Source organism: Synechococcus sp. HIMB2401 (genome assembly GCF_042883245.1).
Lineage (GTDB): Bacteria > Cyanobacteriota > Cyanobacteriia > PCC-6307 > Cyanobiaceae > Parasynechococcus.
The window spans coordinates 1-111857 of record NZ_JBDJKK010000003.1; the positions used below are offsets into that span (position 1 = coordinate 1).

Sequence of the window (111857 nt, forward strand, 5' to 3'; positions counted from 1 at the left end):
CGATGACGAAGCAGATGGTGGCAGCCAGCAGTGTGGGGATCATCAGCACACCGAACCAACCGACATACAGACGGTTGTTGGTGGAGGTGACCCACTCACAGAAGGCCTGCCAGCTGGAAGCGCCGGAGCGCTGCTGGAGGGTGGTGGTCATGAGAACGGAAAAGAGCCGTTGGGACGAATCCCGGTGGCAGATAAAAAAGGTCGGTTAACCCGACATCGGCAATGTAAAGGAAGTTTGCGGCGCCGGCACGACGCCCGGCCCGAGCACTCCTGATGAGATCGATAGGTCCGGCTTATCACGCAGTTGCCTGAATGTGCTTGTTCAGCGACCAATGGTCCGTGCAAGAGCTTGATCTCAACATTCGTCACCTCCCTCAATCGAGGGATGACTTCCTGACTGGGCTGGCTGAAAATCGAATTGAGGGCGTTCTGACGCGTGGCCGAAAGCAACCTCTCTGCATTAATCCGGTCTGTCGCCGACCTGCCGCGTGGTGACTACAAGCAGAGAGAAAACGGAAGTGATCCCCTGCAGAGCAAAGGGATCTTGAAATGGAGCCAAGGAGACTCGAACTCCTGACCCCCTGCATGCCATGCAGTCTTTGTGATCGCTGAGACTGACTGCGATATCTAGAAAAAGCCCAGACACACTAAGCATTCTCAAGGAGCACCACTTAACTTGCGACGGCATGCTGGGGCGAATAAGGGCAGAAAACACACTTGCAAAACACACTCATGACCGCCAAGCTCTGACCACCTGCAAAAGCAGAAGGGGGTCATGGCGAAGGCGGCTCAGTGGCTAAAGGATCTGCGCTCTGTCGTGCGACGCAGCAATGGTCCCGGCTGGGTACTGGAGGATCAGTACGGGCGCTTCAAGATCCAGAAGATCGAAGGGACGCGGCGCTCAGCCAGACGCCCGTCGATATCCACACCATTGCCCTTCGCGCCAAGCAGCTGCGATGCCGTCACCGCGCTGGTGAAAAAGCTGCGGGAGACCATGGCCGACCAGAACATCGGCCTCAAGGACGCATATCAACTGATCTCAGACAGCCCTGAGCTGACTGGTGAAGCCACGAACTGGACTGTGGTTTCGGAGCGATACCGCAGTTTCCGGGTTGATTCAGGGACCGTCTCGGAGTCGAACTACAACACGAATGAGGCGTACCGGATCAAGCGTGTCGTCGATCTCATAACGGCTCGCGCTGGTGCTGCGCATGATGCTGGTGCTCTGCTTCGCCTGTACACCGAGAAGCACCTGACCAAGATCGCGCCAGGCTCATCAGGGCGTAAACGCAACCTGCTGGATGTCTGCCGGTTCCTGCGTTTTGCGGTGAAACGATGCGCCGCCGACAACCTTTGGCTGCCCCCTGACGATGAGGAGGTAGCTCTTCTTATTGGGGTCAGGACCACACCCAAGGAAGACACGCCACCAGTGAAACCAGAGGCGCTGATCAGGCTGCTGGACAGCCTTGAGGGCAACCCTGAGCTGCACTTAGCCGTGGGGCTGGTCGCTTTCTATGGATTACGTCCTGCTGAGCTGATGGTGCTGTCCTTTGAGGACGGCAAGCTCAAGGTCGGCAACACCAAGCGAAACAGCAGAACAGCGGCAACACCCAAGAAGCCCCGCACTGCTCGTGCTCTCAACCTGAAAGAGCTACCTGGAGAAGGTGAGCGCCTGATGCAGCTGTGGCACAGCGGGCTGGTGAAGCTCCCGACCAGCATCCGCAACGCCAAAAACTTCAAGGACGGCGGGGCGGCCTTTGGGCAATACCTCGATCGCCATCCTTTCTGGAATGAAGTGCTGAAAGAAGAAATCAAAGGTTTGAAGCCGTACAGCCTCCGCCATGGCTTCGCTTGGCGCAGTGCTCTCTACACACCCATAGCCATCCGGACGGCCGCAAGGCTGATGGGCCATGACGTTCGCACTCATATGAAGCACTACGGCCAGTGGATCGACGACCAGGACATGGAGAAGGAAGTGGACGCCGCCAACATGGCTGTGGCGGCGACGCTCAGCAAGCGTCAGCAGCTGATGCAGCAACAGCAGTAGTCACTTCATTTCATCTATGAATTCAGACGAGCAACTGAAAATTGCCATCAAAAAGATGTTTGCCAGAACACACTGAGACGATCAGGTGTATCCGCAGAGCAACAAATAATTATCACTAAATCATTAAGTAACGGATGGAACATTGTTTTAGCCGATTCCTTGGGCTGAGATCTGAGCGTTTGCATCCCCCACCCCCCTAATGGAACTCAATTTCCTCGGCAACAAGTACACCACGTGCAACGAGCCAAAGGAGAAAACTGTTGTTCAGCTCAAGTACATGGGCAAGGCTTACCAGGCATCAATGAGCAATGCCTCTCGCGCTGTGACTGCTCTCACATACCGCGGGGTCAGCTACTCCCACTAAGTCGAGTGGATGGGGCGGATGCTTCCGCCCTTAATGGCTTCAATGCACAGGCGGGGGGCAGCGCCTCCGGCAGTTTTTTCTCTTGGCAACAAAAAGTCGAGGTTGGCATCGATTCACTCTGAATCGATTGGCGTCACTGGCGTATTTGAGGTGCGTCCCGTTCTGGAGGGCTCCGGCCGGGACGCGGACCCAAGTCAGCGGCAACTGCTGGGTCCGTCTGCCATAACGAAAATGATTGGTCCTCAGCGCACAGGCGGGGGGCAGCGCCTCCAGCCCGTCTTCTGCATCGCCTGCCAAGCCTCAATGGCGTTGTGCCTACAGCAAGTGACCACATGGTTGATTTGATCTGAGTTCAGGATTGGAGCACTCAGTTGAACGATCGGATCGGATCCCTAGCGTTGATCAGAGATGGATGACTTAGAGAGGCGATGACATGAGCCAAAAATCAAGGCTCGCCAGGCAGGTGACGCTTGACGAAGCGTGGTCGTCTTCAGAACACAGTGAAATTTGCTGTCTGATATATGCCACCCAAAACGGCTGGAAGCTCCCAATCCTTTTTGAAGAAATGGGTGTGCCTTATGACTGGGCACTGGTGAACTTTGAGAAGAGTGAACAGCGCAGTGAAGGTTTTCTTTCCATCAACCCAAATGGTCGGATTCCGGCACTGATTGATCGTGCGCGCGGAGTAACAGTCGCCGAGTCGGCAGCCATCTTGGAGTACAGCGCGGCTCGCTTCGTCAGCCCTTTGCTGCCCCCTGCCGATGAGGACCTGCAGCTGCACTTGCAGACGAAGCAATGGCTCCATTGGCAGGTCAGCGCCCTCGGACCTTCGATGGGGCAGGCCATGTACTTTCAGCGAATCGCCAAGGTTCGCGGCCAAAACGATCCCTTCGCGATTGGTCGCTTCATTGCCGAAGCGGAGCGCTGTTTGCGCATGCTCGACGACCAGCTCGCGTCATCGAGCGGCCCGTTTGTGCTCGGTCAGCGTTGCACACTCGTGGATGTCGCCTGTTTCCCTTACTGCGCTAGTGCTTATTGGGCAAATGTCGATATCTCGCCGATGAGCCATCTGCTCGCCTGGATCGAGATGCTCCACCAGCGTCCGTCCTTTAGTACCGGTCTCACCGTGCCTTTCTCTCGGCCTGCTTTCTTTGGCCCTCCGTATGCAACACCGGAGGAAATCGAGGTAGAGATTGCGCGTAACGCCGGTCAGTTCGCTGTGATTTCTAAATCTCCCAGTTGAGCTGCCAGGCGTTAACGAGGCTTCCTTAGAAACACGCTGTCGGGGCGCCACTGGCAGATGCACTGCAGCTTCTCCCTCAGCCCCTCTATGTCAACCAAACGCTGTCCCGTGTGCTGCTGCACATGGACATGCTCGTGCAGGTAGCCGTCGTTGATAAGTCTGTAGAGCTTAGATCTGGACTTGTATCCGAGGCGTCGTGCAGCCTCACTACTTAGGCAAAACACTGGCAACCTGAAGGCTCTTCAGGCAGCACTCGGCATCCCATCGGTCAGCAAATTCCAAGCACAGCCCACTCGACACACAGACAACAAAGCGTTTGTCGCCAAGCTGATGCACCATCGGCGGCGGCCGAGAAATCATGCTGAATTCTTGGATCATCTCTCTTCTGCTTTTCCTGATGGTCCGTTAATTCCTTGTCCTTAAATGCATCAAGTGCCACATATTGCAGACAACTGGCAGCCTCTGCGTCAATGCTTTCTTCGGGGATATTGGCCATTGCTGTTTTTGCAGGGGCGTTCCCCTCGCTTCAACTTCATCCACATGGCCTTCTCAAGGGCGGTGAGCTTGGGGGAGGCTTCATTCAGCACTTCCAGCGCGCGAGCCTTTGCATCACGGATATACCTGGTTGTCCTATCGAGTTCGTCGAATGCCAAAACCAGTAGCCAGGGGCATCACAAAGCTAAAAACCCTTGAGGTTCAAAATTGCATCAAGTGGCACATACTGATCAAAACTGGCGGAAGCTTGATGAGATATGTTATCGAAGACTTATGGACACTGAATTACTCAAACAATCCTGGGAGAAGTTGACCCAACGTGGCTACACGCTGAATAGCCCTGCCCCTGAAGTGGTGAACATCATCACGCCGACGGGTTATTCGACTCAGATTCGATTGAAACGACTGCCCAGTTATGCCCGCTACGTGCGGTGAATTTCCACCAGCTTTTGAGCTGACGGCTTGGAATGGTGTGGGGAAGAGTCCTTACGGTCCTCGATTCCCCGGTTAATGGGGAGGAGGCCAAGTGGTCCTCGACTCCCAAGTGCAGACCCCCTCGAGCTGCAGGTTCAAGATGCGCCTGCCACTTGAGCGGTCTACTTAAGCCCTCTGTTTTCTTCAGGCTGCCCCGCCGACTCACCAAACAAAGGCTTCAAGCCACACCAACGCCACTAGTGATGCACCTGCAATCGCCATCGGTGCCCACTGGTCACGAAGAACGCGAGTCATCACCACAAAGCAGCTGACCCAATAAATCGCAACCAAACCAGATGGCAATCAGCTCTTGGCTCTGCAGCCCGCTCTATCGGCCGGGCTGACTTCCAACAGCCTTAACCGAATCAAAGAAGCGGGACTACGGAACCGCGAGGAGAAACATGTTCGCCCCGAGCGATGCGGTCCGTTCCATAACGCTGCCGACGAGTTCTGCAATCAAGTGCAATGCACTGAATCTTTCCCGTTATTGGAAGACGGGGTTAAGCGCAGAAAGCCAGCCCCATCCACAGTTGCCGTGGGATGGGGACTGGATTGTCTGCCAGCTAACGGGTCGCTCTCCCGTGCTGCCGCGATGACTCACTCAGCCGTAAGAGGAAGTACCGCAGTTCTCCTTGATAGGTGCTCGCTAGTGGCTCTGCACAGCATTTTTCGAAGACCTTTGGGATCAAGGATTTCTTCCGTGACAGTCCGATAATCAGGTCGCGATGGCTACAGAGAATCGGCGTATGAGGCCTTATTGGATATTGACCCAACTCCACAGGCGAGACATCACGCCCTTGGGATTCCGCTGATTCTCGCGATCCTGCCAATGCTCGTAAGCAGGCAGATCAATCTCTTCCGGCAAAGGCGCCCAGCTACCTATCCACACGTTGACCTTCTCCGGATTGAGGTTGCAGGGCAACGTCTCCAGCCAGTCGATGTAATCGCGATTCATGATCCGTGGCTAGTTGTGGAGATGAGACGAGATAGCCGAGGGAACGGCGGTCTTGGCTCGGGGGATCTGCTCGACGGCTGACTAGATCCCCCTGCGTGGAAATGGTTTGTGGCCCCGTTCTCAACCGAGGCCCGTAGTGGCGGAAAGCTCAAAAACCAACCACGGGAGGAGTTATGGAGATGGCTGAGCTCAAGAAACTGGCTAGGGACAAGCGACAAGCCGTCCACCAACAACTGTCACAGTGCCAGCTGGGTAGAGATAGTGAATGTGTGAGGAAAAACGCCTCACGGGGTGGAAACAAGGTCACACTCCCGAGAGACGTTTTGGAGCCCCTGCCTTTGGCGGGGGTTTCTTTTTGCCTCGCGTTATCCACATACCAAGTGGCCCTACCTGCAGCTTCGAGCCTCGAAACGCCTCAAAAGCACTACTGCTAGTGCTTTTGAGGCATAAAAAAACCCGCTGTGACGCGCACATCGGGCCAGGTGATGGGGGAACTGACAATATGGCCCAGCTCTTTGCCACTGCCTAGCCCCACATTTGGTGTCTTAAGAGTCGGTACAGAACTTCACCGCACTATGTCCGGAATATGGATTTGTTGGCACTTCTGAGTCCAACGAGGCTAGTTTTGTCCAGTCCGGTCGGGTGATGGGGATCAACCGAAAGGGTTAGCGACCTCGGAGACACCTCCGGGGTTTCTTTTTGGGAAATGGCCTCCAACCAAAGATCTGGCTAAGGGTTGAGTTCAACCATCCCGATCTAAATGACCACTCGTTATCCAGAAACAACGGAGCAGGATCCCTCGGTGCCAATGCAGCGTGGGGATCACCGCGAACGACTCGCAAAGTTCGTTGGCGAATTGTGGGCACAACGCCGACACGTTGCTGAGACTCGTCGCCGTATCGAAAAGAGATTCGCGGATGAGAACGACTGGTTTGTCCGCAAAGACACTGAACTCGTGGACTGAACTCCTGTCTGGCTGTGGCAAAGCCCAGACCATTAGAGCTATGACCTCAATAGAGACACGTCCCCACGAGAGGGTGGTGGGCTTGGCTCAGGTGATCTGCTCTATAGAGCTGCAGCGGATCACCCTGTCTGCGATTCCGTAGTAAGTAACGCGATTTAGCTGAAGTCAGTGCGGTTACGACGGAATTGCACCGCAACTGGCAGAGCTGGCGGTGCAGCGGAGCTTCAATCGCTCGGGGCTCCGCTTGCCTGGAATTGGATGAGGGCACTGAGCTGAATCCAGCCAGAAAAGTGCTGTGTATCCATATGAACGACAGGGGGGGGTGACGACCCTGTATAAAAGATCTGTAGCAACCGCTACACAACGTTCACCCCTTTTGAAGGGGCGCAGACACTCCAAGCCACGGAACGGGGACTTGGAATTTTCTGAGGAACTAACCATGACTGCTCTTCTCTACAGAGGTCACTCCTACGAGGCTCCAGCAGCCTCGCCCAAAGCTTGTATTGAGCTGACCTACCGCCGCGAGACTTACAACACCTGCCGCGAAGAAGTCGCTCACAATGCTCATCCAAGCCTGACCTACCGCGGTGTTTCCTACGCCAAGTGATCAAGGCTTAATCAGAAGATCTCAAGCCCCTGCCCACGGCGGGGGTTTCTTTTTGCCTGCATCTAAGCACCGACTTCCCAGAAGGAGATGGGCTGGGCTCCGAAGCTGGCTAACCCCAGTGGGGGAACCAGGCTGGGAGAAGCCCCGCACGAGCAAGGCCAAGTACGACTGCCAGTGTTGCCAGCTTCAGTCCTGTCAGGATTCCTGCCGTCTTCCATGTGAACAGCGATTTCGTCAGGGTGATCACTGGGAATCCTTAGCCAAAGAACATCATGTGCCATTGACGAGCGGGGCTCGTAAGGCTGAATGGCTCCCTTGCTGACTGGTCGTCAACTGAAGACATGATCCCGAAGCTCATTTGGAGATAGCAAGCGAGCAGCTCTGCCCTCTCCAAGCTGAGAACCTCAAGGGAAACAGATGATGTTCTGTGTTGAACGAAGCGATGGGCCCGACATTTGGTTTCAGGAGCAGTGCTTCGAGACTGAGTTCAAGGCTTTCACCAACGCCCGGGCCAAATCGCTGAATACTTTCGGGCTCTATCGAGTCATGTACGAAAGTCCCGGCAACTCAGGTGAGGTGCTGAGGATTTCAAAAGGGAAAGCGATCCTGGCTGAGGATGACCGACTCGTTGGATAAGTGTTGGTGCCTAAACAACGGAAATTCCGTGGTTTGGGCTAGCGCATCAAAGGCATTGCTAGAGCAAGGGTCCAGGCAATAGCCATGTACAACGTCGTCAAGCAAGAAGCTCCCGACCGTTGGGTCAAGGAGCTCTACTTCCAAACGGAATTCAGGGCTTACCTGTGTGCCCGCACAAAGTCGAAGGCGCTGATGTGCACTTACATGGTGGTTGATGCGACCACTAATGAAGTGACCTCGATCGTTCGTCACGGCAGCCCCCTCATCGCATGAGTGATGCTTACAGCGCCATCTGCCTGATCAGGGATTACGACGTTTAGCGCCACACTGTTGTCGTGGAGGCTCTTCTACTGCTGTTGATGGGAATGACCTTCCTGCTTCTTAGGAGGATTGTTAGAAGGGCTTATTCCCGCTCATACAAGCTTCCGCCTCAAGAGGTTGATCTAGATGAACTCTGAAGCAAAGACGGTTCGTAAGGTCTATGAGAAGGCGAGCGCCAATCACCAGGCATCGCGCAACAAGCCTCAGAAGAAGAAGCAGCAACAGCAACAGCAACAGCAACAGCAGTAGTCAGCTGCAAAATCACGACATGAAACGACTACTGCTGCTCTTGGTCCCGCTGGTGTTGGCAGATCCAGCCATTGCCTTTGATGGGGGTTGGTATGACAAAGAGGAAAAGCCGGAACTTTCTACTGATCAATCAGAGACTCTTGGCAAGTATTCAGAGTTTCACCAATCCTGCATGGACATCCAAATGACCATGTGGGGAGAGGTTGCAGAATTAATGGAAGATCTGGCTACAGCACACTGCTACTGCAAATACACCAAGCTTGAGGACTTGGAAAGTATTACTTGGTCAGACAAAAATGCTGCCGAGATTGAATGTGCTAACCAAGGCACAATCAGTAAAAAAGAAGCTTTCATCTGGTGGGCACTTCCACTGCATCGTCAACGCTTAGGAGAAGAGCAGAAATAGTCCTAACCCCCTGCAGCTCGATCGTTCACGCCTTAGGAAAACGCTGTCTACTCGCCACTGGCATAAGCCCTGAAGCGTCTTCTGCAAGCCATCGACGTCCAGCAACCGCTGCCCGCTTGGCATCTGGATATGCACATGTGAATCCAGCCAACCGTCATTCATCAGCTTGTACAGCTGCGAACGACTTTTATACCCGAGGTGCCTTGCAGCGGCACTCACAGTCATGAGTTGCATTTCTCTGTCTCCTGATGTCTCTAAGTGTCTAATGTTTTGACAATCAATGTCTACAGGATCAACGCACCTTCGGATGACCCACGTTGATTTGTCCCAAGAGGACCCTGCTCGAGCCAATGCTCAGCTTTCGACTGGAAACTTTCAGGCAGTTGCTTTGACGACGAAAGTCATGACAAGGACTGCAATCGCGACGGTGCCACCGAAGTAGGCAACGTTCGTGTGGAGTCCTTTCATGCTGCATCTGCGGGTTATAGGAGTCTGCTGTTTTTTCTCTGGCCGATGGCTAAGGCTTAATGCCTAAATCTCAGGCACAGAGATGGCGGTCCTTCCTGACGGGAAGACGACCTATCCCAAAAAGCGCATCAGTAGTGATTTAGGAGATTCACTTCTCCCCCGCCATTAGGGGGGTGGCGATGGTCCACTGTGGAGAGGACCCTTGGTCCGAGGACCCAGCGAGAGAACTCAACAACCAAATCTCGGAACTTCAAGCCCGAGTCGCCTTCCCGCAGCACTGGAGCAGCGGTGAGCATCAGCAGCACATCGAAAAGCTCCGTCAGCTCAGCTACGAAAAAAGCCGTCTGACAGATCGATCAGATGCCTCTCCTATGGAGCGAACTCATCACTGAAGAACTCTCCTACAAGTCAGTTGGTGCATGGCTTGCCAACGAATCACAGCAGCTTTACTACCAATTCACCGCATCCAAGGATGGCTCTCAAGGCGAGTCGATCGTCATGCGCAGCTTCCATTGGCGACCACCTGACGACCCGATCCCTCAGGGGAGTCAACTGATGACACGACAAGAGGCGCTGGAGAAATGGAATGCACTCAAATCCATGGGTTGGAGGAGATGCGCCGGTCCCCTGCGATAGGTCAGTGGATGAGCGAGCCGAGTCCGTATAGGCATTCGGCAAATGGAGCAAAACCAGCGGTAGTCCAGAGTGCTGTGATGAAACAGCCGAACACTCAGCAACTCCGGGCTCTACGGCTATCTGCACTCGCGAGGGACAACAAGGTTGTCAATGCCATTCGCTGCTCGATCACTCAGGCCCCTGATGCTCTGGTTAAGGAGTTGATGGATGTTCATGGGTGGCCAGCGCATGAAGCTCTCTGTGCAGTTCAGCAGCTTCAGCAAGATGTCCTCGAGGACACGACGAAACAGGTATCTGCGTGAAGCAATCGCTCGCGGCGGCCAAGATTTGGTTGGGTGATTGCAGTCCTATTCACCTCTTGCCATCGCTTGAAGTGAGGGCTCACTGGCATTCGATGCACACACGATTCGTATGTCTACGTTGCGAGTGTCGTCCTCTTCAGGGACATGGGATTCGACGGAGTAGACAAGACAGACCGTTTCATCATTGCCGCCAGGCGACGTGCCGAAGCTGCGTTGCATGAAACCTCTCCAAAGCTGACAGCACTTGAGAAAGCGATGTGGCTCAAGTTGAAGCGAGGTGAACGCCCCTGCAAAAACAACAAGGCGTCCTAGGGAACTGCTCACCTGCACTTCAACAAAGGAGGAGGCCGCCCCTCCCAGCTGGAAGAGACGGCCTAACTCGCTCGTTTGTGCATCTGTAAACCCGTGATGTGATCAGGGGTTGAGAGGCCAGCCCACCTACGACAGGGATGGGGTGACCTCTCCTATTGCTCGCTTCCGACACCCCTGTAGTGGCAAAACAGGGGCCATGCCGTATGCCATTGCTGGCGTCGGGCGAAGTGTCGGGCTTTCAGGTTCCTGGGGCCATTACGTCCAGGTGTCGGGCTGGCTTCCTACAGGGCACCTACGAACGGTGCAGAGGAGAGTCGACTGTTCTGACGTACTGCAGTGTCGTCACAGACGAGTAGCCCACGGTTGGGTGGAAACTGTTGGAGCAGGGACCTAAAAGTCAGGCGACTTCTACGGTTTGCTCAGGTGGAGTGTCGGCCGTCATTGGCGCCTCCGATCTCGATGGACCAACTCTCGTCAGCGGGCACGCACAAGGCAATCAGCCTTAACGCTCATTGCCTTTCAAGCCCGAACCATCCGATGTTGGTTTCGATTTGCTTGGCCAGCGAGACAGGGTCAAGGACTTTGTCGATCTCGGAGTACCAGCCCTCTGCAGGAGCCAAGATTGATGGCACACATTCCTAGTGCTGCCCAAGAAGGTTCTTTGGGACGACAGCTGAGATGAGTGAACTGCAGGAACGCTTTCAACGATGGGCTGACGAGCTCGTAGACCTCACGGCCAGGAACGAGCTGATCAACTTCAAGGTCACCAAGACCTCCACGATCCTTCCTGACCCCAAAGGGCTCTCCAAGCTCCTGAACGGAGACACGGTCGCGATCACCGATCTATGCGACCTGACTGATCCCGATCAGATGAAGCCCGCAAAGGGGGCAATCAAAACTGCCATCGAGTTCAAAGAGCAGCGCGGCATCGAAGTGCTCAAACTTGCCTCTGGCTTCGCCACCTGGAAGACCGACAAGATCAGCAACGCCAACGCACCTTTATTTCTCTACTCAGTCGAACTGGAGAACGAAGGGGGAGCCTTCATCAATACCAAGCTCAGGCTTGTCGACACCGAACCAGAGATCAACCCCGTCTTGATCCTCCACCTGCAACGCCGAATGGCAGTAGGCATCAAGGACGAGAGCTTCGAAGAGCTGGAGGACCCCACAGAAGAGAAGCTCTGGGAGCTCTTTGCTTCGCAATGTCCTGCAGACCTCGAAGTTCAAAAGCTCGATGGTCATGCGATCAAAAACCTGAAATACCCCAACCTGCCAATGGTTGCGGACCTTCAAAGCGCAACGGAATCGCTTGAAGAGAACACGCTGATTGCAGCACTCGCTGGAGATGCCGAGAGCAAGGACGCCCTCAGGGAGGACATCAGTGACGCGAGGCAGGACGCACCCAACTTCATCCCCCCTCAACAAGAGTTCCTCGTGCTCGATGCGGACTCCAGTCAGCAGTGGGCGATCAACACCGCCTTGCAAGGGCAAAACCTGGTCATTGAGGGGCCACCTGGCACAGGGAAAAGCCAGACCATCGCCAACCTGATCGCGAGCTACATCGCCGTCGGGAAGAGCGTTCTGTTCGTTGCGGAGAAACGAGCCGCAATCGATGCCGTCAAGAAGCGGATCGACAACGTTGGGCTCGGGGATTGCTTCTTCGATTTGCACTCCTCAGAAGCGGTTCGAAAACGGCCTACCGAACCCTTCGTCTCAGCTCTCGAAGAAATCAAATCAATCCCCGATACGGACTTCAGTGCACAGCAACTGGAGCTTGGGGAAGTGCGCCGAAAGCTCGTTGACCGAAGTGCTGCCATCCAGACCAAGCAGGAGCCCTGGGATTGCTCCTATCTAGAGGTCATTGATCTTGCGATGGAAGCCGGCAGTGAACCGGTCCAATCCTTTGATCTAGGTGCGTCATGCCTGAATGCAATCACCCTTGACCAGATCCAAGGCACCGAGAAGTGCCTGGCAGAGCTGATTTCTCTTACAGCGCAAGACCTACTTGCAAGCCATTCCCCTGTCGCGAAAGCGATCAAAAACGGGCAACTTCAAACACCCCAGGCAATCCTCAGTGCCCTTGAGGCGCTGGACAAGCTCAAAGGAGCACAACGCTCGATCAAAGGCTGGCTCCAAGAGGTGGAAGCCAAGGCCCGGTCCACAGGCGAAGAAGTACTGGTCCAGAGCCCTCACCAAATCCAGCCAATCCTCGACAACTTGGATGTCATCAGCGAAAACCTGGAGCTGATCACTCCTGACCTTCGCAAGCTCCCAGCCGTCGCTCAGCTCAAACGTCTGAAAGCAGACCTGGCTCAACCGTTCTTATTGCGGTGCTTCAAATATCTCTTCGATAAGGGCTACCGCGACTCACTGGCTGGCCTGAAGTCGGCGTTACGGGATGGCGTGCAGCCGTCAGCCGCAACTCTTCGGGCTGCTTGTCGATCTATGTCTGCCCTTAGCTGTCTTCATGCGGTAGGTGTGCCAGCAGAAGCGAGGACATATCCAAACGATCTCAGAGACACCCTCACGAATTTCTTTGAGGCGTTATCGCGACTCAATTCTTTGGTCGAGGACTTGTCGCCTGACAGCTGCTCAATCGCGGAAGTCGATGCAGTGATCAGCCGGTTCGAAGAAATTCGAACCCAATTGCCTTTTGCCCCTGACCTGCATCGGGAGCTCGAGAAACTCCAGCAACTGATCGCTGGCTCAAGGGAATTATTCGATCAGATGCTCGACCGACTTTGTGCGGGTGAATCGGCCAAGCCGATTTGCGATGACTTGAAGAAGGAGTGGTCGAACTACGTCGAAGAAGCCATCCGAATTCAGTCGCCGGCCTTACGCAACTCCGGTCGTCAGTTCCTCGACCGAAACATCGAGGCTTTCCGAGAAAGGGATGCCGATCACATACGGACAAATGGATCGCGCATACGCCGTCTCTGCGCTGAGCGAGCTCATGCGGTCCGAAACGCACACCCTGAACAGGCCGACCTGATCGAAACCCAGCACAAGAGGAGACGAAAGCGGAAATCTGCTCGTCGACTCTTTGCTGAGACACCTGAATTACTAAAAGCACTGAAGCCGTGCTGGGCCATGAGCCCCCTTGTGGTCTCGGAGTTGCTCCCTCCGGACAAAGCCTTCTTCGATGTCGTCATCTTTGACGAGGCCAGTCAGATCGTTCCTTTTGAAGCAGTCACCTCCATCCTCCGCGGCAAGCAAACGATCGTTGCGGGTGACTCCAAACAGCTTTCACCGACAAGCACCTCTTTCTTCGCGACCAACGACGACGAGGACGAAATCTCGACGAGCGATGACCCAGAGGACGACGCCTTTGACGCCGTCGATGAAGCGGAGTCGCTGCTTGAAGCCGTCAAAGCGGTCTTGCCTGGACAGGGTGTCAGAACCCTTTCATGGCACTACCGCTCAGAGGATGAACGCCTCATCGCCTTCTCCAATCAACACCCGGAGCTCTACGGGCGGCGGTTGGTCACGGCTCCCTCTACAAGCCTGGAACCTCCGTTCGAATACCACCTCGTAGAGGGGCAGCTCAGCGATGTCACAGGCAAGTCCCCCCGTGCAGAAATTCAACGCACCGTTCAGGTTGCGATCACAAATCTCACCCTTCGCCCTGACTTGAGCCTTGCGGTGATCGCTCTTGGCTCTGAACACGCTCGCAATATCCAAAACGAATTTGACCGCCAGGTTGGTGAAGACCCATCCATCCAGCTGTTCCCTGAAGGGAGACCAGACGAGAAATTCATCATTCGCCACCTGGAATCGATCCAGGGCGATGAGCGAGACGTCGTCATCCTTTCAACCGGCTATGGCCCCAGAGAGATCGGAAAGCTGCGCTACGACTTTGGACCGATTAACCGAGACAAGAACCTGTCTGGCTTACGACGCCTCAATGTCGCTGTCACACGGGCCCGTAAACGCGTAGAGGTCGTCTCCACGATCAATCCCTATCAGTACGACGACAACAAACTGAACAGCATTGGCGCGAAAGGGCTGATCCAATACCTGCGCTTCGTGCACAGCGGTGGCGAAGACCTCGGGGATCTATCGGCTGACACGGTGCCGATGAATCCGTTCGAACAAGACATCTACGACTCCCTTCGCAAGCAAGGAATTGGGATGGTGCCGCAGTACGGCGTGTCTGGTTATCGGCTGGACTTCGCGGTTCAGCATCCCGATAGCCCTGGACGGTTCATCCTCGCGATCGAAGCTGACGGAGCCTCCTATCACTCCTCAGAGACAGCAAGAGACAGAGACAGAATTCGCCAAGCCCACCTGGAACGACTGGGTTGGAAGTTTCACCGCATCTGGTCAACCGAATGGTTCCGGAACAAAGAGACCGAAGTGTTCTTAGCGACGCAGGCCGTCCAAGAAGCACTCAATGCCTACGAGGCAAAACCAGAACCAGCTGAGACAGCTCCAACCCCTCCCTGCGAAGAGCCTGCCGCTGCCGCACCTGAAAAAGAAGGAGGTGAACCTTTAATCCCCCAACTTGGGTCGATCGACGACTACGGCAGTGAGTTGGCGGAATACATCGTCTGGTTCTGCTCTGACGGAGTCCTTCATTCCGACGATGAGATCTTCGAGGCTGTCTTCAGCAAGCTTCCCTTCAGTCGTCGAGGCGCCCGAATCGTCAGCCGCATTGAAGACGAGATAAAGCAGTTGAGAGCTCTTGGAAGAATTATTTGATCTGACGACTCAATGAGTCATCGGCAGGGTTCGGTACCTTCGGGGAATCGTCATCAATAAGCTGCACTGTTGACACTGATAGTTATTACTAAGTCAATATCTATTGAAATGGCTGATTGACCAGAGCTAGTGGTGAGGTGTCGATGGAAATAGACATGACTTCAGAAGCAACAGCACTACAAATGGCGCTGCCTTTGTTCAACACCAAGATCACAAGTCACAGGTGTAAGCACTGCGGAGGTAGTGGTTACAAGAAGAGCAGGTATGACGGCTATATGCACGTCTGCAGCTACTGCAGCGGAACGGGCAGAAAGCTTGTCCTGACACGGAAGTACGACATAGAAAAAGGGCCAACCCCCAACAGGTGACCCCCATCTGAACCAAGCTAATTGTAGGTCTTATTCAACTGCTGCAGCCGCTTCAACACCAGGCCACATTGCTGCAAACTGCGCATCAGAGACAACAGCAGTCACGTCAAATTCAATCCCATATCCCTTAATCCAAGGGCCAAGATGAGCCCAAACCTTCCCGATATCACTTGCCTCAGCAATTGCCACACCACTTCCGCTCACTGGCTCACAAACTCGGTACTTCAGTTCAAATCCGTCAAACTTGTCGCCAGGCCCTCCAGCATTGATGTAGTCGGCAAAACCTGGACATGACTCCCATGCGCCTTCAACGGTGGGGAAGCTCCAAACGATTAGGTAGTGCTGCACAAAAAGTGAGTAAGGGGACAGCCATGTCGTAGCCATCCCCACGGCTTGGAACTGTTCAAGTGATCAGGTCATGACATGGGAGTTACGCGATTGCGTGCTTCATTGCCGCAAACATCTCGGCATCGTGAACTGCAATGTCGATTAACTGCAACGCACGCGTAGCTTCAGTACATCAAGCGCAGTCTGTGGAGGGGTTCACATGGATCTGCAGTGCGCCCCTACAGACCTATCAGCAGATCGGCGATCCCGTAGATGACAGCCGACAAGTCGGTCCCTGAACCCTTCGTGAGGTTTGAGGGGACGTTGTTGCTGACCTCAAAACGCCACCCTGCAATCTGGCTACGGCCAAGTTCAGCTCCGCAAGTGCTGAAGAGGTACTGGTTCTCGGAACCCTTGGCATAAGAAAGACCCGCTTTGATTTTTGCGTTGGAGGACAAGCAGTGGAGAACATCTCAGTGTTAACCAGCTTTTTTTCGCCATACGTTGCCTAGACAAAGGCTCACGCTTTTAGCCCCGCGTTGCTTGGCACTAATGCGACGACGACGTCCGAAATTACCCACAAGCTGTACGGCGGAAAGGACCCGCAATGGCTTGAGAAGCACCATCAGCACTGAGGTAGAGGCAGGAATCATGGCTCCTCTCTCCAAAGCTTTGATGCAGCAAATCGCCAAGCGACCATGGAACTTGCAGAAGCACCGAACGCAAGAAATGCGATCAGCATCTGAGACTTATTCATGGGTAACTAACTAGTGACGCGCTTCTAGCTAGTCACAAACGATTGGCGCTGTTGTTACCGATCAGTGGGGGGGGTGTTGGGGGTGCAGGAAAAGTCCTTCTCTGTGTAGGCATAGAGAGGACGACCGCCAGTAGATGGCAACTTGCGCCTAGCAATTTGGTGTTGACTCAACAGTGATTGCAGCGTGCGGCGCGCATGCTCGTGATTGCAGTTGATGGCTTGGCTGATGTCTTTGATGGTCCATTGCTTGCCACTGCCGACGATCAGGGCGAGAGCTTGTTCCTTAACCGCAACCGCTTTCAGCGGCAGCAGGTCTGAAGGATCAACAACACCGACAACACGGTGCGAGAAATCCTCCTTGCAGCCATCAAGGTGCCAAGCGGTGTCGATCTCGCAGAACCTCCCCTTGAGGCAGCGCAGCATCAAGTGGGTGTCGTAGCTGGCATCGTTGTCGTCAACTTTCCAGAGAGCCCACACATCACTGGCAGCCCATGTCTGACTGCCAGCGCCATACATGTCGCCAATCCTGACGTTGTTGTTTGTGGCGTCTCTGGCTTGCTTGCGCAGATGGCAAGTCATGACCACCAAGACATTCGCCTCATCAGCCCATTTGTTGAGCCTGTAGATGACGGCGCCAAATTCCACATCAGTCATCTTTGGCCCGTCACCACACATGCCAAGCAGGGTGGTGATTGAGTCCATGAAGATCGCGTCGTAGTGGTTGACCTGCTGCAGAGCTTTCAAGCGATCTAGGTCCAGCTCAGGCATGTCGGTGAGCAGGTCAAAGCTCGGCGGATCCATGTCCATAACCTGCAGCTTGCGCTGGGCGTTTCTCTCGCTCTCATCGCTCTGAATCACCAGAGCCTTGCCTTTCTTGCACTGGAGCTGGCCGCCCCAGACGCTGCCCTCACTGATGGCTTGAGCCATCCCGTAAATCAACGTGGTTTTGCTGGCTCCTGTTGCCCCGCCAAGGACAACCAGTGAGCCGCGCATGCCGAATTGGTCGATCAACCAGTCGTCTGGTTCTTTGTCCTTGAGAAAATCCGCCGCGCTCGGGACTTTCCCTACATCCCCAAGGGGGGTCCCCTCGGCAGCAAGGCTTGCTCGTATGCGAGTCATCTCCGCTCGCATGTGACCGAAGACTTCTGGTTCTTCGGCGGCGGCGGCCTCTTTTAAAAACTCTCTGGGGTCATCCATGTCCTGTCTCCTTGGACGGTCTGCAAGCGATTGGTTCTCCGAACTGGTTGCACTCGCCCAGCTCGTTGCGGCAGAACTCCTCCACCGCTCTGCACATCCACCACAGTGTTTTCAACGCACAGTCGAGGACGGCTTTTCTCTCCCGCAGGCAGGGCCGCGAGCGGGCCAGCTTGCCGACGGTTTTCCGGAAGGCATTGGTCGCCTCGTAGGTCTCCAGAGCCAGCGCAAAATCCCTGCGCATCTCATCGGGCCGCAGAAATTCAAACGGCGGAACCGTTAAGGCGCGGTCGATGTCAGCAATGGCCTTTTCAATCTCCTCGGCAGCAAGGCGACCGACCTTGTCCATCGGGGGCGCTGTGCCCCCCAAAAGACGGCTGTAAGCGCGTGAGCGGGCCTTGCCGCGATGCGGCTTGAGGACCATGGCGCAGCCAGCGAAACCACCGTCAAAGCGGATGACGGCCCACTGCTTGCCACCGATATTGATGGTGTCGCCGCGCTTGAGATGCGATGGAGGGCCATGTGACTGGCCCTGATGGCAAAGGATCGTGGTGTCGTTCCAGCGGCAGTCGCTATCGCGCGTTCTCCCGCAACACGGGCAGGGCCGCGCAGGACTGATGTCTGCATGGCTCAGAACTCGACGATGCGTCGTGCCTGCATGCCGCGTTGATGAAGTGCCTTGAGGCATCTCTCAACGCACCATGTCATCGAGCTGTTGCGGGTAGAGCCCGCGCACCAGTGGCGACCGGCTTCGAGGAAACCGCCGCAAATTTCACGCTTGCGTTTCAGCGTGTCAGTCGAGATGCCAAGAGCATCCGCTGCTGCCTTAGTGGGCAGCCAGAGTTCAGTTTTCATGCCCCGACCTCAGTTAGCGGGGATCCACTCGACGCGGTGCAGCTTGCTGCTGTACCGCGCCTTGCCGGCATCTAGGCGCGCAACGTATTCATCACGCTTCTCTAAAAGCTCATTGCGGGTCAGGCCAGCAATGCCAGCCCGGCGCATGGCATCCCGCAGAGCAGGCTCACCATCCCCCACCTGATCCAAAGGGTTTGGAGCAGAGGGATCAATCGTCAGGTAGTCGAGGAACTGGTGAAAGTGATGGCGGTAGTGATGCGCGATTTCATCAGAGCCGCCCAGCTTCACCAAAAAGCCAGAGTCTCGAAGCTGCGGTGAGTTGCCGGCGTACTTATCAATTCGCCGTTTTGAAGCCTTGGATTTAGGCATGGGAGTTCCGTCCTTTGTAGGTGTGGAACTCCGGGATCCAAAAGGTGAGGTTCAACTCACGCCTAGGCCGGCCTACGGCTGACCTAGTCCCACCAGAGTTAGAACAAATATACTGGGACCACTATTCAGTGGCAAGTCGTGCACGCCACTGGTGGTGGCGTGCAAATCACACCAGAAATCACACCAACCAACGGAATCACACCGCTGCGCGGCTAACCCCAGAAACAAGAAAGCCCAGTCAGAGACTGGGCTTTAAAGAATGGAGCCAAGGAGACTCGAACTCCTGACCCCCTGCATGCCATGCAGGTGCTCTACCAGCTGAGCTATGGCCCCATGTCGACGTGGTGGCTTCAGAGCCGCCGTCGTCGTGTCACAGCTTACACCGCGGAAGCCTCAGACCTGGCGCCAGACGGCAACCAAGCGACCCTGCACCTCCACCTGTTCGGCGGGAAGCTCAATCGGTTGGTAAGCGGGGTTGGCAGCTTCCAGCACCACCGTCGCCCCCTGGCGATGGAAATGCTTGAGCGTGGTGCCACTGCCAGCCACCAGAGCACTCACCACCGTGCCGTTGCGCAGCCGCTGGGGATCCTGCACCGGCTCCATCAACACCACATCACCATCGGCGATGTGGGAGTCGACCATCGAGTCGCCATTCACCGTCAGGGCAAACAGGCCACGGGTCTCCAGCACCGGCGCCAGGTCCAGATGCTCCTGAACATCATCGAAAGCCGTCACCAAGCCACCAGCGGCAACGGCGCCCAGCACGGGAATCCCGGCGGCACCCACCATGTCGCCCAAGAGCTGCAGCGTGCGCGCCTGGCCTTCCTGCCAGGTAATCCATCCCTTCTGCTGAAGATGGCGCAACCGGCTCTGAATCGGCGCAGGAGAGCGCAGTCCCATCGCCTGCATCATCTGGCGAATCGAAGGGCTGTGGCGATGGGTGCCGATGTAGTCCGCCAGCCAGTCGTAAAGCTCTTGCTGAGCAGTGGTGAGGGACTCCTGGGGGGCACGGGTCACCGCAAGAAAAGGTTCGGGCAATACATTTGTACCGTTCCTTGCCGTGTGCCGCAAGCGCAGGCTCAGTTCAAACCAGCTTCCACACCGCAGCCTCGGGAATGCTCGGCGCCAGGTTCAGGTCTTTGGGCTCCTTAAACACCACACGCCATTCCGGAACCCGGCAAGAGACATAGCCGGGATGCTCAATCAGCAGCCCCGGCTGCTCGGTTGTGCTGGCCACCCAGCCCGACATCCAGTGCCCCTCCTCCGAGAGGCCACCTTTGAACCAAACCCAGCAGCGTTCCTTACGCATCGCGATGCTCTTCAGCGGTTTTTGTAGGACTCAAGCTGTTGCGGACAGGCCGCCATCAGATATCCCATCAACTGCCCGGTAATACGGGACTTTTCCTGATCGGTTGGTGCGTTGGGAACATCCTCGTAACGCATCGAGGTGTCGCGCTCAAACATGGCTTTGAGCTCAGGATCCGGCAAGGCGTAAAAAGCATCCACACCCATTTCACAGATTTTCTCGGCCGTCCATCGGGCGATGATGCTCTGCTGTTGTTTATCGGTGGCCTGATCCGCTGACGCTGCCACCGCATGGGCGGTGACGATCAACGGCACCAACCAGCGGTGGATCACCGTCATAGACCACCCATCAACACCGCCAACAGAGCCTGCTGCGCATGCAGGCGGTTTTCTGCCTGATCAAAGATGCGGCTTGCCTTGCCCTCCATCACCTCGGCGCTGATCTCCTCACCGCGGTGAGCCGGCAGGCAGTGCAGAACGATCGCATCGGCTGCCGCCTGCTCCATCAGGGCATGATCCACGCAGAATCCCGCAAAGGCCTGCTCCCGCTGCGCCTGTTCGGCTTCCTGGCCCATGGAGGCCCAAACGTCGGTGTAAACGGCCTGGGCTCCCGCCACCGCCTCACGGGGGTCAGTCACCACCTCAATCGAGGCACCGTGGTGTGCCAGGGATTGGGCCTGCTCAAGCACGCCCGGCAAGGGCTCAAAGCCCTCGGGGCAGCCGATCCGCACATTCACCCCCAGCAGCGCGCCGCAGAGCATCAGGGAATGGGCCACGTTGTTGCCGTCGCCCACATAGGCCAGGGTCTGACCAGGAAGGGCGCCATGGGCTTCCTGCATGGTGAGGAAGTCGGCCAGGGCCTGACAGGGATGCTCCAGATCGGTGAGGGCATTGATCACCGGCACCGAGGCCCAATGGGCGTAGTCCACCAGTTCCTGCTGAGCGAAGGTGCGAATCGCCAGCACATCGCAGTAACGGCTGAGGACCCGGGCCGTGTCTTCCAGCGGCTCGCCGCGGCCGAGCTGGGTGACGGAAGGATTGAGATCCACCGTCTGGCCGCCGAGGCGGGCCATGGCCACCTGAAAACTCACACGGGTTCGGGTGGAGGCCTTGCTGAAGATCAGACCCAGCACGCGGTTGCCGAGATCGATCCGACGATCGCCGCTCTTCAGTTGTGCAGCCAGATCCAGCAACGCTGCTGTTTCCCCGGCAGAACAATCCGCTGAGGAAAGGAAGTCACGTCCGCACAGCGGAGAGAGGACAGCAGCAACGCCCGCAGAAGCGGTAGCCATCGCGACGGTTCAAAGGACTGTTATCGGGGATGAGGCCCGCTGCCGTCAAGCGGTCACACCGGACGGCAGCACACTCGCCTCGAGCATCTGCTTGAGGTCATCCCCCTCGATAACCTCTTTCTCGAGGATCTTCTGGGCGATCGTCTCGAGCAACGCCATGTTCTCCCGCAGGATCGCGAGGGCGTCGTCGTGGGCCTGGTCCACCAGCCCGCGCACCTCCTTATCAATGGCCTGAGCCGTGGCATCACTCACCGAGCGGCGTGGGTTGTTGCCTCCACCAAGGAAACGGCCACCGCCCTGCTTGTCGTAGGCCAAGGGCCCCAGGGTGTCGCTCATGCCATAGGTGCCCACCATCTGCTCAGCCAGATCGGTGGCGCGCTGCAGATCGTTGGCAGCGCCCGTGGTGATCTTGCCGAAGACAATCTCTTCAGCTGAGCGACCACCGAGAAGCGTGGCGATCTGGCCCTGGAGTTCCTCCTTGGAATTGAGGAAGCGCTCTTCGGTGGGCAGCTGCAGGGTGTAGCCCAGGGCGCTCATGCCACGGGGCACGATCGAGATCTTGGCCACCTTGCTGCCGCCAGGCATGAGATGGCCCACGATCGCGTGGCCCACCTCGTGGTACGCCACCACCTTCTTTTCATCGTCCTGCAGGACGCGGCTCTTCTTCTCCAGACCAGCCACAACCCGCTCGATCGCTTCACCGAGGTCCTGCTGCTCAACGCTGGTGCGCTGGGCACGCGCTGCGAGCAGGGCAGCTTCATTCACCAGGTTGGCGAGATCAGCACCGGCAAAACCACTGGTGGCCTGAGCCACGCTGTCGAGGTCAACACCTGCAGCCAGCTTCACCTTCTTGGCGTAGATCTCGAGGATGGTCTTGCGGCCGGAGAGGTCCGGACGGTCCACCAGCACTTGCCGGTCGAAACGGCCGGGACGCAGCAGGGCTGCATCGAGCACCTCGGGCTGGTTGGTGGCCGCCAGAACGATCACCGGCTTGTCCTGGGCGGTGAAGCCATCCATCTCGGTGAGCAGCTGGTTGAGGGTCTGCTCCCGTTCGTCGTTGCCGCCGACAACCCCCATTGAGCCCGAACGGCTCTTGCCGATGGCGTCCAGTTCGTCGATGAAGATGATGCAGGGCGCTTTTTTCTTCGCTTCTTCAAACAGGTCGCGGACCCGAGCGGCACCGGCACCAACGAAGAGTTCCACGAACTCCGAGCCGGAAATGATGAAGAAGGGCACCTCGGCTTCGCCGGCCACGGCCTTGGACAGCAGGGTCTTACCGGTGCCGGGAGGGCCGACAAGCAGCACACCTTTAGGAATGCGCGCACCGATCTCGGCATAGCGCTCAGGGCGCTTGAGGAAGTCGACGATCTCGGTGAGTTCCTGCTTCGCCTCATCCACACCCGCCACGTCGGCGAAGGTGATCCGCGACTCCTCATCGGGCACGTACACCTTGGCCTTGCTCTTGGTGAAGCTCAACGCCCCCTGAGCACCACCGCCCATCGAGCGGCGAGCAAAGAACTGCAGCACCAGGATGAAGATCAGGGGCGGCACCACCCAGCTGAGGATGGTGGTGAAGATGTTCGGCTTCTTCGGGGGAGCTGCTGCGAATTCAACGCCCTTGGTCTCGAGGCGTTGGGGCAGATCCATGTCGAAGATCGGCGTGGTGGCCAGCACCGGAGGCGTGCCCTCTTCGGGATCACTCAGCTCGTAGCGAATCTGGTCTTGCGTGATGAAGGCCCGCTTCACCGCACCGTCATTCACCTGGTCGATGAACAGGGAGTAGGGCACCCGCGGCACCTGCTGCATGCCGTTGCTGGGGAGGAAGCTGCTGGCCAGCAGCAACACCCCGAAGCCAATCAGCACCAGGTTGATGATCCCGAAGCGACGGTTCGGCTGGTTGTCGTCCTGGCGGATCGGCATGGATGGCCTGAGAGTTCCGACACGCTACGAGGGATCTCTGGCAATCAACGGGTGTGAGAACCGAACGGCGCCTAGCTTCTGCCCATGTGTGGTCGCTACTGCCTCGACAAGCCTCGCGCGGAATTGCAGCAGCTGCTGCGCAGCTGGTTGCGGCCGGAGGACAGCGCCTGGCTGGAGCATTACGCCCCCCGCGAGCTGATCCGCCCCCAAGAACCGGTGCTGGCTGTGCGGCGTGAGCACGGTGAAGACCGTCTCTCCCACATGCTCTGGGGCCTCCTGCCGGGCTGGGTCAAGGACCCGCTGCAGGCGCCGCGACCGATCAATGCCCGCGCCGAAACCATCGCGGAGAAAGCCTCCTTTCGCGGGCCATGGCGTCATCACCGCTGCCTTCTGCCGAGCACCGGCTTTTTTGAAAAGGGGCACCTGATCCAGCGCAAAGACCGGCAACTGTTCTGGCTGGCCGGTGTCTGGGACCGCTGGATCGGCCCCGATGGCAGTGAAGTGGAGACCTGCTGCGTGATCACGACGCAGCCCAACAGCCTGGTGGCCCCATTGCACGATCGGATGCCGGTGATCATCCCCGAGGGGTTGGAGAGCATCTGGCTGGAACCGGGTGATGGAGCTCACCGACGCGCCCTCGAGCCGATGCTCACGCCAGCGCCAGCGGAGCCATGGGATTGCAGAGCACTCAAGCCAACTGCGGTCCCCGCCAACAAGCACCAGCAGCTCTCCTTGCTCGATTGAGTAAGGCTTGACAGTCGCAGCTCACTGCCGTGATGGGGGTGCTGATCGGCCGCTTCGCCAGCAGCCTCGATCGGCAAAGCCGGGAGCGCTGAGCTCAGCTGCCGCTGCGCCAACGCAGCAACCAGTCGTTGCCCATGGGCTCGCTCTGATGCCACTGCCCCTGCAGCACCTGATCCATGGCGCTGAAGTTCAGATCTCCAAGGGGAGTGCGGGCCGCCATGCCCCCCATCAACTTCGGAGCCACCACCGCTGCAATCTCCTGCACGCAGCCCTGCTGGATCGCCGCGGCCGCCAGCTCAGGGCCGCACTCCCAAAGCACCTGGTTGCACCCCCGTTCCGCCAGGGCCTCCATCAGCTGCTGCGGTTCACAGGCCGAAAGCCCCAGTGCCTCAGGCCCGGATGGCAAACCCCGGAGGTCGGCATCGGGGCCATGGGCCACGAGGGTCGGTGCCACCGCGGTGTCCCAGAGCTGGGCACGATCCGGCAGATCCAAACTGCGGCTCAACACCACCCGCAGCGGCTCCGGTGAACGCCGGCCCCTGCTGGTGAGCAGCGGATCATCGCCGCGAACCGTGCCGCCCCCAACCACCACGGCATCCATGACACTGCGCAGCTGATGCACCCAATCGCGGGCGGGTGGACCGCTGATCCATTGGCTGGCGCCATTGGGCAAAGCAGTGCGGCCATCCAGGCTCATGGCCCACTTCAGAACCCCGAACGGACGGCCGGTGCGCACGCGGTGCAGAAAAGACCGGTTCTGCTGGCGGGCCTCCTCGCGCAGCACACCACTGATCACCTCCAGCCCCGCCTGCCTCAGCTGACGGATGCCGCCCCCATCCACCCGGGGATCGGGATCCTCCAGGGCGATCACAACGCGGCCAATACCCGCGCGCAGCACCGCCTCACTGCAGGGGGGCGTGCGGCCGTGGTGGCAGCAGGGTTCAAGGGTGACCACGAGAGTTCCGCCCCGGGCCGCATCCCCGGCCTGCCGCAAGGCACCCACCTCAGCATGGGCATCTCCGGCCCGGGCATGAAAGCCTTCACCCACGAGGCGGCCTTGGCGATCAAGAACCAGGGCCCCCACGAGAGGGTTGGGGCTGGTGTGACCTTCAGCAAGGGCGGCCAGGGCCAGGGCCCGCCGCATCCAGAGCTCCCACATCAGCTGAGGGGCAGCTCCTGCAGGGAGCGCCATTCACCAACGACGTAGGGAGGGATCGGCAACTCGGTGAAGACACCCGGCAACGCCAGACGCAGCGGTCGGTTGTTGCTGAGATCGTCCAGCAGAGGATCGAGGGCAAATTCAGCCGCTGCGTCGCGGCCGTCGGTGGCCAGCACCGGATTGGCCAGGGTGATGTCGTCCAGCTGCCATTCGCGCCGACCCGCCAATACCTGGAGGCTCACCGGATGATCGAGCCGCAGTTTTCCGGGATAGCCCACCACGCGCAGCACCACCGGCTTGCCCGGAGGGCCTTCGCGGTAGGCCACCGCCTGCCAGCTGTCGTAATCGAGATCCCGCAGGCTCTCCAGCGAACGGACCGTGGCGACGCCATCCTCGTTCTCGTGCTGGTGAACCTGGGCCCAGGCCGTACCCGGCGTGAGCAGCAGCAGCCCCAGAGCCGCCAACAAACAGCAGAACAAACGGCGCATGGGCAGAAGGTGAGTGAGTGAATTCTCACAACAAACCCGCACAGAAGGCGATTCACGCCAACAATCACCCCATGGAGGTTGCATTCCACTCTGCTCCGGGCCTCAGCAACAGCCTGCAGGCGGTGGGCTTCCAGCTGGGTGGTTCACGGCAGCTGCCGGTTTTTATCCACCCAAACCAATCAAGACCTGCTGCTTCAGGGCAACCGACGACCTGGGGGTGATGCCCCTCAGCTCCCCGGAGGTGAAGCAGACCATTGGCAGCAACACCGTGCATTAAATTGCCTGCCATTACGGCTTCCAGAGCCGCAATCACTTCGCCAGGGATTACCGCAACCAGTTCGGTGAATCCCCCAGCGCCACGCTTCAACGGGCATCCGCTCCGGGGATGAGCGTCCAGTCGGTCTCCGTGGCCCAGAGCCCCCAGATGGCCATGGCCCTGAGGTAGTGACAGGCCCGAAAGGTGTTCACCGCAGTGATCGCCTCAGGGGTGCGGAACTGCAGACCACCGGAATACACCTGCTCGACAACCGCTGAGCAGATCGCTTGCGCCGTCTGCTTGTCTCCCATCAGGCGGTAGTAGCTGGCGATCCCGAAGTTGATCCCCGTCCACACCTCGAGCGGGTGGGTGCCATTGGGATCCAAGGGCGTGCCATCGCGACGAAGACCATTGGCCACACCGAGGGATCCGCCATCGAAAGCCTCGAAGCAGGCCTCCTTCACCGCCTTCAAGGTGCTGCGGCTGTTGTTGTCGCTCACCACCGGCGGCAGGCGCAGGAGCCGTGCATAGAAATCGCCGCAGAGCTGATCGGCCATCACCACCGGCGTGCCGCTCTCGGCATCAATGTCGTAGTACTCGCCGTTCCAGAGCAGCTTGTCGAAGTTGCCCCGGGATTGCTCCAGCCAACCGCTGAATTCCCTTTGCTCAGCTGAGGTATCCAGCCCGGTGCTGAGTTGCAGCGTCTGGGCAATGGCGAGGGCTGCCTCAAGCGCAGCAATCCAGAGAGCACCGCAGTAGGCACTCACCCCTTTGAGGGGCCAGTCGTCGAATGTCTGATCCGGAGCACCGCCGTTGTCGGGCAGGCCGTCGTTGTTCACGTCGAACGTCTTGAGGTAGCGCAGCGCCTCCACGGCCGCCGGCCAGCAATCGGCGAGGAAGCGGATGTCTTCACCACTGGGGGCGAGCTTGAACGTGCGCCACACCTGCAGCACAAAATCACTGCCGAGGTCCTTCCAGAGGTTGCAGTCCTGATAAGCGGTGTAGTTGGTCGCATCCCAGGGGATCTCGTTGGGAGCCCCCAGGTCGTGGGGGGTGGCTCCTTTCACCTTGCGGTCAGCCTCCACCCGGCCCTTGCCCTGGGTGAAGTACCAACCAATCGGGCGCCGGGTGGCATCTGCGGCCGGAATCGCCCGGGCAAAGCTGCGCAGCACGGCCTTGTCGAGTTCCGGCCAGAGCTGCAGCAGGGCCAGGGATCCGTAGAGACGAACGTCAAGACTTTCGTACCAGGCGTAGTCGAGGCACTCGAGAACGCCGAAACGACCGTAGGGATCCTCCGGTGATGCCGAACTCCAGAGACTGCCGCCACTGCAGAGGTCGTAGAGCTCATTGAACAGAGCCATCCGGAGCGGTTCCGGCAGGTCCTGGCGTTGCAGCACCGGCTGCTGCCAGGCCTCGATCTGCTGTCGCCAACTGCGCCAGTCACGCAGCGCTTCAGCGGCAATGGCAACCGCCTGGTTGGCATCCGCAGCGAAGAAATCGGTGTAGCGGCGCAGCGCCTGGCTACCGGTGGCAAAAGCCGTCACAGGCAGATCCCAGCTGATCACCAGCGGAATCTCAATGCTCTGCCCGGGGGCCAGCTGACACTGCACCGCCAGCGCAGCACTGAGGGGATCGTCGGATCCACTGCGTCGGTCGTTGTTGCTTTCAGGGATGGAGCCATCAGCACTGAAGCTGTCCCACAGCTCACGCCCATCACCGCTGGGATTCCAGCGACTGCAGCGCTGGATCGTCACACCGGGCTGCTCGGCTGTGGCAATGCACCACTGGCCCTCACCTTCGGCAACGGGGTTGGAGACGTTGCCCTCCAGCACCACTCCCTTGAGGGAGCCATGGTCAATGCAACGGTTGCGCTGACCGGTGGTGCTGCCGATGGCCGGGGCGTAGTTGTGCTCGGGGCTGCCGTCATCGCGGAAGTGAACCTCCGCCGAGGCATCGGTGTTGGTGAACCAGCCGGTGGTGTTGCGCCAACTCAGCAGCAACGACAAATCAAGAGGCTGATCGGTGGGATTGCGCAGCGTCCAGACGAACACCGCCACCGGGTAGCTGGTGCGCTGGTAATCACCCGGCAAGATCGGGCTGAAGGCCTCACAACGCACCTCGGCGTCATACACGCCCTCATAGCTGGTCCAGCTGAGGGGGTAACGGGCGGAATAGGTGCCGGTGCTGCGATCCGGCGTGCTGGCCGGGTACCACTCCCAGGCCTTTAGCGGCTGGCCAGCCTCCGGCCGCGAGGCATCCTGATCAGGCTGAACCGCCAGGGCGTGGGCACGCTTGCCGCGGCCATTCCCTTCAAACAGAGCGAACTGGCAATCGGGCAGCACCCCAAACCAGTGCTCGCCGCCATCGAGGTGCCAGAGGTTGATGTTGCCGTCGGGCGCCCGCCCGAAGCAGCCAGCTCCGAAGCCCCCCAGCGGCATGCCGTGGTTGGGGCCGTCGTCGAGGTTGCTGGCATAGCGAACCGTGTAGGGCTTGTCCCAGCCCAGGCCAAAGGGTCGGCTCCAGGAGGCCTCCGGTGGCTGCCAGCCCTTGGCTTGCTTGCCGCGACCCAGCAGGGAGTTCAGAGCGGACCAACCGAACGAAGCCATGCAGGGGCCGAGAGTCGCCCCAGATTGCCAGGTTTGACGCGATCAACCAGGCGTTGCGATCAGCCTGCAGACATCAACCTGCAGACAGTGGTGAGGGATTGTCTTCGGCATCCAGCAGAGCATCCAGGGTGACCGCCGTGCGGACCAAGGCTTGATAGCGATGCAGGCTGCGGCGGTTCTGATCCAGCCAACGGCCCGGGGCTGTCCCCTCCAGGTCCGGCTGATCGGGATCGAGCAGGGGCACATCGTCCTGCTGGGCAATCAAGGCAATCACAAGCTCGTGCAAGCGTTGGCGACGATCGTGGGCTGGGGTCATGCCTCCTCCATCAGGTCGTTCAGGCGCTGTTCCGCCGCGAAGGGCAGCGTCACCGGATCAGCGGTGTAGCTGCGGGCCTGGGCAATCCGAGCCTGCAGCAGGGCCTGCGCCAGCGGCCATGGCCCCGCAAACCCTGACACCAGAATGACGGGATGATCGATGTGATCGGCACCGACGCCGGGGCACCCGCCTCGTTGCCCGCTCCACAGCAGACGCTGCTGCGGGCGGCCACCGTGATTGCAGCACCGCAGCGATTGCAAGCTGCTCTGCAGGACTGGCTGGGGGACGCCAAGCCCGAGCTGATCAGCAGCGATGACCCGCGGGCTCTGGTGGACAGCCTGCAACCAAGGGCGGCTGATCAAGCTGTGGTGGTGCTGGCCAGCGGCGATCCGCTCTGGTTCGGCCTGGGGCGCATCCTTTGCGACCGCATCGGGGCAGAGCGGCTGCGGTTTCATCCCGCCCCCACATCGCTGCAGCTGGCCTTCTCCCGCATCGGGCGCCCCTGGCAGGACGCCGACTGGGTGAGCCTGCACGGACGGGATCCCGAAATCCTGGCCAGCACCCTGCAGAAGCGACCCGCAGCCCTGGCGGTGCTGACGGACCCGAACCAGGGGGGCGCCGGCACCGTGCAGCAGATGTTGCGCAGCAGCGGGCTGGAGGCCAGCACGGACCTGTGGCTCTGCGAAAACCTCGGCCACCCCGATGAACGGGTGCAGCTGATCGCCCCAGGCACCGCACTACCAACAGATCTGCAGCCGCTGCTGATTGCACTGCTGATCGCCCGCGAACCCGCCGCACCGGATCCGCATCAACTGCCTTTGTTCGGGCTCGATGACGGGCTCTACCTGCAGCACAGCGATCACCCCGGATTGATGACCAAGCGGGAGGTGCGCATCCAACTCCTGGCCGAACTTGCCTTGCCGCCGCAGGGCGTGCTCTGGGATCTGGGAGCCGGCACCGGCAGCGTCGGTCTGGAAGCGCTGCGCCTGCGCCCAGGGCTGCAACTGCTGGCGGTGGAACGCCGCGCCGGTGGCGCGCAACTGATCCAACGCAATGCACAACGGCTCGGCGTCAGCCCTGCGGCGGTGCTGGAGGCCGACGCCACCACAGTGCTGAACGGCGGGCTCCCGAGCCAGCTCAGCCAACCCGACCGGGTTCTGCTCGGGGGCGGGGGCGCCCAACGGGAACGCCTGCTGCAGGAGGTGCTGACGCGGCTGCGGTGTGGCGGTGTTGTGGTGATCCCCCTGGCGAGCATCGAGGCCTTGGCCAGCGTTCGGCCGCTGCTCGAGAACGCCGGGTTGGCCGTGCGCATTCAGCAACTGCAGGCCTGGCGGGGACAACCGCTTGGGGATGGCACCCGCCTGGCTCCGATGAACCCCACCTTGATCGTGACGGGAACGAAGCCGGCTTGAGCTGGCTTCACAGGGAAGACTTGAGCGGAGTGATCCGAACCGGATCGCCGATGCCAATGCCAAGCCGCTGCGCCTCACCGGCACCGATCTCAATCACCGCATCAACGAAATCAGCCCGTCCATTGCCGTCGGCATCGGCGGCATAGGAGCGACAGGGCAGGGCAGCACAGGTGGGAACGGCAGGCTCCAGATCGAGCACCCGCCCATCGCGCACAAAGATCATGTCCAGAGGCGCAAGGGTGTTGAACATCCAGAAGCGCTGCGGCTGGGGGGTGGCAAAGGGAAACCACATTCCGCGCAAGGGCGGCAGAGCCGGCCTCTGCATCAAGCCCAGCCGCTGCTGCTCCGGACTGCGGGCCACCTCAAGATCGATGCAACGCTGCTGGGCCACGCACCAGCGGGCCCCAACCGGCAGCCACTGCGGCGGTGGCTCAGAGGGCAGAGCATCCATGGCCGCTCAAGCCTCCGGCAACACCTGCCCGAGGCAATACCCCCGGCCGCGCACGGTGTGCAGCAGACGGCGTTCTCCGCCGGCCTCCAGCTTCTGGCGGAGATAGCGCACGTACACCTCCACAACATTGCTACTGGAACGCTCCCCCTGCCACACCTCCTGAAGCAGCACCTCACGGCTCAACACCTGGCCGCGCCGCCGCAAGAGCACCTGCAACAGCATGAATTCCCGGGCCGTCAACGCCACTACACGGTCTCCCCGCCGCACCGTTCGGTTGGTGGGATCGACACTGAGATCGTCCAGCTCAAGCAGCGCCGGTCGCTGCCCCGAGCGCTGTTGAATCGTGCGGTGCAGGCGCAGACGCAACAACAGATCGCTGGGCCCGATCTCCGAGAGCCAGAAATCATCGGCACCGCTTCCCAGGCAGGCGGCGCGAGCCTCAACGCTGTCGCGTTCCAGATCCAACAGGATCGGCATGGCCCCGAAACGGCTGCGCAGGTCTTGAATCAATGCGGCCTGATCGGCCGCCAGCACAGCGGCCACTGGAGATTCACCCGGTTCAGGGGCATGGGCCGAGGGCCCGGCACTGAGCCAGTCGAGGGTGGCGTAGCCCGATGCAGCCAGACGGGGCGCCAGCGACACCGCCGAAGGGCCTGCCAACAGCAACAGGGGATCAGCGTTCATTCCCGCTCGGGCTTGGCGATGTGGGGCAGGCCCCAACCCAATTTGTTGCGCAGCACCTGGAAGAACTCATGGTCGGCGAGGCGCACAAAGCGCACCGGGTGATCGCTGCGGCGGATCAGCACCCGATCTTCCGGCCAGACGTAGCAACCGGCACTGCCGTCCACCACCATCATCAGCCGCTCCGGCGTGGCTGGAAAAATCGTGACGGGTTCACGGTCGCTGAACACCAGGGCGCGGGAGGCCAGGGAATGGGGCGCGATCGGGGTGAGTTGCAGCACCGGACAATCCGGCGTGATCACCGGCCCACCGGAGCTGAGGGCGTAGGCCGTCGAACCCGTCGGCGTGGAGAGGATCACACCATCAGCGGCAATATCCACCGGGGCGTGGCGGCCGATGGCGATCTCGAAGTGGCACATGCTCGTGAGCGGCTCACGGTGCAGGGCCATCTCGTTGAGAGACAGCGCCTCCCAGCGGCGCTGATCACCCCGCATCACGCTCACCACGAGGTTGCTGCGTTCCTCGATCGTCCATTGCTGGGTGAGCACCACATCGAGGGCGCGATCCAGATCATCGAGATAGGCCTCGGCCAGAAATCCCAGGTGGCCGGTGTTGATCGTGAGAATCGGAATCCCCACTGGGGCGGTCTGCCGCGCGGCGGACAGCACCGTGCCGTCACCCCCCAGCACGATGGCCAACACCATCGATTGATCGAAGCCCTTGGGCACACAGGCGCTGTAGCCGCGCAGGCGCAAGTGCTGATCGGGGTTGGCAAAGCCCACCATGCCCCCGGAACTGCTGGCCCGCTCCACGGCATGGCCGGCAGCCTCCAGGCGCTGCTGAATCGTGTCCGCCGTCTGCACCGCCAGCGGCTTGCCGTCATTGACGATCAGTCCGATCCGGGGCACTGATCCACGACGGGTAGAGGTCAGCCTCAGCCTATGGGACGCGCGAGAACAGAACGCCGCTCAGTAACGAAGGTTCCCGATCAGAACTGCTCGAGGAAGCGCAGATCGCTGGTGTATAGCCGGCGGATGTCGTCAATGCCATGGCGCACCATGCAGAAGCGCTCCACCCCAAGGCCCGCGGCAAAACCGCTGTAGCGCTCGGGATCGAGGCCCAGCCCTTCCAGCACGGCGGGATCCACCATGCCGCAGCCCATCACCTCCAGCCAGCGGCCGCGCCACTGCACGTCCACCTCGGCGGAGGGCTCGGTGAAGGGGAAATAACTGGCCCGGAAACGCACTGGTAGGTCACCGAAGAAGGCCTTGAGGAAGGCCATCACCGTGCCGCGCAGGTGGCTGAAATCGAGCCCTTCATCAATGGCCAGCACCTCCACCTGGTGGAACACCGGTGAGTGGGTGGCATCAACGGCATCACGGCGATACACCCGTCCGGGGGCCACGATCCGCACCGGCGGCGGGTTCTCTTCGAGGTGACGGATCTGCACCGGGGAGGTGTGGGTCCGCATCAGCAGATCACCACCTAGATAAAAGGTGTCCTGCATGTCCCGGGCTGGATGGTCCTCGGGGATGTTCAGCGCAGTGAAGTTGTAGTGGTCCCGTTCCACCTCAGGCCCCTCGGCCACGCTGTAGCCGAGGCCCAGGAACAGATCGACGATCTCTTCAGTGGTGGTGATCAGGGGATGGCGATGCCCCATCGGCACCCCGGAAGCCGGGGCGGTGACATCGAGGCTTTCCCTGGCGATGCGCTCCGCCATGGCCGCCTGCTTCACGGCCTGGAGCCGCTCTCCCAACAGCGACTGCACCTGCGTTTTCAGCACGTTGGCGCGCTGACCCACCAGGGGACGCTCCTCACCGGGCAACTTGCCCATCGCCCCGAGCACACCGGAGATGCGGCCCTTCTTGCCCAGCAGCCCGACCCTCAGTTGCTCCAGCGCAGCGGCATCGGCCGCCTCGGCGATCTCCGCCGCGGCCTGCTGCTCGAGGGCATCGAGTTGATCGGTGAGCTGCTGCAGGGTGACCGGTGCGCTCACAGGGATGGAACAGACAGCTCCCGACTGTAAGCAGCCGTGCCGCTTAGGTTCACCTCAGTGCGTATGACCCCATGGCCCCGCTGCGGATCCTGATCAGCAATGACGATGGGGTCTTCGCCGACGGCATCCGAACCCTGGCCGCCGCAGCGGCAGCCCGCGGCCATGAGGTGATGGTGGTCTGCCCGGATCAGGAACGGTCGGCCACAGGCCATGGCCTCACCCTGCAGACCCCCATCCGCGCCGAGCGGGCCGATGAACTGTTCGCCCCAGGGGTCACCGCCTGGGCCTGCAGTGGCACCCCCGCCGACTGCATGAAGCTGGCCTTGTTCGAACTGGTGAAGGAGAAGCCAGACCTGGTGCTCTCCGGCATCAATCACGGCCCCAACCTGGGAACAGATGTGTTCTGCTCCGGCACCGTTGCCGCAGCGATGGAAGGCACCCTTGAGGGCATTCGTTCCCTTGCGGTGAGCAGCGCCTGCTTCCAGTGGCGTCAGTTTCAGGCGGCCGCCGACCTTGCCCTTGAGGTGAGTGAACAGGCCATCGCCGACCAGTGGCCCGACAACCTGCTGCTCAACCTCAACATCCCCCCCTGTGCCCGGGAGGAGATGGGAGCACTGCGCTGGACCCGTCTCTCGATCCGGCGCTACGACGAGCAATTCAGCCGTCGGGAAGACCCCCGTGGCCGCGCCTACTACTGGCTGGCCGGAGAAGCCGTGCAGGATCTCGAATCAGCCGGAGAAGGCCCAAGGGATTGGCCCAGTGATGTGGCCCAGATCCACGCCAATTCCCCCTCACTCACACCGATCCAGCCCGACCTGTTCTGGCGGGGCCCCCTCAGCGGACTGCCGCAGCTCAAGCTCAAGGATCAACTGGTGCGGTAAACCCGCTGCAGCAACCAAAGGGAGAACAACACCCCGATCAGGTGGGCGAACAGCACCTGGGTGTTGCTGAGCACAGACAGCATTTCCAGGGAGGTGATCGCCAGGTTGTCGGCCATGCCGCGGCCGCCGATGGCAATTCCGGGAGTCTGCATTGAGGCCTGCACGAACAGGCTGCCAGCGAGGGCCTGATAGCCGATGGTGGCGAAGGTGAGACCCAGAAGATCCGCCAACAGCCCCCGTTTGATCAGCCGCGCCACCTCGCCCCGACTGGGACGAGCCGCGCTGTCGATGGCCCGACCGGTCCGAACGATCAGCCAGCCCTGCCAGAGGCTGAACACCAGCACGAGGAAGGCCAGGGATGTGAGTGAAAGGCCAGGCCCCAGACCCACGGCACGTTCGGAATTGCGGGCCAGGCTGCCGCCGATGTTGTTGAACAGCAGAACGCCCACCACAACGATGCCGAGGACCACCTGGATCCAGAACCGGATCCATCCCATCCGACGCACGCCGAACGACAACTTCTGGAAATCGAGGCGGTCTGGCATGCCCTGGTGCTCGGTCGTTCAAACTTGCCACCAAAGCGCCCCTTCTGCACCTCTTTGATTCCGCTCTGCTCTCCAGAGGAAGCCCGTCGGCCCACTGCCCTGGCGCTGGGGAGTTTCGATGGCCTGCATGCCGGCCATCGCCGCGTGATCGCCGAGGCCATCCAGGACAGCCCGGACGATGCCGTTGCCTCGGTGGTGAGCTTCTGGCCGCATCCCCGTGAGGTGCTATTCGGGGAGGCACGCCTGAGGCTGGATCTACCCAGCGAAAAACTCGCTCTGCTGGAACCGCTGGGGATCCAGCAGCTCGTGCTGGTGCCCTTCACCCGCGAGCTGGCTCAGCTGAGTGCGGAGGACTTCGTCACCAGCGTGCTGCTGAACACACTTCAGGCCCGGCGCATTGCCGTGGGCACCAACTTCCGCTTCGGTCATCAGCGGCGCGGCGACGCCGAAATGCTGGAACGGCTTGCGGCTCGCAGCGGCGTTGAGGTGAAGGTGGTGCCAATCGTTGAAGACCAAGAGGGCCGGATGAGCAGCAGCCGCATCCGCGCGGCCCTCGACCAGGCCGACCTCACCACCGCCAAAGCCTTGCTGGGTCGGGCCTACCGCTTTCAGGGACGGGTGGTGCGAGGCCGAGGCCTGGGGCGTGAACTGGGCTGGCCCACCGCCAATCTCCAGGTGGATGGCCGTAAGGCCTTGCCAGGGCTTGGCGTCTACGCCGCCTGGGCCCAATTGGATGGGGATGGCGATCGGCTGCCAGCCGTGATGAACCTCGGGCCCCAACCCACGATCGATCCCACGTCCCCTTCAGCCGTGGAGGTGCACCTGCTGGATCAGAGCCTGGAACTGGAAGGCCGGCAGCTGGGCGTCGAGCCGGTGCAGCGCTTGCGCGGCCAGACCAAATTCAGCGGCCTTGAAGAGCTCAGCAGCCAGATCGGCCGCGACGCAGCCCAGGCCCGCGAGATTCTTCAGACCGGCTCTCAGGCCACGGTCGGATAGGCATTCACCAGCCCCCAGACGATGAACACGCCGATGCCGCCGAGAAGGACGATTCCCCAGACCAGAACGTGCATGGTGCTCTCAGAACCACCGTTCTCCATGACCGACGCCGAAACCGTTGCCCACAGGGTGCCATGAATCCAACCCCAAGCGAGACATCCATGGATCCACGGGTGGCACGCCTGATCGACGCCAACCTCGACCGTGCCCGGGAAGGCCTGAGGGTGGTTGAGGACTGGTGCCGCTTCGGGCTGGAGCAACAGGATCTGGTGGTGCGCCTCAAGGACTGGCGTCAACGGCTGGGGCGACTGCATCACGACAGCTACAAGCAGGCCCGCTCCACCAGCACCGACACCGGCGCCGGACTGGAGCATCCGGCCCAACTCGATCGCCACAGCCCCGACCATGTGGTGGCGGCCAACTGCGCCCGGGTGCAGGAGGCGTTGCGGGTGCTGGAGGAGTACGGCCGCACCATCGATCCTGCGCTGGCCGCTGAAGCCGCAGCGATCCGCTACGGGCTTTACGACCTGGAGGTGACCTGCCTCAACGCCACCCTGGGAGCACGGCGACGCAACAAGCTCAAGGACGCTCGCCTCTGCCTGATCACAACCCCCTGCGATGACCTGACCGATCGGGTGGAGGCCGCCCTGCGGAACGGCGTGGGCATGGTGCAGTACCGCTGCAAAGCGGGGAACGACCGCGATCGCCTGCGGGAGGCTCAGCAGCTCAGACAGCTCTGCAACCGCTTCGGGGCGCTGTTGTTCATCAATGACCGTGTGGACCTGGCCCTGGCGGTGGATGCGGATGGGGTGCACCTGGGCCAGGACGACATGCCCAGCGAGGTCGCCCGCGATCTGTTGGGCGTTGATCGTCTGCTGGGCCGCAGCACCCACAGCATCGATCAGGTTCATCAGGCTCAGCAGGAGCCAATCGACTATCTCGGCTTCGGCCCGATCCATTCCACGGCCGTCAAACCCGAGCGGAAGCCTGTTGGTGTGGAGCTCCTGGCGCAGGCCACTGCGATCAGCCAACGCCCCGTCTTCGCCATCGGTGGAATCACCTCGGCCAACCTGCCGGCACTGCTCACGGCAGGGGGCCAGCGCGTGGCCGTGATCGGCGCGATCATGCACACAGATGACAGCGGTCTGGCCTCGCGGCAACTGCTCCAGCAGCTGGACCACGCCACGTTCTGAGCCATGCCTCTCACCCTGATGGTCAACGGTGAAACCCGCGTGCTGGATCCAGCACCGGACCCCGCCAGCCTGGCGGCGGTTGTTGCCTTGTTGGCCAACAACCCCCAGCTGGTGGTGGCCGAGCACAACGGTGTGATCGCACCCCGCAGCCGCTGGGACAGCATCGTGGTGAAGGATGACGACACCCTTGAGATCGTCACCATCGTTGGTGGTGGTTCCTAGAGTCGCCGGATTAATGCTGTGGGCGCTGCTGTGGCCACTCCCCGACTGTTGACACGATCCCGACGACTGCTCGCATCACTGCTGTTGCCGCTGGTGATTGTGGGGCTCTGCCTGTTCCAGGCACAGCCGGCTGATGCCGCCCGCGGTGGGCGCATGGGAGGGGGTAGTTTCCGCGCTCCTTCGATGCCGCGATCCGGTGGGAGTTACCGGGGTGGCAGCTACGGCGGTGGCTACCGCGGCGGCGGGATGGGCTTCCCCTTCCTCATCCCCATCTTCGGCTTCGGTGGGGGCGGGCTGTTTGGTCTGCTGATCCTGATGGCGGTCGCAGGCGTGCTGGTGAACGCCCTTCGTGGCGTTGGCAATGCCCCCTCGATCGGTGGTGCTGCTGCAGTGCCGGCCATGCCGCGCAACGTGAACATGATTCAGGTGCAGGTGGGCCTGCTGGCCAGTGCCAAATCCCTGCAGGACGATCTGCGCTCCTTGGCCGCCTCTTCAGACACCAGCAGTTCCTCAGGTCTGCAGAGACTGCTGCAGGAGACAACCCTGGCCCTGCTGCGCCAACCGGACCTCTGGGTTTACGCCAATGCCGAGAGCGGCAGTGTTCCCTTTAGTTCGGCTGAATCGACGTTCAATCGCCTCTCGATGAACGAGCGCAGCAAGCTGGACGCTGAGCTCACCAGCAACGTCGGCGGACAGCGGACCACAGACACGAGCAACAGCACTGGAGACGCTGATGCCACCAACGAATTCATCGTTGTGACCTTGCTGGTGGCCTCCACGGCATCGGCCAAGCTCGCCGGAGCCGACACCGGAGAAGATCTGCGCCAGACCCTGCGCATTCTTGGTTCCACAGCCTCCAGTGAACTCATGGCCCTCGAAGTGATCTGGCAACCGGAAGGTCGCGGAGATGTGCTGAGCGCCAACGACCTGGTGACGGCTTACCCCAACCTCCAACACCTCTGAGATACCAGAGCCATTCGTGGCTCATCTACAGGTTTTCTGAGTATTTCTCCCCAGCAATCAGGCCTAGCTTGGCTTGATTAGATTGCGCACCTCCAGAGTTGGCTCCCGACCCCCGCTCCATGCAATGGCAACAGGACGGTGAGCTGGCGCGGGCTGATCTTGATGCTCTTGTGCATGCGCTTCAGCAGGTGGAGTGCGATCACAACAGCGCTGAGCTGCAGCGTCTCGGCCAGATCGATCCTTCCGCGGCGGCTTGAAGCTTCAGCTTGAAGCGTCCGGGGCACAGCCCCTGAGCATCCGCAATGCAGCCATGGCTGCGCCGTAGCCGTTGTCGATATTCACCACCGTCAAGCCTGGAGCACAGCTGGCGAGCATGCCTTCCAAAGCGGTTCGTCCCCCTGCGCTGATTCCATAGCCAACCGAAACCGGAACGCCGATCACCGGTTGCGGCACCAGACCAGCCAGCACCGTCGGCAACGCACCCTCCATTCCCGCGCAGGCGATCAGGATCCGCGCCGTGGCCAGACGGGGCAGTTGATCCAGCAAGCGATGCAATCCAGCCACCCCCACATCCATCACAGGATCCACGCCGATGCCGTGGCAACGCAGGGCCAAGCTGACCTCCGCCACCACCGTGCGATCACTGCTGCCTCCGCTGAGCACCGCCACCGCAGCCGGTGACGCAGGCACAGGAGGCAATGCACCCAGGGTGAGGCAGCGAGCGTCGGCATGCTGCTCCACCGCCGGCAACGCCTCACACACCCGTGCCGCCTTTTCGGGATCCACCCGGGTCACCAGACCCAGTTCTCCTGCAGCGGCAAACCTTTCAAGGATGGCGATGATCTGATCGGCTGTCTTGTGTTCCCCCCACACGGCCTCGACCATGCCCAAGCGCTGACGGCGCCGCAGATCGAGGCGAGCATCCGGCGTGGTCACTGCGGCAACAGTTCCCCTTCAAACACCAGCGGGAATGGGTTGCCCTGGCGCTGTCCTGTTTGCTCGCGGGCCAAGCTCTCGAAGCGCTCCTGAACCGTCTCCACCTCGGCCATGGAGATCGATTTCCATGCCTTACGACTGCTCCAACGAATCAGCAACGTTCCCTCTTCGGTGGCCGGATCCCAGAACAGATCACGGCCCAGAAAACCCGGCTGTTGCTTCAGCCAGGGCTCCCAGCTGCCGCGTTCCGCCGCCATCCACTGCTCACGGCTCTCCCGGGGGACCTGCAGCCGCAGGTGCTCCACCACAGCCACCACATCAGCACGTGTCGGGTCGGACTCTGCCCGCACCTCTGTCTCCGAAAGCCCGCCCAACAACAGAACCAACGCCAAACAAGGTGCGATGACCCTAAGCAGAACAGACCTGAGGCGATGCACGGTTCAGCTCCGCTGCAGCAGGGCCACAGCCTGGCAACTGATGCCCTCTTCCCGTCCCTCCGGACCTAATCCTTCATTGGTGGTGGCCTTCACACCGACGGCATCGGGGGCGATGCCGATCGCAGACGCCATTCGGCTGCTCATCTCGGTGATGTGCGGCTTGAGTTTGGGGCGCTCAGCGATCACCACCGCATCGATGTTCACCACCGACCAGCCGCGCTCCTTCACCAGCTTCACCACCTGATCCAGCAGCTTCAAGCTGTCGGCCCCTTTCCATTGGGGATCGGTGGGGGGGAAATACTTGCCGATATCACCGAGGGCGAGGGCCCCGAGCAGCGCATCCATCACCGCATGCACCAGCACATCGGCATCGCTGTGGCCATCCAGGCCAAGACCATCGGGATGGTCCAGGGTCACACCCCCCAGGATGAGGGCCCGTCCGGGCACCAGCCGATGGATGTCGTATCCGTTGCCGATGCGCAGCTCCATGCCGGGATCTGAAGGGTCATCCATTGTCGCGGTCTGCCAGCGGGCAAACAGATCGGGCCGCCGCTCACGGGTGCGCTGCTCCCGCTGCTCCTGGCGCCACCGGGCGATGGCACCGTGGTCGCCACTGCGCAGCACATCCGGAACGGTCATGCCGCGGAAGTCGGCGGGGCGGGTGTAATGCGGGTGTTCCAGGAGGAGTGCACTGTGGCTTTCCTCCACCAGGGAATCGGCGGTCCCCACCGTGCCGGGCAGCAGGCGCACAACACCGTTGATCACCGTCATCGCCGGCAGCTCACCACCGGTGAGGACGAAATCACCCACCGACACCTCCTCATCGGCCAGGCCACGAATCCGCTCGTCGAAGCCCTCGTAGTGACCGCAGAGGAAAACCAGTTGATCGTGGTCACTGGACCAACGCTGCAGATCCGCCTGCTGGAGGGGACGCCCCTGCGGTGACATCAACAGCACCCGGCTGCGGGGACTGCGGGGAATCGCCTCCATCGCGGCGAACACCGGCTCGGGCTTGAGCACCATGCCGGCACCGCCCCCGTAGGGCTCGTCGTCCACCTTGCGATGGCGATCCGTGGCGAAGTCCCTGGGGTTGTGCAGATGCAACTCGGCAATGCCCGCGTTGAAGGCACGACCGATCACCCCCAGCTCCAGCAGAGGAGCAAACGCCTGCGGCGCCAGGCTCACCACATCAAGGCGGTAGGGGGCCATGCCGCCTCAGGCCGCGGGTTTGGACACCCTGCGGATGTCCGTGCAGAAACTGCCCTGCACCGGTGTTCCCTGGGCATCCACCGCCGTGGTGCTGCGCAGGCGCAGGTTGGCCCGCGTGAACCAGATCCGCTCCTGAACCTGCACGCCGTCAGCCCGGCTGAGGTTCAACTCCATGCTGCCGTCAGGCCAGAACCTCCAGTTGCCTGGGGAATCACCATCGAGGATCAGCTGTCCATCAGCGGCGAAGGTGAGGGTGCTGCTGGTTCCACCAGGGGCCTGCACCTGCAGTTGGCCGAGAGCCCCCTGCTCGCTCACGCAGCGAACGGTGAGTTCACCCCGTTCACTGCTGTGCCACTCGTCATCACCACCGGCAGCCAGCTCAAAGCAACTGCGCAGGCTCATCCACTCCCCGTCGCAGAGGCTCAGAAAGGAGCCAGGGTCTTCCGGGGGAAAGGCTTGTTCACTCATGCGCCCATCCTCTCAGCCGTGGGGCAGGCATTTCTCGTTATTGATCCCCCGTGTAACCCAGCTCCGCCAAGCGGGCCGGTTTGCTGCGCCAATCAGGCACCACCTTGACGAACAGCTCCAGATACACCGGGCCATCAATCAGCACCTGCATCTGCAGCCGCGCCCCCTGGCCGATCGTCTTGAGCATCGCCCCGCCTTTGCCGATCAGGATCCCCTTCTGACTCTTCCGTTCCACAAGAACCGTTGCTAACACGGCCGTGCGACCCGCACCCTTGCCCTTGGCCGGCAACTCCTCAACGCGATCAATGGTGACGGCAACGCTGTGGGGCACCTCCTCCCGCGTATGCAGAAGCACCTGCTCGCGAATGAGTTCTCCCAGCAGCACCCGCTCCGGTTGATCACTCACCATTTCGGGCGGATACAGCTGTGGCCCCAAGGGCAACTGAGCCGCCATCGCTGCTGTGAGCTCCGCGCAGCCATCGCCTGACAGGGCGCTGCAGCGGTGCACCGGCCAATTCGTCTCCTGCAGCAGGGCGGCATAGGCCTCTTCCGCTTCAGAGCGATGCTCCTCCGCCAACTTGTCCCACTTGTTCAGGGCCACCAGCACCGGCAGGGACTGCTGCTGCAGCAGATTCACGATGAAGGCATCACCACGCCCCGGGCGCTCGCAGCCCTCCAACAGCAACACCACCAGGTCCACTTCACCGATGGCACTGCGGGCACTCTTCACCAGCCGTTCCCCCAGCAAGTGGTGGGGTTTGTGGATGCCAGGCGTATCCACCAGAACCATCTGGGCCACCTCCATGGTGAGAATGGCCCGCAGGCGGTTGCGGGTGGTCTGGGCCACGGGCGATGTGATTGCCACTTTCTCCCCCACCAGCTGATTCACCAGCGTGGATTTGCCCACGTTCGGGCGACCGATCAGTGCGATGAAGCCAGAGCGGTAATTCTCTGGCAGTGGAGTTGCGTGCATGCTCTAAGTCTGCGCCGCCATTGGATCGACCCGTCGAATCGGCCCGTTGAATCGACCCATAGCCTTAGGGCAGGAATTGAACAGGTCCATGGCGGATCAGCAACCCACCTTCCAGCAGGCCATGGAAATCACAGCGGCCTGGCTGCAGCAGTGGGACAACGAGGAGATCAGCGATGAGGTGCTGGCCGACCGCATCGGTGAAATGGTGGCCAGCCGCGATGGTGCCCGGGGATTTTTCGTGGTGAGCCTGGCGGGCGAGAGCGTGCTGATGGATCGTTTGCCCGATGCCGTCGTGGGGCAACTGCGGGGCGCCGGGGCTGGCGTTGTGGATCTGAGCGTCCGCAATCTGGCCATGAGCACCGCCATGGCCGTGCATCACCGGCGGTCGGGAGATGAGGCCCAGCAGGCCGGCTCGGAGCGGGTCAGCAGCCGTTGCATTGAACTGCTCAGACTGCTGGAACCAGCGGAGGTGAAGGAGCGCCTGGAGCAACTGCTGGCCGCAGCCCTCGACAACCGCGGTGAGGACGTCGCCTTCCTGGAGAAGTGGGGGTACGACGCCGAGCAGAAACAAGCCATCGGAGACAGCGTCTATGCCGTGGCTGAGGGCTAAGCCATAAAAAAAACCCCGGACAAGCCGGGGAGAAGCTTGATTCGATGCGTTGGCATCGTCAGTCGCGACGATCAGTCGCGACGACCGCCACCGTTGAGCACGATGATCAGGCGCAGGATGAAGATGAACAGGTTGATGTAGGTGAGGTACATGCTCAGGGCACCTGCCAGGTATTGGTCATCCCGGTAGGAGCGGGGCATCGTGTAGAAGTCGACGAAGGCGGCGCCCACGAAGAGAACGGTGCCGAATCCGGCGATCATCAGCTCGAAGCTGGTGCCATGGAACATGGCAGGGGCAAAGATGCCGCCGATGAACTGGACGACCATCGCCAGGATCAAGCCGATCAATCCAAGACCCACCACTCCGGAGAGCGCCTGGCCAACGGAATCGCTCATGCGACGGCCAACGATCGAGGCAATCACGAAGGTGATTCCGGTGGCCAGTGCGGCGGTGCCGACTGCACCCACACCCGCAACGGCTCCCGCCAAAGCCACGAGACCACTCAGGGTGAAACCGGTGATCAGGCTGTAGACCGACAGCAGCGGCAAGGCTGTGGCGTTGTTGCCCTTCAAGGCGACGTTCTGCGCCACGAAGAACAGCACCAGGTTGCCGATCACAGCCACCCAGAACAGGGGCATGAACAGCGGTGTGGCCATCATCGAAAGACCACCAATCACCCCGATTGAGGTGAGCACCATGCCGCCGCCGACGTAGGGCAGCGCTTTATTGACGACGTTGGGGCCGACGAGGGCGCTCGATTGCGCCTCTCGGATCGCCTCCTGGAAATTGCTGCTTGCTGGCATGTCGACCAGGTCACCAAAGACTCATCACATCCTGCCAGCGGTGACAAGGGATTGGGGTGTGGATCTCCCTATCGACGCTGAACTTTGGGCGTTTTGCGTTCGTCCCGGCGGGCATAGGCCTCCACCACCCGCTGCACGAGGGGATGGCGCACCACATCCGCAGCGGTGAGGCGGCAGACCGCAACCCCTTCAACGCCCTCCAACACCTCGGACGCCTCCACCAAACCGCTCTGCACGGTGGACGGAAGATCCACCTGGGTGATGTCTCCGGTCACCACCATTCGCGAACGCTCCCCCAGGCGGGTGAGCACCATGCGCATCTGAGCCGGCGTGGTGTTCTGCGCCTCATCCAGGATCACAAAGGCATCGCTCAGGGTGCGGCCTCGCATGTAAGCCAAGGGAGCGACCTCGATCACGCCCTTCTCCAACAGCACAGTGGTTTTCTCCGCTCCGAGCAGGGAGTGCAAAGCGTCGTAGAGCGGACGCAGATAGGGGTCCACCTTCTGCTGCAGGTCGCCCGGCAGGAAGCCCAGGCGCTCCCCGGCTTCAACAGCCGGCCGGGTGAGAATCAAACGCTCCACCTTGCGTTCGGTGAGCATCCGAACCGCGAGAACGGTGGCGAGAAAGGTTTTGCCGGTGCCGGCAGGACCGAGGGCAAAGGTGAGGTCGTGACGCTCCATGGCGTCCACGTATTTCTTCTGGCGCAGAGTGCGCGGGCGCAGCAGGTTGCCCTTCTGGCTTTTCGCCAACACCTGCTCGCCCATGGCGGCATGGTCATCGCCGCGGCCGGTGTTGAGTGCTCCCAGCGCTGACTGGAGGTCCACCGGTGACACCGACTGGCCGTCCTGCCAGATCGGGCGCACCAATTCCACAACCGCAGCAGCCCTCTCAATCTGCGTTGGCCGCCCGGTGATCACCAGTTGAAGACCCCGCAACACCATGGAGGCTCCTGTCAGAGCTTCCAGGCGATGCAGGGTTGTTTCCGCTTCACCGGCGAGGGCCAGTGCAGCATCGGGATCAGGCAGGTCGAGAACGAAACGGCCGCGTTCGCCGTCGTCAGACACCGGAATGATCAGCCCTCGGTGGATTCGGATTCTGAGGAATCAGAGGCTTCAGCTTCTGCAGCCTTCTCCTCAGCAGCTGCAGCCTTGGCCTCAGCAGCCTCCTTGGCGGCTTGCTTGGCATCAGCTTCACGCTTGGCCGCTTGCTTGGCCTTGCCCACGGTCTCTGCAGGACGCACGGTCTTTTCCAGAAGACCGCCGCGCTCGAGCAGCGTGCGAACCACATCGGTGGGTTGGGCACCCTGACCCAGACGCTCACGGATGGCCTCGGTGTCGAGGCGCGTTTCCTTCGTCCGCGGGTTGTAGAAGCCCAGCTCCTGCAGGGGACGACCGTCCCGACGCGAGGTGCTGTTGCAGGCCACGAGGCGGAAGCTCGCTTCCCGCTTCTTGCCAAACCGCTTCAGGCGGAGCTTGATCATCGTGGCCCTGGAATGAAGGAAAAGAGGTGGTCCGGCGACGCCCAAAGGCCCGCCAAACAACCACCATACCGTTCCGCCCTCACAGATCCCCGAAACCCTTCTTCTTCTTGGCGGGTCGCTGCCGCTTCGGTGGTCCACCGCGACCGGGACGACCTCCACCTCCGGGCATACCACCCATTCCAGGCATTCCTGGCATTCCGCCCATGCCCGGCATGCCACCCATTCCGGGCATCCCAGGCATTCCACCCATCCCGGGCATGCCTCCCATGCCGGGCATGTTGCCCTGGCTCATCTGCTGCATGAAGCCGCGCATTTTCTGGAAGTCGGCCAGCACCTTGTCCACATCTGCGGCCTGATGGCCGCTGCCGCTGGCAATCCGGCGACGCCTTGAGGGTTGACTCGCCAGGAGGTCGGGATTTTCCCGCTCCTGCTGGGTCATCGAGCCGATCATGGCCTCGATGCGCTTGAGCTGCTGCTCCCCCTGCTTGAGCATGCCGTCATCGATCTTGTTCATGCCCGGGATCATTTTCATCAGACCCCCCAGCGAGCCCATGCGCTTAATCAAGCGCATCTGCTTTACGAAGTCCGAGAAATCAAACGTCGCCTCCTGCAGCTTCTTCTGCATCTTTTCGACGTCGGCAAGTTCGACCTCCTTCTGGGCCTTCTCCACCAGCGTCAGCACATCACCCATGCCGAGGATGCGGCTGGCCATCCGTTCGGGATGGAACGGCTGCAGGGCCTCCACCTTCTCTCCGGTGCCGATGAACTTGATCGGCTGACCGCTCACCTTGCGGATCGAAAGGGCGGCACCACCGCGGGAATCACCATCAAGCTTGGTAAGCACCGCTCCGGTGATGCCCACTTGGTCGTGGAAGGCGCGGGTGAGTTCGGCCGCTTCCTGACCGATCATCGAATCCACCACCAGCAGCACCTCATCGGGCTGCACAGCGGTGCGGATCCGCACCATCTCCTCCATCATCTCGGTGTCGATCTGGAGGCGACCGGCGGTGTCGACCAGGAGCGTGTCGAAGCCTTCCTCTTTCGCCTTGGCCAGACCAGCAGCTGCAATGTCTTCCGGTTTGGCCTCAGCACCGAGGCTGAACACCTCCACATCGATCTGAGCACCGAGCGTTTTCAACTGCTCGATGGCGGCTGGTCGGTAAACGTCGGCGCCCACCATCAGGGCTCGTCGCCCCTGATCCTTGAGGTGGAGGCCCAACTTGGCCGTTGCGGTGGTTTTACCGGCACCCTGAAGGCCGGCCATCAACACGACGGTGGGTGCTTCAGCCGCCTTGGCCAGAGGAGCGTTATCGCCCCCCATGACCTCCACGAGCTGTTCATGGACCACCTGGATGAACTTCTGATCCGGGCTGACCCCGCGCACCACCTCCGCACCAACGGCTTTGTCGCGGACCTCAGCCACGAACTCCTTCACCACCGGCAGGCTGACGTCAGCTTCCAGCAAGGCCCGACGGACGTCCTTCAGGGCTCCATCGACGTTGGTTTCGCTGATGCTGTCTTGGCCACGCAGTCCCTTGACCGCATCCTCAAAACGGGCTGAAAGCTCGTCGAACATCGGCGTTACGCCCCTGGATCAATGGGGTGATCGTAAAAAGCGACGGTCAAGCAACTTCAGGAGCCCGGGATGTAGTCGTGCAAACGCCATTGGGTTCCATCTCTGCCGAGCACGTAGGTGACGATGAAATCAGTCGGTGCCGTCTCATCAATCACGGTGCCGTCAGCAGCCTGAAGGCGATCGCTGTAGGCCACCTGGGCCAGCAGTTCGATCCTCTGAGGGCTGCGATCGACCACCTCGATGCTGGTGATGGAGGCATCAATCGACTTGGATCGCCCTGCAGCCTTATCAGCGTCCCGCTCCTGCTCCACGCGCTTCACCAGGGGCTCCCTCGCCACGACGGAAAGTTCAGCCGGCTCACCGGAGAGCATCAACGCCTTGGCATCAAGCCATCCCTGGAGCAAAGCCTGAAGCTCGGCTTCCGTGGGGGCATTACTGAGCAGTGGTTCTGAGGGCGCTGAAGGCTCAAGGTCGGGCTTCAGGCTCGCGATGGGCTCATCATCCACGAGCTCGTCATCCACCGCGGATGAAACGGCATCGAGCTCCTGCTTCGCTTCAACCTCCTCTTCCTCAGCGGAGAGTGAAGCGATTTCCGGCAGCAGCGGCGCAGGATCCCAGTTGCGTCGAAGCAGGCCGAAACCCGCAACGGTGATCCCGACCAGTGCAACAGCGGCAGCCGCGGGGCGAAACCAACTTGGCTGCCAAAAACGTTGCTGCCAGAACGGCGTGGCATCCGTGTCTTCGGAGTCAACGTCCTGATCTGATTCAGCTGCGCCGCTCGAGTCACCAAGGGATGCATCGCCTGCCATCGCCCAGGCCAGGGTGATTTCTTCGGCACCGATCTGGCGCGACGCCTTGCGATCGAGACGATCGACAAAGCCCTGCACGTCACGATCAGCAAACCAGGCATCCAAATCAACACCAGAGGCATCGACGTCGCGATATCCCGGCAAGACATCGCGTTCAAGCCAGGCCCGGCAGTACTCGCATTGCGCGGCCAACCGATCACCAGGATGGTTCAAAAACCAGGCCTGCAGATCCGGATCACGCAAAAGCGCGAAATGCCGATCCGCATCCTTGACGTTGCCCAACAGCAGATCCAGGCAGCCAAGCAGCGGCATGGGATCGAGGTCGGCATTGGCAAGCGTCTGCAGCCGATCGCGAGCCTGCTCGAGAAATTCAGGCTTTCGCCGCGAGAACCCTGCTGCGGTGAGGGCCAGAACTGTGAGGAAACCGGCATCAGCTGCGCCCCGCTCAAACCAGCGGCTGAACAGATCGATCTGCTCCTGAACTGTGAGGAAGCGGCGGATCTGTTGAAAGAACGATTCGAAATCCTCCTGGTTGAGGCTGCCGGGCTGAACGCCATAGGCATCGGTCGCCTCGAGACCACCACGGGCCACGACCAGCTCATCCAACAGCTTCAACCCCCGTTGATGGGACTCCTGATCACCAAGATCTCGGCTGAGCAGATCGAGAATTCTGAAAGGAGTGAGCCCCTGCAGGGCGTCTTCCAGCTGGCGCTGCTGGTCGGGCAGCTTGCCCATCCGCTGTTGCAGCTCAATGCCGTCGATCAAAAGTTGGGCCGCCGACTCATAGCGCCGTTGGTCCTGTTCCTCCACGGCAGCATCGCGGCAGGCCAAGGCGGCAAGAAGCGTCAGATCCGCTTCACGGCCACTCCCGAGGGCCGGGGCCTGAGGGGGTTGGAGACCCTGGCGTGCCAACTGAAAGGCCTCGAGAGCGCCATTGGCCTCCCAGAGCAGCATCAGGCCCGCCACCTCACTGCTGGTGGGAAGGTCCAAGCCCACCGTGCCGTTGGGATGGGATTCACTGAGGCGCAACAGGGCTGCTTCGTACTCAGCCCTGTCGGCGGGATCGGTCAGCAGATCGGCGGATCGGCGCAGCAGATCGGCCCGTTGAAGCAGAACCTCGTGGGTGAAGCCCTGATCAGGTGGACTGTCGCAGCGGGCTTCCAAGCGGCGCAGAATCGCCTCAGGCGCTGCCGATGGACTAACGCCCAGAAGTCGGAAATGATCGATGGGCAGATCCAACAGCACCGCTGCGAGGAGACGCGGATCTTAGTCAGTGTCAGGGGTTTTGCCCATCGCTCATCAGTTGGCCCTTAAAGTTGAGTTCAATTCCCTAGGTGGACATGGGCCAGGACCTCGCTGTCGATTCCGCTCCGATTGGCACTGCGACTGCTGGTCCCCATGCCGAACGGCTCTCCAAATTGGTGACAGCACAACGGGCAACCGTGGACCGTGAGACCGGTCTGGAGCTGTACCGGGACATGACTCTGGGCCGGCGCTTCGAGGACAAATGCGCCGAGATGTACTACCGGGGCAAGATGTTTGGCTTCGTGCACCTCTACAACGGTCAGGAAGCGGTCAGCACCGGTGTGATCGGTGCGATGAAGCGTCAGCACGACTGGTTTTGCAGCACCTACCGCGACCACGTGCATGCCTTGAGTGCCGGCGTGCCGGCCCGCGAAGTGATGAGCGAACTCTTCGGCAAGGAGACCGGTTGCAGCAAGGGTCGTGGCGGCTCAATGCACCTGTTCTCCAAGGAGCATCACCTTCTTGGCGGCTTTGCTTTCATCGCTGAGGGCATTCCAGTGGCACTCGGATCTGCCTTCACCAGCCGCTACAAGCGAGACGCTCTCGGTGATGCCTCCAGCAACGCCGTTACAGCAGCGTTCTTCGGCGATGGAACCTGCAACAACGGCCAGTTCTTCGAGTGCATGAACATGGCGCAGCTGTGGAAGCTGCCGATCATTTTCGTGGTCGAGAACAACAAGTGGGCCATCGGCATGGCCCACGACCGGGCTACCAGTGACCCGGAGATCTGGCGCAAGGCCAGCTCCTTCGGCATGGCCGGAGAGGAAGTGGACGGCATGGACGTTCTGGCGGTGCGGGCAGCGGCCCAACGCGCGGTGGAACGGGCCAGAGCGGGTGAAGGCCCGACCTTGCTGGAGTGCCTCACCTATCGCTTCCGGGGCCACTCCCTGGCCGACCCGGACGAACTGCGGGCGGAGGAAGAGAAACAGTTCTGGGCCAAGCGTGATCCCCTCAAAGCCCTCGAGCGGGACCTGACCGAAGCGGGTCTGGTGAACAGCGAAGAATTGCGCGCCATCGAAAAGGACATCGACGGCATCGTTCAGGACTGCGTTGACTTCGCCCTCTCGGCACCCGAGCCAGACCCCGCAGAACTCACCCGCTACATCTGGGCGGAAGACTGATTTATCCGAACGGAATCCGTTGAAACCAACGTCTCCCGAGGCGGCTCAGATTCCGCTCGGAAGTCGGCGGGTGAGGTTGCGCAGCTTGCGCAGCGCCTTGAGTTCAACCTGACGCACCCGCTCGCGGGACACCTCCATCAGGCGTCCGATTTCAGCCAGCGTGTGGCGCTCGTTGCCCTCAAGCCCGAAGCGCATGCGCAGCACGTGCTGCTCCTGTTCGCTGAGGTGACTCAACCAGCGGCCCAGCTGCTCGTGATGAATCCGCTGTTCCACGATCTCAAGCGGTTCATCGAGGGATGAATCAGCGATCAGATCCCCAAGGAAGCTGCGTCCCTCCTCACCGTTGACGGGAGCATCCAGGCTGCTGGTGGTGAGCGCCTGACGCAGCAGCGAATCCAGCTCATCCAAGGGGATGTCCATGGCTTCGGCAATCTCCACACGGCTGGGCATGGCGCCGAGCTTGTGGGCCAGATCAAGACTGACCTTGCGGATCGTGGTGAGCCGCTCACTGAGATGAACTGGAAGCCGGATCGTGCGCGACTGGCAGGCAATGGCGCGGGTCATGCTCTGGCGGATCCACCAGAAGGCATAGGTGGAGAACTTGTACCCCCGAGTGGGGTCGAACTTCTCGACAGCACGCTCCAGGCCGAGGGAGCCCTCCTGAATCAGGTCGAGCAATTCCAGACCTTTGCCTTGATATTTCTTGGCAACGCTGACCACAAGACGAAGGTTCGCCTTCATCATCCGCTCTTTTGCGCGGCGACCGATCCTCAGAAGACGGCGCTGTGCCGTGGTGAGTTCTCCATCCTCGAACTCACGGGAACCGTCTTCGGTGAGGGCCATCATGGCCTGCACCTGATTGCCCAGCTCGATCTCTTCAGCTGGGGTGAGGAGTGGAATTCTGCCGATGGTGGCGAGATACCAACTGACGGGGTCGCTGCTGCGCCGGCGTTGGGTCTCCAGCGGCTTGGGAGCTGTGGACACCTTGGGTGCTGCGGAAGTGAGATGACTTTCCTACGAACAGAAAGAATGTCAAAGTGTTTTCAGCAACCCTTCAGATTCAGAACAGCAAACCGCAACATTTCAGATTTGCGAAAGATTTAAAAACCAAGAAAAGCTCTTTTGGGACCTGCCAGCCGAGGCAATCAAAACGAATCATTTGTTCAGACTTCGTTGAACATCGTTGTTTGCTTTTTCTGACACCGCGTTGTATTGATTTTCAAACAATCCGCAACCGCAGAAGCATCACTGGAGCGAGCACGAACGGCCGCCAAACCGTGCAAAGCCGCAGCAGCAGTGAAGCTTTCCAGCCCAGGCTGCTGCTGTGCCGCAACCGCCTGGGCGCCCCAACCGGTGGCAAAACCGGCCAGCACGTCACCCAGGCCGGTGCGGGCCACCCGTGGGGTCGTGCCGGTCAGCACCACGGCTGCACCCGATGGATCCGCCAGTACCGAATGCGCCCCCTTCAGCAAAATGCAGCAACCGCTGCAGCGGGCTGCGGACATCGCCCTTTCCAGCGCGTCACCAGCTCCACAGTCTGGAAACAACCGCGCAAACTCGGCCGCATGGGGCGTGAGCCAGGTGGCCCCCCGCCGCTTCAACAACCAACGCCACCCCTCCGGACTGGCCGCCAGACCGTTGATGCCATCGGCATCGAGCACCAGCAAACCAGCGACGCTGAGCATCTGCTCCGACCACTGGTTCCACCAATGGCTGGACTCCCCCAGACCGGGACCGACCAAAACCGCATCCAGCCGCTCTGGAATCACCCCATCCTCCAGTTGCATCACCTCCGGCAACACCTGCCACAAGCCGGATTGCAGACTGGGCGGCACAACGGCCTGCACACAGCCGCAGCCACTGGCCATGGCCCCCCGCAGCGCCAGATGTGCTGCGCCGGGATAACGATCACTGCCCGCCACCACCAGGCAGCGGCCGCGTTCGTACTTCATCGCCGTGGGCGGCAGCGGCGGTAACGGGGCCGAGCAGGCCTCTGTCACCGGCAGGCGGCGCGGCAAGACCGCAGCGGCGTTGCCCATCACTAAAGGCGGCGAGCCCAGATCGATCCGCACCAGCGCACCCACCCAGGGACGGGCCGGGTCCAGACACAACCCGCGCTTGATCCAGCCAACGCTGAGGGTGACCGAGGCACAAGCTGCCTGCTCGCCCAGCACGGTTCCTTGGTCGGAACAAAGGCCTGACGGCAGATCCAGGCTGATCAACGACCCAGGCTGCAGCTGCTGCCGACGCCGGAACAAATCAGCCAAGAACTCAGGCAGCGGCTGACTCTGGCCGAGCCCGAACACCGCATCCAGCCACAGTGCGGCTCCGCCGGGGTCGGGCTCGTCAGCCAGGCGCTGCAGACCAAGCCACTCGCCATGGCGCAGATGTTCATCGGTGAGGGGCTTGCGAATCGGCAGGGGACACCACAACGACACCTCAACGCCAGCCAGGTGCAACTCCCGAGCCACAACGAGACCATCGCCACCGTTGTGACCGGGCCCCACCAGGACAACCACGCCATGGCGCAGCAGATCCCGGCGCGCCAGTAGCCAAGCCGCCATGGCAAGCCCCACCTTCTCCATCAAGGCCGCAACAGGCATGCCGCTGTCGAACAACCTCTGTTCGAAGGCGGCCATGGACGCGGCATCCACAAGCAGATGATCAGAATCAGCGGGAGGCCACACCAGTTGCGGTTGCCGGGACCTCACTATGGAGAGAACTCCCTGCGCCGCCCATGGCCGTTGGATCCACCACAACCCGCGCTGGAGAGGCTGCTCTTGAGCGCCTGCGGCAATGGCCCGGGGAGCACCGCGTGGCCGTTGGTCTCTCTGGTGGCGTCGACAGTTCCCTGACGGCGGCACTGCTGGTGGAGGCTGGCTGGCAGGTGGAAGGCCTGACGCTCTGGCTGATGAGCGGGAAAGGGGCCTGTTGCGCCGAGGGGCTTGTGGATGCAGCAGGCATCTGTGAGCAGCTCGGCATTCCCCATCACGTGGTGGACACGCGTGAGACGTTCCAACAGGAGATCGTGCAACGGCTGGTGGATGGTTATCGCGATGGGATCACGCCATTGCCCTGCTCCCAGTGCAATCGATCGGTGAAATTCGGACCGATGCTTGATTGGGCCCTGCAGGAGCGCAAGCTGCCCCGCATCGCCACCGGCCACTACGCCCGGATCCGCCATGGCGGCGATCAAGGGCGCCATCAGCTGTTGCGGGGCCTCGATACCCACAAAGACCAGAGCTATTTCCTCTACGACCTGCCCCAGGAGGTTCTGGGGCGCATCGTTTTTCCCTTGGGAGAACTGACCAAACCCGATACAAGGCTCGAAGCCGCCCGCCACGGTCTGCGCACCGCAGAAAAACCGGAAAGCCAGGATCTTTGCCTGGCCGACCACCACGGATCGATGCGGGCGTTCCTGGATGCCTATCTGCCCCCGCGGCAGGGGGAAATCGTGCTTGCGGACGGGACTGTTGTGGGCGAGCACGACGGCATCGAACACTTCACCATCGGCCAACGCAAAGGGCTCGGTGTGGCCTGGCGCGAACCGCTTCACGTCATCCGCCTTGACGCTGCGATGAATCGAGTGGTCGTTGCACCCCGGGCCGAAGCCGGCCGAGACAGCTGCGTGGTGGGTGCGGTGAACTGGGTGTCGATTGACCCGATCGAGGCGCCACGAACCGTTGAGGTGCAAGTGCGCTACCGCAGTGCGCCGGTGCGTGCGGAGCTTTCACCCCTCCCGGCCACTGAGGCCGATCAGCAGCGGCAGCGGCCCCACCGCTGCTGCCTCAGCTTTGGGGAAGAGCAGTTCTCGATCACGCCAGGCCAGGCGGCGGTCTTCTACGACGGCGACACCGTTCTGGGTGGGGGGCTGATCCAACGGGAATAGGGCGTGACGCGCTGGCGCACCTGAACGAGGGCCTCAGCGACGCCTGGAGCCTCAGGTGCAAGCAACCACTGCACCGACCCGTTGGCCGAAATGAGCGCCGTGGGGCCCGTGTTGCCGACGCTGAGCAGATCCCGTCCTGTCTCGATCGCCCGTAACTGCGCCAGGGCCAGGAACTGCTTCTGCAGCTGCAGCGGGTAGGGGTCGAGATTGGAAATGGCCAGAAGCCAGGTGGCGCCATCGGCAGCGGCACGGGCCAGAGCCAGACCATCGGCGATCTCGTAGCAGATCGCGACGGCCGCAGGGGGTTCAACCACCGCCATCGTTCTCGGGGCCGGACCGGGGGTCAACCCACCAACCGCAGACAGTCCTGCCGTCAGCCCGGCGGGCAGGGGCGGAATCCATTCCCCGATCGGCACCAGACGGTGCTTGTCAGCCAAGGGAACAGGAAAGCGGGCCGGCGGCTCGTACAGCAACAGAGAACTGCGCTGCTGACCCCGCACCCAACGAAATCCGCCACTGATCAGAGGAATGGCTGGAGCCTCAACCGGCAGCTGAAAACGCGCCGGCAGCGCTCCTTCCGGAGCCACCACAGCAGCCGGACTGGTGGGCTCCAGCTGACGCATCGCCTCCACCAGAGCTTGGGGAAGCGCCTGTTGACGCTCCAGATCGAACTTTTCTCGCGTGGGAACAGCGGGTTGCCAAACCCCCAGAGCAACGGAACCGACCGGCAGCGGCGGCGCCAACAACAGCCAGCTGCCCAAGCCATGGGCCAGAAGCACACTGGCCAATCCAAGCAAGCCCCAGCGACGCCAGGCTGCGGGTTGCTCGAACAGCGCCAGCAGGCAGCAGCCCCAGCACAACTGCAGCCAGGTCAGCCCTCCGGAACCGAACCAGCGGGCCAATCCCGCCAGGGGGCGGTCCCAGGGAAGGGTTGTACCGCCAACGCCGATCCAGAACAACGGCGACCCCGACAGCACCAGTTCAGCCAGGGCCCAGATCCCGGCCAGCAGCATCAGCCGCACTGGACGCGGCCAACGGCGAGGCAGACGCCGCGACAGCACAGACCATCCGGCCAGGAGCAGAGCGGCAAGGCTCCCGCAGGCCAACCAGAGGGCCAGTGCCACAGGCAGGCTGAGCAAGGCGGGAACGCCCATCCAGGTGAGTGGATGCAGGGCCAGCAACCAGCGGTGGCTGATCAAAACGGCCAGCAGTCCCCAGGCCGCCGACCAGCGGGGACGCTCAACCACGGACCAGAGCAGGGCCAGGGCGGGGACCATCAGCAGGGGGCCGCCGAGGGATGGAGCCACGCCAGCCAGGACGCCGCCCAACAGGGCCCGCGATCCGGCCTGCAGTTGGTGATTGCCCATGGTCAGCAGTCCCGGCCAAAGGCATCCTGGATCGGACCCGCCCACCTGTCGCCATGGATGCCGCGAATCCTCTTCAGCAACTGCTGCTCCGCGGCCTGGGCACCACCACCCTCGTTGCTGAGCGTCTGCGCGGCGTCACCCAGAACTGGGTGAGCAGTGGCCGGCTGGATCCGAACGAAGCGTCCGCATTGGTGGACGACGTGCTCAAGGCCCTGCGCGGGGAAACCCCCGAACTGGAACAGCAGATGGGGCGCAACCTGGAACGCAACCGCGACAACCTTCTCCAGGACTTCGGCGTTCCAAGCCAGAAGGAATTGGATGAGCTGCGCGGCCGCATTGATCGCCTCGAGCAACAGCTGCGGCAGATGAACCGGCCTGAATGAACGCCGACGCCGCGGACCGGGGGTCAGAATCAGCGCAACAGAAGCCTTTCCGTGCGCGACATCATCATCAGCACAACGGTCTGTGTGGCCTGCCTGCTCCTGGCCCTGGTCAGCCAGATCGTGGCCCCCTCCACCGTTTCCGCAGCCCCGGCGCAGCCTGCTGCCGTTCGCAGCGAGGCTTCGAAACCCCAGAAGGCGTTGAGCTTCGAACTCGACCCTGAGGACCCCAACCCGACTCTTTTCGCCATGGCCAACGATTCCGCTCCCGCCGACGCCTCAGCCCTCGGCGGCCCCCTCGATGCACCAGACACCACCATCACCGCCAGTGGTCTGAAAATTATCGAGCTGGAAGTGGGCAGCGGCGACGAGGCCACCCCCGGCCAAACGGTGGTGGTGCACTACCGCGGCACCCTGGAAGATGGGCAGCAGTTCGATGCCAGCTACGACCGGGGAACCCCCTTCAGCTTCCCCCTCGGTGCTAGCCGGGTGATCAAGGGTTGGGATGAAGGCGTCGCCGGGATGAAAGTGGGCGGCAAGCGCAAGCTGGTGATCCCTTCCGACCTCGCCTACGGAACCCGTGGCGCCGGTGGTGTGATTCCGCCCAACGCAACCTTGATCTTCGAGGTGGAACTGCTCGACGTGAAGAAGTAAGCGGAAGCTAGGCTCATCTCAAGCCAATTCCGCTCTGAACCGATGCTGCGCTCGGCCCTTTCCGCCCTTGCATGTGCCCTCCCTGCCCCCGTGGCAGAAGCCCACTGCGACGGTCCTTGTGGCGTGTACGACCCGGCTTCCGCTCGCGTGGCAGCCGAAGCCGTGCTTTCGATGACCAAAAAGCTGAAGGCGATGGAAGCTCCCGCAGCTGGTGACGCCGCTGCCCTGGCTGCTTACAACAACACCTTCGGCCGCTACGTGGCCATCAAGGAAGAGGAAGCACAGAAGACCAAGAAAGAACTGTTGATCCTCTGGACCGACTACTTCAAGCCCGATCACCTGGCCACCTTCCCCGACCTGCACGACACCTTCTGGAAAGCAGCCAAGCTCTGCAGCGCCTGCAAGGTGAACATCGATCAGGCCAAGGCTGAGGAACTGATGGCCGCCGTTGAAAAAATCCACGGCATGTTCTGGCAGTCCAAGGGCCGTTCCGACGCCTGGGTCACCGCATCCTGAGTTCAAACAGAACCCATCCCCCCATCGCAGCAGCAGGTCTTCGCGACCTGTTGCTGCTTTTTTGTGGGCGACGTCTGCTGCTGCGCATCGAAGGACGATCGATGCAACCCAGCCTTGAACCGGGAGACCGGGTTCTAGTCAGACGACTGGGACAGACGGCCGCACCCAGCCTGGGATCCGTGGTCGTGACCTGGCATCCCCAGCGAAGCGGGCTGCGCTTGATCAAGCGCCTCAGCCGAGTGGACAGCACAGGGCTTTGGTTGTTGGGAGACAACCCCGCTGAAAGCACCGACAGCCGCCAACTCGGAGCGGTGCCAGCCAACCTGTTGATTGGTGAGGTGGTGGGCCGGCTCCCGCTCGGGGAATCAGAACAGAGCCGGTGAAGTCTTCTGCAGCCAGATGGCCCCGGTGATGATTGAGAGAGCACCCGTACCGCCCACGAGGAAGGGCATCAACCGGGCACCGCTGCGGAGGGTGAGAAACGAGACAACCGACACAACGGCCACCATGGCGCCGATGGATCCAAGCAAGTAAGCCACGAGGTAGCCCACAGCGGCATGGGGCGGCAGGGCCAAAGCAGGGATCACGGCTAGCAGGTGACTGGCCCCCGCCAGTCCATGCAGCAAGCCCAGGCCCGAGGAGGCATGGACGTGGCGACGGTGGTTGCTGGCGCCGCGCACATGCAGATGGAGATGACGATGCTCGGCAGCACCATCGTGGCGGTGCTCATGGGTGTGCAGTTCCAGCCCGAACGCCGTGCGCACGGCCAGGGCACCCACCACAAGCAGGGCCACGCCCACGAGGAATTCTGCCCAAGACGACATGGCCTCCACGTGGGCCAGGTCTTTCAGACCGATGGCGATCAACGCCAGAACCACAACTCCTGTGGAATGACCAACGCCCCAAGCCAGGGCATGACGAAAGGCGGCCCATGGCTTGCTCAGGGAGAAGGGCGCCATTGCCACCAGGTGATCAGCACCACCCACCACATGAACGGCCCCGGCTGCAACACCGGTCAAAACGCTAATCAGCACAAAGAACCGCCTGAATGTTGCAATTGTGCATCAGCAGTGGAAGAGGAACGGCCTTAACCGGGCTGGATCAACTGCAACAGACCAGCTTCAACATCCGGCTGCCGCATCAGGGCTTCCCCCACCAGCACAGCCCCGGCACCGGCGGCCTGCACACGGTCGAGATCGGCCCGACTGAACAGACCCGATTCACTCACCAGCAGCACCCCCTGTTGCTTCAACCGGTCGTTGAAGTCGACCAGCAGCCGTTCGGTCGTGGCCAGATCCGTCTCGAAGCTGGTGAGATCACGGTTGTTGATTCCAATCAGGGGGAAGCCACCAATGCTCAGCACACGGTCCATTTCGGTGGCGTCGTGAACCTCCACCAACACGGTGAGGCCAAGAGCCGCCGCAGCCTTTTTGAGATAACGAAGATCCTGATCCGAAAGGATGGCAGCAATCAGCAGCACCGCGTCAGCCCCGGCCGCCCTGGCCTGGAACAGCTGATAGGGGCTCAGCACAAACTCCTTGCAGAGCAGAGGTAGGTCTACGGCCTGACGCACCTGCACCAGGACATCAAAGCCACCCTGGAAGAAGGTTTTGTCGGTGAGCACCGAGAGGCAGCTTGCACCGCCAGCGGCGTAGGCCTTGGCGATCGCCACCGGGTCGAAATTCTCACGGATCACCCCTTTGCTGGGGCTCGCTTTTTTCACCTCAGCGATCACCGCAGGTTTCGTGGCGGCTGCCTGAAGCGCCCCCAGGAAATCCTTGGTGGGGGGAAGCTTGGCAATCTGCTGCTTCAGGTTGTCGAGGGGAACCTTGTCGCGGGCGGCATCGATCTCACGATCTTTTTCCCAGACAATCTTCTCGAGGATGTGACGCGGTTCCTCGTCGTCGTGGGGCACCGCATATTCCAGATGGGCCACCCGCACCTTGGGGTTGGGGGGACGACGGCGGATCTCCATGGAAGAGGGAAAAGACTGGAACGAAAAATTGGGACGGGATCAGGCGGCCAGCTGGGCGGCAGCTTGCTTGTAAGCGACCTCCACCACCTCGCTGAGGGTCGGGTGGGTGTGCACTTCGGTGGCGAGCTGACGCACGCTCTGGCGCCGGGCAACGGCATTGGCCACCTCCTGGATCAGGTCGGCGGCGTGAAGTCCATAGATGTGGGCGCCAAGCACTTCACCACTGGTTTTGTTGAACAGCAGCTTCATCAGGCCATCGCTGTCCAGCTCAGCCAGAGCTTTGGAATTGGCCTTGAAGTAGCTGCGAACGGAACCAAGCTGGAAGCCATCCTTCTCCGCCAAAGCTTTGGCATCCGCCTCAGTCAGGCCAACAGAGCTGATCTCGGGATGGGTGAAGGTGGCTGCCGGAATGCTGCGGTAATCGATCTCGCGCGCATGGCCAAGGATGTTGTCCACCGCAACGGTGCCTTGGGCAGCAGCCGTGTGGGCCAGCATCAGCTTGCCGGTCACGTCGCCGACGGCCCAGAGATGGGGAACAGGTTGGCCGTTCACCAGAACGCGCATGGCGTCGTCGATCGGAACAAAGCCACGGTTCGTCTCCACATTGAGCGACTCCAGATTGAGGCCCTTGCTGCTGGGAACACGTCCTGTGGCCACCAGAACGGCATCCACCTCAAGGGTCTCCACCAGTTCACGGCTGTTGAAATCAGCCAGTTCGATCTGCACGGGACAGCCCGGGGTGACCTTGCGGGCCAGCAGACCGGAACGCGCATCGATATCGCGACCATCAATCAGATGACGCCCAGCGATCTTGGCGATGTCGGGATCAAAGGTGGGCATCACCTTGTCCATGGCCTCGATCATCGTCACCTCGCAACCGAGGGCGGTGTACACATCAGCGAATTCAAGGCCGATGTAACCGCTGCCGATGATGGCGATCCAACGGGGCAGCCATTCCAGGTTGATGGCTTCGTCGCTGGTGAACACCGTGCGGCCATCGGTTTCGATGCCTGGCGGCACAAAGGGATCAGACCCCGTGGCGATGATCACGTCCTTGGCGGTCAGCACCCTGTCCACCCCGCTGGGCTCCCGCAGCCCCACCTTCTGGCTGCCCTCCAGACGGCCGTGGCCTCGGAGGATCGTCACCCCTGCCCGCTCAAGGGTTTTGGTGAGGTTGGTGCGAATGGTCTGAACCAGCTGATTGGCGTGATCAGCGATCTTCTGCCGCTCGAACCGCACAGGAGCAGCATGAATTCCAAAGCTCGCGAGGTGCTTGTCGTCTGCCAGTTCCCGCACTTTTCCACTGGCAGCCAGCAGCGCCTTGGAGGGAACACAGCCCCTGTTAACACAGGTGCCACCCATATCTCGGGATTCAACGATCGCCGTCTTCAGGCCGTGTTCGGCGGCATGTTTGGCAGCGTCGAAGCCGCCGTAGCCGGCTCCAATAACAATGACGTCGAAGTCGAAGCTGGCGTCGCTCACCCGAACTGCTGCGATGTGGCGGTCATTGTCGCTCTTCGCCGCTCCAGAAGGAGAGGAACAGCGGCAGACGCCACATTCAGGGATTCCACCCGTGCGCTGTGGGGGAGCGTGACGGCATGGGTGCAGCAGGCTTGCAGGTCCGGATGCAGACCTGCACCCTCGGTTCCCAGCACCATCGCCGTCGGCAGCGTCCAGTCGAGATCCCAGTAGGGAACAGGGGGGTCAGCCTTGGTCGCATCGGGCACAAGGGTGGCCACCACCTGCACACCCAAGGCCACCAGCTGCTTCAGTTCCTGCTGAAGCTGTGAAATCGCCATCGCTTCGCTCGGGCCAAAGCGTTGATGCGGCAGCTGAAGCAGAGCACCGGCAGAGGCCCGCAACACCTTCGTGCCGAGGGGATCAACACCAGCTCCCATCCAGACCGCATTGACGTCAGCCGCGAGGGCTGTGCGCAGCAATGTGCCCAGATTTCCAGGATCCTGAATCCGATCCAGGACAAGGAGAAAATCCAGCTCTGGAGGGACAGTGGGCAGTCGATCCAGGGGGCTCAGGCAGGCAACACCATCGGGTGTGACTGTTGTGAGCGCAGCCCGCAACACCTCATCGGTGACGATCCGCCATCGCGCCTGAGAGCAACGTGCAGCCAGGGCCGAATGACCTTGCAACCAGGCTTCGGTCGCGATGATTTCCTCGGGCGCGTTGCCCTGCCTGAGAACTTCCTGCAACAGGTGGGTGCCCTCAAGAAGCAACTGCCCCTCGGCCTCTCGCCCCGCACGGGTGGCCAGGGTTCGCAGCCGTTTGACCAGGGGATTGCGTCGGCTGCTGATCAGGGGAGAGGAGGAATCCAGGGAACGACTCAGAACGCTGCGTGTTTACGCACGTTCAGGCCTTTGTGAACGCTGAGATTTTCGCCTTCCAACTCAAGGCCGTTGATGGCTGCGATCTCCCCCTTGATTCCCTCCGCCGCAAGGTTTTCGATCATCTTCTTGATCACTTGATCCTCAACGGTGGTGTGATCGATGGAATCAGGAGTGAGCAGCTCAAGGAACTTGCCAACCTTGGAAGCAACAACTTCCGAAGCATTGGAGATCTTGAGAACGATCATGGTTGTCGAGAACTGCTACCCGACAAAGTTAGTGCGGATGGGGAGACTTGAACTCCCACGATGTTGCCACCACTAGTACCTGAAACTAGCGCGTCTACCAATTCCGCCACATCCGCTGGCGTGTCGTGTTCGACCGGATGAACATAGGGCATCGCCGATCCGTGGCTGCCCCGGCCCCGCAACAAACTGTCCAGTTTGGACGCCGGCCGTCTAGACGGTCTCAAAGACTGTTGCCAAAATCCGGACATAGGGGATCAGCTCATCGATGATGGCCGTTGCAGAAGCGTCTCAGGAGAGTCTCAAGCAACGCCTCAATGTCTGCGGCGGACACGCCTTGAAGGGAACGCTTCGCGTCAGCGGCGCGAAGAACTCCGCCCTGGTGCTGATGACAGCCAGCCTCCTGAGTGAGGAGACCATTGAACTGACCAAAATTCCCTCTCTCACAGACATCGATGGCATGAGCGCCATCCTCGAAGCTTTGGGGGTTCAGGTCGACAGGCAGTCGGACTGCATTCGCCTCACCGCCGCCGAGCTCAGTGGCTCGGCCCCTCCCTACGAGCTGGTCAACAGCCTTCGCGCCAGTTTTTTCAGTATTGGCCCCCTGCTCGGACGCCTGGGACACGCGCGGGTCCCCCTGCCAGGGGGTTGCCGCATCGGGGCTCGTCCCGTTGTCGAACACATCCGCGGTCTGAAAGCCCTCGGCGCCGTCGTCAACGTGGAGCACGGAATTGTCACGGCCTCAGTACCCGGCAGCAAAAAACGCCTGACAGGCGCTCAGATCGTGCTCGACTGCCCCAGCGTTGGCGCCACCGAAACCATTCTGATGGCAGCGGTGCTGGCCGATGGGGTCTCCACCATCGAAAACGCTGCTCAGGAACCTGAAGTGCAGGACCTGGCCAACCTGCTCAACAGCATGGGCGCCCAGGTGAGCGGCGCTGGCGGCCCGGTGATCACCGTTCAAGGGGTGGAGCGGCTCCGTGGTTGCACCAACTATTCGGTGATCCCGGATCGCATCGAAGCCGGAACGTTCCTGATGGCGGCGGCCATCACGCGCTCACCACTGGTGGTGGAGCCCGTGATTCCCGAGCATCTCAGCGCTGTGATCCAAAAGCTTCGCGATTGCGGCTGCTCCATCGAGATCAAGGGGAGAGCCGTGACGATCACCCCCGGCGAGATCACGGCCGTGGACATCACCACCCAACCGTTTCCCGGGTTTCCAACCGATCTTCAGGCACCGTTCATGGCCCTGATGTGCACCGCGAAGGGCACCAGCGTGATCAGCGAGAAGATCTATGAAAACCGGCTGCAACATGTGGCCGAGCTGCAGCGCATGGGGGCATCGATTCGGCTCAAGGGCAGCACAGCCATCGTTGAAGGCGTGGCTCAGCTGAGCGGGGCGCCCGTCACCGGCACCGACCTCCGTGCAGCCGCTGCCATGGTGCTGGCTGGCCTCTCCGCTAAAGGAATCACCGAAGTAGCTGGTCTGAAGCACCTTGATCGGGGCTACGACGACCTCGAAGCCAAGCTCAGCGCTGCCGGCGCTGAGGTGAAGCGCAACATCCTCTGAAGAGGGGCCCTTCAATCAATACAATCCCTGAGCGGGAGCCTGGCGGAATTGGTAGACGCAGCTGACTCAAAATCAGCCGGCCACTGGTCTTGGGGGTTCAAGTCCCCCGGCTCCCATCCCTCCGCCGTCATGAACACCTACGGCCGTTTCCCTTTGGCTCTGGCCAAGGGAAAGGGCTGCTGGGTCAAGGACACCCAAGGACGGCGCTACCTGGATGCTGTTGCTGGCATTGCCACCTGCACCCTGGGCCACAGCGACAGGGCCATGCAGCGGGCTTTGCGCAAGCAGCTGGGACGGCTCCAGCATGTGTCCAACCTCTATCGGATTCCGGAACAGGAAGAGCTGGCCAGCTGGCTGGTGCGCAACAGCTGTGCCGACAGCGTCTTCTTCTGCAATTCCGGCGCCGAAGCCAATGAGGCCGCGATCAAGCTGGCGCGCAAGCACGGCCATCAACGGCGCGGCATCGAACAGCCGGTGATCCTCACGGCAGCAGCCAGCTTCCATGGCCGCACGCTCGCGGCGGTCACCGCCACCGGTCAACCCAAGTACCACAAGGGTTTTGAGCCCATGGTGACCGGGTTTGATTATTTCCCCTACAACGATCTGAAGGTCCTCGAAGCCCTGATAAACCGCTACGAACAGTCCGGTCCCTCGATCGCGGCCGTTCTGGTTGAACCCTTGCAAGGAGAGGGTGGCGTCAACCCTGGAGACCGCACTTTCTTCTCACGCCTGCGCGAGATCTGCACGGAGCGGAAAATCCTGCTGATCCTTGATGAGGTGCAGGTCGGCATGGGGCGGAGTGGCCGCCTCTGGGGTTATGAGCAACTGGGCATCACCCCTGACGCCTTCACCCTGGCCAAGGGCCTGGGCGGTGGTCATGCCATTGGTGCCCTGCTGGTGAACGCGTCAGCTGATGTGTTTGAACCCGGCGACCATGCCAGCACCTTCGGTGGGAATCCCTTTGCCTGCCGGGCGGGGTTGACGGTGGCCACCGAAATCGAACGACGAGATCTGCTGACCAACGTCACAGCCAGAGGCGAACAACTGCGCGACGGACTCCAGGAGCTTGTGAACTGTTTCCCCGAACACCTGCAAGGCGTGCGGGGCTGGGGCCTGCTGCAGGGCATCGTGATCCGGGAGGGCAGCCGTTGGACGGCCCCCGCACTGGCGAAAGCCGCCATCGACCATGGTCTGCTGCTGGTGGCGGCCGGCCCCTCGGTGCTGCGCATGGTGCCCCCACTGACCATCAACAAGCGCGAGGTGCGCGAGCTGCTGCGCCGTCTGGCGGCAACCCTCTCCAGCCTCAGCTGAGTGGACGATCTGTCTGATCTGATCCCACGCTTCGACCTGCGTGGCATGGATCTGCAGTTGGATCGCATGGATGCGGCCCTGCACGAACTCGGCCATCCCTGTCGGACGATTCCCGCGATTCAGGTGCTGGGCACCAACGGGAAGGGATCCATCGTCAGCTTTCTGGAATCAGCCCTCTGTGCCGCCGGCCTCCGCTGCGGGGTCACCACCTCCCCTCACCTGGTGAGCTGGTGTGAACGCATCCGGATCCAGGGGACCCCCATTGCGGTTGAAACCCTGCGCAGCCGGTTGCAGGCGCTCCAGCCCCTGAACGAAAGGCATCGGCTCACCCCGTTTGAACTGCTGGTGACCGCCGCCCTGCTGGAGTTCCACCGGCACGCCTGCGAGCTGCTGGTGCTGGAAGTGGGGCTGGGGGGACGGCTTGATGCCACCACGGCCCATCCCTGCCGTCCAGTGGTGGCCGTCGCCAGCATTGGGATGGACCACTGCGAGCACCTGGGACACAGCCTCACCGCCATCGCAACCGAAAAAGCGGCAGCGATCCCGCCTCAGGCCACCGTGATCAGTGGCGCCCAAGCCCCTGAAGTGCAGGAGGTCCTGGAAACAACCTGCCGCACTCAGCAGGCCACGCTCCACTGGGTGAAGCCGCTGAATTCAAGCTGGCAACTGGGCTTGCCCGGCGCCATTCAGCGCAGCAACGCCGCTGTGGCCCTCGGTGCCTTGCAAGCCCTCTCGGGCCTGGGCTGGTCGTTACCTGAAGCGGTGATTCAGGAGGGTTTCGCCACAGCCCACTGGCCCGGTCGCCTGCAAACCGTGCATTGGGGCGTCCACACGCTTCGCCTCGATGGAGCCCACAATCCACCGGCCGCAGTGCAGCTGGCCGAAGAACGCAGCCAGTGGAGTGGTGCCTGCAACGGTGTTGTTTGGGTCCTGGCGATTCAAGCCCATAAGGACGCTGTCGCCATGCTCCAGACGCTGCTGCAGCCCCAGGACCAGGCCTGGATCATTCCCGTGCCGAGCCACAGGAGCTGGAGTCGTTCGGCCCTCCTCCAGGCACTGCCCCAGCTCGAGCACCAGCTGCAAGAGGCCGACGGCCTCGAAAGTGTGCTGCACCAGCTCAGCAGAAATGGATGGCCGACACCGATGCCGATTGTTGCCGGATCGCTGTATCTGATCGGTGACCTGTTCGCTCGCGGCGTTGTAACGGCAGAGTGAGCACAGCTTGGGCGTGAACTGTGCTGCGAATCTCCCGGTTGCTGGGCCTTCTCCTGCCCCTCCTGCTCATGGCTACGCCGGCCCCGGCCTTGGACACCTCAGCTGGAGTGGGACTGCAGGATCGTGCCCTGTTCCAGGAAAAGGTGGACTACACGCTCACCAACCAGAGCAACGGCGACTTCGAGGGGCAGAACCTGGCCAACACATCCTTCGCCGGAGCCGTGGGCCGCGGAGCGAACTTCCGGGGCGCCAACCTGCATGGCGCGATCCTCACCCAAGGGGCCTTTGCCGAAGCTGATTTCCAGGGAGCTGACCTCTCCGACGCCCTGATGGATCGCGCCGACTTCGTCGCCACCGATCTACGCAATGCCGTACTGACGGGGATCATTGCGTCGGGCAGCAGCTTCAGCAACGCTCAGATCGAGGGGGCCGATTTCACGGATGCCCTGCTCGATCGTGATGATCAACGCCGGCTGTGCAGCGAGGCCGATGGCATCAACCCCAGCACCGGAGTTTCCACCTTCGACAGCTTGGGCTGCTGATCCTCAGGAGCGCTCTTCCCAACCTCGAAGCTTGCCGGGATTGAGCAGGCCCTCGGGATCAAAGCGCTGCTTGGCCGCCACCTGATCGGCATCGATGACGCCAAGGCCGCCGTCTTCCACGGTGATCACGTGGGGGTTGAACAACACGGCACCCGCGGCCCTGCAGTCGTCCATCAACCGGTTTAGCTTATCTGCCCCCTGCCAACGCACGAGCGGCAGAGCCGCCAGCCGAGGACAGCCCTGCTGACGCACAAGCTCGAGATGCCAGACCAGGGCATCACCCCAGCGCTGCTTCAAGGCCGCCATCGCTGGGGCCTCCGGTTGCGGCAACAACATCTGCAGGTAGGTCCATCCCGGCTCTGAAGCCCGCACATGCAGGGTGGTGTGGTTCCAGCTCAGCTCGCGCAAGCCATTGCCCCCGGAGAGATCCTCAGGGCCGAGATCCCGCAGGATGGCGCCAGCTGACTGCGCCATCCGTTGCAGGCTGTTGAGCCCATCGTTTGCAACGAGCAACAGCAGCCGGTGCGCCGAGACGGCAGGACCACCCCAGCTGGGCATCCGGGGCAACAGCGGCTGTTCCAGCAGGCTCGCCAAATGGAGATCCAAGGCCGAGGCAGCGATCCGTTGCATCAGCTCAATCGCCTGCTCCCAGTGCTCGCAGTCCACGCTCACCTGGTGCCAGTTGACCGCTGGAGCTGTGGCCAGGCTGAGGGCCGTGATGATGCCGTTGGTGCCGTAGGCGTGATTCAAAGCCTCCGCATCCATCTCGCCGAGTTGATGGCGCCGGGCATCGGGGCGTAGCGGCACGATCTCCAACCCGAGCAGATGACCTGGATCCCGCAGGAAGCCCCAGCGCAGGGAACCGATGCCCCCAGAGCCCCCTGCCACAAAGCCGCCAATGGTGGCGCTGCGCCAGGTGCTGGGCATCAAGCGCAGCTGGCGTCCATGGCGGCGCAACTCCTGATCCAGATCGCGCATCACACAGCCCGATTCCACGGTCACCACCCCGGTGATCGGATCAATCGAGCGGATCTGCCGCAGGGCCGTGGTGAGCATCACCACGCCGCCCTGCAGAGGCACACACTGGCCGTAGTTCCCTGTCCCAGAGCCGCGCAGGGTTAAGGGAACCTGGTGCTCGGCGCAGGCCGAAGCCAGCCGTTCAACGGCATCCACCGTGCGCGGACGCACCACCAACTCAGCACGGCAGGCCTCCAGCCGCGGCGTCAGCACGGGGGAGTACTCAAAGGCATCCCGGGAATGGCGCTGCAGCTCCCCCGGTTCATCCAACAACTCCAGTTCCGGATCAACGCTGAGGGCTTGCCGCAGGGCAATCAAGGCTTCGGCGCGACCCATGGCGTGGCGGAACACTGGTCAGGGTCTAGCGCCTGGCGACGACTGCCAGTGGCCGTCCACGAGAACCTGACGCTGCGGAGCAGAACGGATCAGGTCCGACCATCCCTGGCCCTCCATGCTGATCAGATCGGCAGGAGCGCCGGCCCGCAGCACCCCATCCCATTCCAGTTGAAGAATGGCCGGCGGTGCCGTGGTGAAAGGGGCCAGGCCCAGACGCTGCCAGGGCAACAACTGAGTCAAGGGCATCGATGCAGCCAGCAGGGCCAAGGGGTCGAAGTCGCCTCCCGGGAACCAGGGGTCGGCCACGTTGTCACCCGCCACCGCCACCGGAACACCGGAACGTTGCAACTGACGGATCGGGGCCTGCGGACGCTGAAGGGGGGTGGCATCGTCCGCCCGTGCGAGCAACCAGGCATTGGTCAGGGGCAGGGCAATCACACTGAGCTGCGCTGCTGCCATGCGCTCTGCCAACCGCGCCAGAGAGGACGCCGGCAGAAGGGAAAGACTGCTGGCATGGCTGCAGGTGACGGGAACCTGCACCGGCACGCGCAGCAGGGCCTTCAACAGCTGAACCATGCCCTGCGCCGCACCGTGATCCGCCTCATCGATGTGGAGATCGACGCCGCAGTTGTGGCGATCAGCCAGGCGCAACAACACCTCCAACTGCTCCGTGACCACGGCCGATCCACAAGGAGGTGTCAGAACACCACCAAGACAGCCGCCACTGGCGGCCACACGACGCGCCAGAGCATCCGCTTCAGCTGAACACCAGAATTCCAAGGGCACCAGCGCCACCAGCTGCAAGTCGATGCGGCGGCGCCAGCGCTGCTGCAGAGTGAGCAAGGCATCCCAGCTGGGCTCAGCACCAGGGCCACCACTGTCCACATGGCTGCGCATGGCCCGCAGCCCATGGGCGAATGCTCTCTCCATGGCGCGTTCTCCGCGTTGAAGCACGCAGGCCACGGTTCGGGAGCTGTGCTCCCGCAGGTTGGCCTCCAGGGCACCCCCGTAGCTGCCGCTGAGGTTGGGATGCTCCTCCCAGGTGTAGGCCTTGTCCAGATGGACATGGCAGTCGACCAAGCGCGGCAACACCATTCGAGACGGTGGCACGCGTTCGGCAGACAGGGGCTGGGGCTCCCGCAGACGCCCCTGCTCCCAAGCCAGACGCACTGGCGTCAGCCCTTGCTTCTCAACCTCCGGCAAGGGCATTGAAGGGGCGAAATCCAGCAGTGCCAGGGGCGCCCAGGCCTCAAGGACGCCACTCCCCGGCTTGGACTCAAGCGACGGGACGTCCATCACCGCTCAGCACCGTTGCTGGCATCGGTGCTGAGGACCACGAAACGACCGGCCACACCAAGGCTGAGCACTTCAAAACCAGGCAGGCGCAGACCGGGCAGCATCTCTTTCCTTTCCATCCGGGTGGAATACAGACTGGCCACCAACAAGTTTCGACGGGTGGTGAACTGACCCGCCAACGCCGCCAGTGCATCCCGCTGGGAGGCAATTAGCTCAGGGCAATTGCGAATCCAGAGACGCAGAACCATCGGCAGGGTCGGCTCGTCGCACAGTTCCTTGGTGCCCAACCGGACCAGCTGATCACCGGCATGGGTTTGATAGTCCTCCAACGACGGGTTGGACACCACCAGCGAGAGCACCCCGACCGCTGCAATCCCCCCCGCCAACATCGCCAGAGCAGACCGACCTTGCGGACGCGATGAAGGGGACACCAGGCAGGCTGCAGCTCGTGTTGGTAGATTCTCACGGACGCGGCGGGCGTCGCCAAGTGGTTAAGGCAGCGGCTTGTGGCGCCGCTATTCGGGGGTTCGAATCCCCTCGCTCGCCCTCTCAACAACTCAACAAAGCCCTGAGTAGCGGTTCTGCTCCCCAGCGGATCGGATCCGTGCAGGGCAGACCAAGCGTCTGGCGGATGCGCTCCACCTCGTCTCGAGCCTGAGCCTCATCAAGGCGGCCGGTGTTGAGGGCGACAGCGGCCACCTTGGCTGGCTCAGCAGCCCCATCAGGCCGCGCCCAGCTCGCCAGGGATTCTGTGGTGGCCACCAAGGCCTCAAGGTTTGGAAGCGGGATCTCAGGCAGCCGATCGATGGTCTGCTGTGCTGCCCGATGCACGAGCAACAGGGCCGTCGGCTGCGTGCCCCGCAACAAGGGCAACGTGGCCGTGGAGGCCGGATGGCAGAGCGATCCCTGCCCCTCCACCAGCACAAGGCCCTGCTCAGGCAGAGCAGCCGCCGCGCGAAGCACCGCCGCCTCCACCGCACCCGCGGCGTAATCGACGCGCACAGCATCCAGGGCGACCCCTTCTCCGCTGATCAGAATTCCGGCCTGCCCTGTACCCACAAAGCGCGCGGGGATCCCGGAGCGCTGGGCTGCCTCCAGGAGAGACAAGCATGCGCTCATCTTGCCGACAGCCATATCGGTGCCAATGGCCAGAAGGCGCCAGCAGGGAAGCTCTGCGGCGCGTGCCTGGCCAACGTTGAGTCCTTCCGGCTCCCGGCGCAGATCCCAGATCCAACGGTCGGGCCAGCAGGCGTCTGCCAGTTCAGGATCATCGGCCAGGCGGGTGTGAAGTCCGCTGGCGAGATGAAGGCCTGCGCGCAACGCCGCCAAGGCGTCGTGGCGAACAGGATCAGGCAGCCGCCCCCCCGAAGGAGCCAGGCCAACCACAGCAACCTCAGGCTCGTAGGGCAGAGCAGCAGACAAGTCCGCCACCACCGGCACATCACGCTCGATGCCGGTGACGCGTTGCAGAGACTGGCCCGCATGGTCGGGATCGATCACCGCGACGATCGGTCCAGCACGGTGTCGGAGCATGGCCAGACCGGTCTTGCCGGTGAGGCTGGCCAAACCACCGTGTTGGAGCAGCACCAACCGCATTTCCCGAAATCCCGACGGCGCTTGAATCCCGCTCATCACGCTGCTGTGCCTCCTGCCTGGCGGATCCCCAATCCAGCCATCGCCGAAGGCCGCAGACGATCGTCCTGCAACTCAAGGCCAACAAAGGGGTCATCCACCAAGTTGAGATGGCTGTCGAGATCCGGCCAACGAATCAGAGGCAAGATCTGGGCCGCTGCACCGTTCAACAACGAACTGTCGGAGTAGCAACCCACCATCAGATCCAGCCCCTTCTTCTGCGCCACTTGGGCCATTGACAAGGCCTGACTGAGCCCCCCGGTCTTGAGCAGCTTGAGATTCACACCATCCACCACTGGGGCCAGGCGCAGCAGATCCTCCAGATCCCAGCAACTTTCATCCGCCACCAAGGCCATCGGACAGTGCGGGTGCAGCGCCGCGAATCCCGCTGTGTCCCGCGTGGGATCCAAATCTGGAGCCAAAGGCTGCTCCAGCAGCACCACCTGTTGTGCGGCCAGGGGCTCCAGCATTTGCCTGGCCTGATTCACAGTCCATCCGCCATTGGCATCCACCTGCAGTTCGATGGCGACACCCTCCCGCTGGGATCGATCCTTGATGGCCTGGGCCACCGCTTCCAACATGCTGAGGTCGTGGTCCAAGCCGTCGGGGCTGCCCAGCTTGAGCTTCACCCGCGTCGCCGGCAGCTGCGTCCACCAGCGTTCGAGACGATCCAACACGGCATCCACAGAAGCCAGTCCCAGGGTGACGCTGGTGGCCACACCCTCGGCTGGGTCCAATCCCCAGAGCCGCCACAGCGGATGGCCGAGCCGTTGCCCATGCCAGTCCCACAAGGCCAGATCGACAGCACAACGGGCCGGGGGACTCAGGGATGCAAGCAGGGGCTCAAACCGTTGCGGACGGTGGGGATCCAGAGCTTCCAGTTGCGGCAAAAGCCCCAGCAGTTCCTGTTCCACAGCCTCAAGGGCAAAGGCTCGGTGGCCGGTCTCAAATCCCCCGGTCTCGCCGCGGCCCACCAGCCCATCACGTTCCAACCTGAGCTCCAACCGCACCACGGCAGCGGTGGTGCCCCGGCTGATCGTGAGGGGCACGGCCTTGGTGAGCGAAAACCGAGTGAGGGCCCAGCCCATCGCCATCCGGCTGTCAATCTCCAAACTGACACAACACCGCTGTGACTCACACTGAGAAGGCTTGAGCCAGAGATTTGGTCGCCTCCGCCCCCCTCGCCACTGACGCCACCGCCAACCCCCAGCGGGGCAGCTATTGGATCACCACGTTCGGCTGCCAGATGAACAAGGCGGATTCCGAACGGATGGCGGGAATCCTGGAGGCCATGGGCTACCGGGAGGCGTCAGCCGAACTGGATGCCGATCTGGTGCTTTACAACACCTGCACCATCCGGGACAACGCCGAGCAGAAGGTTTACAGCTACCTCGGCAGACAGGCCCAGAGGAAACGCAGCAACCCCAATCTCACCCTGGTGGTGGCGGGCTGTGTTGCCCAGCAGGAGGGCGAATCCTTGCTCCGGCGGGTGCCGGAGCTGGATCTGGTGATGGGACCGCAACACGCCAATCGCCTGGAAACCCTGCTGCTGCAGGTGGACAGCGGTCAGCAGGTGGTCGCCACCGAAGACCACCACATCCTTGAAGACATCACCACGGCCCGCCGGGACAGCAGCATCTGCGGCTGGGTGAACGTGATCTATGGCTGCAACGAACGTTGCACCTACTGCGTGGTGCCCTCCGTGCGCGGCAATGAACAATCACGGCTGCCCCAGGCGATCAAGCTGGAAATGGAGGGTCTTGCCGCCCAGGGCTACAAGGAAATCACCCTGCTCGGCCAGAACATTGATGCCTATGGCCGGGATCTGCCGGGCATCACGCCGGAGGGTCGCCGCCAACACACCCTCACCGATCTGCTCCATCACGTCCACGACGTGGAGGGCATTGAACGGATCCGTTTTGCCACCAGCCATCCGCGCTACTTCACCGAGCGGCTGATCGATGCCTGTGCCGACCTGCCCAAGCTCTGTGAACACTTCCACATTCCGTTTCAGAGCGGGGACAACGACGTGTTGCAGGCCATGGCCCGGGGCTACACCGTTGAGCGCTACCGGCGGATCATCGACCGCATCCGTGAGCGCATGCCCGATGCCTCCCTCAGTGCCGATGTGATCGTTGCCTTCCCTGGCGAAACCGATGCGCAGTACCGCCGCACCCTCGATCTGATCGAAGAGATCGGTTTCGATCAGGTGAACACAGCGGCCTATTCACCCCGGCCCAATACCCCTGCAGCCCATTGGGACAACCAGCTGCCGGAGGAGGTGAAGGTGGAACGCCTTCGCGAAATTAATGCCCTGGTGGAACGCTGCGCCCGCAAGGCCAATGCCCGCTACGAGGGGCGCACGGAAGAAGTGCTTGCGGAGGGCATCAACCCCAAGGACCCATCGCAGCTGATGGGGCGAACCCGCACCAATCGCCTGACCTTCTTCAGCTCCACCGGAGCGGATGGTCGTGCCTATCAAGCGGGCGATCTCGTGCCGGTGCGCATCGATGCGGTGCGCTCCTTTTCACTCAGCGGCAGCCCCCTGCCCCACTGAGCACAACGCTGATACCTTTGGCGCTCCCACCGCTCAGGGGTCGCCGCATTCATGCCGTCCAGTCCCATCACGGTCGGGCTCGTCTTTGGAGGCCGCTCTGGAGAGCATGACGTGTCGATCCGATCTGCGGCGACCGTCGTCCGAGGCCTGCGCAGCGGGCAGAACCGAGAGCGATACACGGTGCAGCCGATCTACATCGACCGTGATGGTCGCTGGTGGGGAACAGATCTGTCCGAAGCAACCCTGGCCTCCGAAACCGCACCGGAGCTCAACCCACCTCTGCCCCCATCAGGATTCCAGGGGTTCCCGGAGGGATGTGATGCGGTCGAACTCTGGTACCCGGTGCTGCATGGTCCCAATGGAGAAGACGGCACTATTCAGGGGTTGTTCCAGCTGACCGGCAAACCGTTCGTTGGTGCCGGCGTGCTCGGCTCAGCTGTCAGCATGGACAAGCAGGCGATGAAATCTGCTTTCGCCAGCGCCGGGCTGTCCCAGGTGCCCTATGTGGCCCTGCACGCGTCCGAACTCGAGAACGCGATCAGCCGATCGGCCCTCATGGATCGGATTAAACGTGAACTGAACTACCCCTACTTTGTGAAGCCCGCCAATCTCGGCTCCTCGGTGGGCATCAGCAAGGTGCGTTCCCGCCAAGAACTGGAAGCAGGCCTCAATCAGGCTGCAGCGCTCGATCCAAGGCTGGTGGTGGAGCAGGGCGTCAACGCCCGAGAGGTGGAATGCGCCGTCCTGGGGGGACGCATGCTCGAAGCGTCGGTGATCGGTGAGGTTCGTTTTGATGCGGACTGGTACGACTACGAGACGAAATACACCGCAGGGCGCAGCACCACGTTGATTCCCGCTCCTCTGCCGGATGAAGTAGCTGACCGCATCCGCGCCCAGGCCCTGCAGGCCTGCGCTGCCGTGGGCGTCAACGGCATGGGTCGGGTGGATTTCTTCTACGACGACGCCAACGATCAGCTCTGGATCAACGAAATCAACACCCTGCCTGGTTTCACGGCCCAGAGCATGTTCCCGATGCTCTGGGCGGCCAGCGGCGTAACACTCGAACAGTTGGTGCACAAACTGATCCAAACCGCAGGAGAATGAACGCAGCGTCCTTCGCCTACCCATGAGCCACGGACTGCTCTGGTTTCCTCTGCTGCTGGCCTTTGTGCTGCTGGCATCTCTCGGATGGCTGGAACGGCGGCGCCAAAACCTGTTTCGCACCTGGGCCGAAGGCTCCGAACTCGCCAAGCTCGATGGTTGTGGTGGTGCCCGTCTGAAAGACGGAGAACTGCACTGGAGCAGCTTCGAGGCGGGAAGTTTTCAGGATCAGGGCTCGTTTGACGTCTGCAAACTCGAGCTTGTGGAGCTGATGTCGCTGGCGTCCGGTGATGCGCCCCTCACCGATGAATCCCAGGGGCGTTGTCGGCTGCGCCTTATCGGCAAAGATCTGCAGATGGATGTGCCCTTCTCTGATGCCGACCGCGCGCGCAGCTGGGGTGAGCAGCTGATGGCACGGGCCCGATGCGACCTGTGAGCCGGGTTTCGAGAAACAACAAATCCTCCCAACGGCCGGTTTCCGCGCAGGTCGCTCGGCGCCGGGACTTACGCCGGCAGCGCCGTCAGACCCTGTTGCTTCAGCTCTGGCGCTTTGTGGCCTTGCTGCTGCTCAGTGGCGGATTCAGCTGGATCTTGCTGCGCCATGGCTGGACGCTGCGGAGCCCTGAGGCAGTGATCCTGACGGGTGGTGCTGCCCTTGAGACCAATCAGGTGATCGAGGCGGCCAAGCTGCGCCTTCCATCACCCCTGCTGGAGGTCAGTCCGAGGGAACTGGAACAACACCTGGTCGGGGCTTTACCGGTTCACAGCGCTCACGTGCAGCGCCGAATGTTCCCCGCTCGCCTCGTCATCAGCCTGAAGCCGGAGATTCCCATCGCACGCGCTGAGCGTCGTGGACCCGCTGGACGGGAACGGGGGCTGCTCAACGCCGCAGGTGGATGGATTCCCCTGAGCGACGCCGTAGCAGATCCGCTCACAGACATCATGGTGCGGGGATGGAATGCCCCGCAACGCGGTCAGGTCGCTGCGCTGCTGCAACAACGGAATCGCATCGGCGGGATGCTGAAAGCCATCGTGCTTGATCCCAACGGCAACATCAGTCTGATCACCACCGAGCTGGGCCGGATTGATCTCGGTGGCGAACCGGCCCTCCTGAATGCCCAGATCGAAACGATCCTCCATCTGAACAAGACGTTTCCAAAGCACCTGCGCGGAGCCCATCACAGCAGCCTTGATCTCAGCAATCCGGACCGCCCGGAACTGCAACTGCCGGCGCCCCCCGCCCCCCAAGCAGCCCAAAACTGAACCCTGAAATCTTCGGGTGGAAAATCTGGAGACCACAACCTCAGCGCCGGGTTTGTGATCTCTTGAAGCCGAGACAAGGCTTCAGGGACATAATGCAACGCAACCACACGGTTCTGCCTCGACGATGGAGATGGTGAGCGGCTCAGGGTCTTTCACGGCAGCTGGTATCCAGCCCAGCCAGTCCGCCCGCATCGAGGTCATCGGCGTTGGGGGTGGCGGCAGCAATGCCGTCAACCGCATGATCCTCAGCGACCTTGAGGGGGTTGGATACCGCGTTCTCAACACCGATGCCCAGGCCCTGATCCAGTCGCAGGCCCAGCAACGGCTGCAGTTGGGGCAGACCCTGACCCGCGGACTGGGTGCCGGCGGCAACCCCACCATCGGCCAGAAGGCAGCTGAGGAATCCCGCACGGATCTGCACGATGCACTGCAGGGCTCCGATCTGGTGTTCATTGCCGCTGGCATGGGCGGTGGAACGGGGACTGGTGCAGCACCAGTGGTGGCCGAAGTCGCCCGTGAAGTCGGTGCTCTCACCGTGGGCATCGTGACCAAGCCGTTCAGCTTCGAGGGCCGTCGTCGCATGCGTCAGGCCGACGAAGGCATCGCTCGGTTGGCGGAACACGTGGACACCCTGATCGTGATCCCCAACGACCGCCTGCGTGATGCCATCGGCGGAGCTCCCCTTCAGGAAGCCTTCCGGAGTGCGGACGACGTCCTGCGCATGGGCGTCAAAGGCATCAGCGATATCATCACCTGCCCGGGCCTGGTGAACGTTGACTTTGCTGACGTTCGCTCCGTGATGACCGAAGCAGGCACAGCACTGCTGGGCATCGGCATCGGTTCCGGTCGCTCAAGAGCCGTGGAAGCAGCCCAAGCCGCGATTGCAAGCCCGCTGCTGGAAACCGAGCGCATCGATGGCGCCAAGGGCTGTGTGATCAACATCAGCGGTGGTAAAGACATGACCCTGGAGGACATGACCACTGCTTCCGAGGTGATCTACGACGTTGTTGATCCCGAAGCCAACATCATCGTGGGCGCTGTGGTGGATGAGGCCCTCGAAGGGGAAATCCACGTCACGGTGATCGCTACAGGCTTCGAGAACAAGCAGCCTTACCGCAGCGAGCGCAGCCGCTCCGTGCCCGGAATGCTGAATCGTGGGGAGCCCGAAGAGAACGGCGCCCGCATTCCTGAGTTCCTGCGTCGCCGTCAGCAACAGGACAACGGCAGCTTGTGAGATCGCTGTCAGGCCCAGCGGTCTGACAGCTCACTTGAATGTGGTGACCCGGAACCCACGCCTGCCCTGAGCATCCCGTGTGGCTGCTCCCTTCCGGTCCTGACCAGATTTGGGCGTCAGAGCCGCATAGGCCCGAATCGACCGAATGCTAGCAATGAGCCCCCGAGGGGTTCTGAAGCTGCATGCGTCCTTCTGATCTGACCCGCTTCAAGCAGAAGGGCCAACCCATCGCCGTGCTCACCGCTTGGGACAGCCTCTCTGCAGCTCTGGCCGAGGCCGCCGGTGCAGACGTGCTGCTGATCGGTGATTCACTGGCGATGGTGGCGCTGGGCCATGCCACAACACTCCCGGTGAGCCTGGACCAGATGCTTCATCACACCCAGGCGGTGGCCCGGGGATTGACGGCCATGCCGGCCGACCAGCCCCTGCTGGTCTGTGACCTGCCCTTTCTCAGCTACCAGTGCGGCGAAGACCGCGCCGTGGCGGCTGCAGGGCGTTTGTTGAAGGAGTCCAGCGCAGCGGCGGTGAAATTGGAGGGGGCGGAACCCGAGGTTGTCGCCGTAATCGACCGTCTGGTGCGCATGGGCATTCCCGTGATGGGGCATCTGGGCCTCACCCCCCAGGCCGTGCATCGCCTGGGGTACAGGCGCCAGGCCACGGACGCCATCAGCCAGGAACGCCTGGTTGATCAGGCGCGCACCCTCGAGCAGAAGGGCTGCTTCTCCCTGGTGTTGGAACATGTTCCTGCCGAGCTGGCGTGCCGGGTGCAGCAGGCCCTGACCATCCCGGTGATCGGCATCGGGGCAGGTGACGGCTGCGACGGCCAGGTGCGCGTCACCGCAGACCTGCTGGGGCTCACCGCCAAACAACCTCCCTTCAGCCCAGCGCTGGTGGATGGCCGCCGCCTGTTCATCGACGCGTTGAAGGGTTGGGTCCAGCAGACCCGGAACAACACTCTTCCCACCACAGAATCACCTCAATCAGCACCTGATTGCTGAGGGCCATGCCCTCGGGGTCGGTGAGGCACCAACGGCCTGCCCGCTGCTGCAGCCATCCACGCTCAACGAACGGTTGCCAGCGGTGCTCAAGGGCGTCGGCATCAAGACCTTGAAGGGTCACCCCTTCCCGGCGCCGCAGACCCACCAGCAATTGATCATCCAGAGGGAGCCCAGCCTCGGCGACTGATTCCTCAGGAGGATGATCCAGCCATTCCGCGTAGGCGGCGCGGGTGCGGGGTCGCGCCAAACGCACCCCCCAGGGTGCTGATGTCGCTCCCATACCAAAACCCCACCAGCCGGCACCGCTCCAGTACACCCGGTTGTGACGGGAGGCATGGCCCGGACGGGCATGGTTGGAAATCTCGTAGCGGCTGAGTCCAGCAGCCGACAGCCGTTGTGTGGTCCGCTCCATCAAGGCAACGGCCAGGTCGTCCTCCGGCAGCTGCAACAGGCCAAGCGTTCGTTGGCGATCAAACACCGTGCCCGGCTCCACCGAGAGGTCGTAAATCGAGAGATGGGGAGCCTGACTGGCAATGGCCTGATCCAACTGCGCATCCCACCCGGCCAGGGTCTGGCCCGGGAGGTTCTGGATGAGATCGAGACTCCAGGACCGAAGCGCGCCATCGCGCCAGGCCAGAACCAGCCAGTCGATCGCCGCATGGAGGTCGCTCTGGCGATGCCGACGCCCCAGCTGCTCGAGCACAGCATCATCAAAGCTCTGCCCCCCCAGGCTGATGCGGTTCACGCCATGGGCCAGAACGGAGGCCAACTGCGCGGCATCAAAGGTGGCCGGATCCATCTCCAGGGTGATTTCCGCACCCGGTTGAAGACCGAATTTGTTGGCCAAGGCATCGATCAGTGCTCCGATCTGATCGGGGCACAACAGCGATGGCGTTCCCCCGCCGATATACACGGTGGATAAGGGAGGACCCCCTGGGGCAGAGGCGATTTCCCGATGCAGCAGGCTCAGGTACTCACGGATCGAGCGACTGCCAGGCCCATCGTCAGCGCGGGCCTGGTCCCCCAAGGGAACCACTGCGAAATCGCAGTAGTAACAGCGCCGGTGGCAGAAGGGAATGTGGAGGTAGGCGCTGCGGGGCGGGATGGGATAAGGCATGCTTCTGGCATCCGGATCGAGCTGCCACGACCTGAACCCATGGTGGATCCGCTCATCCTGCTTCTGTTTGTGGTTTCCGGTGCAGCTGCCGGGTGGATGGGGATTCACTTGCTGCCCGACGGCCTGGTGAGTGCAACCACCAATGCTGAACAGTTGCGTCTCCAGCTCAGCGGAGCTGGCGGTGGCATTGGCTTGATCGCCGGCCTGGTGTTCAAAAAGCTGCGGGTGCGCCTGATGCAACAGGTGCGCACCATGCCCACCGATCTGCTGGTGAGCCGGGCTGTCGGCCTGATCCTGGGGTTGCTAGTGGCCAACCTGCTGCTGCTGCCTGTTCTGCTGCTTCCGTTCTCCGGAGGAATTGTTCTGCTCAAACCCCTTCTGGCGGTGGTGAGCAATGTCTTTTTTGGAATTCTCGGAAGCAACCTGGCGGAAGTTCACGGCCGCACGCTGCTGCGCCTGTTCAATCCCGCGAGCACGGAGGCGCTGCTGGTGGCTGATGGGGTGCTGACCCCCGCCACGGCCAAGATCCTGGACACCAGCGTGATCATCGATGGCCGGATCCGCGGCATGCTCGCCTGCGGATTGCTGGAAGGGCAGGTGATCGTTGCCGAATCGGTGATCGATGAGATGCAGCAGCTGTCGGATTCCACCAACATCGAAAAGCGGGCCAAGGGCCGACGTGGCCTGAAGCTTCTGAAGGATCTGCGGGAAACCTACGGGCGGCGGTTGGTGATCAACAGCACCCGTTACGACGGCAAGGGAACGGACGACCGATTGCTGCAGTTGGCATCCGACACCGGCGGCACGCTGGTGACCGCAGACTTCAACCTGGCGCAGGTGGCCCAGGTCAAAGACCTGAAGGTGATGAATCTGAGTGAGCTGGTGATCGCGTTGCGGCCTGAAGTGCAACCAGGCGATGAGCTCAAACTCAAGATCGTGCGAGAGGGCAAGGAAGACAGCCAGGGTGTCGGCTACCTCGATGACGGAACGATGGTGGTGGTCAACGAGGCGAAATCGCTGATCGGCCAACGCAAACCTGTGGTGGTGACCGGTGCCCTGCAAACCCCAACCGGGCGCATGGTGTTTGCACGGTTGGACGAGAACGATGCATCAACCGACACCAAGCCCTCATCCAAATCGAAAAGTCAGGGAAAACCGGCCAAAACCAGCAACCGCAAGCCCGCTGACCCCGGCTAGGCTCGCTCCACCGCGATGGTGGAGATGACAACTTCGGCCCCGTACTACGGCGACAGCGCCGTGATGCGCACACCACCTCCTGACCTTCCCTCACTCCTGCTCAAGGAGCGGATCGTCTACCTGGGCTTGCCCCTGTTCTCTGACGACGACGCCAAGCGTCAGATGGGCATCGATGTGACTGAGCTAATCATTGCGCAGCTGCTTTATCTGGAGTTCGACAACCCAGAGAAGCCGATTTACTTCTATATCAACTCCACTGGCACCAGCTGGTACTCGGGTGATGCGATCGGATTCGAAACCGAAGCCTTCGCCATCTGCGACACCCTCCGCTATGTGAAGCCTCCGGTGCACACCATCTGCATCGGCCAGGCCATGGGCACGGCGGCAGTGATTCTTTCGGCAGGGACCAAAGGTCAACGGGCCGCGTTGCCTCACTCCTCCATCGTTCTGCACCAGCCCCGCAGCGGCGCCCGCGGCCAGGCGACGGACATCCAGATCCGGGCCAAAGAAGTGCTGCACAACAAGCAGGCGATGCTCGAGATCCTCTCCACCAACACAGGTCGTTCTGTGGAGGAGCTGAGCAAGGACTCCGACCGGATGAGCTACCTCACCCCTCAACAAGCCGTTGAGTACGGACTGATCGACCGCGTGCTCAGCAGCCGCAAGGACCTGCCTGGCAATCCCCCCGTCTGACCGACGGCATCAGACCCAACCCTCCTGCCCTTCCTTCATCAACGTTCTGAACCATGCCGATCGGTACCCCCAGCGTTCCCTACCGCCTACCCGGCAGCCAGATGGAGCGCTGGGTCGATATCTACACCCGTCTCGGGGTGGAGAGGATCCTCTTCCTTGGCTCTGAGGTCAATGACGGCATCGCCAACAGCCTGGTGGCCCAGATGCTCTATCTGGACTCGGAAGACAGCAGCAAGCCGATCTACCTGTACATCAACTCCCCCGGCGGCTCCGTCACGGCTGGACTGGCGATCTACGACACGATCCAGTACGTCAAGAGCGAAGTGGTGACCATCTGCGTTGGCCTTGCTGCCTCCATGGGTGCCTTCCTTCTCGCCGCTGGCACCAAAGGCAAGCGGGTCGCCCTGCCCCACAGCCGGATCATGATTCACCAGCCCCTCGGCGGCACCAGCCGTCGCCAGGCCAGTGACATCGAGATCGAAGCACGGGAGATCCTGCGGATGAAGGAGATGCTCAACCGCTCCCTGGCCGACATGAGTGGCCAGAGCTTTGAAAAGATCGAGAAGGACACCGACCGGGACTACTTCCTCAGCGCCGAAGAAGCCAAGGAATACGGCCTAATCGACCGCGTCATCTCCCATCCGAACGAGGCCTGAACCGAACGGGGCAGGCCGCTGCGTAAGCTCGTCCACTGCAGTGTTCCGCAAGCCCGCCCCGGATGGCCCAGCTCTTTTACGACTCCGACGCCGATCTCGGTCTGCTGAACGGCAAGACCGTGGCCATCATTGGTTATGGCTCCCAGGGTCATGCCCACGCTCTGAACCTGAAGGATTCAGGCGTGAACGTGGTGGTGGGCCTCTATGACGGCAGCCGCTCCGCCGAGAAGGCCAAGGCGGACGGCCTTGAAGTGCTGAGCGTGGCCGATGCCTCAGCCAAGGCCGACTGGATCATGGTCCTTCTGCCCGACGAATTCCAGAAGGACGTCTACGAGAAGGAAATCGCACCCCACCTGAGTGCAGGCAAGGTGCTCAGCTTCGCCCACGGCTTCAACATCCGTTTTGAGCTGATCAAGCCCCCCGCCGATGTGGATGTGGTGATGATCGCCCCGAAGGGCCCTGGCCACACCGTGCGTTGGGAGTACCAGAACGGCCAGGGCGTGCCCGCCTTGTTCGCCATCGAACAGGACGCCTCCGGCAACGCCCGCGGCATGGCGATGGCCTATGCCAAGGGAATCGGTGGCACCCGTGCCGGCATTCTGGAGACCAACTTCAAGGAAGAGACCGAAACCGACCTGTTCGGTGAGCAGGCTGTGCTGTGTGGCGGTCTGTCTGAACTCGTGAAGGCTGGTTTCGAGACCCTGGTGGAAGCGGGCTACCAGCCCGAATTGGCTTACTTCGAGTGCCTCCACGAAGTGAAACTGATTGTGGATCTGATGGTGAAGGGAGGACTGACCTCCATGCGCGATTCGATCTCCAACACCGCGGAGTACGGCGACTACGTCAGCGGCCCCCGTCTGATCACCGCCGACACCAAGGCCGAGATGAAGCGCGTTCTGGCAGACATCCAGGACGGCACCTTTGCCAGGAACTTCGTGGCCGAATGCGAAGCCGGCAAGCCGGAAATGAAGAAGGTGCGCGACCGTGATTCCCAGCATCCGATCGAGAAAGTGGGCAAAGGCCTGCGCTCGATGTTCAGCTGGCTGAAGGACGCCTGATCCAGCGCAAGCGCTGAACAGCCGGTGGCATCAGACACCATCACTCAGCTCACCCCCCGCTCTGTTGCCCTAACGGTGCAGAGCGGGGATTTTTGTTGGTTTCTGGCCACGCCCCTCCCATGAGTTCAGAAGCGTTGGGAGGCCTGCTGGTGATCGGGGCAGCCATACTTGATCGACTGATCGGTGACCCGCGCCGGTGGATCCACCCCGTGGTGGTGATGGGGTGGAGCATTCAGCAGTTGCGCCATTGGGTCGAGAGATGGGCGGGGGACCATCCGATCAAGCTGCGCATCGGGGGAGGCTTGATCAGCCTGATCCTTGTGCTTGGCAGCGTTCTGACGGGCTGGTGTCTGGAGCGGCTGCTGTGGCTTCCCTCCCCATGGGGATGGCTCAGCATTCCGATACTGACCCTGAGCCTCGCCAGCGCCCTGGCGGCTCGCAGCCTCAAGGACAGTGTGCTCGCCGTGGTGGATGCACTGCCCTCAGCAGCGGAGGGGGATCTCGAACCAGCCCGCCGGAACTTGAGCTGGATCGTTGGACGCGACGTTCAGAGCCTGGATCAAACGGGAATGCTCAGGGCCGCAGCTGAAACAGCCTCAGAAAATGCTGTGGATGGCGTGTTCGCACCACTGTTCTGGATGGGGATCGGTTCCCTGCTGTGGATGGTCTTGCCCACTGGCCCTGGTCCGCTGGCGCTGGCCTGGGGCTTCAAGGCCAGCAGCACACTGGATTCCATGCTCGGGTACCGCAGCGGCCGGCTGCGCTGGTTGGGGACGGCTGGCGCTCGCCTCGATGATCTGCTCACCTGGCTGCCCTGCCGTCTGGTCATGCTGACGCTGCCCCTGGTCTGCCCACCCTGGACGCAATGGGCGCAGCGGGTGCAAGCGGCTGAGCGGGATGGCTCTGCGGATCCATCCCCCAATGCAGGTCGTTCAGAAGCGATCTATGCCCACTGCATCGGGATCCAACTTGGCGGCGAGAACAGGTATGGAGAACGCTTGGTGCAGAAACCTGTGCTTGGGGCCGGCCAACCAAAGACAAACGAGCTTTCGGTCAGAGCTGTTCTGAAGGCATCAAGCCGACTGGAGATCGTCTGGCTCAGTGGTCTTGGGATCATCCAATGGACCATGAGCCGCTGAACACAAGTCAGTAAGCACCGCGATCCATCGGAAGGAGCAACACACCAAATGTGCGCAGGATGATGGCAAAGTCCAGGCCGAACGAACGACCACGGGCATAGGCCAGATCAAGCTTGACCCGTTTCTTGTAACTCAAGTTGTTTCTGCCACTCACTTGCCAAAGGCCGGTCAACCCAGGGCGGACTGAGGCAACTTCGTCCATGTAAGGGCCATAACGAACCAGTTCCTTCGCGACGATTGGGCGTGGACCGACCACGCTCATCTCCCCACGCAGAACATTCAAGAACTGTGGCAGCTCATCAAGACTCGAGCGGCGCAGGAAACGACCCAGGGGAGTGATTCGGGGATCACGTTTCAATTTGAAGTCACGCTCGAACTCAGCACGCAGCGAGGAATCTGCCTCCAGAACACGCGCAAGAACGGCATCCGCATCGGCCCGCATGGTGCGGAACTTGATACATCCAAAACGCTGGTAGTTCCGGCCCACCCGACGCTGAACGTAAAACACAGGCCCCGGTGAACTGAGCTTCACCAATCCCGCCAGAAGCAGCAACAACGGAGAACCGATGCTGAGTACGGCGAGAGAAAAAACAATGTCTCCGCTGCGCTTGAAGACTCGGCCCCAACGGTTCTGATGGCGGATCAGCGTGCCGGTCGAAAGATCCGATGGCGGGGCTGAGATCAGCGCAAGGTGAGGCTTGTACTTGCCACGGCGAGCTGCACGCTCTGCGGACTGAATCGACGATGGCCGGGAGGCCGAGGTCAAAGGCTCAACTTGGGACTCACCACACTCAAAGTCACAGGTGCAGCACTGGCATCTCCGCAGGGTCACTCGCTGCAACGGCACAGCCCCGCTGATGAGCACTCCAGGCTGTTCGCAGAACCGATTCAAAGCGCGCCGCGAAGGCTTCCGGCCTGAAGCGCTCGGCCCACGCACGAATGGCTTCTGCATCCAGAGAACGCCAAATGCGTTCTTGTTCAAACCACTCCACGGCCTGCACCAACGACTCGACACTTTGTTCAGGGAACAGCACCCCAGTGGGCTCAGGAATCCCTGCAGCCGCACAACGCACCGTGTCCAACAAACCACCCCGCCCCAACCCAATCACCGGAGCTCCGGACGCCATTGCTTCCACCGGAGCAATGCCGAAGTCCTCCAGGCCGGCGTACACAAAGGCCCGACAACGGGCCATGAGCTCTTCCACCTGCTGCTGGGACTGACGGCCGAGCAAGGTGACCGTGGGACCAGCCAGAGCCTCCAATCGCGCCTTCTCCGGACCATCCCCCACCACAAGCAGGGGTAGGCCCAGGCGATTGAAGGCTTCCACCACAAGATCCACCCGCTTGTACGGGACCAAACGACACAGACAGAGGTAGACGTCGTCTCGATCGGCATTCCAGCGAAAGCGCTCCACCTCCACGGGGGGATGGATCACGCGGGCCTCCCGCCCCCAGTACTTGCGAATTCGACGCGCCGTGAAACGAGAGTTGGCAATGAGGTGGTCCACCCGCTGAGCACTGAGTTGGCCCCATTGCCGCAGAGCATGCAACTGCCAGCGAATCAAAGGGCCCAGACCACGCCGAGCCAGCGCCGAACGCTGCAGATAAGCGTGCATCTGGTCCCAGGCGTAACGCACGGGTGTGTGCACATAACTGATGTGCAGCTGGTCCGGAGACGTCAGCACACCCTTGGCAACCAGGTGGCTGCTGCTGATCACCATCTCAGCAGCACCAAGATCGATCTGCTCGATAGCAAAGGGCAGCAGGGGCAAATACTGCTGCACATGGCTGCGCCCCCACGGCAGGCGCTGAATCGGGCTGGTGAAGACGGATCGTCCGTGCACCCAACTGCCCAGTCATCGAGATTCGGCGTCGATCAGGGCCGCCATCTGCGGCTCGCAGCCGAGGCTGCGCAGAAGGGAATCAACCTCTTGAACAACCTGTTCTGCTCCACCGACAGAACGAGGCGAGAACCACTCATGAACAAGAGCAATGCGCTGAGGGAGGTGATCCGAAGCCGAGGCCATCCCTCTGGATTGAAGCGAACGCTACGAAGTCTCTCAGCTCATTGCAGGAGCAGGCCAAGATCACGATGCTGGTGCACATGTCCAGCACGAACATCACTATCAACATCCTCCTGGAGGAGGCGTTGAACGAACCGGACATCGGCACAACGAGCCGATTCCGTTGGCATGCCACAGCGGTGGGAATAGCGGCACTTTGGATTGACAGCGCTCCGCCATCAACACCGCCCTTTGAGGACGCGCTCAAAGAAGGGCTCAATGTGGGGCTCGACCTCAGCCGAGAGGAACGAGAATTTCATCAAGTGGAGCAGGGGCTGGTTCTGCTATTTCATTCATAAAAACAGCTCAGAAATACCCTCTAAAAACCCAATTAATAAGTTCGAAGCTCAAGCACTAGCGATAAGCCACTAGAGGCCTTGATTCATTAACTCTTAATCAAACAATCTCCTATTCGACGATCAACAAAAACGGAGAGGGTGGAAGCCCAATCCGCCATTTTTTGGATGAAGGTCTTGCCCATGCCCGTCATCTCAAGCACCTCTACAAGTCGCAAGAAACGGGGTTGAGCTCTATTGCCTGAAGGCATGGGAGAGAAAAGAAGAGCCCTGATGAAAGAGCTCATCTCTCTTGACAGCCAGGGCTGAGTAGCTGTTCGTAGCCCTGTTCTTCTTAAGCCTGCAGAGGAGGAACCGTGTTGTCACCCCAGTAGCTCCACATCTGGTTGTTCATCGCTGCTGTTGATCCATCACCGCTGGTCATCTGGGTGATCTGCCCAACGCTCAAGTTCCCGCCGGTGTAAACCGCTTCCAGGGTGCCTTTGGCATAGATGCCAATGCCGGAGACGCCTCTGGCGGTGACGTTCTCTTTAAAGGAGAGGTCTTGGGAGAAGACACCAATGATCTTGATTTGGTCTTTAGCATCCAGTCCCTCGATGAAATCAGTTTTTTCACCGTTAGGGCTGTTGCCTGAGGTGCCGTACCACCAGTTGTTGAGGTGTTGATCGGACTTAATCGCGATCAGGTCTGTGGAGCCATCACGCTGATCCTTGTAGGTGTTCCAGCCGAAGTCGCCGTGCAGCTCATCAGAGCCAGCACCACCGGTGATGATGTCGCGTCCGTTGCCGCCGTGGATCAGGTCATCACCATCACCGCCATCGATGACGTCCCAACCGGCAAGCCCCCTGAGGGTTTCACCGCCGGTGCTGCCATTGAGCACAGAGCCTTTGGGCACTCCATCCCAGGCGCTTTTGTTGATCTGCTTGCCCTGGATCAGTTCGCCGCCACCTTGTTTGGCTTGAACAACGCGGTTGATCTGGACCTTGTCGCTCCAGGTCTTCTCAACCACGTCCATCAGCTTGGTGTCAGTGACGTCCTGGGATAAGGCACTGATGGGTGTGGAGTCAGAGAACCACTGGCTGACAATGTCTCTGGCTGTTGAATCACTATCGATCTGAATTGTTTCCCAAGAGGGACTTGTTTTAGAAGATTTATCTTCTAGGTCAGTGTCGCCTGATTTCCCTGCCTCAAAAAGTTCCTTATCCTCGGGCTTCGCCCAGTAATCTTCTCCATAAAAGGGTCGATTTGATGCTTCAGCGTCATCTGATTCAGGAGGCGAAGACTCAACACCTCCATCCTCAGAGAGCTCTTTGTCGCCCGGGTTCGCCCAGTAATCTTTCCCGTAAAAAGGACGATCCGCCACTTAAAACTTGGAAATTCTTAAACATTATACACCAAAGATAAAACAGCCATTTCCGCGAGGCGTACGAGGCATATCTGGCTTCGTTAATTGATCCAGTAACGGGCTACATATTTCAGCTTCAGCCTTTTTCTGCCTTCGGCTTTAGCGAAATCAGCGCGCTAGGCAGAAGCCATTGCCCTTGTACTGCGATCCGCTGGGGCAGGACGTCCCGCTGCTGCCGCCAGCCCGGAAGAACTGGTAGTTCGGCTTAGTGGCTCTACAGAAGCCAGTGCCGCGGTATTGAGAGCCAGAAGGACAGGAGGTCCCACTGCTTCCCCCTGCTCTGAACGTCTGGTTCGCCTGAGCAGGAAAAGCCAAGAGCGAGAGGGGTCCTGCGCAGACCAAAGCAACACCGAAGCGCATTGGCTTAATTGGGCAACGTCCCAAAAAGCTAATCCCCTGAAACCGACTGCAGGACAGTCAATTTCGGGGGATGAAGCTACTAAGAATGATTCTCCGAAATACGGAGAGGGTGTTTGTCGATTTCATGCTCTGACGCACCTCATCGAACCAACACGGACTTATTTTTACCGAAATCGTCGAGAAATACCCTACTAATTACCCTACGACCGTTTCGCAGAAGTCCACGAACCCCTACGAACAACTCTGAACTGGGTCATCTGGATGCCATGCGGTCTGCCATCCATTTGGTGACCTCCTGTTCGTTCCAGACGACCGTGCGGGAAACCAACTGGATCTGCTTAGGGAAGGTTCCGTCCCTCATGCGGTCATAGATGAAGGTCTTGCCCATCCCCGTCATCTGAAGGACCTCTGAGATGCGGAGGAAGCGGGGTTGAGTTCTATTGCCTGAGGGCATTGGGAAGGAAAGAAGAGCCCTGATGACAGAGCTCATCTCTCTTAGCAGCCAGGGTTGAGTAGCTGTTCTTAGCCCTGCTCTTTCTTACGCCTGCAGAGAAGGAACCGTGTTGTCGCCCCAGTAGCTCCACATCTGATTGTTCATGGCTGTAGTCGAGCCATCTCCAGTCGTCATGTTTTGGATCTGACTGGTGCTCAGGTTGCCTCCGGTATAAACCGCCTCAAGGGTGCCTTTGGCATAGATGCCGATGCCGGTGACGCCGCGCGCTGTGACGTTGTCGACTACTGAAATATCAGGAGTAAAGACCCCAATGATCTTGATCTCATCAGTGGCATCTAAGCCTTCAATGAAGTCAGCCTTTTCACCATTGGGGCTATTGCCTGCCTTGCCGTACCAGAAGTTGCTGAGATGCTGGTCGGACTTAATAGCAATTAGATCCTTTGAGCCATCTTGCTGATCCAAAAAGGTGTTCCAACCGAAGTCACCGTGCAGCTCATCTGAGCCACTGCCGCCATCGATGATGTCGCGACCGTTTCCACCATGAATCAGGTCATCTCCGGCTTTGCCGAATAGCTGATCAAAACCTGCGAGCCCGCGAATTGTGTCGTCGTCAATTGTTCCTCTAACTATTGATCCTACAAAGCCGGAATCATATTCATTCTTCTGGACCTGCTTGGCTTGTATAACTTCTTGATCACTGCTCCCTGATAAGTCGCGATTTATTCTTACTTCTGCTTCCCATGTATCTGCAGTGACATAGTCAGTACGCAAATAATCACTTGTCGTATCACTGCTTGATTCGCTGTCGCTTGTGGATGAACTCGTGCTTTCAGATGAAGATGTAGTTGTAGTTGTGGTTGTAGATGAAGATGTAGTTGTGGTTGTAGATGTAGTTGTGGATGAAGTGGACGAAGATGAAGTGCTGCTTGAGGATGAGTCGCTGCTATCACTTGTGGAGGATGATGAGCTGCTAGTTGCAGCAGGATCATCGCCTAAAATTGTTATTGTCGATGTGCCCTGAGTTATCTGAGCAGGGACATCGTCAGTACTGGATGCTTCTATAGTGATCGTGACTGTTTCGTCGTTTTCTGTTGATGTATCTTCTGTTGAGTTGAAAGTAATTGTTTTAGAGGTTTCGCCTGAGGCAAAGCTTATTGTCGTGTTGACTGCAGAGTAATCAGAATTTGACGCGGTGCCATTAGAGCTTGTAACTGTCAATGATTGTGCAGATAAAGTGCCTCCAGTTCTTGATATCGTGATTGAGCCGCTATCTCCCTCGTTAACTTCTAGGTCGGAAACTGAAAAATAGGAAAGGGGAACCTCCGCAATGCCTTTGTTGATCTCGTATTGGGCGCCCCAGGTTATATCATTTGTTGGATCGTTCGGTACATCATTCCATTCCCCTGGAGATTCTCCAGTGAAACCCACTTGATCTGAATAGTTTCCAAGCATATGGACATATTGTCCATCGACTGCAGATTGATTTCCTATGTATGGGCGGTAGTCAGTTATTAAGCCCTGCCCGGCAGCAAAATTGTTATAAACATATTTATCTCCGTTTGACCAGGAGAAGTTCCCGTCTAGGTCGGCACTCAAGCCGATCCATAACCCGCCTCTGCTTGAATCCAGAGTGGCAGAAGAGAATTGATTCAGAATAAAAATATTTTCATTTTCATCATTAATTGCCGCCAGATTTCCGCCTAAAGAAATTGCAATACTTTCTGCCTCTTGCCAGCTAGTGCTAGAGACGATCTTGTAGAAACTGCTGCCTCGAATGGAGCCCATGGAAAACTTGAGGGACAGCGCGCTTAATCCATCAATACTTCAGACGCATAGAAGTCGCCAAGGAGTAAGTTGCCGCTCCTTCCTCCCTTGACCTAATGACAGGGGAGGGATCTCAGCCCTGCTCAGCGCGCTAGGCAAAAGCCATTGCCCTTGTATTGAGATCCACTGGGGCAGGACGTCCCACTGCTGCCTCCAGCACGGAAGAACTGGTAGTTCGCTTTTGTGGCTCTGCAGAAGCCACTGCCGCGGTATTGAGAGCCAGAAGGACAGGAGGTTCCACTACTTCCTCCTGCTCGGAACATCTGGTTCGCCTGAGCAGGAAAAACCAAGAGCGAGAGGGCTCCTGCGCAGATCAGTGCAAGATCGAACCGCATTGGCTTGATTGGGAGACGTCCCCAAAAGCTAATCCCCCGAAACCGACTGCAGCACAGTCAACTTCAGGGGATGAAGCTACTGAGAACGATTCTCAGAAATACGGAGAGGGTGGGATTCGAACCCACGAGGGTGTTACCCCTACACGATTTCGAGTCGTGCGCGATCAACCGGACTCTGCCACCTCTCCACACGCCCTCAGGCGCACCCGCAGTTTAAAGGCCGACGAACCGGGCACCTGCTCCATGCTTCAGAAGCCAACGGCGTCCATGGACGCTGCAGCACTTCGATGCTCTCGACCCGCAGCTGACTCCAACTGCCTTGGCGGGCCAGACGTTCTGCCGATCCCGGCAACAGCGGGTGTACCGCTGGCAGCGGACGCCTCAGCACCCCCGTGGCCTGGACACGCCAGCCCTGCAGCAGGGGTGCAGGGCACTCAGGCAACTGCAGCTCGGTTCGTCCCTCACCCCCGCGAGCCTCGACCCGATTCACCTCCAACAGACCGGAACACCCCGAGGGAAAACGGCGCACATCGGCAAGCAAGCGCCCGCTGATCGCCACGGTCGCCGGTGGCGTCTGGATCAGGCGAGATGGATCGGCTCGGCTTGGCGTCGGCGCCCCCCACAACACCCCTCGAAGCACAAAGAGCGCCAGGAGACAGAGGGCAATGGCATCAGCAGAACGACGTCGACGCAGAAACCATCAGGCCGCTGTCTCGAGAGTTCCCCCTTTCAAGAGCGGGAAACCAAGGGCCTCCCGTTCCGCCAGCCAGGCCTCGGCCACCTTGCGGGCCAGGTTGCGGATCCGACCGATGGTGGCGGTGCGCTCCGTCACGGAAATCACGCCACGGGCCTCCAGCAGGTTGAAGGTGTGGCTGCACTTCAGAACGAAATCCAAGGCCGGTGCCGGCAGCTGCTTCTCGATCAGATCTGCCGCTTCCGCTTCATAGATGGCGAACAACTGCTTGAGCCGCTCGGGGTTGGAGGCCTCAAAGTTGAAGTGGCACTGCCCCTTTTCAAACGGCAGCCAGATCTCGCCATAACTGCGCTCGCTGTTCCAGCTGAGGTCCCAGATGCTTTCCACGTCTTGGAGATACATCGCCAGCCGCTCAAGCCCGTAGGTGATCTCAATCGAAACGGGCTTGCAATCGATGCCGCCGCATTGCTGGAAATAGGTGAACTGGGTCACCTCCATGCCGTCGAGCCACACTTCCCAGCCCACACCCCAGGCGCCGAGGGTTGGGGACTCCCAGTTGTCTTCGACGAAACGGATGTCGTGGTCAGCGGCCTTAATGCCCAACGCCTCCAATGACGCCAAATAGGTCTCCTGGATACCATCTGGGGATGGCTTGATCAGCACCTGGTACTGGAAATAGTGCTGTGCCCGGTTGGGGTTGTCGCCATAACGGCCATCGGTGGGGCGACGGCAGGGTTCGGGATAGGCCACGGCCCAGGGCTCAGGGCCAATGGCTCGGAGCACCGTGTGGGGGCTCATGGTGCCGGCACCCTTCTCGGTGTCGTAGGGCTGCAGCAACAGACATCCCTGATCTGCCCAAAACCGGTTGAGCGTGCTGATGATGTCTTGGAAATGCACTGGGCCGGGGCGTCCTGGGTTCCGATTCTGCCCAGTGGCCGGTCAGCCCTCCAAAGCCAGGCAACGGTGCAGGTGCGCGATGGCGTGATGGCGATGCGGATTGTTGCCGCTGGGACCAATCATTCCGAGCCAGAAACTGCCATCCCCCTGAAACACCAGGACGGGCTTTGCACCCCCCTTGCCATGGCAATCCAGCAAGGACATGCAGAGCTTTTCAGCCACCTCCGGTCCCTTGGGGCGCTGGCGCAGGCGACGCAACAGTGGATCCACCTGCGAGAAGGAGACGAAACAGGCGCGGTCGGAGTCGGTGATCAGGATCAGGCCATCCAGCCACTGCACTTCCTGAAGCAGCTCTTCAATGCGGGGCAGCAGCTTCGGCAGCGGAAACGCCAAACCGGAACCTCCCCTTAACGTTCTCTTCAGCTTTCCTACGTCAGCAGCGGGGTGTGTCGCAAGCGACGCAGGTCAAGATTTATGCCCTAATGATCAACAGGCCCATCTGTCCTGCCGCGAGCGAGCGGTGGTTCGCTTCGGCAAATCCCGCCTGCCGTGCCAGCCGCTCCTGTTCAGGCCCCGCAGGAAAGCGCTCCAGGCTTTTCTCCAGGTAAGCGTATTCCTCCCGTAAGCCCACAGAGGCGGCAGCGGGCACCACCAGGCGACGCAGATAGAAACGCTGAAAGGCAGCCGCCGCGCCGCTTTGGGGCAGACGGTTGAAGTCCAGCACCCCGGCACGCCCGCCGGGCTTCAACAGCCGGCACAGTTCCTTCAGCCCCTGCAGGGGGTCAGCCAGATTGCGCAATCCGTAGGCCATCACCGCACCATCCACGCAGGCACTGGGCAGTCCGGTGTCGAGGGCATCCCCTTGCTGGAAGGTCACCGGCAACCAGGGCTGCTGGCGCTGGCGCTGGCGGGCGCGCTCAAGCGGAGCAGCGGCGGCATCGAGACCAGTGACAGCACCAGCGGGGCGAACACAGCGCCCCAGCTCCAGGGCCAAGTCCCCTGTTCCGCAGCACAGATCCAGCCAATGCTCGCCTGCCACCGGCTTGAGGGCGCGCACCAACTGACGTTTCCACTGGCGATGCAACCCGAAACTGAGCACATCGTTGAGGCGGTCGTAGCGAGGAGCGACAGCGTCAAACAGCTGTTCCACCGCCGCGGGATCACCAGGCTTCATGGACGGATCGTCAGGCCACGGGAAAGCAGATCTTGCTTGATCTGTTCCACGGTGAGAACACCGTCGTGCAGCAACGAGGCCAGCAAGGCTGCGGAAGCATGGCCTCCCTCGGAGCCCACGTCCAACGCCTCAGCGATGTGATCCAGGCAACCCGCACCACCGGAGGCGATCACCGGGATGGGGACCGCATCGGCCACGGCCCTGGTCAGGGCGAGGTCATAACCAGCCTGGGTGCCATCACCATCCATGGAGGTGAGGAGGATCTCTCCAGCCCCGAGGCCTGCCACCCGCTGGGCCCACTCCACAACATCGAGGCCCGTGTTCTCGCGGCCTCCCTTCACGTACACATCCCAGCCGCCGGCATCGCGACGACGAGCATCAATGGCCACGACGATGCACTGGCAGCCGAACTGATCGGCCCCCTCTCGCACCAGCTCAGGCCGCCGCACCGCCGAGGAGTTGAGACTCACCTTGTCGGCACCGGCCCGCAACAACTCGGTGATTCCCTCAACGGTGCTGATGCCACCGCCAACCGTGAAAGGGATCGTGACCGATTCAGATGTGCGACGCACCATGTCGATCAGGGTGCCGCGCCCCTCATGGCTGGCTGCGATGTCAAGGAAAACGAGTTCATCCGCCCCTGCCCGGCTGTAACGGCAAGCCAGCTCCACTGGATCGCCGGCATCGCGCAGGCCAACGAAATTGACACCTTTCACCACCCGTCCCCGGGCGACATCCAGGCAAGGAATCAGACGCAGAGCAACCATCGATTCGGCGCAAAAGCGACTGTTAGGGTTGCGCCACTCTCCAAGCCTCGCAGGCCATGTCCCAGGCTGACGCCATTTCGATCGGCTCCAAGGTTCGCGTGACCCGCGTGCGTGATCGCATTCCCCAGGCCATGGTTGACCTTCTCAAGAAGGACGCCAACGGCACGGTGAAGGATTTCCGCACCGTTGACGGCAAAGGAATCGGTGTGGTTGTTGAGCTCAGCGATGGCTCCACCAGCTGGTTCTTCGAAGACGAAATCGCCGCCGCCTGAGGACTGACTCCGTGAGCGACGCGCGTCAGCTGCTTGGGATGAAAGGTGCCTCAGGCACCACCAACATCTGGAAGCTGCGGCTGCAGCTGATGAAACCGGTCACCTGGATCCCCTTGATCTGGGGGGTGGTCTGTGGTGCCGCAGCCAGCGGCAACTACGAGTGGCGTGTGGATCACGTGCTCGCCGCCTTCGCCTGCATGTTGATGAGCGGCCCCCTGCTGGCGGGCTTCACCCAAACCATCAACGACTACTACGACCGCGAGATCGACGCGATTAACGAGCCGTATCGGCCAATCCCGTCGGGAGCGATTCCACTGGGCCAGGTGAAGCTGCAGATCTGGGTGCTGCTGCTCGCCGGTTTGGGCGTGTCCTACGGACTCGACCGTTGGGCCGGCCACACCACCCCTGTGGTGTTTCTGCTGGCATTGGGTGGCTCGTTTGTGAGCTACATCTATTCAGCACCTCCGCTGAAGCTGAAGCAGAACGGTTGGCTGGGGAACTACGCCCTCGGCGCCAGCTACATCGCCCTGCCCTGGTGGGCCGGCCAGGCCCTGTTTGGGCAGCTGACCTGGGGCACTGCACTGCTCACCCTGGCCTACAGCCTTGCGGGCCTCGGCATCGCTGTCGTCAACGACTTCAAGAGCGTTGAGGGCGACCGTGAACTCGGACTTCAATCGTTGCCAGTGGTGTTCGGCATCAAACGCGCCAGTTGGATCAGCGCCGCGATGATCGATGTTTTTCAGCTGGCGATGGTTGCCGTCTTGATCGGGATCGGCCAGCATTTTGCAGCGGTTCTGCTGGTTCTCTTGATCGTTCCCCAGATCACCTTCCAGGACATCTGGCTGCTGAGAGACCCCGTGGCCTTTGACGTGAAATATCAGGCCAGTGCCCAGCCCTTCCTGGTGCTCGGCATGCTGGTGACCGCTCTAGCCGTGGGCCATAGCCCCTTGACCCAGGTGATGTGAACCGTTCCCGCCTGCACTGGGCACTGATCGCTGGCACAGCAGCTGCAGTGGGGGTGGGCGCTGCTCTTAGCTTGCGCGCCCTGACGGAACTGGTGGATGCCAAGCTGCCTGATGCCCGGGGGATAGCCAGCTTCAATCGGCCGGGAACGATCACCCTGCTCTCCACCAACGGCAAGGTGATCCAGAAGCTGGGGCCAGCCACGCGGGAGAAGGTGAAACCCGGTGCGATGCCGCCAACGGTGGCTGAGGCCTTTATCGCGGCCGAGGACCGTCGCTTTTATCAGCACGACGGTGTTGATGGCTGGGGCATCGCCAGGGCCATCGTTACCAATGTCCGCCAAGGTGCGGTTCGGGAAGGGGCAAGCACCATCACCCAGCAGCTGGCTCGGACCGTCTTTTTGAGCCAAGACCGCACCATCACCCGCAAACTCAAGGAAGCGGCTCTGGCCATGAAGCTGGAGCGCCAGCTAAGCAAGCAGCAGATCCTCGAGCAGTACCTCAATTACGTCTACCTGGGGTCCGGCGCCTATGGCGTTGCCGATGCGGCCTGGATCTACTACTCCAAAACCCCGGAGCAGCTCACGGTTCCTGAAGCAGCCATGATCGCTGGGCTGCCGCCAGCTCCATCGATTTATTCACCCCTGGTGAACCCAGATCTGGCCAAGGAACGGCGCTCGATCGTTCTGGATCGCATGGCCCAGGCCGGATTCATCTCCGCCAGCGAGGCAGAGCGCGGTCGCAACAGCCCCCTCGGCCTGAAGCCAGCAACACCCAAGTACTTCAACAGTTCAGCGCCCTACTTCACCACCTGGATTGCCCAGGAGCTGCCCAAATTCTTGACGCCAGAGCAACTGGAGGTGGGCGGGGTCAAGGTACGCACCAGCCTGAATCTCGACTGGCAGAAGAAGGCTCAGCAGGTGATTCGAGCCAATGCCCCCTTCGACACGGAAGGCGCGATGGTTTCGATCGATCCAGGCAACGGACTGGTGCGGGTAATGGTGGGCGGCAAGGATTTCTCCAAGAGCCAGTTCAACCGCACCATCCTGGCGCTGCGCTCTCCGGGCTCCACCTTCAAGCTGTTTCCCTACGCCGCGGCCATTGATCGGGGAATGAAGCCCGAAACCAAAGTGTTTGATGCCAAGCGGTGCTGGAACGGCTACTGCCCAAAAAACTTTGGCAACAAGTACTACGGCAACATCTCCCTGGCCGATGCCCTGAAGAACTCACTGAACACGGTGGCGGTTCAACTGCAGGACATCGTTGGATTTGATGCCGTCATTGAGGTTGCCAACAACTTCAACATCGGCACCGATCGGCCTCTCGGCAAGTACTACCCCATGGCCATCGGGGCCTACGAGCAAACCATCCTCGACATGACCGCCGCCTATGCCGGCATGGCCAACCGCGGCGTGTTCTTCTCACCCAGCCCCTTTGAGGAAATCCGAGGACCGAAGAATGAGCTGCTTTGGAGCCGACGCCTGAGCGACAACCGAGGCAAGCGAGCGATTGATAGTGATGTGGCGGACACCATGAACTGGATGCTGCAGCGGGTGGTGACCGGCGGCACCGGCATCGCCGCAAAACTCGATGATCGCCAGGTGGCAGGCAAAACGGGAACGTCAGAGAACACCCGTGATCTTTGGTTCATCGGCTCGATTCCTCAGCTCACAACGAGCGTCTGGTTCGGATACGACGACGACCGCGCCACCAAGAGCACCAGCGGCGAGGCGGCATGGGCTTGGAAGCAGTTCATGCTCCAGATCAAGGACGAGATCCCCGTCCGCAACTTCCCCGACAAACCCAAGCTGAAACGCAAAGTGCGTTTGGCTGTTGACCCGAAAACGATCGCCAAGCCACCGAAGACCAAACCAGAGCAGGAGAGGGGGAATGGCAGCGGCGATCCTGATGGAGCTCAACCGACGGGGCAGACCGGCCTGCCCGATCTCACGCCCTTGGCGCCTCCGCCTCGCCAGACCCCCTATCTCTGGAGAGATAGGGGGTCTGGCAGGAGCGTTGATCGCCAGGGACGTCGCTGGAACCGGGATTGATCCAAGGCCTTAAGCCCGCTTCAGCACAGCCGAATAGAAGCCATCTCCTCCGCTGGCTTGATCCGGCCAGAGCTGGCTCTCCTGCTCCAGGCAGAGCGATGGATGTCGCTTCAACAACGCCTGGATCTGTTTCTGATTTTCATCGGGATGAATGGTGCAGGTGGCATACACCAACACGCCTTGGGGAGCCAATAACGGCACAAGCCCGTCCAGGAGAGCTTGTTGTTGGGGCAAAAGACCACGAATGGATTGGGGCGTCACCCGCCAACGGGCATCGGGGTGACGGGCCAGGGTTCCCAGCCCTGAGCAGGGGGCATCGATCAGGATCCGCTGAAAGGATTCACGCCATTGGGGGCGCTGCTCCAAAAGATTGGCAGCATCCGCAGCCAGGGCATTGATGGAGGCGAGGCCAAGCCGGGCGGCATTGGCTGCAACGCGCTTCAGCCGTCCGGCCGAACGGTCCACAGCCCAGATCTCCGCCTGATCTCCCACCAACTCCGCCACATGGGTGGCTTTGCCCCCCGGAGCCGCACAGGCATCCAAGATGCGATCTCCCGGCTGGGGATCGAGCAGAGGTGCAATCGATTGCGCCGAACAATCCTGCACACACCAATGGCCCTCGGCATAACCAGGCCAGTGGCGCAGATCGCCGCTGTGGCCTGAGATGCGCAGGCCGTCGGGACAACCAACGATGGGCTCGCTGTTGATGCCAGCGGCAGCCAAATCCTTCTGCACCTGCGAAGGGCTCGATCGCAACCGGTTCACCCGCAAATCCAGGTCCGGCACACGGTTGCAGGCGCTGGCCACCGCCGCGGCCCCCTCCGCCTCGCGCCATTCGATCAACAACTGGGTGAACCAATCCGGCAGGGAATGGGCCTGGGCGAGCTGAGCCGGCAAATCGTTGGGCAATGGGAGAGTTTCGCCGGCCTCACGCGTCCGCAGCGCCGCCCGAAGAACCCCGTTCACCACAGGGGCCAGCCGGGCCAATCCCTTGCTGGTTTTGGCCAATTCCACAGCGGTGTTCACCGCTGCTGAATCTGGAATCCGCTCCATCAACAGCAGTTGATAGAGCCCCACATGCAACAGCCAGCGCAGCTTGGGCGGTTGCTTCTCGGCCGGCACCTTGCCCAACCGATCCAACCAGGCATCGAGGGTGCGCCGTTGGCGGATCGCGCCATAGGCCAGCTCGGTCACCAATCCCCGATCCGAAGGCTTGAGGTCCCGCTCCCGCAGCACCCGCTCCAGCGCCACATCGGCATAGGCCCCAGCCGCAACCGCCTGCAACACATCCCAGGCGAGACGGCGCGGCAGCAGTCCAATCGGAGCCGAATCAGACAAAAGCGACACGCATCAGTCCCCAGCATGGGCGTCCGGGTGCCAGAGGAACTGACGCAGCGGCAAGCGTCCATCCTCATCCACCGGAATGCCCTCAGCCAGCAGAAGATCCCGCTGGATCCAGTCACTGCCCTCACGGCTGAGGCTCATCGAAATCCGGCCCTGAGCGTTCACCACGCGGTGCCAGGGAACGCTGGACGGGAGCTTGAGCCGCCGCAAGGCCCAACCCACCTGACGCGCACAACCAAAGGCACCGATCAAATCAGCGATCTGGCCGTAGGTCGCCAACCGAGCGTAGGGAATACGGGCCACCTGGCTCCAGACACGCTGATCAAACGTGCCGCCGGAGACGTACGGTTCAACGGAGGGATCCTTGGGCGGGATCTGGATGGCCACGGAAGCGCTGACTTCTTGATTGTCGTTCCAGACCCCAAAGCATGGAAGGACCCCACCTGTTGCTCTCTCCCGACTGACCGCCCATGCCCCTGCTGCCGCGACGGTTTGAGCGGCTGAAATCCGTGCTCAACCACCGCATGGCGGATCTCACGGTGCTGCTCGAACACGTGGAGAAACCGCACAACCTCTCCGCCATCCTGCGCAGCTGTGATGCCGTTGGCGCGCTGGAGGCCCACGCGGTGAGTTTTGACGGGCGAACACGCACGTTCAACAGCACGGCCCAGGGCAGCCAGAAATGGGTGCCTCTGCACGACCATCCCGACACCGAAACAGCCATCCGCCATCTCAAAGCGAAAGGGTTCCGGCTCTACGGAACCCATCTCGGGGTGGATGCCAAGGACTACCGGGAGTGCGACTTCACCGGCCCCACCGCCTTCGTGCTCGGGGCCGAGAAATGGGGGCTGACCGATCAGGCCCGGGACCTGATGGATGAAGCGCTGTTCATCCCGATGCGCGGCATGGTTCAGTCCCTGAACGTTTCGGTCGCCACCGCAACCCTGCTGTTTGAGGCGCTGCGCCAACGCCAGGTGGCCGGACTCGCTCCAACCCAGGGCGAAGGTCTGAAGCCAGAGCAGTACCAGCAGTTGCTGTTTGAGTGGTCCTACCCCGAGGTAGCCCGCTGGTGCCGGGAGCAGGAACGGCCCTACCCCGCCTTGAGTGAGGAAGGAGAGCTGATGGAGGAGTTGCCGCGAACTGTGAAGCTGCGCTGCTGATCCAAGGGAAGACTTGTATCTCCGTGAACCCTGGGCCATAACCAAAGCAGCGGATTGTCAGCAATGGACGACAAACAGCTGCACCAGTACGCGGTCACCTACCACTGCGGCAACGAATGGGGCGAAGAAATGCTCCAGTCCGACGATCTCAGCCATGCCGTGGAAGCGGCCCACGCCATCTTCCCCAGCTCCTGCCGGATTTCGATCCGTGAGGTGAAGGCACCGAAACCAGCCTGAGATCAGCGCGGTCGCCGCGGCACTCCAGGCAACTGAACCGCGGCGATCAACACCGCCGTTTCCAGCAGCAGATTGCGGCTGACCAGCACCACCACCAACATCAAGGTGGTGGCCAGGATCCGCTCGAGCAAGGCGATCACGTCATCGGTGCTGTCGCAGCTTGTTTTCCAGAGCAGCGCGGCCATGCTCAGCAACAGCAAGCTGATCCACCAGGCCATCACACCCGTGCCGATGGCATCAGTCTGACGCGGGTCGGGCTTCTGCGCCGCTCACCCAGGCCTCAATGCCTTCCCCAAGGAAGGACAGCCCCAGCACCAGCACAAACATCGCCAAGCCAGGGAACAGCGCGGTCCACCACACCCCTGTGGGCACTGCTGCAAGAGCCAGGTTGAGATCACCACCCCATTCAGGCACGGTCTCCGGCAGACCCAGGCCGAGAAATCCCAATCCGCCCAGCACCAGCACTGCATCGGCGGCATTGAGGGTGAGCAGCACCGGCACGGAGGTGATCACGTTGCGGAACAGATAGCGCCGCAGGATCCAGAGCGGGCCCGCCCCGAGGCTCTGGGCCGCCTCCACAAAGAGCTCGCTCTTCACCTGGGCGGTTTGATTGCGCACCACGCGGAAATACTGCGGCACGTACACCACACAAAGGGCGGCGGCGGCATTGGGAATGCCCTTGCCCAGCAGAAAGGCCAACACCACCGAAAGCAACAACACCGGCAGCGTGTAGAGCGTGTCCATTAGCAGCACCATCAGGCGATCGACAGCGCCGCCGAAATAACCACTCACCATGCCCAGGGGCACACCCACCAGCAGGGCCACACCCACCGCCAGCAACACCACCTGAAGCGCCACTCCACTGCCGGCCATGGTGCGCACACACACATCCCGGCCGAGCCGGTCGGTGCCGCACCAATGGGTCCAGCTGGGAGCGGAATAGATCGGGTTCTCCAGGCCGGCATTGGCGTCCGGAAGGACGCCAGCACTCACCAACAACGGCGTGATCAAGGCCACCAGCAGATAGATCCCCACAATCACCAGGCCCCAGCGGGCCATGCGGGTGGAGAGGCTGCGGGTCACAGGCAGGTTGGCCTCAGGCAGATGCATTGTCTCCCGAACTGCGGAAGAGGGTTAATTCCCCCCACCATCATTGAGCTTCAGCACCGCCATGAAGGCCTCCTGAGGCACATCCACCTTGCCCATCGCCTTCATCCGCTTCTTGCCCTTGGCCTGCTTCTTCAGCAGTTTCTTCTTCCGTGAAATGTCGCCGCCATAGCACTTGGCAAGCACATCCTTACGGATGGCACTGATGCTGGTAGAGGCAATGATCCGGCTACCAATCGACGCCTGAATAGGGATCTTGAACTGCTGGCGAGGAATCAGTTCCTTCAATTTCTCCACCAACGCCTTACCCACGTTGTAAGCCTTGTCTTGGTGGACGATCGTGGTGAGAGCATCGGCCCGCTCGCCGTTGATCAGCACATCCAGCCGCACCAACTGGTTCTTGCGGTAGCCGATCAAGCTGTATTCCATGGATGCATAGCCCTGGGTACGCGTCTTCATCTGATCGAAGAAGTCGGTCACCACCTCCGCCAGCGGCAATTCATAGATCAACGTCACCCGATCAGTGGTGATGTATTTCATGTCGATGTAATCCCCGCGCCGTTCCTGGCAGAGGCCCATCAAGGCGCCGTTGTAATCGTTCGGCGCGTAGATCTCCATGCGCACATAGGGCTCTTCGATCGACTCGCGCTTCTGTGGATCCGGAAGCGTGGCGGGGTTGTCCACCATCACCTCTGAGCCATCGATCATGTTCACCTTGTAGATCACCGACGGAGCGGTGACGATCAGATCGAGGTCGTACTCGCGCTCCAGCCGCTCCTGCACGATCTCCATGTGCAGCAGGCCAAGGAAGCCGCAGCGGAAGCCGAAGCCCATGGCGCTGCTGGTTTCCGGCTCGTACTTCAACGCCGCATCCGAAAGCTGCAGCTTGTCGAGGGCATCGCGCAGATCCGGGTACTGATCAGCCTCGGTGGGGAAGAGGCCGCAGAACACCATCGGCTTGGCCTCGGTGTAACCGGGCAAAGGCTCATCCGCCGGTGCGTTCACCAGGGTGATCGTGTCGCCCACGCGTGCATCAGCCACGGCCTTGATCGACGCCGCGAGATAACCCACCTCACCAGCGTGGAGCTCATCCACCTTCTTCTGATCCGGCGCCATGATCCCGATCTCATCGAGCTCATAGGTCTTCTTGCTAGCCATCAACAGCACTTTGTCTTTGCAGTTGATCCGGCCACTCATCACCCGGAAGTAGACGATCACGCCCCGGTAGGGGTCGTAATAGGAGTCGAAAATCAGGGCCTTGGTGGGCTCCTCCACCGCATCCTTCGGCGGGGGCACACGGTCCACCACCGCCTGCAGGATCTCGGGCACACCCATGCCGGTCTTGGCTGAGCAGGGGATGGCGTTATCGCAATCGAGTCCGATGATCGCCTCAACTTCTTCCTTGATCCGATCCGGATCCGCACCGGGAAGATCGATCTTGTTGAGCACCGGAATGATCTCGAGATCGTTGTCCAGCGCCAGATACACGTTGGCCAGGGTCTGGGCTTCCACACCCTGGCTGGCGTCCACCACAAGCAGCGCCCCTTCACAGGCCTGCAGGCTGCGGCTCACCTCGTAGGAGAAGTCCACGTGGCCTGGGGTATCGATCAGGTTGAGGACGTACTCCTCCCCATCGGCCGCGGTGTAGTTCATCCGGGCGGCCTGGAGCTTGATCGTGATTCCCCGCTCCCGCTCCAGATCCATGTTGTCCAGGAACTGGTCCTGCATGTCCCGGTTGGCCACGGTGCCCGTGTCCTGCAGCAAACGGTCGGCCAGGGTCGACTTGCCGTGGTCGATGTGGGCAATGATGCAGAAGTTGCGGATCCGTGAGACGGGGGCGTCGGTCATGCAGCGGCGGAATCCCGTCTCGGGTCCAGTAAGCGTCGTTGCCACAATCCTAAGGAGCGGCACCAGTGGTCATGAGCAATCCCTGGACCCTGCTGCTGCTGGCGATCAGTGCTGAGGTGATCGGCACCTCCTGCCTGCGCTTGTCGGAGGGCATGACCCGACCGCTGCCCACGCTGCTGGTGTTCAGCGCCTACGCCCTTGCGATGGCCCTGCTCTCCAAGGTGGTGCTGAGCATCCCCCTTGGGATCACCTATGCCCTCTGGAGCGGCATCGGCACAGTGGTGATCGTGCTGGTGGGGCGATTCGCCTACAGCCAGATGCTGCAACCCGCCCAATTGATCGGCATCGCTTTGATCACCGCTGGGGTGGTGCTGGTGAATCTCGGGGAATGACGCTCAGGCGGTGAGCCCCAGCAAGGCATCACTGCGCTCCCGCATCCGGTTCAGCACCTGCGGATCCTGCTGCGGATCTTCATGGATGCTGGGCAACAGCACATGCAAGCGTTGCTGCCAGGCGTCGCTGTCGAGCCGTTGCTTGAAGCAGCGCTGAAGCACCTCCAACATGATCGTCACCGCTGTGCTCGCTCCCGGGGAAGCCCCCAGCAGCGCCGCCAGGGAGCCATCACCGGAAGCGACCACCTCGGTTCCCAGCTGCAGCCGTCCGCCCTGCTTGCTGCGTTTGATGATCTGCACCCGTTGGCCCGCCACCGAGAGGGTCCAGTCGTCGGCGCGGGCGGTGGGCATGAACTGCTGCAGCGCCTCATGCCGCTCTGCTGGGCTCTGGCGAAGCTGATTAATCAGGTACTGCACCAGTTCGAAATTGGTGGCCCCCACCTGCAGCATCGGCAGCAAATTGGTGGCCCTTACGGAAGCAGGGAGGTCCAACAGGGAACCCTGCTTGAGAAACTTGCTGCTGAAGCCGGCAAAGGGGCCGAACAGCAGCGACCGCTTGCCATCGATCCAGCGGGTGTCGAGGTGGGGCACCGACATCGGTGGGGCTCCCACCGCCGCCTTGCCGTAGACCTTGGCCCGCTGACGGTCAGCCAGCTGGGCATCACCGCAGACAAGCCAAAGGCCACTCACGGGGAAGCCCGCGAAATCAGCCGCCTCCGGGATCCCGGAGCGTTGCAGCAGCGGCAGGGCACCACCCCCGGCACCAAGGAAAACAAAAGGAGCCCGCACTTCTTTTTTGCCCGAGGGCCCCTTGAGCACCACGCGCCAGTCGGCCTCAGTCATGTCGCTGCGACGCAGGCGTTTGAGGTCTTGAACCTGGGTGCCGTACTCCACGCTGAGCGCTCCGCTCTGCTGCAACGGCATCAGATAGGCCCGGGTGAGGGTGCCGAAATCCACGTCCGTACCCCGGTCAATCCGGGTGGCCGCCACCGGCTGCTTGAGATCGCGGCCTGCCATCACCAAAGGCATCCATTCGGTGAGCTCGCTCTGGTCTTCGCTCCAGCGCATCCGCGCAAAGGCCGGTAGGTCTTTCAGTTGGCTGAAGCGCTGACGCAGAAAGGCGATGTTCTCCGGCGTCCACACGGCGCTGATGTGAGCCGCCTGGTGGAGGAAGCTGCTGGTGTCGAGATCGCCCCGCTCCTGCAGCGAGCTCCAGAACTCCAGGCTGCGTTCAAACGAGGCATTGATGGCCACCGCTTTGGCCGTCGCGACGGTGCCATCCGCCTGCATCGGGGTGTAGTTCAGCTCGCAGTTGGCAGCATGGCCGGTGCCGGCATTGTTCACCGCTGCGCTGCTCTCCAGGGCAGGCGCCTCCAGGCGCTCCACCAGAAGAATCCGCAGCTGGGGGTCGAGTTCATGCAGCAGAGCCGCCAAAGTGGCGCTCATGATTCCGGCGCCCACCAGAACGGCGTCATAACGGGCCTCTGGATTGAACGAACCGTCGTGCTGCACCGGAGCTGGAGGGTTAACCGCTCTCGTCACCCTATGGGGCCACTCCGTAACCTTGGGACCTTGATGTCTGGTTCATCCCGATGAGCACTGAAACCATGGCCCTCACGCTTGAGAACGTGGAGAAGGTGCTGGATGAGCTGCGCCCCTTCCTGATGGCCGACGGCGGCAACGTTGAAGTGGTGGAACTGGACGGACCAATCGTGAAGGTGAGACTGCAGGGAGCCTGCGGCAGCTGCCCTAGCAGCACGATGACCTTGAAGATGGGCATCGAACGCAAGATGCGCGAGTCGATCCCCGAAGTGAGTGAAGTGGTGCAGGTGCTCTGAAGCGCCTCTTCGTTTACGGATCACTCAAAAGCAAGGGCAGCGCCCATCACTTGCTGAAGTGCGCAAAACGAGACCGCGACGGCATCGTTGACGACTTCATCGAGATCCAGCACCGGGGCTACCCGATGCTGCAGCGAGGCAATGGGGCCATTTCAGGAGAGGTGTATCAACGCAGCAGCGTGACCCTCAGGGATAGCCGCAGCTTGTGGCTCTATGAAGCAGCCCCAAGAATTAATTAATCGAAGAAAGTAAAATCCACAAAGCTAAATTTTTCGCACTGCACATTTACAGAAAATAAAAAAATGATGCCTTAGACCATTGCCATACCAAGTGAGGTGGGCCGATGCAGGCAGCACCCAAACCGATCAACGAAGCAGCCAGGCTGAGATCACTCAGTGAATATCGAATTCTGGGAACGAAGCCTGAACAAGCCTTTGACAACATCACCCGGATGGCCTCAGAGATCTGCCAATCTCCGATTGCCCTGATCTCCTTGGTGGACGAGAAACGTCAGTGGTTCAAATCGAAGGTGGGCCTGCAGGCCAGCGAAACCGAGCGGGATATCTCCTTCTGTGCCCATACGATCCTCGATTCCAAACCTCTGGTGGTGGAGGACGCGCTGTTTGATGAGAAATTCCGCGACAACCCCCTCGTTCAGGAAGAACCCCACATCCGGCTTTATGCGGGCTTCCCCCTGAAAACCGACATCAACCACCGCATTGGAACGCTTTGCGTGATTGATCGCATTCCCAAATCACTCACGAATTCGCAATACAAGGTGATGGAAGGCCTGGCGGAACAGGCCACCACACTGTTGGAACTCAGACGCCGATCCCTGGCCCTGATGGATGAGTTCTGTCAGATGCATCACGCCCAAGGCTTAATCACCACCTGCAGCTACTGCAAATCGATCCGCGACAGCGAAGGGTTCTGGCAGCCGATCGAACGATTCCTGATGCAGCACAGCACGCTGAATTTCAGTCATGGCATCTGTCCCGAATGCATGAACGAGCACTTTCCCGATGTGCAAAGCAGTCGAGCGGAGTCGTCGAACAATCAGCGGTAAGGCAATTGGAACCGGGCGCTTGGATCAGCGCCATAACAGACTTGACATCGCCGGAAAATAAAAGGTAGTTCCAGTAATGCGTCATGCGAATTGCAGATTTTCTGTATCGCAAGCTCGGGCTGAATATCTTCAAGGCAGCACCACACCTGAGAACACAAACACCTGAGATTCCAGCCCCCATAGAGGTTGAGCCGGAATCTCTGGAGCCACCAACCCCGATCAACACATCAAGCACCGATGTAATTCACATCGGTCCACGGGGTGGTCGCTACAAGGTGGATGCCAATGGCCGCAAGGTCTACCTCAAGGCCAGCTGATGTCGTCCAAACCGACAGATTGGACGATAAGCTGAGTTGAAATACTGATCAATTTGGTTCGGTAGCAAACACAACCACCAACCATTCAGCCTGCACGACAAGGTTGATTCAGATCGGGAGCTCGAGGTGAACGCTGGTCCTGCTTGCCCCATCCGCTTTGGCACCACGCACAACCAAAAGGAATCGCTCGCCGATCAATGCCTCACGGCCGCAGAAATCGAATGGCGACGTTGGTCGGGCTGGCAGATGGAACGAACCGCTGAAAAACAGTTCAGAAAAAGGTGGGTCTGAGTCGTTGAACAAGAAGCGAAGACCCTGAAGAGCGTCGAAGCCACTGCCAACGTGGTGACACCGATCCTTTGGCTCACGCCATTGCCGTGACCATGCGCGACCTCTGCCCTGCCCTGCAGAACAAGACCTACTTCAATTAGGACGCACTACTCCTTGCACAAGCTCAGATCGCAAGCAGCGCAATGGTTCTCAAAGAGGAGACAAGAAAGCTTTAGTCACACCTTTAGTCACGGAATTTGGTCGACACAGTCAGCCGACAACACCCTGAGCCATGACACACAAAAGTAACAAGCAATACATAATTCGAGAGGGAACGTAACCGCACGAACACGTTCGCTGGGTTACAAAGAGGCTGCTTTTGGCTCTTCTGTCATGTTCGAAAAGCTTGTTGTCATTCAGCTTGGCGCTCTTCTCTTCGCCAACACTCATGATCACGGCACGGAATGGGTGAAGTGGGGAGGCATCGTGGTTTCTATTGCGACTGTTGTTGTAGGGGTAGCCACTGGAGGCTGATCAACAATTGATCGACCAATCCTGAACAAGCGCGCTAGGCCGTCTCTTCCACCTGGGAGGGGCGGCCCTCCTTTATGGCCCTTGTGCAGCAGGCAGCTGGCACTGCAATCGAAGCTGGGTTGGCTTGGAGGAATGCTGGTAAAGCGACTGAGCCACTACCCAGTCCTGCGAAATTTCAAAAATAGGAGGGGCATGGGGGGCTTCCAGGTCCATGCCAGTACGTAGACGGGCCTCAGAAATTTCTGCTGGAGTTTGGACGGGGTGGCGAGACGATTGAAGCGTCTTCAACTTGGTAAACGCTGATCTCGTGACTCACATCTGCACGAGGATCTGAACCGCTGGCATCATTTCCAAAACGGTTGCGACCTATGTCCCTCCGGAAGAACTTTGACTCGTTCACACCACAGCAAAAGCTGCGAGATGCAGAGGAGGAGTACGTGCAGGCCGTCTACAGGCTCAGGTCAGCAGAAGAGGCATATGAGCAAAACGTCAGTGACCTGAAGCGGGAGATGGATTTCCTATTCCGAAAGGTTGGGCATTACCGGCACTGCCTCTATGCAGGTAAGCCGTTGGAGGAGTATTTGGAATATTCCGCAGCTTCTGCTGATAGGCGTTGCCCTAAGCCTGCTTGGGTCTGATTTGAACGCTCGCCAGGTATCAAATGACGTAACCCGGGCCTGATAACGCCGTTAGCTTCATCGGCATGAAATCTCCTATCTCCTACATCTTTGGCAGCGTGATCGTCGCGATCATGTTCTTGGCTGTTTTCGTTGGAGGCGCCAACGCTGTTGACTGCACTCGCAGCCAGTCAGCTGAAGCATTCGCTGCAAAGGGCCACCACTGAGCCTGATCCTGCCGAGGGTCTGAATTGCTACCGCTGACATCATTGACTCCGGCCTTAATAGACCAATGAGAGTGCGACGCTGGATTCCCTCGGCTGTGCTTGTTGTCGCGGTTGGCCTAGGAGCTCGGGCTTACTACAGCCATGCAGACGCGTTCCTCTCAACAAAGTCGGCTAGAGGTGATGCTGCTTCTTCTGCGTTAACCGACAAGCAGCGCAAATCCCACTTTGATTTCAAGAGTGCCGGGATCATCTCTGACTTCAAGAGGTGCGACTGGACTCGTGCCCAACTCAACAAGGCTGAACCGGGGAAAGGAGACAAACATTTCAAATGTGAAGAGCTCAAGGCTTATGTGGAGCCTGCTGAAAGGCTGAAGGCCGCTTCACGTCAGGGCTTGGTTCAAAACTGTGAGCAGGCAATCAAAGCTGCTCTGTGGGATCCAGGGAGCTACGTCTTCGTAGATCACCTGTACGTCGCCAACGAAAGCAATGGTGTCGATGTTCGTGTGACCTACTTGGAAAACGACGGTTATGGCGGTCTTGATCAGTGGCAAACAACCTGCAGCTACCAACTGTGATCCAACGTCGATCGAGTTGGGCATTACGCACTCCAACTGATCTGGCGACCCACTTCCTTGCCCGCTGCGTAGTACAGAAGCACATGGGCTGGGCGCCAGAAGCGAGATCAAGGCACAATCAGAGGTATGAAAAGACTTCTGCTGCTTCTGCCCCTGCTGTTGCTGGCTGCTTGTAAACCGGCGGAACCGACAGCCGCTCAGGTAGCAGAGAAACTTCAAGCGCAGATCAACGAACTTCTCGAAGAGGTGGACGAGAGGCTTGAAGAGGTCGCAGACCTTGACCTCGATGGGCGGTGCGCCAACAGCGGAAGGATCACTGCAGGGATGGACTTGCTTGTTCCTCGATACCGAGCGTTTGCAGTCCTGATGGATGAACTAGGAGATATGGAGCAAGCCTTACTGGCAGGGGGAGCAGCCAATCAATTCGCATTGGATGTCCAAAAAATCAGACGCGACTGCGCCACTCGGGTCACAGCCCCTTCAACTCAACCTGAGTCTTCAGTAAGTCAAGCGACGGATAAACCGGTTTCAGAGGTTGAGGATATGGCCTCTGAGACAAGTACTGAGGAGAACCCTCCAGAACAGTCTTCAGCTTCTGAGCCAACCTCGCGCCGTACATCAGGTCAATCTCAATTTTGAAATCAACCCGCCTCAGGAACGCAGAATTCAGGCTCTAGGAACAATGTGGGGAACGAGGTCAGCGTTAACCCAGTTAATGAAGCCTGTTTAGCTGGTTTCCCAAGTCACGATGACCGCCATGGCAGCGAAGAAAAGGAACGTCAACCAGTTACCGCCAGCAGCGGTTACAAACATTGCCGCAATGAGCACCGCGCTCAGAGCGACCTTCAAACGGTCGTCCATACAAAGTTGACTCCTTATCTCAGTTTCGCGTGTGGCGTTGGGCCAGTAGGCGTTAGGAGGACATACGACGACTTTCTGTAGCCATCGCGACTTCCTTATCGGACCTTCATGGAAGAAATCCTTGATCCCAAAGGTCTTCGAAAAATGGTGTGCAGAGCCACTAGCGAGCACCTATCAAGGAGACCTGCGGTACTTCCTCTTACGGCTGAGTGAGTCATCGCGGCAGCACGGGAGAGCGACCCGTTAGCTGGCAGACAATCCAGTCCCCATCCCACGGCAACTGTGGATGGGGCTGGCTTTCTGCGCTTAACCCCGTCTTCCAATAACGGGAAAGATTCAGTGCATTGCACTTGATTGCAGAACTCGTCGGCAGCGTTATGGAACGGACCGCATCGCTCGGGGCGAACATGTTTCTCCTCGCGGTTCCGTAGTCCCGCATCTTTGATTCGGTTAAGGCTGTTGGAAGTCAGCCCAGCCGATAGAGGGGGCTGCTATCACGCAATTAGCCAGCCTCAGGGGCCGAGATTATCTCAACTGTGATGTCTCGCCTGTGGCGTTGGGTCAGATGGTGAGAGCAAATGCTGTTAGCTTTCATACGTCTAAGGAGACATCCCCGCTAAGGCGGGTCTGAGGACATTCGAACTAACCCGAACACCTCGTACCGCCTCATAGGCGGGTTGATTTCTAATGCGCAAACAACTTGGTTCCGATGGCCTTGGTGCAACCGATAGCCATTCGCCTCGCACGTTTTCGCCTGCTCGGTTGAGCGGTGTGCTGCTTATCCCTTGTCTTGCTCTGTCAGCAATCACGCTGCATCAGGGCGAGGGTCAAGCTCAATCCTTCCTGCAACGTCGCCTACAACAGCGAATGCAAGAACGACGTGCGCAAGAGGAAGCGCAGCTGACTGAAAGCCAAAAGCAACAGCTTTTCCAAGTGAGGCGCGATTGGTTTCTCAGCAGCTATGAGCAGAGACTTGCCTTGTTCCAGTCAACTCAGGCTTGCCTGAAGGATGCTCAGACTTTTCAGGACGGCAAGGAGTGCAGGTCAAAACGACGGAAGGCAGGGCGACAGCTCCTTGAAGAAGGTCGCCAAGTCATGAATGCCGAGCGTCAGCGTTTAGGTCTCTCGCCTTTGCCTACTGGCTTGCCGCTGTCGTTCTGATGGGTAGTGACTCCCTCTCTAATGGCATCGGCACAGACGAGAGCCAACTGGATTGGACCCCATGGTCCGTCACAGAGGACGTCGCTCTTGATGGGACTTGTTCAAAGCGAAAGCGGGCTTTTTTCAAATCAGCCTTGCCACGCCTTTTGACATTCCTAGAAAGATCCGCTCGTCATGCTCATCCCAAGCCAGCGCCATGGCACATCACCACTGGAGTTTGTACTGCGGATGAGGTCGTTGACCATGTGATGGAGATGAACTGGTCTGGTTGGTGGTTCCGCCATATGTGCAGAGCCGCCGACATCCTCAAGATCCCCTGCCCTGAACAGCGTTTCATGGATAATCAACGTCCTTGGAACAGTTGGGGGGAAGCTATTGACCTCAAGCTGGAGCACCAAAATGCTCGGCCAGATGCGGACGGTGAGGAGCTGATTTCTCGCGATTGGGAGTTGCCACCTTTTTTTCTGGGTAATCGCTTCCCTCGCAAAAAAGAGAATGTCTGCGAATGCAGCATTCCCCTTCCAGAGGAATCAGTGGCTCTCGCGCAGCTTGCTGAACAAGCCAGCCAGTGCGACTCACCAGAGGACTTGGAGATTCCTGCTGTCTTGCAGAAGTACCTCTGAAGGCAAATAGGTCGGACTAATCACCAAAGGGTTGAGGCTCAGAAGTAAAGGCACTCAAAATCTCCTTAGCTGTCTTCGCGTGCCCAGCCCATCTGCTTCTGCTACGACGGAGCTCAGAGCTTGTACTTCTCCTTCGTGGGCTCGCCTCACGGGCGTAGCCCACTACGCGAGTGAATTCGTGGTGCCCCTTATGACCAGCTTGCTCGTGCTTTTCGCAAACCATCCACATCTCATCCACCTGGGAGGGGCGGCCTCCCTCCTTGTCCTCTTTGCTGCGATGCAGGACGAAATCGCATAACCGCGACCGGTGCCAGCTCTGGTGCAGATGGTGCCCGGGGGGATGCAGACCCCTCGGGCTTTACCTTCGTGCCCTGAATCGCTACCTTCCGCTGAGACTAGAAAGCCATGTCGTTGCGATGAAAATTTTTCTGACTTTATTTGCCGTATTTGGGATTTCAGCATTCACACCCACATCAGTTCAATCAGAACAAAAAACAAGTGAAAACGATACTTTCAATTCGTTTTGGTCTGGGGCTTCGCAAGCCGGTGCAGGAGTGATTTGTCACGCATATAAGGAAGGAATGATTGAGGTAGATCAAGCTCTAGATTTGATATTCAATGAATAT

117 protein-coding genes, 5 tRNA genes, 1 other RNA gene and 3 pseudogenes (1 of these 126 running past the window's edge) are annotated in these 111857 nt (G+C 60.7%); 58 read left to right on the forward strand and 68 right to left on the reverse strand.

All coding sequences use genetic code 11. The features are described from left to right. A pseudogene (locus tag AAXE93_RS07945) lies at positions 1-151 on the reverse strand (photosystem II q(b) protein); the annotation flags it as partial. Positions 152-775: 624 nt separating this feature from the next. On the opposite strand from AAXE93_RS07945, the gene AAXE93_RS07950 reads away from it, so the two are divergent. The 3 genes from AAXE93_RS07950 to AAXE93_RS07960 all read left to right on the forward strand — a co-directional run bounded on the left by AAXE93_RS07950 (position 776) and on the right by AAXE93_RS07960 (position 3654). Further along, the gene (locus tag AAXE93_RS07950) at positions 776-2047 is read left to right on the forward strand and encodes a hypothetical protein (RefSeq protein WP_390129808.1); all 1272 of its coding nucleotides are present in this window, start codon (positions 776-778) and stop codon (positions 2045-2047) included. Positions 2048-2246: 199 nt separating this feature from the next. Beyond that, positions 2247-2411 carry a DUF4278 domain-containing protein gene (locus tag AAXE93_RS07955; protein ID WP_390129810.1) on the forward strand — a complete coding sequence of 55 codons (165 nt, stop codon included), beginning with the start codon at positions 2247-2249 and terminating at the stop codon, positions 2409-2411. A gap of 463 nt (positions 2412-2874) precedes the next feature. Next, entirely contained in the window at positions 2875-3654 is a 780-nt protein-coding gene (locus tag AAXE93_RS07960; RefSeq protein ID WP_390129811.1) for a glutathione S-transferase family protein, read from the forward strand. A gap of 268 nt (positions 3655-3922) precedes the next feature. On the opposite strand, the gene AAXE93_RS07965 is transcribed toward AAXE93_RS07960, so the two are convergent. Both AAXE93_RS07965 and AAXE93_RS07970 read right to left on the reverse strand, forming a co-directional pair. Continuing rightward, positions 3923-4150 (reverse strand): hypothetical protein, encoded by a 228-nt coding sequence (locus tag AAXE93_RS07965; protein WP_186542103.1) that lies wholly within the window; start codon positions 4148-4150, stop codon positions 3923-3925. 1227 nt (positions 4151-5377) lie between these two features. After that, positions 5378-5578, reverse strand: a complete 201-nt coding sequence (locus AAXE93_RS07970; RefSeq protein WP_390129813.1) for a hypothetical protein — start codon at positions 5576-5578, stop codon at positions 5378-5380. 1403 nt (positions 5579-6981) lie between these two features. On the opposite strand from AAXE93_RS07970, the gene AAXE93_RS07975 reads away from it, so the two are divergent. The 6 genes from AAXE93_RS07975 to AAXE93_RS08000 all read left to right on the forward strand — a co-directional run bounded on the left by AAXE93_RS07975 (position 6982) and on the right by AAXE93_RS08000 (position 15180). After that, positions 6982-7149: a DUF4278 domain-containing protein gene (locus AAXE93_RS07975; protein WP_115160729.1), complete on the forward strand. Its 168-nt coding sequence runs from the start codon at positions 6982-6984 to the stop codon at positions 7147-7149. 720 nt (positions 7150-7869) lie between these two features. Further along, entirely contained in the window at positions 7870-8058 is a 189-nt protein-coding gene (locus AAXE93_RS07980; protein ID WP_115160708.1) for a hypothetical protein, read from the forward strand. Between the two features lie 174 nt (positions 8059-8232). Beyond that, positions 8233-8355 (forward strand): hypothetical protein, encoded by a 123-nt coding sequence (locus tag AAXE93_RS07985; RefSeq protein WP_390129817.1) that lies wholly within the window; start codon positions 8233-8235, stop codon positions 8353-8355. A 19-nt stretch (positions 8356-8374) separates the two neighbouring features. Continuing rightward, positions 8375-8761 carry a hypothetical protein gene (locus AAXE93_RS07990; RefSeq protein WP_390129820.1) on the forward strand — a complete coding sequence of 129 codons (387 nt, stop codon included), beginning with the start codon at positions 8375-8377 and terminating at the stop codon, positions 8759-8761. Between the two features lie 828 nt (positions 8762-9589). Beyond that, positions 9590-9865 (forward strand): DUF1651 domain-containing protein, encoded by a 276-nt coding sequence (locus AAXE93_RS07995; protein WP_390129823.1) that lies wholly within the window; start codon positions 9590-9592, stop codon positions 9863-9865. A 1292-nt stretch (positions 9866-11157) separates the two neighbouring features. Next, entirely contained in the window at positions 11158-15180 is a 4023-nt protein-coding gene (locus tag AAXE93_RS08000) for an AAA domain-containing protein (protein WP_390129825.1), read from the forward strand. 398 nt (positions 15181-15578) lie between these two features. On the opposite strand, the gene AAXE93_RS08005 is transcribed toward AAXE93_RS08000, so the two are convergent. The 11 genes from AAXE93_RS08005 to ftsH form a co-directional block, all read right to left on the reverse strand. Further along, positions 15579-15896, reverse strand: coding sequence for a DUF3303 domain-containing protein (locus AAXE93_RS08005; RefSeq protein WP_250397954.1), 318 nt, complete (start codon positions 15894-15896; stop codon positions 15579-15581). A gap of 790 nt (positions 15897-16686) precedes the next feature. Then, positions 16687-17751 (reverse strand): AAA family ATPase, encoded by a 1065-nt coding sequence (locus tag AAXE93_RS08010; protein ID WP_390129827.1) that lies wholly within the window; start codon positions 17749-17751, stop codon positions 16687-16689. A 70-nt stretch (positions 17752-17821) separates the two neighbouring features. Continuing rightward, positions 17822-18175, reverse strand: coding sequence for a hypothetical protein (locus AAXE93_RS08015; protein WP_390129829.1), 354 nt, complete (start codon positions 18173-18175; stop codon positions 17822-17824). Positions 18176-18456: 281 nt separating this feature from the next. Further along, complete coding sequence (locus AAXE93_RS08020; RefSeq protein ID WP_390129831.1) at positions 18457-18681, reverse strand: hypothetical protein; 225 nt, start codon at positions 18679-18681, stop codon at positions 18457-18459. A 9-nt stretch (positions 18682-18690) separates the two neighbouring features. Continuing rightward, positions 18691-19050: a hypothetical protein gene (locus tag AAXE93_RS08025; RefSeq protein ID WP_390129833.1), complete on the reverse strand. Its 360-nt coding sequence runs from the start codon at positions 19048-19050 to the stop codon at positions 18691-18693. 260 nt (positions 19051-19310) lie between these two features. Beyond that, a tRNA-Ala gene (locus AAXE93_RS08030) sits at positions 19311-19383 on the reverse strand. A gap of 60 nt (positions 19384-19443) precedes the next feature. After that, on the reverse strand, positions 19444-20067 hold the full coding sequence (gene lexA, locus AAXE93_RS08035; protein WP_390129835.1) for a transcriptional repressor LexA: 624 nt from the start codon (positions 20065-20067) through the stop codon (positions 19444-19446). 67 nt (positions 20068-20134) lie between these two features. After that, positions 20135-20359, reverse strand: coding sequence for a hypothetical protein (locus AAXE93_RS08040; protein WP_011363914.1), 225 nt, complete (start codon positions 20357-20359; stop codon positions 20135-20137). An 11-nt stretch (positions 20360-20370) separates the two neighbouring features. Next, the gene (locus AAXE93_RS08045; RefSeq protein WP_115133022.1) at positions 20371-20694 is read right to left on the reverse strand and encodes a hypothetical protein; all 324 of its coding nucleotides are present in this window, start codon (positions 20692-20694) and stop codon (positions 20371-20373) included. Next, positions 20691-21647 (reverse strand): ornithine carbamoyltransferase, encoded by a 957-nt coding sequence (gene argF / locus AAXE93_RS08050; protein ID WP_390129838.1) that lies wholly within the window; start codon positions 21645-21647, stop codon positions 20691-20693. Before argF ends, AAXE93_RS08045 begins: the two co-directional genes overlap by 4 nt. A 45-nt stretch (positions 21648-21692) precedes the next feature. Beyond that, positions 21693-23567 (reverse strand): ATP-dependent zinc metalloprotease FtsH, encoded by a 1875-nt coding sequence (gene ftsH, locus AAXE93_RS08055; protein ID WP_006851758.1) that lies wholly within the window; start codon positions 23565-23567, stop codon positions 21693-21695. A gap of 84 nt (positions 23568-23651) precedes the next feature. On the opposite strand from ftsH, the gene AAXE93_RS08060 reads away from it, so the two are divergent. Continuing rightward, positions 23652-24311 (forward strand): SOS response-associated peptidase, encoded by a 660-nt coding sequence (locus AAXE93_RS08060; protein WP_390129840.1) that lies wholly within the window; start codon positions 23652-23654, stop codon positions 24309-24311. Between the two features lie 94 nt (positions 24312-24405). Here the strand turns inward: AAXE93_RS08060 and ribD are convergent, their stop codons facing one another. After that, positions 24406-25470, reverse strand: coding sequence for a bifunctional diaminohydroxyphosphoribosylaminopyrimidine deaminase/5-amino-6-(5-phosphoribosylamino)uracil reductase RibD (ribD, locus tag AAXE93_RS08065; protein ID WP_390130229.1), 1065 nt, complete (start codon positions 25468-25470; stop codon positions 24406-24408). Further along, complete coding sequence (locus AAXE93_RS08070) at positions 25470-25958, reverse strand: DUF3122 domain-containing protein (RefSeq protein WP_390129842.1); 489 nt, start codon at positions 25956-25958, stop codon at positions 25470-25472. The genes ribD and AAXE93_RS08070 overlap by 1 nt, the downstream gene beginning before the upstream one ends. A gap of 277 nt (positions 25959-26235) precedes the next feature. Between AAXE93_RS08070 and AAXE93_RS08075 the strand changes: the two are divergent. Continuing rightward, positions 26236-26286, forward strand: a pseudogene (locus AAXE93_RS08075) (hypothetical protein); the annotation flags it as partial. A 35-nt stretch (positions 26287-26321) separates the two neighbouring features. Here AAXE93_RS08075 and AAXE93_RS08080 read toward each other — a convergent pair. The 3 genes from AAXE93_RS08080 to AAXE93_RS08090 form a co-directional block, all read right to left on the reverse strand. Then, on the reverse strand, positions 26322-28820 hold the full coding sequence (locus AAXE93_RS08080) for a GH116 family glycosyl hydrolase (protein WP_390129844.1): 2499 nt from the start codon (positions 28818-28820) through the stop codon (positions 26322-26324). Positions 28821-28893: 73 nt separating this feature from the next. Beyond that, positions 28894-29136, reverse strand: coding sequence for a hypothetical protein (locus tag AAXE93_RS08085; protein WP_115133016.1), 243 nt, complete (start codon positions 29134-29136; stop codon positions 28894-28896). Then, entirely contained in the window at positions 29133-29276 is a 144-nt protein-coding gene (locus AAXE93_RS08090; protein ID WP_390129846.1) for a hypothetical protein, read from the reverse strand. The genes AAXE93_RS08085 and AAXE93_RS08090 overlap by 4 nt, the downstream gene beginning before the upstream one ends. Before the next feature lie 12 nt (positions 29277-29288). On the opposite strand from AAXE93_RS08090, the gene cbiE reads away from it, so the two are divergent. Continuing rightward, a complete protein-coding gene (cbiE, locus tag AAXE93_RS08095; RefSeq protein ID WP_390129848.1) occupies positions 29289-30548 on the forward strand; it encodes a precorrin-6y C5,15-methyltransferase (decarboxylating) subunit CbiE in 1260 nt (419 codons plus the stop codon). A gap of 7 nt (positions 30549-30555) precedes the next feature. On the opposite strand, the gene AAXE93_RS08100 is transcribed toward cbiE, so the two are convergent. From AAXE93_RS08100 to pheS, 4 genes are all read right to left on the reverse strand, one after another. Beyond that, positions 30556-30999, reverse strand: a complete 444-nt coding sequence (locus AAXE93_RS08100) for a DUF192 domain-containing protein (protein WP_390129851.1) — start codon at positions 30997-30999, stop codon at positions 30556-30558. A gap of 6 nt (positions 31000-31005) precedes the next feature. Continuing rightward, on the reverse strand, positions 31006-31683 hold the full coding sequence (locus AAXE93_RS08105; protein ID WP_390129854.1) for a winged helix-turn-helix domain-containing protein: 678 nt from the start codon (positions 31681-31683) through the stop codon (positions 31006-31008). Further along, positions 31680-32588 (reverse strand): NAD(+) kinase, encoded by a 909-nt coding sequence (locus AAXE93_RS08110; protein ID WP_006851915.1) that lies wholly within the window; start codon positions 32586-32588, stop codon positions 31680-31682. Before AAXE93_RS08110 ends, AAXE93_RS08105 begins: the two co-directional genes overlap by 4 nt. 80 nt (positions 32589-32668) lie before the next feature. After that, entirely contained in the window at positions 32669-33676 is a 1008-nt protein-coding gene (pheS, locus tag AAXE93_RS08115) for a phenylalanine--tRNA ligase subunit alpha (protein ID WP_115081995.1), read from the reverse strand. 71 nt (positions 33677-33747) lie between these two features. On the opposite strand from pheS, the gene surE reads away from it, so the two are divergent. Next, the gene (surE, locus tag AAXE93_RS08120) at positions 33748-34557 is read left to right on the forward strand and encodes a 5'/3'-nucleotidase SurE (protein WP_390129857.1); all 810 of its coding nucleotides are present in this window, start codon (positions 33748-33750) and stop codon (positions 34555-34557) included. Here surE and AAXE93_RS08125 read toward each other — a convergent pair. Further along, on the reverse strand, positions 34542-35102 hold the full coding sequence (locus AAXE93_RS08125; protein ID WP_390129859.1) for a DUF3611 family protein: 561 nt from the start codon (positions 35100-35102) through the stop codon (positions 34542-34544). The genes surE and AAXE93_RS08125 overlap by 16 nt on opposite strands. 54 nt (positions 35103-35156) lie before the next feature. On the opposite strand from AAXE93_RS08125, the gene AAXE93_RS08130 reads away from it, so the two are divergent. The 5 genes from AAXE93_RS08130 to AAXE93_RS08150 all read left to right on the forward strand — a co-directional run bounded on the left by AAXE93_RS08130 (position 35157) and on the right by AAXE93_RS08150 (position 38733). After that, a complete protein-coding gene (locus AAXE93_RS08130) occupies positions 35157-36098 on the forward strand; it encodes a bifunctional riboflavin kinase/FAD synthetase (RefSeq protein WP_115161449.1) in 942 nt (313 codons plus the stop codon). Positions 36099-36232: 134 nt separating this feature from the next. Continuing rightward, complete coding sequence (locus AAXE93_RS08135; protein ID WP_390129861.1) at positions 36233-37291, forward strand: thiamine phosphate synthase; 1059 nt, start codon at positions 36233-36235, stop codon at positions 37289-37291. 3 nt (positions 37292-37294) lie between these two features. Then, positions 37295-37513, forward strand: a complete 219-nt coding sequence (gene thiS / locus AAXE93_RS08140; RefSeq protein WP_114988409.1) for a sulfur carrier protein ThiS — start codon at positions 37295-37297, stop codon at positions 37511-37513. A gap of 18 nt (positions 37514-37531) precedes the next feature. Continuing rightward, entirely contained in the window at positions 37532-38476 is a 945-nt protein-coding gene (locus tag AAXE93_RS08145) for a DUF1517 domain-containing protein (RefSeq protein WP_390129864.1), read from the forward strand. Positions 38477-38574: 98 nt separating this feature from the next. Beyond that, positions 38575-38733, forward strand: a complete 159-nt coding sequence (locus AAXE93_RS08150) for a hypothetical protein (protein WP_170951347.1) — start codon at positions 38575-38577, stop codon at positions 38731-38733. Positions 38734-38737: 4 nt separating this feature from the next. On the opposite strand, the gene larB is transcribed toward AAXE93_RS08150, so the two are convergent. From larB to era, 5 genes are all read right to left on the reverse strand, one after another. Further along, a complete protein-coding gene (larB, locus tag AAXE93_RS08155) occupies positions 38738-39412 on the reverse strand; it encodes a nickel pincer cofactor biosynthesis protein LarB (RefSeq protein ID WP_390129867.1) in 675 nt (224 codons plus the stop codon). Continuing rightward, positions 39409-39762, reverse strand: coding sequence for a TIGR03792 family protein (locus tag AAXE93_RS08160; RefSeq protein WP_390129869.1), 354 nt, complete (start codon positions 39760-39762; stop codon positions 39409-39411). The genes larB and AAXE93_RS08160 overlap by 4 nt, the downstream gene beginning before the upstream one ends. A 90-nt stretch (positions 39763-39852) precedes the next feature. Beyond that, a complete protein-coding gene (trmD, locus tag AAXE93_RS08165; RefSeq protein ID WP_390129871.1) occupies positions 39853-41058 on the reverse strand; it encodes a tRNA (guanosine(37)-N1)-methyltransferase TrmD in 1206 nt (401 codons plus the stop codon). A 6-nt stretch (positions 41059-41064) separates the two neighbouring features. Continuing rightward, on the reverse strand, positions 41065-41526 hold the full coding sequence (locus AAXE93_RS08170) for a phycobiliprotein lyase (RefSeq protein ID WP_115081985.1): 462 nt from the start codon (positions 41524-41526) through the stop codon (positions 41065-41067). 37 nt (positions 41527-41563) lie between these two features. Continuing rightward, positions 41564-42499 (reverse strand): GTPase Era, encoded by a 936-nt coding sequence (gene era / locus AAXE93_RS08175; protein ID WP_390129876.1) that lies wholly within the window; start codon positions 42497-42499, stop codon positions 41564-41566. An 88-nt stretch (positions 42500-42587) separates the two neighbouring features. Between era and AAXE93_RS08180 the strand changes: the two genes are divergently transcribed. Further along, entirely contained in the window at positions 42588-43109 is a 522-nt protein-coding gene (locus AAXE93_RS08180; RefSeq protein ID WP_115008763.1) for a hypothetical protein, read from the forward strand. Between the two features lie 71 nt (positions 43110-43180). On the opposite strand, the gene AAXE93_RS08185 is transcribed toward AAXE93_RS08180, so the two are convergent. The 5 genes from AAXE93_RS08185 to AAXE93_RS08205 form a co-directional block, all read right to left on the reverse strand. Beyond that, positions 43181-43912: a Bax inhibitor-1 family protein gene (locus tag AAXE93_RS08185; RefSeq protein WP_114988417.1), complete on the reverse strand. Its 732-nt coding sequence runs from the start codon at positions 43910-43912 to the stop codon at positions 43181-43183. Between the two features lie 68 nt (positions 43913-43980). Further along, complete coding sequence (locus AAXE93_RS08190; protein WP_186495699.1) at positions 43981-44976, reverse strand: PhoH family protein; 996 nt, start codon at positions 44974-44976, stop codon at positions 43981-43983. 8 nt (positions 44977-44984) lie between these two features. After that, positions 44985-45392, reverse strand: a complete 408-nt coding sequence (gene rpsP, locus AAXE93_RS08195) for a 30S ribosomal protein S16 (RefSeq protein ID WP_390129880.1) — start codon at positions 45390-45392, stop codon at positions 44985-44987. A gap of 79 nt (positions 45393-45471) precedes the next feature. Continuing rightward, positions 45472-46968 (reverse strand): signal recognition particle protein, encoded by a 1497-nt coding sequence (gene ffh, locus AAXE93_RS08200; RefSeq protein WP_390129882.1) that lies wholly within the window; start codon positions 46966-46968, stop codon positions 45472-45474. A gap of 56 nt (positions 46969-47024) precedes the next feature. Continuing rightward, positions 47025-49016, reverse strand: a complete 1992-nt coding sequence (locus AAXE93_RS08205) for an IMS domain-containing protein (RefSeq protein WP_390129884.1) — start codon at positions 49014-49016, stop codon at positions 47025-47027. A gap of 101 nt (positions 49017-49117) precedes the next feature. Between AAXE93_RS08205 and pdhA the strand changes: the two genes are divergently transcribed. After that, positions 49118-50203, forward strand: a complete 1086-nt coding sequence (pdhA, locus tag AAXE93_RS08210) for a pyruvate dehydrogenase (acetyl-transferring) E1 component subunit alpha (RefSeq protein ID WP_390129886.1) — start codon at positions 49118-49120, stop codon at positions 50201-50203. Positions 50204-50248: 45 nt separating this feature from the next. On the opposite strand, the gene AAXE93_RS08215 is transcribed toward pdhA, so the two are convergent. Beyond that, on the reverse strand, positions 50249-51187 hold the full coding sequence (locus AAXE93_RS08215) for an RpoD/SigA family RNA polymerase sigma factor (RefSeq protein ID WP_390129888.1): 939 nt from the start codon (positions 51185-51187) through the stop codon (positions 50249-50251). A 179-nt stretch (positions 51188-51366) separates the two neighbouring features. Further along, positions 51367-52842 carry an NAD(P)H-hydrate dehydratase gene (locus AAXE93_RS08220; RefSeq protein WP_390129890.1) on the reverse strand — a complete coding sequence of 492 codons (1476 nt, stop codon included), beginning with the start codon at positions 52840-52842 and terminating at the stop codon, positions 51367-51369. A gap of 98 nt (positions 52843-52940) precedes the next feature. Between AAXE93_RS08220 and mnmA the strand changes: the two genes are divergently transcribed. Then, positions 52941-54092, forward strand: coding sequence for a tRNA 2-thiouridine(34) synthase MnmA (gene mnmA, locus AAXE93_RS08225; protein ID WP_390129892.1), 1152 nt, complete (start codon positions 52941-52943; stop codon positions 54090-54092). On the opposite strand, the gene AAXE93_RS08230 is transcribed toward mnmA, so the two are convergent. After that, positions 54044-55459, reverse strand: coding sequence for an apolipoprotein N-acyltransferase (locus AAXE93_RS08230; RefSeq protein ID WP_390129894.1), 1416 nt, complete (start codon positions 55457-55459; stop codon positions 54044-54046). The two genes, mnmA and AAXE93_RS08230, sit on opposite strands and share 49 nt — an antisense overlap. 53 nt (positions 55460-55512) lie before the next feature. Between AAXE93_RS08230 and AAXE93_RS08235 the strand changes: the two genes are divergently transcribed. The 4 genes from AAXE93_RS08235 to sodX are packed head-to-tail and all read left to right on the forward strand — an operon-like array spanning position 55513 to position 57392. Beyond that, the gene (locus AAXE93_RS08235) at positions 55513-55842 is read left to right on the forward strand and encodes a phasin family protein (protein ID WP_390129896.1); all 330 of its coding nucleotides are present in this window, start codon (positions 55513-55515) and stop codon (positions 55840-55842) included. Positions 55843-55893: 51 nt separating this feature from the next. Beyond that, the gene (locus AAXE93_RS08240; RefSeq protein ID WP_390129898.1) at positions 55894-56493 is read left to right on the forward strand and encodes an FKBP-type peptidyl-prolyl cis-trans isomerase; all 600 of its coding nucleotides are present in this window, start codon (positions 55894-55896) and stop codon (positions 56491-56493) included. A gap of 42 nt (positions 56494-56535) precedes the next feature. Next, positions 56536-57009: a superoxide dismutase, Ni gene (sodN, locus tag AAXE93_RS08245; RefSeq protein WP_114988428.1), complete on the forward strand. Its 474-nt coding sequence runs from the start codon at positions 56536-56538 to the stop codon at positions 57007-57009. A 50-nt stretch (positions 57010-57059) separates the two neighbouring features. Further along, positions 57060-57392 (forward strand): nickel-type superoxide dismutase maturation protease, encoded by a 333-nt coding sequence (gene sodX / locus AAXE93_RS08250; RefSeq protein ID WP_115132993.1) that lies wholly within the window; start codon positions 57060-57062, stop codon positions 57390-57392. On the opposite strand, the gene AAXE93_RS08255 is transcribed toward sodX, so the two are convergent. The 6 genes from AAXE93_RS08255 to AAXE93_RS08280 all read right to left on the reverse strand — a co-directional run bounded on the left by AAXE93_RS08255 (position 57375) and on the right by AAXE93_RS08280 (position 61687). Further along, positions 57375-58043 carry a hydantoin utilization protein A gene (locus tag AAXE93_RS08255; protein ID WP_186542043.1) on the reverse strand — a complete coding sequence of 223 codons (669 nt, stop codon included), beginning with the start codon at positions 58041-58043 and terminating at the stop codon, positions 57375-57377. The two genes, sodX and AAXE93_RS08255, sit on opposite strands and share 18 nt — an antisense overlap. A 53-nt stretch (positions 58044-58096) precedes the next feature. Continuing rightward, entirely contained in the window at positions 58097-58984 is an 888-nt protein-coding gene (gene trpC, locus AAXE93_RS08260; RefSeq protein WP_390129901.1) for an indole-3-glycerol phosphate synthase TrpC, read from the reverse strand. A 39-nt stretch (positions 58985-59023) separates the two neighbouring features. Beyond that, on the reverse strand, positions 59024-60466 hold the full coding sequence (gene lpdA / locus AAXE93_RS08265; RefSeq protein ID WP_390129903.1) for a dihydrolipoyl dehydrogenase: 1443 nt from the start codon (positions 60464-60466) through the stop codon (positions 59024-59026). After that, positions 60463-61296, reverse strand: coding sequence for a TrmH family RNA methyltransferase (locus AAXE93_RS08270; RefSeq protein WP_390130233.1), 834 nt, complete (start codon positions 61294-61296; stop codon positions 60463-60465). Before AAXE93_RS08270 ends, lpdA begins: the two co-directional genes overlap by 4 nt. Positions 61297-61322: 26 nt before the next feature. Next, a complete protein-coding gene (locus AAXE93_RS08275) occupies positions 61323-61571 on the reverse strand; it encodes a hypothetical protein (RefSeq protein ID WP_188021927.1) in 249 nt (82 codons plus the stop codon). A 32-nt stretch (positions 61572-61603) separates the two neighbouring features. Then, a tRNA-Leu gene (locus AAXE93_RS08280) sits at positions 61604-61687 on the reverse strand. A 149-nt stretch (positions 61688-61836) separates the two neighbouring features. Between AAXE93_RS08280 and murA the strand changes: the two genes are divergently transcribed. The 5 genes from murA to AAXE93_RS08305 all read left to right on the forward strand — a co-directional run bounded on the left by murA (position 61837) and on the right by AAXE93_RS08305 (position 66206). Then, positions 61837-63138: a UDP-N-acetylglucosamine 1-carboxyvinyltransferase gene (gene murA, locus AAXE93_RS08285; protein WP_390129906.1), complete on the forward strand. Its 1302-nt coding sequence runs from the start codon at positions 61837-61839 to the stop codon at positions 63136-63138. A 33-nt stretch (positions 63139-63171) separates the two neighbouring features. Continuing rightward, positions 63172-63254, forward strand: a tRNA-Leu gene (locus AAXE93_RS08290). Positions 63255-63267: 13 nt separating this feature from the next. Continuing rightward, on the forward strand, positions 63268-64449 hold the full coding sequence (locus tag AAXE93_RS08295; protein WP_390129907.1) for an aspartate aminotransferase family protein: 1182 nt from the start codon (positions 63268-63270) through the stop codon (positions 64447-64449). Beyond that, positions 64450-65664 carry a bifunctional folylpolyglutamate synthase/dihydrofolate synthase gene (locus AAXE93_RS08300; protein WP_390129908.1) on the forward strand — a complete coding sequence of 405 codons (1215 nt, stop codon included), beginning with the start codon at positions 64450-64452 and terminating at the stop codon, positions 65662-65664. 68 nt (positions 65665-65732) lie between these two features. Next, positions 65733-66206 (forward strand): pentapeptide repeat-containing protein, encoded by a 474-nt coding sequence (locus AAXE93_RS08305; protein ID WP_244278601.1) that lies wholly within the window; start codon positions 65733-65735, stop codon positions 66204-66206. 3 nt (positions 66207-66209) lie between these two features. Here AAXE93_RS08305 and AAXE93_RS08310 read toward each other — a convergent pair whose 3' ends face one another. Genes AAXE93_RS08310 through AAXE93_RS08320 form a run of 3 tightly spaced genes read right to left on the reverse strand, consistent with a single transcriptional unit; the run spans position 66210 to position 69244 of the window. Then, positions 66210-67559: an FAD-binding oxidoreductase gene (locus tag AAXE93_RS08310; RefSeq protein WP_390129909.1), complete on the reverse strand. Its 1350-nt coding sequence runs from the start codon at positions 67557-67559 to the stop codon at positions 66210-66212. An 18-nt stretch (positions 67560-67577) separates the two neighbouring features. Then, the gene (locus AAXE93_RS08315) at positions 67578-68855 is read right to left on the reverse strand and encodes an amidohydrolase family protein (protein ID WP_390129910.1); all 1278 of its coding nucleotides are present in this window, start codon (positions 68853-68855) and stop codon (positions 67578-67580) included. Further along, positions 68855-69244, reverse strand: a complete 390-nt coding sequence (locus tag AAXE93_RS08320; RefSeq protein WP_390130235.1) for a DUF4359 domain-containing protein — start codon at positions 69242-69244, stop codon at positions 68855-68857. The genes AAXE93_RS08315 and AAXE93_RS08320 overlap by 1 nt, the downstream gene beginning before the upstream one ends. Before the next feature lie 84 nt (positions 69245-69328). Here AAXE93_RS08320 and AAXE93_RS08325 point away from each other — a divergent pair. Next, positions 69329-69401: transfer RNA gene (locus AAXE93_RS08325), tRNA-His, on the forward strand. A 3-nt stretch (positions 69402-69404) separates the two neighbouring features. Here AAXE93_RS08325 and AAXE93_RS08330 read toward each other — a convergent pair. Then, entirely contained in the window at positions 69405-70487 is a 1083-nt protein-coding gene (locus AAXE93_RS08330; protein ID WP_390129911.1) for a DUF1611 domain-containing protein, read from the reverse strand. Further along, positions 70487-71575, reverse strand: coding sequence for a dipeptide epimerase (locus tag AAXE93_RS08335; protein WP_390130237.1), 1089 nt, complete (start codon positions 71573-71575; stop codon positions 70487-70489). The genes AAXE93_RS08330 and AAXE93_RS08335 overlap by 1 nt, the downstream gene beginning before the upstream one ends. A 74-nt stretch (positions 71576-71649) precedes the next feature. Here AAXE93_RS08335 and miaB point away from each other — a divergent pair, with 74 nt between their 5' ends. The 5 genes from miaB (at position 71650) to ftsZ (ending at position 76642) form a co-directional block, all read left to right on the forward strand. Beyond that, positions 71650-73044 carry a tRNA (N6-isopentenyl adenosine(37)-C2)-methylthiotransferase MiaB gene (miaB, locus tag AAXE93_RS08340; protein ID WP_390129912.1) on the forward strand — a complete coding sequence of 465 codons (1395 nt, stop codon included), beginning with the start codon at positions 71650-71652 and terminating at the stop codon, positions 73042-73044. A gap of 51 nt (positions 73045-73095) precedes the next feature. Continuing rightward, a complete protein-coding gene (locus tag AAXE93_RS08345) occupies positions 73096-74148 on the forward strand; it encodes a D-alanine--D-alanine ligase family protein (RefSeq protein WP_390129913.1) in 1053 nt (350 codons plus the stop codon). Between the two features lie 22 nt (positions 74149-74170). Continuing rightward, entirely contained in the window at positions 74171-74581 is a 411-nt protein-coding gene (locus tag AAXE93_RS08350; protein ID WP_114988446.1) for a hypothetical protein, read from the forward strand. Then, positions 74569-75408, forward strand: coding sequence for a cell division protein FtsQ/DivIB (locus AAXE93_RS08355; protein WP_390129914.1), 840 nt, complete (start codon positions 74569-74571; stop codon positions 75406-75408). The genes AAXE93_RS08350 and AAXE93_RS08355 overlap by 13 nt, the downstream gene beginning before the upstream one ends. 124 nt (positions 75409-75532) lie before the next feature. Further along, the gene (gene ftsZ / locus AAXE93_RS08360) at positions 75533-76642 is read left to right on the forward strand and encodes a cell division protein FtsZ (RefSeq protein WP_115008739.1); all 1110 of its coding nucleotides are present in this window, start codon (positions 75533-75535) and stop codon (positions 76640-76642) included. A gap of 41 nt (positions 76643-76683) precedes the next feature. Here the strand turns inward: ftsZ and ffs are convergent. Continuing rightward, an RNA gene (gene ffs / locus AAXE93_RS08365) (signal recognition particle sRNA small type) lies at positions 76684-76781 on the reverse strand. Positions 76782-76824: 43 nt separating this feature from the next. On the opposite strand from ffs, the gene panB reads away from it, so the two are divergent. After that, positions 76825-77640: a 3-methyl-2-oxobutanoate hydroxymethyltransferase gene (panB, locus tag AAXE93_RS08370; protein WP_115008738.1), complete on the forward strand. Its 816-nt coding sequence runs from the start codon at positions 76825-76827 to the stop codon at positions 77638-77640. On the opposite strand, the gene hemW is transcribed toward panB, so the two are convergent. Continuing rightward, positions 77552-78757: a radical SAM family heme chaperone HemW gene (hemW, locus tag AAXE93_RS08375; RefSeq protein ID WP_186495721.1), complete on the reverse strand. Its 1206-nt coding sequence runs from the start codon at positions 78755-78757 to the stop codon at positions 77552-77554. The genes panB and hemW overlap by 89 nt on opposite strands. Positions 78758-78796: 39 nt before the next feature. On the opposite strand from hemW, the gene AAXE93_RS08380 reads away from it, so the two are divergent. The 5 genes from AAXE93_RS08380 (at position 78797) to cbiB (ending at position 83500) form a co-directional block, all read left to right on the forward strand. Then, positions 78797-79954, forward strand: a complete 1158-nt coding sequence (locus AAXE93_RS08380; protein ID WP_115008736.1) for a PIN/TRAM domain-containing protein — start codon at positions 78797-78799, stop codon at positions 79952-79954. A 24-nt stretch (positions 79955-79978) separates the two neighbouring features. After that, entirely contained in the window at positions 79979-80647 is a 669-nt protein-coding gene (locus AAXE93_RS08385) for an ATP-dependent Clp protease proteolytic subunit (protein ID WP_114988632.1), read from the forward strand. Between the two features lie 53 nt (positions 80648-80700). Then, positions 80701-81303: an ATP-dependent Clp protease proteolytic subunit gene (locus AAXE93_RS08390; protein ID WP_006851781.1), complete on the forward strand. Its 603-nt coding sequence runs from the start codon at positions 80701-80703 to the stop codon at positions 81301-81303. A gap of 62 nt (positions 81304-81365) precedes the next feature. After that, positions 81366-82361, forward strand: a complete 996-nt coding sequence (ilvC, locus tag AAXE93_RS08395; protein ID WP_114988451.1) for a ketol-acid reductoisomerase — start codon at positions 81366-81368, stop codon at positions 82359-82361. Positions 82362-82480: 119 nt separating this feature from the next. After that, entirely contained in the window at positions 82481-83500 is a 1020-nt protein-coding gene (gene cbiB / locus AAXE93_RS08400) for an adenosylcobinamide-phosphate synthase CbiB (protein ID WP_390129918.1), read from the forward strand. 7 nt (positions 83501-83507) lie between these two features. On the opposite strand, the gene AAXE93_RS08405 is transcribed toward cbiB, so the two are convergent. After that, on the reverse strand, positions 83508-84266 hold the full coding sequence (locus tag AAXE93_RS08405; RefSeq protein ID WP_390129920.1) for a sugar transferase: 759 nt from the start codon (positions 84264-84266) through the stop codon (positions 83508-83510). 31 nt (positions 84267-84297) lie between these two features. Continuing rightward, positions 84298-85527, reverse strand: a pseudogene (locus tag AAXE93_RS08410) (glycosyltransferase). A gap of 65 nt (positions 85528-85592) precedes the next feature. Here AAXE93_RS08410 and AAXE93_RS08415 point away from each other — a divergent pair. Continuing rightward, a complete protein-coding gene (locus AAXE93_RS08415; protein WP_186510609.1) occupies positions 85593-85862 on the forward strand; it encodes a hypothetical protein in 270 nt (89 codons plus the stop codon). A 331-nt stretch (positions 85863-86193) separates the two neighbouring features. Here AAXE93_RS08415 and AAXE93_RS08420 read toward each other — a convergent pair whose 3' ends face one another. From AAXE93_RS08420 to hisF, 9 genes are all read right to left on the reverse strand, one after another. Continuing rightward, positions 86194-87222 carry a hypothetical protein gene (locus AAXE93_RS08420; protein WP_390129922.1) on the reverse strand — a complete coding sequence of 343 codons (1029 nt, stop codon included), beginning with the start codon at positions 87220-87222 and terminating at the stop codon, positions 86194-86196. A 655-nt stretch (positions 87223-87877) separates the two neighbouring features. Further along, entirely contained in the window at positions 87878-88114 is a 237-nt protein-coding gene (locus AAXE93_RS08425) for a helix-turn-helix transcriptional regulator (protein ID WP_390129924.1), read from the reverse strand. Between the two features lie 48 nt (positions 88115-88162). Continuing rightward, the gene (locus AAXE93_RS08430) at positions 88163-89863 is read right to left on the reverse strand and encodes a Calx-beta domain-containing protein (RefSeq protein ID WP_390129926.1); all 1701 of its coding nucleotides are present in this window, start codon (positions 89861-89863) and stop codon (positions 88163-88165) included. Between the two features lie 475 nt (positions 89864-90338). After that, positions 90339-90425: transfer RNA gene (locus tag AAXE93_RS08435), tRNA-Ser, on the reverse strand. Positions 90426-90433: 8 nt separating this feature from the next. After that, positions 90434-90931 (reverse strand): DUF4131 domain-containing protein, encoded by a 498-nt coding sequence (locus AAXE93_RS08440; RefSeq protein ID WP_390130241.1) that lies wholly within the window; start codon positions 90929-90931, stop codon positions 90434-90436. A gap of 6 nt (positions 90932-90937) precedes the next feature. Then, on the reverse strand, positions 90938-91828 hold the full coding sequence (gene glyQ, locus AAXE93_RS08445) for a glycine--tRNA ligase subunit alpha (protein ID WP_115008732.1): 891 nt from the start codon (positions 91826-91828) through the stop codon (positions 90938-90940). 42 nt (positions 91829-91870) lie between these two features. Next, a complete protein-coding gene (locus tag AAXE93_RS08450) occupies positions 91871-92221 on the reverse strand; it encodes a hypothetical protein (protein WP_114988475.1) in 351 nt (116 codons plus the stop codon). Between the two features lie 79 nt (positions 92222-92300). Further along, a complete protein-coding gene (ubiE, locus tag AAXE93_RS08455) occupies positions 92301-93002 on the reverse strand; it encodes a bifunctional demethylmenaquinone methyltransferase/2-methoxy-6-polyprenyl-1,4-benzoquinol methylase UbiE (RefSeq protein WP_390129929.1) in 702 nt (233 codons plus the stop codon). After that, positions 92999-93769, reverse strand: a complete 771-nt coding sequence (gene hisF, locus AAXE93_RS08460; RefSeq protein WP_390129932.1) for an imidazole glycerol phosphate synthase subunit HisF — start codon at positions 93767-93769, stop codon at positions 92999-93001. The genes ubiE and hisF overlap by 4 nt, the downstream gene beginning before the upstream one ends. A 56-nt stretch (positions 93770-93825) precedes the next feature. Between hisF and AAXE93_RS08465 the strand changes: the two genes are divergently transcribed. The 3 genes from AAXE93_RS08465 to AAXE93_RS08475 are packed head-to-tail and all read left to right on the forward strand — an operon-like array spanning position 93826 to position 97054. Continuing rightward, positions 93826-94041, forward strand: coding sequence for a DUF2862 domain-containing protein (locus AAXE93_RS08465; RefSeq protein WP_114988478.1), 216 nt, complete (start codon positions 93826-93828; stop codon positions 94039-94041). Between the two features lie 11 nt (positions 94042-94052). Further along, positions 94053-95006, forward strand: a complete 954-nt coding sequence (chlG, locus tag AAXE93_RS08470; RefSeq protein WP_115081950.1) for a chlorophyll synthase ChlG — start codon at positions 94053-94055, stop codon at positions 95004-95006. After that, the gene (locus AAXE93_RS08475; protein ID WP_390129935.1) at positions 95003-97054 is read left to right on the forward strand and encodes a transglycosylase domain-containing protein; all 2052 of its coding nucleotides are present in this window, start codon (positions 95003-95005) and stop codon (positions 97052-97054) included. Before chlG ends, AAXE93_RS08475 begins: the two co-directional genes overlap by 4 nt. A gap of 9 nt (positions 97055-97063) precedes the next feature. Here AAXE93_RS08475 and AAXE93_RS08480 read toward each other — a convergent pair whose 3' ends face one another. Beyond that, positions 97064-98401, reverse strand: coding sequence for a 16S rRNA (cytosine(967)-C(5))-methyltransferase (locus AAXE93_RS08480; protein ID WP_390129937.1), 1338 nt, complete (start codon positions 98399-98401; stop codon positions 97064-97066). Positions 98402-98404: 3 nt separating this feature from the next. Further along, positions 98405-98785, reverse strand: a complete 381-nt coding sequence (locus tag AAXE93_RS08485; protein ID WP_390129939.1) for an MGMT family protein — start codon at positions 98783-98785, stop codon at positions 98405-98407. Positions 98786-98868: 83 nt separating this feature from the next. On the opposite strand from AAXE93_RS08485, the gene trmH reads away from it, so the two are divergent. Together trmH and AAXE93_RS08495 are read left to right on the forward strand one after the other, a co-directional pair. Further along, positions 98869-99558: a tRNA (guanosine(18)-2'-O)-methyltransferase TrmH gene (gene trmH / locus AAXE93_RS08490; RefSeq protein WP_390129941.1), complete on the forward strand. Its 690-nt coding sequence runs from the start codon at positions 98869-98871 to the stop codon at positions 99556-99558. Between the two features lie 63 nt (positions 99559-99621). After that, positions 99622-99795, forward strand: coding sequence for a hypothetical protein (locus tag AAXE93_RS08495; RefSeq protein ID WP_390129943.1), 174 nt, complete (start codon positions 99622-99624; stop codon positions 99793-99795). Positions 99796-99797: 2 nt separating this feature from the next. Here AAXE93_RS08495 and AAXE93_RS08500 read toward each other — a convergent pair whose 3' ends face one another. From AAXE93_RS08500 to lepA, 3 genes are read right to left on the reverse strand one after another with little or no spacing between them, the layout of a single operon-like run. Beyond that, positions 99798-100013: a hypothetical protein gene (locus tag AAXE93_RS08500; RefSeq protein ID WP_390129945.1), complete on the reverse strand. Its 216-nt coding sequence runs from the start codon at positions 100011-100013 to the stop codon at positions 99798-99800. A gap of 19 nt (positions 100014-100032) precedes the next feature. Then, positions 100033-100905 carry an ABC transporter permease gene (locus AAXE93_RS08505; protein WP_170950569.1) on the reverse strand — a complete coding sequence of 291 codons (873 nt, stop codon included), beginning with the start codon at positions 100903-100905 and terminating at the stop codon, positions 100033-100035. Positions 100906-100929: 24 nt separating this feature from the next. Next, complete coding sequence (lepA, locus tag AAXE93_RS08510) at positions 100930-102750, reverse strand: translation elongation factor 4 (protein ID WP_186542017.1); 1821 nt, start codon at positions 102748-102750, stop codon at positions 100930-100932. 71 nt (positions 102751-102821) lie between these two features. Here lepA and AAXE93_RS08515 point away from each other — a divergent pair, with 71 nt between their 5' ends. Then, on the forward strand, positions 102822-103142 hold the full coding sequence (locus AAXE93_RS08515) for a multidrug efflux SMR transporter (protein ID WP_186542016.1): 321 nt from the start codon (positions 102822-102824) through the stop codon (positions 103140-103142). A 3-nt stretch (positions 103143-103145) separates the two neighbouring features. Here AAXE93_RS08515 and AAXE93_RS08520 read toward each other — a convergent pair whose 3' ends face one another. Further along, positions 103146-104654, reverse strand: a complete 1509-nt coding sequence (locus AAXE93_RS08520) for a malate:quinone oxidoreductase (protein WP_390130243.1) — start codon at positions 104652-104654, stop codon at positions 103146-103148. Between the two features lie 80 nt (positions 104655-104734). On the opposite strand from AAXE93_RS08520, the gene AAXE93_RS08525 reads away from it, so the two are divergent. The 6 genes from AAXE93_RS08525 (at position 104735) to AAXE93_RS08550 (ending at position 109225) form a co-directional block, all read left to right on the forward strand. Next, the gene (locus AAXE93_RS08525; protein WP_011128549.1) at positions 104735-104980 is read left to right on the forward strand and encodes a NifU family protein; all 246 of its coding nucleotides are present in this window, start codon (positions 104735-104737) and stop codon (positions 104978-104980) included. Then, positions 104977-105219: a gamma-glutamylcyclotransferase family protein gene (locus tag AAXE93_RS08530; RefSeq protein ID WP_390130245.1), complete on the forward strand. Its 243-nt coding sequence runs from the start codon at positions 104977-104979 to the stop codon at positions 105217-105219. The genes AAXE93_RS08525 and AAXE93_RS08530 overlap by 4 nt, the downstream gene beginning before the upstream one ends. Positions 105220-105323: 104 nt before the next feature. Next, positions 105324-106046: a GAF domain-containing protein gene (locus AAXE93_RS08535; protein WP_390129949.1), complete on the forward strand. Its 723-nt coding sequence runs from the start codon at positions 105324-105326 to the stop codon at positions 106044-106046. Between the two features lie 83 nt (positions 106047-106129). Then, positions 106130-106363: a hypothetical protein gene (locus tag AAXE93_RS08540; protein WP_115132956.1), complete on the forward strand. Its 234-nt coding sequence runs from the start codon at positions 106130-106132 to the stop codon at positions 106361-106363. Between the two features lie 1719 nt (positions 106364-108082). Next, on the forward strand, positions 108083-108586 hold the full coding sequence (locus tag AAXE93_RS08545) for a hypothetical protein (protein WP_390129952.1): 504 nt from the start codon (positions 108083-108085) through the stop codon (positions 108584-108586). 126 nt (positions 108587-108712) lie between these two features. Further along, positions 108713-109225, forward strand: coding sequence for a hypothetical protein (locus AAXE93_RS08550; RefSeq protein ID WP_390129954.1), 513 nt, complete (start codon positions 108713-108715; stop codon positions 109223-109225). Between the two features lie 87 nt (positions 109226-109312). Here AAXE93_RS08550 and AAXE93_RS08555 read toward each other — a convergent pair whose 3' ends face one another. Beyond that, complete coding sequence (locus AAXE93_RS08555; protein ID WP_390129956.1) at positions 109313-109447, reverse strand: hypothetical protein; 135 nt, start codon at positions 109445-109447, stop codon at positions 109313-109315. Positions 109448-110134: 687 nt separating this feature from the next. Between AAXE93_RS08555 and AAXE93_RS08560 the strand changes: the two genes are divergently transcribed. From AAXE93_RS08560 to AAXE93_RS08570, 3 genes are all read left to right on the forward strand, one after another. Beyond that, positions 110135-110608 (forward strand): hypothetical protein, encoded by a 474-nt coding sequence (locus AAXE93_RS08560; RefSeq protein ID WP_390129958.1) that lies wholly within the window; start codon positions 110135-110137, stop codon positions 110606-110608. 248 nt (positions 110609-110856) lie between these two features. Then, entirely contained in the window at positions 110857-111231 is a 375-nt protein-coding gene (locus tag AAXE93_RS08565; protein ID WP_390129959.1) for a hypothetical protein, read from the forward strand. A gap of 416 nt (positions 111232-111647) precedes the next feature. Further along, positions 111648-111857: the beginning of a hypothetical protein gene (locus tag AAXE93_RS08570; protein WP_390129961.1), read on the forward strand. Its footprint extends 222 nt past the window's final position; only the first 210 of its 432 coding nucleotides appear in the window; the start codon lies at positions 111648-111650; its stop codon lies beyond the right edge, outside the window.

Bases quoted from the DNA above. Each gene is read 5' to 3' on its own strand.
- AAXE93_RS07950 (WP_390129808.1), top strand. From the start codon at position 776: ATGGCGAAGGCGGCTCAGTGGCTAAAGGATCTGCGCTCTGTCGTGCGA.
- AAXE93_RS07955 (WP_390129810.1), top strand. From the start codon at position 2,247: ATGGAACTCAATTTCCTCGGCAACAAGTACACCACGTGCAACGAGCCA.
- AAXE93_RS07965 (WP_186542103.1), bottom strand. From the start codon at position 4,150: ATGGCCAATATCCCCGAAGAAAGCATTGACGCAGAGGCTGCCAGTTGT.
- AAXE93_RS07970 (WP_390129813.1), bottom strand. From the start codon at position 5,578: ATGAATCGCGATTACATCGACTGGCTGGAGACGTTGCCCTGCAACCTC.
- AAXE93_RS07975 (WP_115160729.1), top strand. From the start codon at position 6,982: ATGACTGCTCTTCTCTACAGAGGTCACTCCTACGAGGCTCCAGCAGCC.
- AAXE93_RS07980 (WP_115160708.1), top strand. From the start codon at position 7,870: ATGTACAACGTCGTCAAGCAAGAAGCTCCCGACCGTTGGGTCAAGGAG.
- AAXE93_RS07985 (WP_390129817.1), top strand. From the start codon at position 8,233: ATGAACTCTGAAGCAAAGACGGTTCGTAAGGTCTATGAGAAGGCGAGC.
- AAXE93_RS07990 (WP_390129820.1), top strand. From the start codon at position 8,375: ATGAAACGACTACTGCTGCTCTTGGTCCCGCTGGTGTTGGCAGATCCA.
- AAXE93_RS07995 (WP_390129823.1), top strand. From the start codon at position 9,590: ATGCCTCTCCTATGGAGCGAACTCATCACTGAAGAACTCTCCTACAAG.
- AAXE93_RS08000 (WP_390129825.1), top strand. From the start codon at position 11,158: ATGAGTGAACTGCAGGAACGCTTTCAACGATGGGCTGACGAGCTCGTA.
- AAXE93_RS08010 (WP_390129827.1), bottom strand. From the start codon at position 17,751: ATGACTCGCATACGAGCAAGCCTTGCTGCCGAGGGGACCCCCCTTGGG.
- AAXE93_RS08015 (WP_390129829.1), bottom strand. From the start codon at position 18,175: ATGGACAAGGTCGGTCGCCTTGCTGCCGAGGAGATTGAAAAGGCCATT.
- AAXE93_RS08020 (WP_390129831.1), bottom strand. From the start codon at position 18,681: ATGAAAACTGAACTCTGGCTGCCCACTAAGGCAGCAGCGGATGCTCTT.
- AAXE93_RS08025 (WP_390129833.1), bottom strand. From the start codon at position 19,050: ATGCCTAAATCCAAGGCTTCAAAACGGCGAATTGATAAGTACGCCGGC.
- AAXE93_RS08040 (WP_011363914.1), bottom strand. From the start codon at position 20,359: ATGCGTAAGGAACGCTGCTGGGTTTGGTTCAAAGGTGGCCTCTCGGAG.
- AAXE93_RS08045 (WP_115133022.1), bottom strand. From the start codon at position 20,694: ATGACGGTGATCCACCGCTGGTTGGTGCCGTTGATCGTCACCGCCCAT.
- argF (WP_390129838.1), bottom strand. From the start codon at position 21,647: ATGGCTACCGCTTCTGCGGGCGTTGCTGCTGTCCTCTCTCCGCTGTGC.
- ftsH (WP_006851758.1), bottom strand. From the start codon at position 23,567: ATGCCGATCCGCCAGGACGACAACCAGCCGAACCGTCGCTTCGGGATC.
- AAXE93_RS08060 (WP_390129840.1), top strand. From the start codon at position 23,652: ATGTGTGGTCGCTACTGCCTCGACAAGCCTCGCGCGGAATTGCAGCAG.
- ribD (WP_390130229.1), bottom strand. From the start codon at position 25,470: ATGTGGGAGCTCTGGATGCGGCGGGCCCTGGCCCTGGCCGCCCTTGCT.
- AAXE93_RS08070 (WP_390129842.1), bottom strand. From the start codon at position 25,958: ATGCGCCGTTTGTTCTGCTGTTTGTTGGCGGCTCTGGGGCTGCTGCTG.
- AAXE93_RS08080 (WP_390129844.1), bottom strand. From the start codon at position 28,820: ATGGCTTCGTTCGGTTGGTCCGCTCTGAACTCCCTGCTGGGTCGCGGC.
- AAXE93_RS08085 (WP_115133016.1), bottom strand. From the start codon at position 29,136: ATGACCCCAGCCCACGATCGTCGCCAACGCTTGCACGAGCTTGTGATT.
- cbiE (WP_390129848.1), top strand. From the start codon at position 29,289: ATGATCGATGTGATCGGCACCGACGCCGGGGCACCCGCCTCGTTGCCC.
- AAXE93_RS08100 (WP_390129851.1), bottom strand. From the start codon at position 30,999: ATGGATGCTCTGCCCTCTGAGCCACCGCCGCAGTGGCTGCCGGTTGGG.
- AAXE93_RS08105 (WP_390129854.1), bottom strand. From the start codon at position 31,683: ATGAACGCTGATCCCCTGTTGCTGTTGGCAGGCCCTTCGGCGGTGTCG.
- surE (WP_390129857.1), top strand. From the start codon at position 33,748: ATGGCCCCGCTGCGGATCCTGATCAGCAATGACGATGGGGTCTTCGCC.
- AAXE93_RS08125 (WP_390129859.1), bottom strand. From the start codon at position 35,102: ATGCCAGACCGCCTCGATTTCCAGAAGTTGTCGTTCGGCGTGCGTCGG.
- AAXE93_RS08135 (WP_390129861.1), top strand. From the start codon at position 36,233: ATGAATCCAACCCCAAGCGAGACATCCATGGATCCACGGGTGGCACGC.
- thiS (WP_114988409.1), top strand. From the start codon at position 37,295: ATGCCTCTCACCCTGATGGTCAACGGTGAAACCCGCGTGCTGGATCCA.
- trmD (WP_390129871.1), bottom strand. From the start codon at position 41,058: ATGGCCCCCTACCGCCTTGATGTGGTGAGCCTGGCGCCGCAGGCGTTT.
- AAXE93_RS08170 (WP_115081985.1), bottom strand. From the start codon at position 41,526: ATGAGTGAACAAGCCTTTCCCCCGGAAGACCCTGGCTCCTTTCTGAGC.
- era (WP_390129876.1), bottom strand. From the start codon at position 42,499: ATGCACGCAACTCCACTGCCAGAGAATTACCGCTCTGGCTTCATCGCA.
- AAXE93_RS08180 (WP_115008763.1), top strand. From the start codon at position 42,588: ATGGCGGATCAGCAACCCACCTTCCAGCAGGCCATGGAAATCACAGCG.
- AAXE93_RS08185 (WP_114988417.1), bottom strand. From the start codon at position 43,912: ATGCCAGCAAGCAGCAATTTCCAGGAGGCGATCCGAGAGGCGCAATCG.
- rpsP (WP_390129880.1), bottom strand. From the start codon at position 45,392: ATGATCAAGCTCCGCCTGAAGCGGTTTGGCAAGAAGCGGGAAGCGAGC.
- ffh (WP_390129882.1), bottom strand. From the start codon at position 46,968: ATGTTCGACGAGCTTTCAGCCCGTTTTGAGGATGCGGTCAAGGGACTG.
- pdhA (WP_390129886.1), top strand. From the start codon at position 49,118: ATGGGCCAGGACCTCGCTGTCGATTCCGCTCCGATTGGCACTGCGACT.
- AAXE93_RS08220 (WP_390129890.1), bottom strand. From the start codon at position 52,842: ATGGCCGCCTTCGAACAGAGGTTGTTCGACAGCGGCATGCCTGTTGCG.
- mnmA (WP_390129892.1), top strand. From the start codon at position 52,941: ATGGCCGTTGGATCCACCACAACCCGCGCTGGAGAGGCTGCTCTTGAG.
- AAXE93_RS08230 (WP_390129894.1), bottom strand. From the start codon at position 55,459: ATGGGCAATCACCAACTGCAGGCCGGATCGCGGGCCCTGTTGGGCGGC.
- AAXE93_RS08235 (WP_390129896.1), top strand. From the start codon at position 55,513: ATGGATGCCGCGAATCCTCTTCAGCAACTGCTGCTCCGCGGCCTGGGC.
- sodN (WP_114988428.1), top strand. From the start codon at position 56,536: ATGCTGCGCTCGGCCCTTTCCGCCCTTGCATGTGCCCTCCCTGCCCCC.
- trpC (WP_390129901.1), bottom strand. From the start codon at position 58,984: ATGGAGATCCGCCGTCGTCCCCCCAACCCCAAGGTGCGGGTGGCCCAT.
- AAXE93_RS08275 (WP_188021927.1), bottom strand. From the start codon at position 61,571: ATGATCGTTCTCAAGATCTCCAATGCTTCGGAAGTTGTTGCTTCCAAG.
- murA (WP_390129906.1), top strand. From the start codon at position 61,837: ATGATGGCCGTTGCAGAAGCGTCTCAGGAGAGTCTCAAGCAACGCCTC.
- AAXE93_RS08295 (WP_390129907.1), top strand. From the start codon at position 63,268: ATGAACACCTACGGCCGTTTCCCTTTGGCTCTGGCCAAGGGAAAGGGC.
- AAXE93_RS08305 (WP_244278601.1), top strand. From the start codon at position 65,733: ATGGCTACGCCGGCCCCGGCCTTGGACACCTCAGCTGGAGTGGGACTG.
- AAXE93_RS08310 (WP_390129909.1), bottom strand. From the start codon at position 67,559: ATGGGTCGCGCCGAAGCCTTGATTGCCCTGCGGCAAGCCCTCAGCGTT.
- AAXE93_RS08315 (WP_390129910.1), bottom strand. From the start codon at position 68,855: ATGGACGTCCCGTCGCTTGAGTCCAAGCCGGGGAGTGGCGTCCTTGAG.
- AAXE93_RS08320 (WP_390130235.1), bottom strand. From the start codon at position 69,244: ATGTTGGCGGGGGGGATTGCAGCGGTCGGGGTGCTCTCGCTGGTGGTG.
- AAXE93_RS08330 (WP_390129911.1), bottom strand. From the start codon at position 70,487: ATGAGCGGGATTCAAGCGCCGTCGGGATTTCGGGAAATGCGGTTGGTG.
- AAXE93_RS08335 (WP_390130237.1), bottom strand. From the start codon at position 71,575: ATGGGCTGGGCCCTCACTCGGTTTTCGCTCACCAAGGCCGTGCCCCTC.
- AAXE93_RS08345 (WP_390129913.1), top strand. From the start codon at position 73,096: ATGCCGTCCAGTCCCATCACGGTCGGGCTCGTCTTTGGAGGCCGCTCT.
- AAXE93_RS08350 (WP_114988446.1), top strand. From the start codon at position 74,171: ATGAGCCACGGACTGCTCTGGTTTCCTCTGCTGCTGGCCTTTGTGCTG.
- AAXE93_RS08355 (WP_390129914.1), top strand. From the start codon at position 74,569: ATGCGACCTGTGAGCCGGGTTTCGAGAAACAACAAATCCTCCCAACGG.
- ftsZ (WP_115008739.1), top strand. From the start codon at position 75,533: ATGGAGATGGTGAGCGGCTCAGGGTCTTTCACGGCAGCTGGTATCCAG.
- panB (WP_115008738.1), top strand. From the start codon at position 76,825: ATGCGTCCTTCTGATCTGACCCGCTTCAAGCAGAAGGGCCAACCCATC.
- hemW (WP_186495721.1), bottom strand. From the start codon at position 78,757: ATGCCTTATCCCATCCCGCCCCGCAGCGCCTACCTCCACATTCCCTTC.
- AAXE93_RS08380 (WP_115008736.1), top strand. From the start codon at position 78,797: ATGGTGGATCCGCTCATCCTGCTTCTGTTTGTGGTTTCCGGTGCAGCT.
- AAXE93_RS08385 (WP_114988632.1), top strand. From the start codon at position 79,979: ATGACAACTTCGGCCCCGTACTACGGCGACAGCGCCGTGATGCGCACA.
- AAXE93_RS08390 (WP_006851781.1), top strand. From the start codon at position 80,701: ATGCCGATCGGTACCCCCAGCGTTCCCTACCGCCTACCCGGCAGCCAG.
- ilvC (WP_114988451.1), top strand. From the start codon at position 81,366: ATGGCCCAGCTCTTTTACGACTCCGACGCCGATCTCGGTCTGCTGAAC.
- cbiB (WP_390129918.1), top strand. From the start codon at position 82,481: ATGAGTTCAGAAGCGTTGGGAGGCCTGCTGGTGATCGGGGCAGCCATA.
- AAXE93_RS08415 (WP_186510609.1), top strand. From the start codon at position 85,593: ATGCTGGTGCACATGTCCAGCACGAACATCACTATCAACATCCTCCTG.
- AAXE93_RS08425 (WP_390129924.1), bottom strand. From the start codon at position 88,114: ATGAGCTCTGTCATCAGGGCTCTTCTTTCCTTCCCAATGCCCTCAGGC.
- AAXE93_RS08430 (WP_390129926.1), bottom strand. From the start codon at position 89,863: ATGGGCTCCATTCGAGGCAGCAGTTTCTACAAGATCGTCTCTAGCACT.
- ubiE (WP_390129929.1), bottom strand. From the start codon at position 93,002: ATGAAGCCTGGTGATCCCGCGGCGGTGGAACAGCTGTTTGACGCTGTC.
- hisF (WP_390129932.1), bottom strand. From the start codon at position 93,769: ATGGTTGCTCTGCGTCTGATTCCTTGCCTGGATGTCGCCCGGGGACGG.
- AAXE93_RS08465 (WP_114988478.1), top strand. From the start codon at position 93,826: ATGTCCCAGGCTGACGCCATTTCGATCGGCTCCAAGGTTCGCGTGACC.
- trmH (WP_390129941.1), top strand. From the start codon at position 98,869: ATGCCCCTGCTGCCGCGACGGTTTGAGCGGCTGAAATCCGTGCTCAAC.
- AAXE93_RS08495 (WP_390129943.1), top strand. From the start codon at position 99,622: ATGGACGACAAACAGCTGCACCAGTACGCGGTCACCTACCACTGCGGC.
- AAXE93_RS08500 (WP_390129945.1), bottom strand. From the start codon at position 100,013: ATGGCCTGGTGGATCAGCTTGCTGTTGCTGAGCATGGCCGCGCTGCTC.
- AAXE93_RS08505 (WP_170950569.1), bottom strand. From the start codon at position 100,905: ATGCATCTGCCTGAGGCCAACCTGCCTGTGACCCGCAGCCTCTCCACC.
- lepA (WP_186542017.1), bottom strand. From the start codon at position 102,750: ATGACCGACGCCCCCGTCTCACGGATCCGCAACTTCTGCATCATTGCC.
- AAXE93_RS08515 (WP_186542016.1), top strand. From the start codon at position 102,822: ATGAGCAATCCCTGGACCCTGCTGCTGCTGGCGATCAGTGCTGAGGTG.
- AAXE93_RS08525 (WP_011128549.1), top strand. From the start codon at position 104,735: ATGAGCACTGAAACCATGGCCCTCACGCTTGAGAACGTGGAGAAGGTG.
- AAXE93_RS08535 (WP_390129949.1), top strand. From the start codon at position 105,324: ATGCAGGCAGCACCCAAACCGATCAACGAAGCAGCCAGGCTGAGATCA.
- AAXE93_RS08540 (WP_115132956.1), top strand. From the start codon at position 106,130: ATGCGAATTGCAGATTTTCTGTATCGCAAGCTCGGGCTGAATATCTTC.
- AAXE93_RS08550 (WP_390129954.1), top strand. From the start codon at position 108,713: ATGAAAAGACTTCTGCTGCTTCTGCCCCTGCTGTTGCTGGCTGCTTGT.
- AAXE93_RS08555 (WP_390129956.1), bottom strand. From the start codon at position 109,447: ATGGACGACCGTTTGAAGGTCGCTCTGAGCGCGGTGCTCATTGCGGCA.
- AAXE93_RS08560 (WP_390129958.1), top strand. From the start codon at position 110,135: ATGCGCAAACAACTTGGTTCCGATGGCCTTGGTGCAACCGATAGCCAT.
- AAXE93_RS08565 (WP_390129959.1), top strand. From the start codon at position 110,857: ATGGAGATGAACTGGTCTGGTTGGTGGTTCCGCCATATGTGCAGAGCC.